The 115343-nt window shown below is 38.8% G+C and carries 107 protein-coding genes, 2 tRNA genes and 1 pseudogene (2 of these 110 running past the window's edge); 52 read left to right on the top strand and 58 right to left on the bottom strand.

What is annotated here, in order from left to right; all coding sequences use genetic code 11:
* Together IAG46_RS12690 and IAG46_RS12685 are read left to right on the top strand one after the other, a co-directional pair.
* On the top strand, window positions 1–105 hold the 3' portion of the coding sequence (locus tag IAG46_RS12690) for a phosphatase PAP2 family protein (protein ID WP_190810717.1). The gene continues 732 nt to the left of window position 1, outside the view; only the last 105 of its 837 coding nucleotides appear in the window; its start codon lies off the left edge, out of view; its stop codon occupies window positions 103–105.
* Between the two features lie 69 nt (window positions 106–174).
* Window positions 175–696 (top strand): ferritin, encoded by a 522-nt coding sequence (locus IAG46_RS12685; protein ID WP_190810716.1) that lies wholly within the window; start codon window positions 175–177, stop codon window positions 694–696.
* 253 nt (window positions 697–949) lie between these two features.
* On the opposite strand, the gene IAG46_RS12680 is transcribed toward IAG46_RS12685, so the two are convergent.
* The 3 genes from IAG46_RS12680 to IAG46_RS12670 all read right to left on the bottom strand — a co-directional run bounded on the left by IAG46_RS12680 (window position 950) and on the right by IAG46_RS12670 (window position 5369).
* Entirely contained in the window at window positions 950–1372 is a 423-nt protein-coding gene (locus tag IAG46_RS12680; protein ID WP_190810715.1) for a hypothetical protein, read from the bottom strand.
* A 140-nt stretch (window positions 1373–1512) separates the two neighbouring features.
* Window positions 1513–1845, bottom strand: a complete 333-nt coding sequence (locus IAG46_RS12675) for a single-stranded DNA-binding protein (RefSeq protein WP_190810714.1) — start codon at window positions 1843–1845, stop codon at window positions 1513–1515.
* Window positions 1846–2225: 380 nt separating this feature from the next.
* A complete protein-coding gene (locus tag IAG46_RS12670; protein ID WP_190810713.1) occupies window positions 2226–5369 on the bottom strand; it encodes a response regulator in 3144 nt (1047 codons plus the stop codon).
* 224 nt (window positions 5370–5593) lie between these two features.
* Between IAG46_RS12670 and IAG46_RS12665 the strand changes: the two genes are divergently transcribed.
* Window positions 5594–6112 carry a hypothetical protein gene (locus IAG46_RS12665; protein ID WP_190810712.1) on the top strand — a complete coding sequence of 173 codons (519 nt, stop codon included), beginning with the start codon at window positions 5594–5596 and terminating at the stop codon, window positions 6110–6112.
* Window positions 6113–6232: 120 nt separating this feature from the next.
* On the opposite strand, the gene IAG46_RS12660 is transcribed toward IAG46_RS12665, so the two are convergent.
* The 5 genes from IAG46_RS12660 to IAG46_RS12640 all read right to left on the bottom strand — a co-directional run bounded on the left by IAG46_RS12660 (window position 6233) and on the right by IAG46_RS12640 (window position 11717).
* Window positions 6233–6634, bottom strand: coding sequence for a PH domain-containing protein (locus IAG46_RS12660; RefSeq protein ID WP_190810711.1), 402 nt, complete (start codon window positions 6632–6634; stop codon window positions 6233–6235).
* A 50-nt stretch (window positions 6635–6684) separates the two neighbouring features.
* Window positions 6685–8880 (bottom strand): xanthine dehydrogenase family protein molybdopterin-binding subunit, encoded by a 2196-nt coding sequence (locus tag IAG46_RS12655; RefSeq protein WP_190810710.1) that lies wholly within the window; start codon window positions 8878–8880, stop codon window positions 6685–6687.
* On the bottom strand, window positions 8877–10370 hold the full coding sequence (locus tag IAG46_RS12650) for a CRTAC1 family protein (protein WP_190810709.1): 1494 nt from the start codon (window positions 10368–10370) through the stop codon (window positions 8877–8879). Before IAG46_RS12650 ends, IAG46_RS12655 begins: the two co-directional genes overlap by 4 nt.
* Window positions 10370–10834 carry a (2Fe-2S)-binding protein gene (locus tag IAG46_RS12645; protein ID WP_190810708.1) on the bottom strand — a complete coding sequence of 155 codons (465 nt, stop codon included), beginning with the start codon at window positions 10832–10834 and terminating at the stop codon, window positions 10370–10372. Before IAG46_RS12645 ends, IAG46_RS12650 begins: the two co-directional genes overlap by 1 nt.
* A 127-nt stretch (window positions 10835–10961) precedes the next feature.
* Window positions 10962–11717, bottom strand: coding sequence for a LytTR family DNA-binding domain-containing protein (locus IAG46_RS12640; RefSeq protein ID WP_190810707.1), 756 nt, complete (start codon window positions 11715–11717; stop codon window positions 10962–10964).
* A gap of 118 nt (window positions 11718–11835) precedes the next feature.
* On the opposite strand from IAG46_RS12640, the gene IAG46_RS12635 reads away from it, so the two are divergent.
* The 4 genes from IAG46_RS12635 to IAG46_RS12620 are packed head-to-tail and all read left to right on the top strand — an operon-like array spanning window position 11836 to window position 14258.
* A complete protein-coding gene (locus IAG46_RS12635; protein ID WP_190810706.1) occupies window positions 11836–12675 on the top strand; it encodes a methylated-DNA--[protein]-cysteine S-methyltransferase in 840 nt (279 codons plus the stop codon).
* A complete protein-coding gene (locus tag IAG46_RS12630; RefSeq protein ID WP_190810705.1) occupies window positions 12676–13389 on the top strand; it encodes a 2OG-Fe(II) oxygenase in 714 nt (237 codons plus the stop codon).
* The gene (locus IAG46_RS12625; RefSeq protein ID WP_368668182.1) at window positions 13319–13657 is read left to right on the top strand and encodes an Ada metal-binding domain-containing protein; all 339 of its coding nucleotides are present in this window, start codon (window positions 13319–13321) and stop codon (window positions 13655–13657) included. The genes IAG46_RS12630 and IAG46_RS12625 overlap by 71 nt, the downstream gene beginning before the upstream one ends.
* Before the next feature lies 1 nt (window position 13658).
* Window positions 13659–14258, top strand: coding sequence for a GNAT family N-acetyltransferase (locus IAG46_RS12620; RefSeq protein ID WP_223826675.1), 600 nt, complete (start codon window positions 13659–13661; stop codon window positions 14256–14258).
* Window positions 14259–14271: 13 nt separating this feature from the next.
* Here the strand turns inward: IAG46_RS12620 and IAG46_RS12615 are convergent, their stop codons facing one another.
* Window positions 14272–15408 carry a glycerate kinase gene (locus IAG46_RS12615; protein ID WP_190810703.1) on the bottom strand — a complete coding sequence of 379 codons (1137 nt, stop codon included), beginning with the start codon at window positions 15406–15408 and terminating at the stop codon, window positions 14272–14274.
* A 95-nt stretch (window positions 15409–15503) separates the two neighbouring features.
* Here IAG46_RS12615 and IAG46_RS12610 point away from each other — a divergent pair, with 95 nt between their 5' ends.
* From IAG46_RS12610 to IAG46_RS12600, 3 genes are all read left to right on the top strand, one after another.
* On the top strand, window positions 15504–16202 hold the full coding sequence (locus IAG46_RS12610) for an SIMPL domain-containing protein (RefSeq protein WP_190810702.1): 699 nt from the start codon (window positions 15504–15506) through the stop codon (window positions 16200–16202).
* A 38-nt stretch (window positions 16203–16240) separates the two neighbouring features.
* Window positions 16241–16732 (top strand): DUF6265 family protein, encoded by a 492-nt coding sequence (locus IAG46_RS12605; protein WP_190810701.1) that lies wholly within the window; start codon window positions 16241–16243, stop codon window positions 16730–16732.
* A gap of 116 nt (window positions 16733–16848) precedes the next feature.
* Window positions 16849–17202: a hypothetical protein gene (locus IAG46_RS12600; protein WP_190810700.1), complete on the top strand. Its 354-nt coding sequence runs from the start codon at window positions 16849–16851 to the stop codon at window positions 17200–17202.
* Window positions 17203–17206: 4 nt separating this feature from the next.
* Here the strand turns inward: IAG46_RS12600 and IAG46_RS12595 are convergent, their stop codons facing one another.
* A complete protein-coding gene (locus IAG46_RS12595; RefSeq protein WP_190810699.1) occupies window positions 17207–17677 on the bottom strand; it encodes a CBS domain-containing protein in 471 nt (156 codons plus the stop codon).
* A 121-nt stretch (window positions 17678–17798) separates the two neighbouring features.
* On the opposite strand from IAG46_RS12595, the gene IAG46_RS12590 reads away from it, so the two are divergent.
* The 3 genes from IAG46_RS12590 to IAG46_RS12580 all read left to right on the top strand — a co-directional run bounded on the left by IAG46_RS12590 (window position 17799) and on the right by IAG46_RS12580 (window position 21684).
* Window positions 17799–20078, top strand: a complete 2280-nt coding sequence (locus IAG46_RS12590; RefSeq protein WP_190810698.1) for a M28 family peptidase — start codon at window positions 17799–17801, stop codon at window positions 20076–20078.
* Window positions 20071–20880, top strand: coding sequence for an NAD(P)H-binding protein (locus IAG46_RS12585; protein WP_190810697.1), 810 nt, complete (start codon window positions 20071–20073; stop codon window positions 20878–20880). Before IAG46_RS12590 ends, IAG46_RS12585 begins: the two co-directional genes overlap by 8 nt.
* A gap of 102 nt (window positions 20881–20982) precedes the next feature.
* A complete protein-coding gene (locus tag IAG46_RS12580) occupies window positions 20983–21684 on the top strand; it encodes a hypothetical protein (protein WP_190810696.1) in 702 nt (233 codons plus the stop codon).
* On the opposite strand, the gene IAG46_RS12575 is transcribed toward IAG46_RS12580, so the two are convergent.
* Both IAG46_RS12575 and IAG46_RS12570 read right to left on the bottom strand, forming a co-directional pair.
* Window positions 21681–22181: a nuclear transport factor 2 family protein gene (locus IAG46_RS12575; protein WP_190810695.1), complete on the bottom strand. Its 501-nt coding sequence runs from the start codon at window positions 22179–22181 to the stop codon at window positions 21681–21683. The genes IAG46_RS12580 and IAG46_RS12575 overlap by 4 nt on opposite strands.
* Window positions 22171–22668: a hypothetical protein gene (locus tag IAG46_RS12570; protein WP_190810694.1), complete on the bottom strand. Its 498-nt coding sequence runs from the start codon at window positions 22666–22668 to the stop codon at window positions 22171–22173. Before IAG46_RS12570 ends, IAG46_RS12575 begins: the two co-directional genes overlap by 11 nt.
* A 64-nt stretch (window positions 22669–22732) precedes the next feature.
* Here IAG46_RS12570 and IAG46_RS12565 point away from each other — a divergent pair, with 64 nt between their 5' ends.
* Window positions 22733–23680, top strand: coding sequence for an NAD-dependent epimerase/dehydratase family protein (locus IAG46_RS12565; RefSeq protein WP_190810693.1), 948 nt, complete (start codon window positions 22733–22735; stop codon window positions 23678–23680).
* A gap of 3 nt (window positions 23681–23683) precedes the next feature.
* Here the strand turns inward: IAG46_RS12565 and moaC are convergent, their stop codons facing one another.
* The 6 genes from moaC to IAG46_RS12535 all read right to left on the bottom strand — a co-directional run bounded on the left by moaC (window position 23684) and on the right by IAG46_RS12535 (window position 26354).
* Entirely contained in the window at window positions 23684–24112 is a 429-nt protein-coding gene (gene moaC / locus IAG46_RS12560) for a cyclic pyranopterin monophosphate synthase MoaC (RefSeq protein WP_190810692.1), read from the bottom strand.
* A gap of 3 nt (window positions 24113–24115) precedes the next feature.
* Window positions 24116–24556, bottom strand: coding sequence for a molybdenum cofactor biosynthesis protein MoaE (locus IAG46_RS12555; RefSeq protein ID WP_190810691.1), 441 nt, complete (start codon window positions 24554–24556; stop codon window positions 24116–24118).
* A gap of 110 nt (window positions 24557–24666) precedes the next feature.
* Window positions 24667–24738 (bottom strand) — tRNA-Arg (locus IAG46_RS12550).
* A 163-nt stretch (window positions 24739–24901) separates the two neighbouring features.
* The gene (locus tag IAG46_RS12545) at window positions 24902–25294 is read right to left on the bottom strand and encodes a two-component system response regulator (protein ID WP_223826674.1); all 393 of its coding nucleotides are present in this window, start codon (window positions 25292–25294) and stop codon (window positions 24902–24904) included.
* A gap of 87 nt (window positions 25295–25381) precedes the next feature.
* Window positions 25382–25795: a DUF6691 family protein gene (locus IAG46_RS12540; RefSeq protein WP_190810690.1), complete on the bottom strand. Its 414-nt coding sequence runs from the start codon at window positions 25793–25795 to the stop codon at window positions 25382–25384.
* A 1-nt stretch (window position 25796) separates the two neighbouring features.
* The gene (locus tag IAG46_RS12535; protein ID WP_190810689.1) at window positions 25797–26354 is read right to left on the bottom strand and encodes a YeeE/YedE family protein; all 558 of its coding nucleotides are present in this window, start codon (window positions 26352–26354) and stop codon (window positions 25797–25799) included.
* A gap of 186 nt (window positions 26355–26540) precedes the next feature.
* Here IAG46_RS12535 and IAG46_RS12530 point away from each other — a divergent pair.
* A pseudogene (locus IAG46_RS12530) lies at window positions 26541–26729 on the top strand (sterol desaturase); the annotation flags it as partial.
* Here IAG46_RS12530 and IAG46_RS12525 read toward each other — a convergent pair.
* From IAG46_RS12525 to IAG46_RS12505, 5 genes are all read right to left on the bottom strand, one after another.
* The gene (locus tag IAG46_RS12525; RefSeq protein WP_190810687.1) at window positions 26726–27103 is read right to left on the bottom strand and encodes a rhodanese-like domain-containing protein; all 378 of its coding nucleotides are present in this window, start codon (window positions 27101–27103) and stop codon (window positions 26726–26728) included. The pseudogene IAG46_RS12530 and the gene IAG46_RS12525 overlap by 4 nt on opposite strands.
* Before the next feature lies 1 nt (window position 27104).
* The gene (locus IAG46_RS12520; RefSeq protein WP_190810686.1) at window positions 27105–28514 is read right to left on the bottom strand and encodes a rhodanese-like domain-containing protein; all 1410 of its coding nucleotides are present in this window, start codon (window positions 28512–28514) and stop codon (window positions 27105–27107) included.
* Window positions 28515–28560: 46 nt separating this feature from the next.
* Complete coding sequence (locus IAG46_RS12515) at window positions 28561–30294, bottom strand: SulP family inorganic anion transporter (protein WP_190810685.1); 1734 nt, start codon at window positions 30292–30294, stop codon at window positions 28561–28563.
* Window positions 30295–30417: 123 nt separating this feature from the next.
* Entirely contained in the window at window positions 30418–31308 is an 891-nt protein-coding gene (locus IAG46_RS12510; protein WP_190810684.1) for a sugar phosphate nucleotidyltransferase, read from the bottom strand.
* A gap of 54 nt (window positions 31309–31362) precedes the next feature.
* Window positions 31363–32448: a mevalonate kinase gene (locus IAG46_RS12505; protein WP_190810683.1), complete on the bottom strand. Its 1086-nt coding sequence runs from the start codon at window positions 32446–32448 to the stop codon at window positions 31363–31365.
* 137 nt (window positions 32449–32585) lie between these two features.
* Here IAG46_RS12505 and IAG46_RS12500 point away from each other — a divergent pair, with 137 nt between their 5' ends.
* Window positions 32586–33614: a LacI family DNA-binding transcriptional regulator gene (locus IAG46_RS12500; protein ID WP_190810682.1), complete on the top strand. Its 1029-nt coding sequence runs from the start codon at window positions 32586–32588 to the stop codon at window positions 33612–33614.
* Here the strand turns inward: IAG46_RS12500 and IAG46_RS12495 are convergent.
* The 9 genes from IAG46_RS12495 to IAG46_RS12455 all read right to left on the bottom strand — a co-directional run bounded on the left by IAG46_RS12495 (window position 33608) and on the right by IAG46_RS12455 (window position 49361).
* A complete protein-coding gene (locus IAG46_RS12495) occupies window positions 33608–34912 on the bottom strand; it encodes a sulfatase-like hydrolase/transferase (RefSeq protein ID WP_190810681.1) in 1305 nt (434 codons plus the stop codon). The two genes, IAG46_RS12500 and IAG46_RS12495, sit on opposite strands and share 7 nt — an antisense overlap.
* A gap of 12 nt (window positions 34913–34924) precedes the next feature.
* Window positions 34925–36397 carry a sulfatase gene (locus IAG46_RS12490; RefSeq protein WP_190810680.1) on the bottom strand — a complete coding sequence of 491 codons (1473 nt, stop codon included), beginning with the start codon at window positions 36395–36397 and terminating at the stop codon, window positions 34925–34927.
* 15 nt (window positions 36398–36412) lie between these two features.
* Entirely contained in the window at window positions 36413–38020 is a 1608-nt protein-coding gene (locus IAG46_RS12485) for an arylsulfatase (protein WP_190810679.1), read from the bottom strand.
* A gap of 19 nt (window positions 38021–38039) precedes the next feature.
* Window positions 38040–39713, bottom strand: coding sequence for a discoidin domain-containing protein (locus IAG46_RS12480; RefSeq protein WP_190810678.1), 1674 nt, complete (start codon window positions 39711–39713; stop codon window positions 38040–38042).
* A 5-nt stretch (window positions 39714–39718) separates the two neighbouring features.
* Entirely contained in the window at window positions 39719–41131 is a 1413-nt protein-coding gene (locus tag IAG46_RS12475) for a sulfatase (RefSeq protein WP_190810677.1), read from the bottom strand.
* Between the two features lie 138 nt (window positions 41132–41269).
* The gene (locus IAG46_RS12470; protein WP_190810676.1) at window positions 41270–42847 is read right to left on the bottom strand and encodes a LamG-like jellyroll fold domain-containing protein; all 1578 of its coding nucleotides are present in this window, start codon (window positions 42845–42847) and stop codon (window positions 41270–41272) included.
* A 20-nt stretch (window positions 42848–42867) separates the two neighbouring features.
* Window positions 42868–44652, bottom strand: coding sequence for a RagB/SusD family nutrient uptake outer membrane protein (locus IAG46_RS12465; RefSeq protein WP_190810675.1), 1785 nt, complete (start codon window positions 44650–44652; stop codon window positions 42868–42870).
* Window positions 44653–44662: 10 nt separating this feature from the next.
* Window positions 44663–47944, bottom strand: coding sequence for a TonB-dependent receptor (locus IAG46_RS12460; protein WP_190810674.1), 3282 nt, complete (start codon window positions 47942–47944; stop codon window positions 44663–44665).
* 61 nt (window positions 47945–48005) lie between these two features.
* Window positions 48006–49361 (bottom strand): Gfo/Idh/MocA family protein, encoded by a 1356-nt coding sequence (locus tag IAG46_RS12455; protein ID WP_190810673.1) that lies wholly within the window; start codon window positions 49359–49361, stop codon window positions 48006–48008.
* A 312-nt stretch (window positions 49362–49673) separates the two neighbouring features.
* On the opposite strand from IAG46_RS12455, the gene IAG46_RS12450 reads away from it, so the two are divergent.
* Window positions 49674–53855 carry an ATP-binding protein gene (locus IAG46_RS12450; protein WP_190810672.1) on the top strand — a complete coding sequence of 1394 codons (4182 nt, stop codon included), beginning with the start codon at window positions 49674–49676 and terminating at the stop codon, window positions 53853–53855.
* A 30-nt stretch (window positions 53856–53885) separates the two neighbouring features.
* On the opposite strand, the gene IAG46_RS12445 is transcribed toward IAG46_RS12450, so the two are convergent.
* Entirely contained in the window at window positions 53886–56513 is a 2628-nt protein-coding gene (locus IAG46_RS12445) for an alkaline phosphatase D family protein (RefSeq protein WP_190810671.1), read from the bottom strand.
* Between the two features lie 579 nt (window positions 56514–57092).
* Here IAG46_RS12445 and IAG46_RS12440 point away from each other — a divergent pair.
* Window positions 57093–58313: a site-specific integrase gene (locus tag IAG46_RS12440; RefSeq protein ID WP_190810670.1), complete on the top strand. Its 1221-nt coding sequence runs from the start codon at window positions 57093–57095 to the stop codon at window positions 58311–58313.
* Window positions 58314–58463: 150 nt separating this feature from the next.
* On the opposite strand, the gene IAG46_RS12435 is transcribed toward IAG46_RS12440, so the two are convergent.
* The 7 genes from IAG46_RS12435 to IAG46_RS12405 all read right to left on the bottom strand — a co-directional run bounded on the left by IAG46_RS12435 (window position 58464) and on the right by IAG46_RS12405 (window position 63541).
* Complete coding sequence (locus IAG46_RS12435; RefSeq protein WP_190810669.1) at window positions 58464–58913, bottom strand: carboxymuconolactone decarboxylase family protein; 450 nt, start codon at window positions 58911–58913, stop codon at window positions 58464–58466.
* A 211-nt stretch (window positions 58914–59124) separates the two neighbouring features.
* A complete protein-coding gene (locus IAG46_RS12430; RefSeq protein WP_190810668.1) occupies window positions 59125–59985 on the bottom strand; it encodes a phosphatase PAP2 family protein in 861 nt (286 codons plus the stop codon).
* A 180-nt stretch (window positions 59986–60165) separates the two neighbouring features.
* The gene (locus IAG46_RS12425; RefSeq protein WP_190810667.1) at window positions 60166–60711 is read right to left on the bottom strand and encodes an RNA polymerase sigma factor; all 546 of its coding nucleotides are present in this window, start codon (window positions 60709–60711) and stop codon (window positions 60166–60168) included.
* A gap of 58 nt (window positions 60712–60769) precedes the next feature.
* Window positions 60770–61090, bottom strand: a complete 321-nt coding sequence (locus IAG46_RS12420; RefSeq protein WP_190810666.1) for a hypothetical protein — start codon at window positions 61088–61090, stop codon at window positions 60770–60772.
* Between the two features lie 248 nt (window positions 61091–61338).
* On the bottom strand, window positions 61339–61827 hold the full coding sequence (locus IAG46_RS12415; protein WP_190810665.1) for a YHS domain-containing (seleno)protein: 489 nt from the start codon (window positions 61825–61827) through the stop codon (window positions 61339–61341).
* Between the two features lie 283 nt (window positions 61828–62110).
* Window positions 62111–62524 carry a nuclear transport factor 2 family protein gene (locus IAG46_RS12410; protein WP_190810664.1) on the bottom strand — a complete coding sequence of 138 codons (414 nt, stop codon included), beginning with the start codon at window positions 62522–62524 and terminating at the stop codon, window positions 62111–62113.
* A 378-nt stretch (window positions 62525–62902) separates the two neighbouring features.
* Window positions 62903–63541: a peroxiredoxin gene (locus IAG46_RS12405; protein WP_190810663.1), complete on the bottom strand. Its 639-nt coding sequence runs from the start codon at window positions 63539–63541 to the stop codon at window positions 62903–62905.
* Between the two features lie 89 nt (window positions 63542–63630).
* Here IAG46_RS12405 and IAG46_RS12400 point away from each other — a divergent pair, with 89 nt between their 5' ends.
* Window positions 63631–64383, top strand: coding sequence for a LytTR family DNA-binding domain-containing protein (locus IAG46_RS12400; protein WP_190810662.1), 753 nt, complete (start codon window positions 63631–63633; stop codon window positions 64381–64383).
* Here the strand turns inward: IAG46_RS12400 and IAG46_RS12395 are convergent.
* Both IAG46_RS12395 and IAG46_RS12390 read right to left on the bottom strand, forming a co-directional pair.
* Complete coding sequence (locus tag IAG46_RS12395; protein WP_190810661.1) at window positions 64375–65424, bottom strand: response regulator; 1050 nt, start codon at window positions 65422–65424, stop codon at window positions 64375–64377. The two genes, IAG46_RS12400 and IAG46_RS12395, sit on opposite strands and share 9 nt — an antisense overlap.
* The gene (locus IAG46_RS12390) at window positions 65414–71206 is read right to left on the bottom strand and encodes an ATP-binding protein (protein ID WP_190810660.1); all 5793 of its coding nucleotides are present in this window, start codon (window positions 71204–71206) and stop codon (window positions 65414–65416) included. The genes IAG46_RS12395 and IAG46_RS12390 overlap by 11 nt, the downstream gene beginning before the upstream one ends.
* 256 nt (window positions 71207–71462) lie before the next feature.
* Between IAG46_RS12390 and IAG46_RS12385 the strand changes: the two genes are divergently transcribed.
* The 4 genes from IAG46_RS12385 (at window position 71463) to IAG46_RS12370 (ending at window position 74137) form a co-directional block, all read left to right on the top strand.
* Complete coding sequence (locus tag IAG46_RS12385; RefSeq protein ID WP_190810659.1) at window positions 71463–72248, top strand: helix-turn-helix domain-containing protein; 786 nt, start codon at window positions 71463–71465, stop codon at window positions 72246–72248.
* 31 nt (window positions 72249–72279) lie between these two features.
* Window positions 72280–72423, top strand: a complete 144-nt coding sequence (locus IAG46_RS12380; RefSeq protein WP_190810658.1) for a hypothetical protein — start codon at window positions 72280–72282, stop codon at window positions 72421–72423.
* Window positions 72424–72481: 58 nt separating this feature from the next.
* Entirely contained in the window at window positions 72482–72841 is a 360-nt protein-coding gene (locus tag IAG46_RS12375; RefSeq protein ID WP_190810657.1) for a VOC family protein, read from the top strand.
* A gap of 564 nt (window positions 72842–73405) precedes the next feature.
* Entirely contained in the window at window positions 73406–74137 is a 732-nt protein-coding gene (locus IAG46_RS12370) for a cysteine hydrolase (RefSeq protein WP_190810656.1), read from the top strand.
* A gap of 886 nt (window positions 74138–75023) precedes the next feature.
* On the opposite strand, the gene IAG46_RS12365 is transcribed toward IAG46_RS12370, so the two are convergent.
* From IAG46_RS12365 to rseP, 8 genes are all read right to left on the bottom strand, one after another.
* Window positions 75024–76148 carry a serine hydrolase gene (locus tag IAG46_RS12365; protein ID WP_190810655.1) on the bottom strand — a complete coding sequence of 375 codons (1125 nt, stop codon included), beginning with the start codon at window positions 76146–76148 and terminating at the stop codon, window positions 75024–75026.
* A gap of 10 nt (window positions 76149–76158) precedes the next feature.
* Window positions 76159–76683, bottom strand: coding sequence for a GNAT family N-acetyltransferase (locus IAG46_RS12360; protein ID WP_190810654.1), 525 nt, complete (start codon window positions 76681–76683; stop codon window positions 76159–76161).
* A gap of 182 nt (window positions 76684–76865) precedes the next feature.
* A complete protein-coding gene (locus IAG46_RS12355) occupies window positions 76866–77399 on the bottom strand; it encodes a nuclear transport factor 2 family protein (protein WP_190810653.1) in 534 nt (177 codons plus the stop codon).
* 307 nt (window positions 77400–77706) lie between these two features.
* The gene (locus IAG46_RS12350) at window positions 77707–78237 is read right to left on the bottom strand and encodes an NADPH-dependent FMN reductase (RefSeq protein ID WP_190810652.1); all 531 of its coding nucleotides are present in this window, start codon (window positions 78235–78237) and stop codon (window positions 77707–77709) included.
* 12 nt (window positions 78238–78249) lie between these two features.
* Window positions 78250–78894 carry a hypothetical protein gene (locus tag IAG46_RS12345; RefSeq protein WP_190810651.1) on the bottom strand — a complete coding sequence of 215 codons (645 nt, stop codon included), beginning with the start codon at window positions 78892–78894 and terminating at the stop codon, window positions 78250–78252.
* Between the two features lie 53 nt (window positions 78895–78947).
* Window positions 78948–79541 carry a Crp/Fnr family transcriptional regulator gene (locus IAG46_RS12340; protein ID WP_190810650.1) on the bottom strand — a complete coding sequence of 198 codons (594 nt, stop codon included), beginning with the start codon at window positions 79539–79541 and terminating at the stop codon, window positions 78948–78950.
* Window positions 79542–79782: 241 nt separating this feature from the next.
* Window positions 79783–79856: transfer RNA gene (locus tag IAG46_RS12335), tRNA-Asn, on the bottom strand.
* Between the two features lie 69 nt (window positions 79857–79925).
* Window positions 79926–81281 (bottom strand): RIP metalloprotease RseP, encoded by a 1356-nt coding sequence (gene rseP, locus IAG46_RS12330; RefSeq protein ID WP_190810649.1) that lies wholly within the window; start codon window positions 81279–81281, stop codon window positions 79926–79928.
* Window positions 81282–81433: 152 nt separating this feature from the next.
* Here rseP and IAG46_RS12325 point away from each other — a divergent pair, with 152 nt between their 5' ends.
* From IAG46_RS12325 to IAG46_RS12285, 9 genes are all read left to right on the top strand, one after another.
* Entirely contained in the window at window positions 81434–82108 is a 675-nt protein-coding gene (locus IAG46_RS12325) for an SCO family protein (protein ID WP_190810648.1), read from the top strand.
* Between the two features lie 88 nt (window positions 82109–82196).
* Complete coding sequence (locus IAG46_RS12320; protein ID WP_190810647.1) at window positions 82197–82439, top strand: FeoA family protein; 243 nt, start codon at window positions 82197–82199, stop codon at window positions 82437–82439.
* A complete protein-coding gene (gene feoB, locus IAG46_RS12315) occupies window positions 82436–84628 on the top strand; it encodes a ferrous iron transport protein B (RefSeq protein WP_190810646.1) in 2193 nt (730 codons plus the stop codon). Before IAG46_RS12320 ends, feoB begins: the two co-directional genes overlap by 4 nt.
* Complete coding sequence (locus IAG46_RS12310) at window positions 84628–84777, top strand: hypothetical protein (protein WP_190810645.1); 150 nt, start codon at window positions 84628–84630, stop codon at window positions 84775–84777. The genes feoB and IAG46_RS12310 overlap by 1 nt, the downstream gene beginning before the upstream one ends.
* 118 nt (window positions 84778–84895) lie before the next feature.
* Window positions 84896–85420 carry an RNA polymerase sigma factor gene (locus IAG46_RS12305; RefSeq protein ID WP_190810644.1) on the top strand — a complete coding sequence of 175 codons (525 nt, stop codon included), beginning with the start codon at window positions 84896–84898 and terminating at the stop codon, window positions 85418–85420.
* 2 nt (window positions 85421–85422) lie between these two features.
* Complete coding sequence (locus tag IAG46_RS12300; RefSeq protein WP_190810878.1) at window positions 85423–86214, top strand: zf-HC2 domain-containing protein; 792 nt, start codon at window positions 85423–85425, stop codon at window positions 86212–86214.
* Between the two features lie 19 nt (window positions 86215–86233).
* Entirely contained in the window at window positions 86234–86986 is a 753-nt protein-coding gene (locus tag IAG46_RS12295; RefSeq protein WP_190810643.1) for a DUF4097 family beta strand repeat-containing protein, read from the top strand.
* Window positions 86987–87014: 28 nt separating this feature from the next.
* Window positions 87015–87728: a hypothetical protein gene (locus IAG46_RS12290; protein WP_190810642.1), complete on the top strand. Its 714-nt coding sequence runs from the start codon at window positions 87015–87017 to the stop codon at window positions 87726–87728.
* Between the two features lie 3 nt (window positions 87729–87731).
* Entirely contained in the window at window positions 87732–88256 is a 525-nt protein-coding gene (locus tag IAG46_RS12285; protein WP_190810641.1) for a nuclear transport factor 2 family protein, read from the top strand.
* 2 nt (window positions 88257–88258) lie between these two features.
* Here the strand turns inward: IAG46_RS12285 and IAG46_RS12280 are convergent, their stop codons facing one another.
* The 4 genes from IAG46_RS12280 to IAG46_RS12265 are packed head-to-tail and all read right to left on the bottom strand — an operon-like array spanning window position 88259 to window position 91599.
* The gene (locus tag IAG46_RS12280) at window positions 88259–88651 is read right to left on the bottom strand and encodes a DUF423 domain-containing protein (protein WP_190810640.1); all 393 of its coding nucleotides are present in this window, start codon (window positions 88649–88651) and stop codon (window positions 88259–88261) included.
* Between the two features lie 24 nt (window positions 88652–88675).
* Window positions 88676–89083 carry a DUF2141 domain-containing protein gene (locus IAG46_RS12275; protein WP_190810639.1) on the bottom strand — a complete coding sequence of 136 codons (408 nt, stop codon included), beginning with the start codon at window positions 89081–89083 and terminating at the stop codon, window positions 88676–88678.
* A 49-nt stretch (window positions 89084–89132) separates the two neighbouring features.
* On the bottom strand, window positions 89133–89567 hold the full coding sequence (locus IAG46_RS12270; RefSeq protein WP_190810638.1) for a hypothetical protein: 435 nt from the start codon (window positions 89565–89567) through the stop codon (window positions 89133–89135).
* On the bottom strand, window positions 89560–91599 hold the full coding sequence (locus tag IAG46_RS12265; RefSeq protein ID WP_190810637.1) for a S9 family peptidase: 2040 nt from the start codon (window positions 91597–91599) through the stop codon (window positions 89560–89562). Before IAG46_RS12265 ends, IAG46_RS12270 begins: the two co-directional genes overlap by 8 nt.
* A gap of 63 nt (window positions 91600–91662) precedes the next feature.
* On the opposite strand from IAG46_RS12265, the gene IAG46_RS12260 reads away from it, so the two are divergent.
* From IAG46_RS12260 to IAG46_RS12230, 7 genes are all read left to right on the top strand, one after another.
* Complete coding sequence (locus IAG46_RS12260; RefSeq protein ID WP_190810636.1) at window positions 91663–92769, top strand: AraC family transcriptional regulator; 1107 nt, start codon at window positions 91663–91665, stop codon at window positions 92767–92769.
* A gap of 82 nt (window positions 92770–92851) precedes the next feature.
* Entirely contained in the window at window positions 92852–93370 is a 519-nt protein-coding gene (locus IAG46_RS12255; RefSeq protein ID WP_190810635.1) for a hypothetical protein, read from the top strand.
* A gap of 5 nt (window positions 93371–93375) precedes the next feature.
* Entirely contained in the window at window positions 93376–94953 is a 1578-nt protein-coding gene (locus IAG46_RS12250) for an acyl-CoA thioester hydrolase/BAAT C-terminal domain-containing protein (RefSeq protein ID WP_190810634.1), read from the top strand.
* Between the two features lie 79 nt (window positions 94954–95032).
* Complete coding sequence (locus tag IAG46_RS12245; protein ID WP_190810633.1) at window positions 95033–95791, top strand: SDR family NAD(P)-dependent oxidoreductase; 759 nt, start codon at window positions 95033–95035, stop codon at window positions 95789–95791.
* 1 nt (window position 95792) lies between these two features.
* Window positions 95793–96269: a hypothetical protein gene (locus tag IAG46_RS12240; protein ID WP_190810632.1), complete on the top strand. Its 477-nt coding sequence runs from the start codon at window positions 95793–95795 to the stop codon at window positions 96267–96269.
* A 24-nt stretch (window positions 96270–96293) separates the two neighbouring features.
* Window positions 96294–97028, top strand: a complete 735-nt coding sequence (locus tag IAG46_RS12235; RefSeq protein ID WP_190810631.1) for a VIT1/CCC1 transporter family protein — start codon at window positions 96294–96296, stop codon at window positions 97026–97028.
* 119 nt (window positions 97029–97147) lie between these two features.
* Window positions 97148–97846 carry a DUF4386 domain-containing protein gene (locus IAG46_RS12230; RefSeq protein ID WP_190810630.1) on the top strand — a complete coding sequence of 233 codons (699 nt, stop codon included), beginning with the start codon at window positions 97148–97150 and terminating at the stop codon, window positions 97844–97846.
* A 10-nt stretch (window positions 97847–97856) separates the two neighbouring features.
* Here IAG46_RS12230 and IAG46_RS12225 read toward each other — a convergent pair whose 3' ends face one another.
* Window positions 97857–98678, bottom strand: coding sequence for a ZIP family metal transporter (locus IAG46_RS12225; RefSeq protein WP_190810629.1), 822 nt, complete (start codon window positions 98676–98678; stop codon window positions 97857–97859).
* Window positions 98678–99334: a metal-dependent transcriptional regulator gene (locus IAG46_RS12220; protein WP_190810628.1), complete on the bottom strand. Its 657-nt coding sequence runs from the start codon at window positions 99332–99334 to the stop codon at window positions 98678–98680. Before IAG46_RS12220 ends, IAG46_RS12225 begins: the two co-directional genes overlap by 1 nt.
* 80 nt (window positions 99335–99414) lie before the next feature.
* Between IAG46_RS12220 and IAG46_RS12215 the strand changes: the two genes are divergently transcribed.
* Window positions 99415–101691: a TonB-dependent receptor gene (locus IAG46_RS12215; protein ID WP_223826671.1), complete on the top strand. Its 2277-nt coding sequence runs from the start codon at window positions 99415–99417 to the stop codon at window positions 101689–101691.
* A 78-nt stretch (window positions 101692–101769) separates the two neighbouring features.
* Window positions 101770–102495 (top strand): hypothetical protein, encoded by a 726-nt coding sequence (locus IAG46_RS12210; protein WP_190810627.1) that lies wholly within the window; start codon window positions 101770–101772, stop codon window positions 102493–102495.
* 109 nt (window positions 102496–102604) lie between these two features.
* Here IAG46_RS12210 and IAG46_RS12205 read toward each other — a convergent pair whose 3' ends face one another.
* Window positions 102605–102826, bottom strand: coding sequence for a helix-turn-helix transcriptional regulator (locus tag IAG46_RS12205; RefSeq protein ID WP_190810626.1), 222 nt, complete (start codon window positions 102824–102826; stop codon window positions 102605–102607).
* Between the two features lie 58 nt (window positions 102827–102884).
* Between IAG46_RS12205 and IAG46_RS12200 the strand changes: the two genes are divergently transcribed.
* From IAG46_RS12200 to IAG46_RS12190, 3 genes are all read left to right on the top strand, one after another.
* Window positions 102885–103064 (top strand): SymE family type I addiction module toxin, encoded by a 180-nt coding sequence (locus IAG46_RS12200; RefSeq protein WP_190810625.1) that lies wholly within the window; start codon window positions 102885–102887, stop codon window positions 103062–103064.
* 90 nt (window positions 103065–103154) lie between these two features.
* On the top strand, window positions 103155–104276 hold the full coding sequence (gene chrA, locus IAG46_RS12195; RefSeq protein WP_190810624.1) for a chromate efflux transporter: 1122 nt from the start codon (window positions 103155–103157) through the stop codon (window positions 104274–104276).
* 87 nt (window positions 104277–104363) lie between these two features.
* Window positions 104364–105506, top strand: a complete 1143-nt coding sequence (locus IAG46_RS12190) for a lycopene cyclase family protein (RefSeq protein ID WP_190810623.1) — start codon at window positions 104364–104366, stop codon at window positions 105504–105506.
* On the opposite strand, the gene IAG46_RS12185 is transcribed toward IAG46_RS12190, so the two are convergent.
* Window positions 105503–106486: a polyprenyl synthetase family protein gene (locus IAG46_RS12185; RefSeq protein ID WP_190810622.1), complete on the bottom strand. Its 984-nt coding sequence runs from the start codon at window positions 106484–106486 to the stop codon at window positions 105503–105505. The two genes, IAG46_RS12190 and IAG46_RS12185, sit on opposite strands and share 4 nt — an antisense overlap.
* 177 nt (window positions 106487–106663) lie before the next feature.
* Here IAG46_RS12185 and IAG46_RS12180 point away from each other — a divergent pair, with 177 nt between their 5' ends.
* The 8 genes from IAG46_RS12180 to aspS all read left to right on the top strand — a co-directional run.
* Window positions 106664–107212 (top strand): RNA polymerase sigma factor, encoded by a 549-nt coding sequence (locus tag IAG46_RS12180; protein ID WP_190810621.1) that lies wholly within the window; start codon window positions 106664–106666, stop codon window positions 107210–107212.
* Window positions 107213–107217: 5 nt separating this feature from the next.
* The gene (locus IAG46_RS12175) at window positions 107218–107643 is read left to right on the top strand and encodes a hypothetical protein (RefSeq protein ID WP_223826670.1); all 426 of its coding nucleotides are present in this window, start codon (window positions 107218–107220) and stop codon (window positions 107641–107643) included.
* A 212-nt stretch (window positions 107644–107855) separates the two neighbouring features.
* Window positions 107856–108461 carry a TetR/AcrR family transcriptional regulator gene (locus tag IAG46_RS12170; RefSeq protein WP_190810620.1) on the top strand — a complete coding sequence of 202 codons (606 nt, stop codon included), beginning with the start codon at window positions 107856–107858 and terminating at the stop codon, window positions 108459–108461.
* On the top strand, window positions 108462–109793 hold the full coding sequence (locus IAG46_RS12165; RefSeq protein WP_190810619.1) for a TolC family protein: 1332 nt from the start codon (window positions 108462–108464) through the stop codon (window positions 109791–109793). It abuts the gene before it with no gap.
* A gap of 33 nt (window positions 109794–109826) precedes the next feature.
* Entirely contained in the window at window positions 109827–110189 is a 363-nt protein-coding gene (locus tag IAG46_RS12160) for a four helix bundle protein (RefSeq protein WP_190810618.1), read from the top strand.
* Window positions 110190–110232: 43 nt separating this feature from the next.
* Window positions 110233–111408 carry an efflux RND transporter periplasmic adaptor subunit gene (locus IAG46_RS12155; protein WP_190810617.1) on the top strand — a complete coding sequence of 392 codons (1176 nt, stop codon included), beginning with the start codon at window positions 110233–110235 and terminating at the stop codon, window positions 111406–111408.
* 19 nt (window positions 111409–111427) lie between these two features.
* On the top strand, window positions 111428–114937 hold the full coding sequence (locus tag IAG46_RS12150) for an efflux RND transporter permease subunit (RefSeq protein WP_190810616.1): 3510 nt from the start codon (window positions 111428–111430) through the stop codon (window positions 114935–114937).
* A 278-nt stretch (window positions 114938–115215) separates the two neighbouring features.
* On the top strand, window positions 115216–115343 hold the beginning of the coding sequence (gene aspS, locus IAG46_RS12145; RefSeq protein ID WP_190810615.1) for an aspartate--tRNA ligase. The gene runs 1621 nt beyond the window's last position; only the first 128 of its 1749 coding nucleotides appear in the window; its start codon is at window positions 115216–115218; its stop codon lies beyond the right edge, outside the window.

Raw genomic sequence — 115343 nt, 5'->3', positions numbered from 1 at the left:
TATCTCGATTCCAAATACAATGAAAAATATAATGATACTCAAAAAAAGCTGAGCTGGAATCTCAGTTTTGGTCCAGGAACTATGGGTGTGGCTGTCCGATTTTAGCAATGCATTGAATATATCTTATTTTGAGTCAAACCCATTTCGTAATTTTATACTTCTAAAATCAAGAACATGCTATCCAAAAAACTTGAAAAAGCACTTAACGAACAAATTCGAATAGAGGCACAGTCCTCACAAGTATATTTATCTATGGCCTCTTGGGCCGAGGTAAAAGGTTTGGAAGGAGTGGCCGGGTTCATGTATGGGCATTCGGATGAAGAGCGAATGCATATGCTCAAATTGGTCAAATATGTAAATGAACGTGGAGGGCATGCTCATGTTTCGGACCTTGAAGCACCAAAAACCGATTTCGGAACGCTTCAAGAGATGTTTCAGGAATTGTATGATCATGAAATCTTTGTTTCGCAAAGTATCAATGAATTGGTTCATGTGACTTTAGAAGAAAAAGATTATGCCACGCACAACTTTTTACAATGGTATGTAGCGGAACAATTGGAAGAGGAAGCATTGGCCCGTACTGTTTTGGATAAAATCAACCTTATTGGTAACGACAAAGGTGGATTATATCTTTTTGATCGCGACATACAGCAATTAATAGTGGCAAGTGCAGCTTCGGATACTGCTGGAGAATAATTTTTGTTAAATCTTTTATTTAGATTAATTAAAAATAGCTATTTTTGGCCCATCTGTTCAGAGCAATGGGGAAAAAGAAGCAAAAAAAGAAAGACAACAAGTCGCAGCTCAGGGAACTTTGCCCTTCAAATTGCAAGTCGAAATGTTGTAAAAAATATAAAAAGTGTGAAAGCAAGCGCTGCAAACGTTGTCCTTGTTTTGACCTTTTAAAGAAAGTTGCATAAAAAAACCACCTTAAGGTGGTTTTCTTTTTTCAATTTTGTTTTTTCCTAGGAATATTTTGGACCATTTCCCCTGTTTCAGGCTCCAACAATTTATCGAAATCCGAAGAGGAAAGATATTCCCCTGCCTTTTTAAAATAGAGTTCACTATGCCTGCACATATTGTTGCAGCTTTGTAAATGGTTAAAATAGGCTTCTTTTTTACCTTTCATATAAACTAGATACGATGTAAAATCAGCAGTTCCCAAATGGCGTTCAAAATTCTGCTGGTCCATCCAATAATCTTGCTCATCCTGATGATTCGCCATTTGAAAGGAGTGTTCGTAATTGGCGTCCCGTTGTGCCATGGTCTCATAAAAGCGTAAGCTATGCGTGGTATGCAGATTATCTTGAGCAGAAACTCCGATACCGCAGCAGCTTGCGAAAACTATGATATGTATTCGAACCAATTTCATCTTGTCTTGACTTCATATATAAGACATTCAATTCCTCAAAGGGTTGCATCATCTTTCTATAATTTACTGTTAAACATTGACAATCAAAAAGAAAGGGGGTCAATTGACCCCCTTTATCGATAATCCGTAAATCATATGTGCTACTTTCCTAACATCAATAGCTCATTGCATTTTATTTCGGTTATATACCTTTTTTCACCTTCTTTGGTTTCATAAGAGCGTGATACAAGCTTTCCTTCAATGGCCACTTCCTTTCCCTTTTCCAAGAAATTCTCAACAATTTCTGCTACTTTACCCCATGCTACAATGTTGTGCCATTGGGTATCGGTCACCTTTTCACCTGTGGCGTTCTTGTAGGTCTCATTTGTTGCGATGGAAAATTTGGCCAACTTGTTGCCATTTTCCAAGGTTACCATTTCAGGGTCATTTCCTAAGTTTCCAATCAACTGTACTTTGTTTTTTAGCGAATTCATGATTTTTAATTTTACGATTAAACAGTTAATACTATCGAACTAATTTCGTCCGACAGGGCAAACATAGTAGCGGTAAAAAACATGAACCGGTATTAAAACATTTGTTTTCGTTTGTAAACGGATGTAAATGTTTGAAATCTTTAATTATAAGCTCTTTTCTGGTTCAGGAGGGTTTTCGTATCTTTAAATTATGAAATATCTCTACATCATAGCATTTGCCCTTGTTGGACATATCTCTCCAAAGTTTATTGAGATTTATGGTAGTGGAAATAAATCAGCTTCCACAGAAGATTCCGAATAACAATCCTCCTTTACAATTTTACCTTAGACCGCTTTTGAATCTTTTTCAAGTGGCTTGTCCCACTTTGTATATAGATGCCTTAAAGACTATACTCCGAAGGGGTTTTGCCAAACAGCTCCTTAAATCTTTTGGTGAAATAGGAGAGGTTATTAAAACCCACCTGATAGGCAATTTCGGATATATTCCCGGCTTTATTTTCTAACAATTGAGCCGCTCTTTTAAGTCGAAAATCGCGAATAAAATCTTGGGGTGATTGATTGAGCAATGCCCTCATCTTTCTGAACAATTGGGTACGGCTCATTCCTGTTTCCTTGGCCAAATCCTCCACTCCAAAGGAGGAATCATCCAACCGTTGTTCCAGAATCCGTACTATTTTCTCCAAAAAGCGCTCATCCACTGATGTAATAGCAAGAACCTTTGGCTCCAAGGTAAGCTGCCGACTATATTTTTCCCTTAATCGCTGTCGTTGGTCAATTAGGTTTTTTACACGGGCTATCAGTTCTTTCTTATCAAAAGGTTTGATAATATAATCGTCCGCCCCTGTCTCAATTCCTTCCACCTTTGAAGCCTGAGAGGCCAGAGCAGTAAGCAAAATAACGGGGATATGACTTGTTTTTTCGTCCTCTTTTAACTTTTTGCAAAGCGAAAGTCCGTCCATATCGGGCATCATAACATCGCTGATAATAAGATCTGGTACTACCTTTTGCGCTATATCAAAACCTTCGACACCATTGGTGGCCTCCTTAATATTGTAAGTGTTGTTCAGATTTTTTATGACATATGATCTAACATCGTCATTGTCTTCAACGATAAGAACAAGCGGTAAGTCTTTTTTAATTGTTTCTTCCTCCTTTAAAGTCTTGGAAGGCCTAGATGGAATGGAATCCTTTATAGTTGATGGCTGTTCTGATACAACAGGTGTAATTTCACTTGCATCGAATTGTTCTTCTGAAATGGGAAGAATCAGGGTGAAAGTTGTGCCCTTTGCTTCTTCGCTTTCAACAGCAATGTTTCCGTGATGCAATTCTGTGAGTTCTTTGACCAATGCCAATCCAATACCTGTTCCTTTTTTAGCTCCGGTCTGGGATGCTTCGGCCTGGTAAAATCGGTCAAAAACCTTATCCAAGTCGGAACTTGCTATTCCTTTTCCCGTATCCTGCACCGCAATTTTTATGGATTCTCCCTCAGTTTTGTTTCTGATGATCAATTTGGCCTTAAAATCAACGCTGCCATTTTTGGAAGTGAATTTAAAGGCGTTTGCCAATAGATTGTTCAGGATTTTCTCCAACGCATCACCATCAAACCAAGCACTACTAATTTCGTCCGCAATGGTCACATTGAACTTAATGTTTTGATAATCGGCCCAAGAACTAAAGGAAGCTGTTACTGTTTTTAAAAAGGTTTTTAGGTTATCTTCCCTGACCTGCAGAGGCAACGCGCCAGCTTCTAATTTAGCAAGATCCAGCAGCTGGTTTACCAAGCCCAATAACTTTTCGCTGTTCCGTTTCATTAGTTCATAGCTTTCCTGGTGCTCCTGATTTTCTTTATTGGAGGATAGCAAGTCCTTTAGTGGGCCAAGAATCAAAGTCAACGGAGTCCGGAACTCGTGTGATACATTCGCGAAAAAACGGGACCTTAGGGTCACAAATTCTCTTTGCTTTTTGTTCACCATTTCCTTAGCTCGCAGTTTAACCAGATAATTTCTAAAAAGAAGTATTGAAATTATTAAAACTGAAACTATTCCGGCCAACAACAGATTTCTTTGGGTCGTATTTTGTTTTAACAATGCCTCCTGGGCTGCGACCTCAGCCTGTTTTAACTCCCGCTCCTTTGTCAATAACTCTATTTGCTGATCTTTCTTTGCGGTTTCATACTGTATTTCCCTGGCCACCAAGTTTTTATTGGCCTCATCATCAAAAATGCTGTCCTTTAGCTGATGATATTCCTCCAAATAGGTAAGGGCATGGGTTTGGTTGCCCATATTCTTGTTCAGTTTGTACAAGGCAAACGATAGTTTACTTTTTATTTCTTTAGAATCTGTCAGTCGAGATACCTTCCATCCCTCCTCAAAGTTTTTTCTGGCGTTGGCAAATTGATTTTGGTTCGCTTGGATGGTCCCCAATTCATACAAAGAAGTAGCTATGTTGAAATTGTCAAGCTCAATGACCTTTTTCAAGGAAATGCTTTTATTAAGAAATTCAATCCCTTTTGATGCATTATCCTTGCCATGCAAAACACCCAAACTGTGATAATTTAAACTTGAAAGGTCCCTAAAATTGCTTTCTTGTGATAGTTGAAGGCTCTTATCAAAATAATACAGGGCAGAATCCCGCTGCCCATATTTGTCCATAACCACTCCTAAACTATGGTTGTTGGAAGCCGTAAGTCGGGCATCACCCACTTCTTCACTGTTGTGTAAAGAGGCACGATAATATTTAAGAGCACTTTTATAGTTCTCCATGTTTTCATAGACACCGGCAATGTTTTCAAAACAGCTGGCCAATAAATACCGATCTTCTTCCTCTTCAAATACCGTAAGCGATGCAAAGAAATCTTTTAGGGCCAGATCATAATTACTATAGTTCCACTGAATGGTGCCCAGATTGAAGTTTACTTTGGCAACGGACAATTGATCACCTGCCTGTTCAAAATATGGGATTGAGGCGGTAAGATTTTTATAGGCCTTTTTATTATCCCCTTTATAAAGATAAACCGCCCCAATGTTCAGGTACCCATCTGCTATGCCAAGGGTATCCCCAATCTCATTTCTAAAAGCAAAATCTTTTTGGTAATATGAAATGGCTTTGTCATATTCGGAAATTGAGGAATGCAATAACCCCAAATTGTAGTTGATATCATGGACCCCATCCAAATCTCCCAGTTTTCGAAATAGCTTTTGTCCATTTTCATAATACATGACACTGCTATCCATTACGCCTGTATAAAGAAAATAGGTCCCTTTGATCTTATCGGCAGAGGCCATCCCATAATCATAGGAAATATTAGAGGCCAAGTTGAAAGCTTTTTTGGCATATAGATAAGAGGTGTCCAAATTGACTCCTCGGTAGGTATTGGCAATATCCAAGAGCAACTTAACTGTCACGGTATCTTGCTCGCGCTTGTTTTCAAGCAAATGGGTAAGACTATCTATTTGTGTTCGGAGCTGGGCACTTGTAACCCAACAATTAATGCAGACAAAGCCAAAAAGGACGAGCTTTCTCATATGGGTTAGATGGGTTACCGGTGCTTCTACTAAGATAATGGTAATATCTGTCTTATCTCAAGAATTAACATTGATTTCATTGGTACTGAGATGGATAGGCGCAACCTAAGTATTAAAGATTGAAACATGGGTAGCAAAGTATAGGGGGGTCATGCGGTACTTTTAATCATAGTAATTTCCATAGATAGCCTAACATTTTCCAATAACCCATAAAATCCAATAATATGAAACGTATAAGCTATTTTCCGATGATTAAAAAACGAAGATTTCTCTACCACTTGCTATCCCTTCTATGGGTTGGTTGTTCCTTGGTGTCTTGCAGCACTGACGATGAAGGCCCAGATTGTTCCTTACAGGGTACAAATTTTTCCGTTTCCGAAATTTCTGGGAACTGGACAGCAACCGAAGCAAGTTTTTTCAACATTTCTACAGAACCAATTCAGGTGGTCGACGTTGTGGCCGAAGGTGGTACAGTTACACTATCAATCCAATCCAATGGTAGGTTTACCCTTAACATTGCAGAATCTGATGGATCTAACACCCGTTTTTCTGGAGATTTATGTTTTGATGAGGATCTTTTGGTGGTACGGTTTGATGGGGATGCCGCTGATGATTATGAATTTTTTCGAATAACATTCAACGGAACAAATAACTTAACTCTTGATGGACCGGCAGAATTTGATTTTGACGACAATGGCACCCCGGATCCAGCGGAAATAAGCCTAGCTTTGGTTAGGAGTTGAAACCGGTTTTCATAAATCGTTGATTCAATTCAACCAAAAATAATGTCCGTTTATTCCATATGGTAGTATCTGCCCATGGATTGGCAATATCTAGTCCTACATCCAAAGCTTGATGTTTATTTATAGCTCCTCTATCTGCGGATTAATTCTAATAAGTTCTTTTATAAAGCCCTCTTTGTCTTTTGGTGAAACCAAAATACTACTATGCTTATTGTAGATAATATTAAGTCGATCTAGGGATGCTGCGGGAGAACTGATCCAACTATTACTTTTGGCCACTATTTTTATGGTGGATATTTCAATCTTCCATTTGAATAAAACCCCTACTCTTATTACCAAGTTATTCCCTTCGATTACATAGTAAATCGAGAAAAACACATAAAGCACGAATATCAAGGTAAATAGATTAATACCTAAACCAAGTAAATTACCCTGCGAAATTATTGGAATAGTGGTGCCAATAATTACGGCAAGAACAAATAACAGCAACCCATAGCTAATCTTTGAAGGATATCTCTTCATCCGAGTCAACGTTTTCCTAAAGATAATCCAAAACGAATCGATTCATTTAATCAAGTATCAAAATTGCTGACTATGGGTAATTTTCGTATCCGCTTTCCTGTAGCGGCAAAAATGGCATTGGTCAGTGCAGGTATTGCCGGAGGTAAAGGTGGCTCTCCCAATCCACGTGGTGGTAGGTCATTTTTAATAAACTCAATATGTATTTCAGGGGTTTCATTCATCCGCATCCACCTATAATTATGAAAATTGGATTGCTCGGTAGCTCCATCTTTAAATGTGATTTCTCCATAAAGTGCAGCGCAGAATCCTTCTAAAATAGCTCCTTCAACCTGCGCTTTGGCACCGGATGGATTCACCACAATTCCACAATCCACTACTACATCTACCTTAAGAATATTTACCTTGTTGTTTTCCAATACATCCACCGTTACCACTTCAGCAATAAAAGATCCTGACATTTTACGAGCAGCAAAACCTCTACCCTGCCCTTCGGGCAGTGAGGTGTCCCAGTCGCTATTCTTTCTGACCTTTTCAATTACTTGAATGAATCTTGCGTTATCAAATTCATACTCGCCAACCACCGGTACCATTCGAGCTGGACCTATAAATTTCAGGAAGTAGTCTATAGGATCCATATTGTTTTTAAATGCCATCTCATCCAAAAAGCTTTGGATGGGAAATGCATTTGCCCCAGGTGCTACAGCCCGCCATTGCCCCAAGGGCACATCGCTTAAGACATGTCCATATTCAAATTGTAGATTTGGAACGAATCCTGCCGGAAACTCATATTCATCAATTTCGGTCCCTGCTGGTCTCCCTTCACGACCTAAGGATGTTTTCCGTGAGGCATTGGCCAAAATATGTTGCCATCCTGTAACCATTCCATCCTTATCCAGTGTAGCAGTCAATTTTTGAACACTCCCAGGTCGATACCAATCATGTTTTGTGTCTTCTTCCCTGGTCCAAGTCAATTTAACTGGCTTTCCCATTTCCTTGGACAAGATTGCTGCATCCATGGCATAATCCACATAATATCTTCTTCCGAATGCTCCTCCTGCCCTAGGCAAATGAATTTTTATCTGTTCCGGCTTTAAGTCAAATAGTTTAATCAAGCCTTCTTGTAAAGCTTCTGGGTTTTGTGTCGGTGCCCAGACTTCACAGACCTCATCACCAAAATCCACAGTACAATTCATGGGCTCCATGGTTGCATGTGCCAAAAAAGGAACTTCGTATACCTTTTCTAAGGTGGAAGCAGCCTCCCTTTTGGCCAAGGCAAAATTGCCGTCTTCCCTTTCTATGGAAGTATTGGAGAGCTGGGCATGGAAACGGTCAAATATTTCATCGGTGTTTTCCTTTCGTGATTCCGTATTATTCCATACTACCTTTAGTTTTTCCGCACCCTTAAATGCGGCCCAAGTTGAATTGGCAATGACCGCCACGCCATTTACAAAGTTTGGGCTATTGGGTCCTATGAGTCTACCTCCATATTTTTTATTATCTAGTTCAAGTACCTCAATTACACCTTCCATGGCTTTTGCTACTGTGGAATCAAACTCAGAGATGCCACCATCGAATACCGGATTCTTTCGAACTGTGGCATATACCATTCCTGGTCGCTTAATATCGATGCCGTATTCCATTTTTCCGGAGACCATCTTATCCAAATCGACTTGAGGAATGGGCTGACCAACTATAGTATATGAATCACTTGGTTTGAATTCGATTTCATCGGGCAATGGTATTTGTGCAGCTTCTTTCACCAAATCCCCAAAAGGAATGGATTTACCCGAGGCTTGGTGAACAACAGATCCATTTTTGCTGATTAATTCCGCTGCCGGAAGTTTTAGCTTTTGGGATGCCACCGTAATAAGGGCAAATCTGACCTGGGCCCCTGCGGTTCGCATTAAATCCCAATTCAAGATTACAGCATAGCTGCCTCCTGCCCATTGCTCATCATATTTTTCATTGAAATCTCCTTGGATGACCTTCACTTTTTTCCAATCGGCTCCCAATTCTTCCGCCAAAATCATTGGTAAAGATGTTTTGACACCTTGGCCTATTTCAGGATTTTTAGCGATTAGTGTCACCTCTCCTTCCGTATCAATGGTTACAAGCGGTAAAAATTCGAAGTTTTTTGCTGGTGTCTTTCCAGTCACGCACGATTGAAAATGCACCCCAATCACAAGAGCACCACTTGCGGATGCTGTTAGTTTGATAAAATTTCTTCTTCCAAGTGTGTTTTTCATTTTCCTACTTGTTTTATTTCCTTGCCTTCAATCACCTTATAGATTTGGTTGCTGACTAGATTTGTCGCTTTTTGTTTTGTGCCATTGGGCCATATGAATTCAACCTTGGCAATTTCCTGAGACGCCAATCCAAAGTGGATTTCCGGTGCATTTTCACTACCGTAACCCGTTTCTCTAACCAGATATCTTGTTTGAACGGTACCGTTTGAAGCAGTTAGTTTCACCCAACTACCTATTCCGTAACTGTTTGATGCTATTGCGGAGAGTTGAAAAACGACCCAATTATCTCCTTGTTTTTGATTGATGTAGCAGTCGTTGGGTTCGGCCTCTCCTCCCCAATTGCACACATATAGATCCAGATATCCATCCCGGTTTAAATCCCCCGAAGCCGTACCTGCGGAAATGTGCCCCTCAATTGCCGGCAGTGAATTGTACATTCTTTTAAATGCATGATCGGGATGGCCTGCAAAAAGGAAATTTTGAATTTCAGGATAACCCTCAGTTCCGTTGGCAACATAAAGATCTTGGCGACCGTCATTATTAAAATCGCCCCATGTTTGTCCTTTTGATGGTCTTCTTACCTCATAAGTAATCCCATTTTCCGTAATTTTTTTGAAAACTCCTGAACCTGAATTTTGATACAATGCATTTTCATCAGAGATTGAGACATTTGTAACATACATATCTAAATCCATATCAGAATCATAGTCCACAAAAGAAACTCCATAAGAAGCATTCAGTTCTTCTACCAAATCCCCTTCTGTCTGCTCTATAAATTCCCCTTTGGGTGAATTCCAATACAGATAGTTTCGGTGTTTGCCTGTAAATTTTCCATTGTTTTTAACCACAAAGTTCGCTACATATAGATCAGGGAATCCATCTCCGTTTAAATCTCCCCATAAGCAAGCTCTTCCATCTCCATTGTTATTTATCCATGGTCCAGAAGCAGCTTTTTTAAACTTTCCGCTACCCATATTGATATACAGATTATCGTCTTCGCCATCTCTATTTACCACAAAAACATCCATGTCCCCATCCAAATCATAATCACACCAACATGCTCCCGGCGAGTTGGTCAGATCACTTGTCAAATCTCCTGCATTTGAAGCTGAAAAGTTGCCTTCTCCATTATTTTCATAAAGCAGGTTGGGAACACCAAATTGGGTGGTGAAAAAAATATCCAAATCACGGTCATTGTCTACATCAATCGTATGAACAGATTCACTCCAGGCCTGGACTTTGTTTTCAGCAATTGGAATTCTTCCAAACTTGTTTCCATTATTGAATAGGATCGTATTTCCCAACATTAAGGTAGAATCTACCTGATTGGCCACAACAATGTCAAGCAAACCATCTGCATCCAAATCTGCAATAGACACACCTCTAGAACCTTGAGGCTGGCCCTCTAAATCCAATTTTTTGAAGGAAAAGTCCTGGGCAAATACTCCAGGGACACAGCAAATGAACAAAAGGAAGATAGCTACACGCATTATTTGTTCATTTTGTTTGATGCCAATTTTACCGCCTTCTTGACTCGTCCATAGGTGCCACATCTGCAAATATTTCCCGAAAGTGCAGTGTTTATGTCCTCATCAGAAGGGTTAGTATTTTTGGAAAGTAGTGAATAGGTACTCATGATCTGTCCAGATTGACAGTAGCCACATTGCGGCACGTCCATCTCCATCCAAGCCATTTGAATAGGGTGGTCGCTATTTTCTGAAATTCCTTCAATGGTGGTAATTTCTCCTTTTGTTGCCGACTCAACTGTAAGCGAACAAGACCGTATTGGATTACCATTGTGCAGTACCGTACAAGCTCCGCATAGCCCTTGTCCACAACCATACTTTGTCCCTGTGAGCTCTAAAACATCACGAAGTACCCATAGCAAAGGAGTATCAGAATCAGCAATTACCTCTTTTCTTTCAAAATTTATATTTAGCGCATACGATGGCATACTATTTTTCGTTTTTTGATTTTGACTGAAGAATTTGATGGATTATTCCAACACTTAAACTTACCCCAAACGGTAGAAGAAAAATGGGTTTTGCAGTAAACTGACCTATTTTTGTCAGCGAATTGACTTAATACGTTCTATCCTTAAAAAAGTGCGTGATGTCTTTGATAAAACTTTTGCTCACTCTCCGTTTCGTGCCGTCTTTCATAATGACCTCAAGAGTACTTCCGGTTCCTCTTGCAAGCTCGGATACGAAGTCCACATTGATAATGGTAGATCGATGGATTTTTTTGAAGGTTTCGGCTGGAAGTACATCGTAGAATGATTTCAAGGGTTTTCGCATTAGAAAAACACCCTCTGTTGTAAACAATTTGGTATAGTAATTTTCTGCGGCCAACCAATGAATCTGTGCTGGTTCACAAAAGTGTTTTTTACCACCCCTGGTCAGTTCGAAAAGTACCGGAGCTTCGATTTTAGCATCTTTTTTCCACCAAAGTTTGTCAATTACAAACCATAATATTCCAAAATCAATCAACGTCCAAAACACAAAAAAGTATCGATATACACCATATTTGGATCCTGTCAAGTCCAAGTAAGGGCTAATGGTTGAACTGAGGTTAAAAAACCAACCAAAGTGCATAGCGACCCAAGCAAACCCAATTCCGATAATCAGAGCTCTTCCATAGGTAATTCGTCTAAGCTTTTCAATAAGTATTTTGAATGCCAAAAAAATTAAAATCCATGGCAACCAGATGAGCAATTGCCATAATAGAACATGAATGAGGGTAACTTGGTCTCGGGTAGCATACTCTCGCCAATAGATCAATATTCCCAAAACCATGGAAATTGTGGTTATCAGAATCAGAAAGTTCTTCGTCTTCATGTTATTTTAGTGCTACAATGGGTTTCATTCGCTACTTTTCATGATTGCCGTCAAGATAGCAAGAATCGGGTTTTGAAGGAAGGACTTTGACATTACTTTTGGAAAACAAATTTGCATTATGGAAAGTCAAGAACACATTAACTACAATCGAATAGCAAAAGCCATTGCTCATATCAATACCAATTTTAGGGAGCAACCAACTTTGGATGAAATTGCCGAAAAGGTACATTTGAGTCCATACCATTTTCAGCGTATGTTCAAAGAATGGGCGGGCATCAGTCCTAAAAAGTTTTTACAATATACCAGTGTACAACATGCCAAAAAGGTACTGGATGAAAATAAAACCACACTTTTTGATGCCGCTATGGACACCGGACTTTCGGGAACCAGCAGATTGCACGACCTCTTTATTTCCATTGAGGGAATGACCCCAGGAGAATATAAAAATGGCGGTGAAAACCTAAACATCAACTATAGTTATGCGCAAAGTCCTTTTGGATTGGTAGTTATCGCATCCACCGAAAAAGGACTATGTTATGTCGCTTTCACAAATGATGAGGAAAAGGGGCTTTATGAGCTTAAAACCCAATTTCCAGAGGCAACATATCATCAAAGAGTAGATCAGACACAGGTAAATGCGCTTATGGTTTTTGCCAATGATTGGAGTCAAATTTCAGAGATAAAACTACATCTAAAAGGAACCGATTTTCAGTTGAAGGTTTGGGAATCGTTGCTTAAAATTCCTAAAGGCCAGTTATCCACCTATGGAAAAATTGCCAAAATGATTGAAAGACCTAAAGCTTCACGGGCAGTGGGTACCGCAATTGGAAGTAATCCGGTTGCCTACCTTATCCCATGTCACAGGGTGATTCAATCTTCAGGGAATTTTGGAGGGTATAGATGGGATAGCAATCGTAAAACTGCTATTATCGGATGGGAAGCTGCACAGGTACATTAAATGGAAATTTTTAAAGAAAAGCTAGCGACAATTCCTTGGGAAAAAATCACCCAAGAATTGAATGAGCAAGGTTATGCCATCATTGAAAATGTATTGGATGACCAATACTGCATGGAACTTATAAAAGGTTTTGAAAACCACAAACTGTATCGTAAAGTTGTTGATATGGAGCGCTACCGTTTTGGCAAAGGGAAATACAAATACTTCAAATATCCTTTGCCAGATGTACTAAGTGGACTACGAAAACTTATCTATCCAAAGCTGGTTCCTATAGCGAATCAGTGGATGCACAATTTAAAAAATGACGTCATTTTTCCTAAAAACCTTTCCGAGCTTCATGCCAAATGTGCCAATCATGGCCAGGTTTTGGCTACTCCTCTCATATTAAAATACGAAAAGGGAGGTTTTAACACACTTCACCAAGATCTTTATGGTGACGTCTATTTTCCCATGCAGGCAGTGCTGTTCTTAAACGAGGTTGAAAAAGATTATACGGGTGGTGAGTTTGTAATGACCCAACAAATCCCCCGAGCGCAATCCCAAGCTATTGTACTACGTCCAAAAAAAGGATCTATGTTGTTGTTTACTACCAATCATAGGCCCATTCTCGGCAAAAAAGGGCATTATAGGGTTGCGATGAAGCATGGGGTCAGCAAAGTGCTTTCAGGAGAACGTTATACTCTGGGAATCATTTTTCATGACGCTTCCGCCTAACATGATTTCACATCAAGAGTTAACCCCTTCGGAGCTTTTCCAAGCGCTAAAACATCAAAAAATACAATGGGCTGGAAATAAGAAATTAAAAATATACGGGTTGTTGCAGTGCAAATCAGGAAAGCGCATGAAAGAAATCAATCGTGTTTTCTTCACCTCAGAAGAGGAGGCTATAGCGGAAGGTTACCGTCCTTGCGGACATTGTATCCGAACAAAATATACAGTTTGGAAAAACAATAAAGTTATATTTGGGATTAAAATCAATTAGCATGCAAACTTGGTTAAATCCCATTGAACTGGAGGGAAACTTGGTCAAACTAGTCCCTTTGGCCACCTTCCATACTTCCGCTTTGCTTGAGGCTGCTTCTGATGGAAATCTTTGGGAATTATGGTATACTTCGGTGCCTTCGGTAAAAACTGTTGAATCCTATGTTCAAACGGTCTTAAATGAGCAAAAAGCAGGTTTATCCCTTCCTTTTGTTGTGGTTGAAAAGGCCACCGAAAAAGTTATCGGAACCACAAGATACCTAAATGCAGATTCCCAAAATAGACGTGTGGAAATTGGAGCAACTTGGTATGCCAAACGAACGCAACGAACGGGTATCAACACAGAGTGCAAACAGCTGTTGCTTACCCATGCCTTTGAGACTCTGAACACTATAGCTGTAGAATTCAGAACACACTTTCATAACCATCCATCAAGGAATGCCATCTTAAGATTGGGAGCCAAACAAGAAGGCATTCTTCGAAATCATAAAATTGACCATAATGGACTTCTTAGGGATACCGTTGTGTTCTCCATCTTGGATACGGAATGGCCCGCAGTGAAAAAGTCACTTGATTTTAAAATGAAAAAGTCCTATTCCTAAGATTTTTAAGCAGTTACTTTTGTGCTTGTTGTAGAAATCTGGCAAAATTATAACTGGCCTGTTCCAAATTTTCGGAACTCCTTCTTTTAGCATCATCCAAAGTTCCAATTCCATTGATAATGGAAGTTACATAATTCAGTCCCATCGCTTCCAGCTCATCTATTGACACCGCTACCGAACCACATAGCGCCGCTACTGGAATGTTCTTTGTTTTGGCAGATTGCACCACTCCATCTATTGTTTTTCCAGAGAGCGTTTGGCCATCCAGTTGTCCTTCTCCGGTAATAATCCAATCTGCACCATCAATATCTTTATCAAAATCTGCCATTTCCTTTATCAAGTCTATCCCGGATGTCAATTCTGCATTCAAAAAGACCTTGGTCCCAGCACCCATTCCACCCGCAGCTCCCGCTCCAGGGATTTCTTGCGCATCAATCCCAAACTCTTTGTGGACAACCGCAGCAAAATGCTGAAGTCCTTCATCCAAGAATTCAACATCCACGGGTGAAGCTCCTTTTTGTGGGGCATACACATAAGCCGCTCCCTGTTCTCCAAATAACGGATTGTTCACGTCACAAGCCACTTTGATTTGAACATTATTAAGCTCAGGAAGCACATTTGAAGCATCAATTTTGACCACTTCAATAAGCTTTTCCCCTATAGGGGAAAGTTGGTTTCCTTTTAAATCTAAAAATCGGTACCCTAAGGCTGATGCCATACCCATTCCGGCATCATTAGTTGCACTTCCGCCAATACCCAAAACAATTTCCCCGGCACCTTGTTCTATGGCATGGGCAATTAGTTGACCCATCCCTAACGAAGTTGTTTTCATACAATTAAGTTCACTTTTAGTCAAGAGCTTATATCCAGAGGCTTCCGACATTTCAATAAATGCAATTCTTTTTTCTTTTGAGAAGAGGTAGCCGGATTCGATATCTCTAAAAAGAGGGTCTTTCACCATCACTTCGACCTTGGAAGCTTGCAAATAATGCTGTACCACATCCGTGGTCCCATCTCCTCCATCTGCCAAGGGCATATGTATGATGTCGGAATTTGGAAACACCCTTCGCATTCCCTTTTCAACCACATCGCAAAATTGCTGTCCGGTCAATGACCCTTTATATTTGTCTGGAGCCAAAATAAACTTCATACTTCTAAATGTAAGATTTCTTTTTTATCCATTTTAAAACGGCATGCGTTTTGCTTCCACTCTCAAAGTAATTACCTTTAAATAAATTTCATATCATGAAAAAAACAGTAACCATTTTAATATTTTTCAGCTTAGTTATGGCTTCTGCACAAACCAAAAACTTTTTAGACATCCCCTATTTAGAAACATCGGCCCGAGTGGATACTTTGGTCACACCGGATAAAATCTATTTGAACATAACCATTCAGGAAAAAGATTCGAAGGGTAGAAAGTCCGTTGAGGAACAAGAAAACAAGATGGCACAAAGTCTGCGTATGTTGGGCATCGATTTGGACAAACAATTGGTCATTAAAGACCTGAGCAGTAACTTTAAAAAGTATTTCCTAAGGCAAAAAGCCGTGCTTAAAAGCAAGCAATATTCCCTTTTGGTCTATTCAGGAAAAAAAGCCGGTGAAGTAATGGTCGCTCTAGAAAAATTGGATATTGCCAACACCTATCTTGAGAAAACTGAATATTCCAAAATGGATGAACTTGAGTTGGAACTCAAATCCAAGGCCGTTAAAAAGGCGAAGAAAAAGGCAGAAGCCTTAACAGCTCCCCTTGGGCAAAAAGTGGGTGCCGCGATTCATATTTTGGACACATCGACACCGTATTATCCAAGATATAATCAAGCTCCCAGAATGGAGATGAAAGCAATTTCCATGGATTCAGGCCAGGCTGAACCTTTGGATATTGATTTTGAGAAAATAAAGGTGGAGACTTCTGTCAACATAAAATTTGAATTGTCCAAATAAGCCTTCCTTGTTCGTCTTTATAACAAAGATGACAGTTTATGAAAATTTTATTTTGCTTTTTAGCATTCGGATTGAGTTTTGGCCATGCCCAAAACACCCTTCAGTTAAAGGAGGGACAGCAGTCGCCAAATGCCACTTTGGATGACGTCTCTTGGATAACAGGACATTGGAGAGGTGAAGCTTTGGGTGGTATTGTCGAAGAAATTTGGAGTCCTCCATTGGGAGAATCCATGATGTTTTCATTTAGACTGATCAACAATGGTAAAGTTTCATTCTATGAAGTTGGACACATACGCCAAATAGATTCCACACTCCTATTACAGCTTAAACATTTTCATGGAGATTTAAAAGGCTGGGAAACCAAAGATGAGACAATAGATTTTAAACTTGTGAACCTTGAAAAGGACAAGGTTTTTTTTGAAGGCTTGACCATGAAGAAATTGAGTGATGATGAAATTCAGGTGTATGTGGTTATAGGAAAGCATGATAGCGCCCAAGAATTGGTTTTCAATTACAAAAGATACCAATAGCGATGCAAATCCATAACGGAAAGCGTCGCGCTGACTCGTGACTCACGCTTTTCCCAATTAGAATTCTGGCATTTTGTGAAAAATGCGCGATATTGTAGTATCCTAAATCAAAAATTATGTCCGCAAAAAATTGTTTGGAATGTGGGGAAAAATTGATTGGCAGGGTCGACAAAAAGTACTGTTCCGACCATTGTCGAAACGCTTATAACAACAAACTGAACAAGGATAGCAAAAACCTGGTCAGGAACATCAACAATAGATTGCGAAAAAATTACAGAATTCTGAATAGTTTCACTTTAAAAGATGGGAAGACCACTACAACAAAAATGCAGTTGATCGATAAGGGTTTTGACTTTGAATATATCACAAACCTATACACCACAAAAAAAGGAAGCACGTATTACTTCCTTTATGATCTAGGATATTTACCATTGGATAACGACCGTTATATGATCGTCAAACGTGAATAGTCTATCATTTCCAGTTTTGTGCACTTAATTTTAGTGCGGCAATTACAATATCCTTTCTGCTAATTTGCCCGACCAAAATGTCATTTTTCATGACCGGCAGTCGACGTCTATTATGTTTATCGAATACACCTGCAGCATCAAATATGCTCATATCGTGCGGAATCGTTTGCACATTTTTGGTCATAAAACGCTCTACACTCTTATCCAATATGGGTTGATTGAAGTACCTACTTTCAGAAATTTGCTTCATACAGTCCGCTTCGGAAATGATTCCTACCAAAAATCCATTTTCATCCATTACCGGCCCTCCGGAAATATGATGTTTGGCAAACGCTTCCATAACTTCCAAAATAGATTGTTCCGGAGCAAAAGTCACCAATTTCTTGGTCATATAGTCCTCAACAAGTATGGGCGCATCATAATCTTTTTTTGAGGAACCCTTTGCTCGAACACCCTGAAAACTCTTGATTGCCATAGTGTTGATTTTTAAGGTTGAATCTTAAATATAGGATTTTTCCTCGAATTATTTAAATTTTTAAGCTCAAATGCACAAACCTTTCTTAATTTCATATTTTTATGTGCCAACTCGATAAACCATGAAATTTTCCCGAACACTTGCCCTTTTATTTCTCTTACTGGCCGTTTACTGGAGCTATAAATCTTTAATGCCTACCTACAAGGCCGATTTAGAGGCGGAACCAGGTTCCTTTGCAACGGACAGGGCTTTGGTCCATGTAAAAAACCTTTCCAAAGAACCCCATGCAGTGGGTTTTCCGGGTCATGCCAATGCAAGAAGCTACGTTATTTCAGAATTAAAAAAATTAGGGCTTGAAACCACTTTGCAAGAAGGCTATACTGCTGGCGACTGGGCGAATCTGAGCAAAGCAACCAATATTTTGGCCCGAATTGAAGGCTCTGAACAAGGAAAAGCTCTGCTTTTGCTGTCCCATTACGATAGCAGCCCCCATTCGTCCCTTGGTGCTAGTGACGCTGGGAGCGGTGTTGCCACCATATTGGAGGGGATTAGAGCTTTTTTAGCCGAAATCAGGACGCCCAAAAATGACATTATCATTCTTATTTCAGATGCAGAAGAACTGGGGCTGAACGGAGCAGACCTTTTTGTGAAAAATCATCCTTGGGCCAAGGAAGTTGGACTCGTACTAAATTTTGAGGCAAGGGGCAGCGGTGGCCCTAGCTATATGTTGATCGAAACCAATCAGGGCAATGGAACCTTGATCAAGGAATTTACCGCAGCAAATCCCGAATATCCCGTGGCGAATTCTTTGGCATACAGTATTTATAAAATGCTTCCCAACGATACTGACCTTACCGTATTTAGAGAAGATGGAGACATTGAAGGTTTCAATTTTGCCTTCATCGATGATCATTATGATTACCATACTGTTCTTGATAATTATGAGCGGCTCGACAGAAACACCCTGGCGCATCAAGGAAGCTATTTGATGCCCTTACTTCGTTACTTTAGCGATGCCGATTTGAACAACTTAAAAACCAATGAAGATTATATCTATTTCAACCTTCCATACTTTAAATTGGTTTCCTATCCGTTTAGTTGGATATGGCCCATGTTTGCAATAGCCCTTATTGCTTTCATCATTTTGTTGATCATGGGTTTAAAAAAACAACGCCTGGGCATGAGTGGTATGCTTAAAGGGTTTGTGCCCCTTTTGTTGTCCCTTATCATTAATGGTCTTGTTGGATTTTTTAGCTGGAAAGCCATACAATGGTGGTATCCAGGTTTTGGTGATATGCTCCATGGATTCACCTATAACGGCCACCTGTACATTATGTCGTTCGCCATGTTATCCTTGGCCGTATGTTTTTGGTTTTATCATAAATTCCGAAAGATTAGTGTGCCTGAGCTTTTGATAGCCCCCATTTTTGTTTGGTTACTTATTTGTGGACTGGTGTCGGTTTATCTTCAAGGTGCAAGTTTTTTTGTAGTGCCACTTTTCGGTTTGCTGGTGGCCCTTATGGTAACCATAAACCAAGAAGAACCAAATCCTTTTCTGCTCGTATTTTTAGCACTTCCAGCAATTTTTGTGTATTCTCCATTTATAAAAATGTTCCCTGTAGGGCTAGGATTAAAAATGATGGTTGCAGCTACGGTTTTCACCACCCTTCTTTTTGTTTTGGTGCTCCCATTTTTTGGACAGCTTAAAAACAGAAATCGAATGGCTTATTTAGCTATGTTCCTTTTCTTTGTTTTTAGCATCTCTGCGCACATCAAGTCTGATTTTAATGAAAAAAGGCCAAAGCCGAGTAGTCTGTTGTACGTTTATAATGCAGATAATGATAGTGCTGCGTGGGCTACCTATGATAAACAGTTGATTGGTTGGAATGGTCAATTCTTGAAGGACAAAGCAAAAACTTCAGAATCCACAGGATTCAAAACACTGGCCAGTAAATATGGGTCCGGTTTTACCTATACCTCCGAAGCGCCAAAAAAGGATATCGCGGTTCCATGGATTGATACGGTAAAGGATACTGTTATTGGAGATAATCGAATACTTGAATTATGCGTTACTCCGAAAAGGAAGGTGAACAGACTTGATGTTTATGCAAGTTCTTTCGAATTCAGTGCAGTTAAGGTGAACAGTATTCCTTTATCCGACGATTTCTTGAAAAAGAGAAGGAAAAAATTGGTAACTCATTATATTAGCAATAACGACTATACGGAATTGGAAATGAGCTTTCCTAAAGATTCGGTTTTGGAACTTACCTTTTATGAGTCGTCCAACGATTTGCTCAACAATCCGGATTTTACGGTCCCTCAACGTCCCGCAACCAGTATTCCTATGCCTTTTGTGCTCAATGACGCCATTTTGGTGACCAAAAGTCTTCGTTTTGAATAAAAAAATAGGGGTTATGGGCTGTGGATGGCTCGGATTGCCCCTTGCCAAACAGCTGGTAGCCGATTCACATAACGTGCATGGCACCACAACTTCCAAGGAAAAAATTGTCGTATTGGAAAATCTCGGAATAACTGCCCATGAAATTGCATTGTCGGCCGCAACCATTGGTGGAGATGTTCAAAATTTCCTGTCTCAAATAGATTTCCTGATTATAAACGTGCCTCCAAAACTGCGCAACGGAAATTCTGAGAGCTTTTATGAAAAAATGGGGTTGTTCTATGATGAAATCAAAAAAAGCTCGGTTTCGCATATCATTTTCGTTAGTAGCACAGCGGTGTATGGTAATATTACAGGTGAAATTACCGAAGATTCCATTCCACAACCTGTTACCGAATCAGGGAAGCAATTATTGGCTTCTGAACAACTTTTCTCCCAGGATCCTGAACTCAATTCGACCATTATTCGCTTTGGGGGATTGATAGGCCCAAATCGTCATCCGGTGATCATGTTGTCCAAAAGGCCAAATCTCACCAATGGGAATGACCCCATCAACCTAATACATTTGGATGATTGTATACATATGATTAGCACCATTTTAAAAAACAATTATTGGGGAGAAATCTTCAATGGCGTTTATCCGTTGCATCCTACTAAAAAGGAGTATTATACGCAAGAAGCCCTTAAAATAAGTGTTCCACAACCAAATTATTCAAAAAGTCTTCCTTCTAAATTGAACAAGATCATTCTTGCCAAAAATTTTACGGATAAATCGCATCGTTTCAATACTTCGGTCATTTCGTAGGTTGATAAATCCTATTTCGATTTTTTCTCGATTCATATAGTATTCTTTAACAGCTTAATACCAATTATTTTTTTAGTTTTGGCGCACCAAAAAACATGAGAGATGAGAAAAATTGCGGTGTTGATACTTTTATTCATAGGTTTCAGCGGAATTTCACAAAGCAACAACGAACTTACCGAGCACTATAAGGCTTTTTATAATGAGATGCGTTTACAAGGCGATATTGCTGGTGTCATCAACGCTCTTACACATTTAAATGTGCTTTCGCCATCTACGGCACGGAGAGATACATTGGCATTTGTGTACATGAACAACGGCCAACATTTGCAGGCTTTGAACACCATTGGTATTGAAAAGAAAACTGACGATTCTGATTTGGCAGTTCAGGTAAAAGCGGTCTCTTTAAAAGGATTGAACCAACCTAAAAGGGCCTTGGAACATTTTGAAGTACTTTTTTCCAGAAATCCATCGGCCTATTTGGCATATGAACTGGCAGATCTTAAAATCCAGGTTGGGGATACGGATGGAGCTTCTACCAATATTGAATATGGCATTGTCAATGCCAAGGATGACCAGAAATATGCCTTCTATGAAAGGCAGCAACCGTATGAGGTTCCTTTAAAGGCAGCTTTTCACCATTTAAAAGGTTTGGTAATCTTCAACAAGGATAAAAATAATATAGATACTGCGATTGCTTCCATTGATGAGGCGCTAAAAATTGACCCCAACTTTAATTTGGCAAGTTTAAGCAAGCAAGCTTTGGAATCGCGCAAGCAACAGCCCGAAGGAGAAAACAAAAACTAGTTCTTCTTTTTTAAATCAAGCAACAAAAGGCTGTCTTTTTCCTTTTTAAGTTGAATAAGTTCCCCAACATTTTCGTTGGGAACAGCAATTGAAAGTACATAGTGGGCAATTTTCCATTGCCCATTTTCTTTTTTTATCACTCCCGATCCACGGCACAGTTTCATTTGGGTATCCAGTAGTTCATCAAACCATGCTATATCTTTAGCTTCGTTCAAATAAATGTTTCGTTCCACCGATGTAAAACTCCAAGCCTTCCCTCGGTCAAAATAAGGCTTTGAGAATTCCCTAAATGCCTTGTTTTGCCAATTTTCAGTTGCGTCTGTACCAATAAAAACCCCGTTACTGGTCATCATTCCAAAATAGGATTCAAAATTGGCATTGGCGGCAGCATAATGCCAACTATCCAATAGTTTGTTTATAGTTTTCTTCTCATTTTCCTGAGCTTTTAGGCCAAGGCAAAGGGTCATCAAAACCCATAAAAACATGCTATTCTTCATCCAAAATCAATTTTTCATCCAATTGGCTGTTTAAGACCACATTAAATTGTCTGCGAAAAGCATTGTATGCTTCCAACATTTCTATTGTGGGTTCTGTGGCATCATGATTGTTTAAAATACTGGCCTTTACTTTTAGAAAATATGTTTTGAGGACACGTTGCCGGCTCTTAATCTGAAGGTCATCAAGTATTCCAGGATAGGTTGAGGCCGCCAACAACTTTTCTTTTTCTATGAGATCATCAATGGCCAAAATCAAATCTTCATTGTTCTTAGCCTTGTACAAAACATCAAAACTACTGGACAAGGTCTTGAACTCTATCCAACCTTCCACCAATTTGGCAGCTTCGGGGTTTAATTCAAGTTTCTTCGGCATTTTTTGATAGTTGAATGCCAAATCTTCATCCTGCGCTTCGTCTGGAGTGACATTATTATTTTTACAGGCCGCCAATAGCAAAAGAGCTGCAAACCAATAGGACAATTTTCGCATAAGCGAATGTACAAATTTTAATAAAGGCTATCTTTGCAGCCTGATATAATTAACTTCATTTTAAATGCAGAAACCCATTCTCATTCTTGGTGCCTGTGGGCAAATAGGGACGGAACTTACGATGGAACTCCGGGCTAAACATGGTGCCGAAACGGTTATAGCCAGTGATATAAGGGAAGGCACCGAAACACTTATGGAGTCAGGTCCTTTTGAAATTTTGGACGCCACCAATTATGAGGCCATTGAAGACGTGGTAATGCATTACGAAATAGATGAGGTGTATTTGATGGCAGCTATGCTGAGTGCCACCGCTGAGAAGTTTCCCATGCGCGCTTGGAGTTTAAATATGAACTCTCTTTTTAATGTACTCAACCTTGCCAAGGAGAAAAAAATTACTAAAATTTTCTGGCCTTCGAGTATTGCTGTTTTTGGTCCGAATACTCCAAAGGAAAACACTGCGCAGAATGTAATCATGGAACCAAGTACGGTATATGGTATAAGCAAGCAAGCGGGAGAGCGTTGGTGCGAATACTATTTCAACAAGTTTGGTGTTGATGTGCGCAGCGTAAGATATCCTGGACTTATCAGTTGGAAGACGATGCCTGGCGGTGGAACTACCGATTACGCTGTGGAAATCTACCATAAGGCCTTGGAAGAGGGTGAATACAATTGTTTTTTAGACAAAAACACAAAATTACCCATGATGTATATGGATGATGCCATTAGAGCCACCATTAGCTTAATGGAAAGTCCGGCTGAAAGCTTAAACATAAGATCTTCCTACAATTTGGGAAGCATGAGTTTTAGTCCGCAGGAAATTGCGAAGAGCATACAATCCCATATTCCAGATTTTAAAGTGAGCTACAATCCTGATTTTAGACAACAAATTGCAGATTCTTGGCCAAGCAGTATAGATGATTCTGCGGCTAAAAATGATTGGAATTGGAAACCAAGGTTTGATTTGGACGATACCACAAAAGAAATGTTGGAAAATTTAAGGAACCTCCGATAAATTTCATCTCAGATTGATATCGGACTTACCTCCTGTTTTTTTCAAGAGTTTAATGTGGTGTATCTCTACTCCTTTATCTATGGGTTTGAGCATATCGTACATATTTAGGGCAACAACACTTGCTCCGTGCATAGCCTCGACCTCCACTCCCGTTTTGTAGAATGTTTTTACTACTATCTTTACCACAATTTCAAGGCCGTTGATTTCATAATCAATGCTACAAAACTCCACAGGTAGTGGATGGCAATCGGGAAGTAGGTCCGCTGTTTTTTTTACCCCAAGAAAGCCAGCTGCCTTACTCATGGCAAACACATCGCCCTTTGGCACGGTTCCTTCTTTAATAGCAACAATCGTGTTTTGGGAACTTACTTTTACAATTGCCTGAGCAATTGCTGTTCTATGTGTGGACTGTTTCTCAGTAATATCAACCATAGCTTAGGTATTTACTTTCCATTGATAAGAATCATCTTCAAAAAGCTCTTTCCCGAAAACTGGGACCTGTGATTTTATTTCTTCTACCACATATTCTAATGCTTCAAAAGCTGTTCTTCTATGAGGCGACGAAACAAAAACAAAAAGGCAAATCTCTCCAACGCCAACTGTGCCTAGGCTATGGTAGATGTGCATACAGGTGATGTCAAATTTTGAAAAAGTGTTTTCCCTAACTTCATGGAATTTTAGATTGGCCATGTCTTCGTAGGCGGTATACTCAATGGCGCCTACTATCTTCCCATCAATTTTATCAGCTCTTACCTGGCCTAAAAAAATATCATGTGCCCCAATTTCTGTTTTGGTCTGGTGTTTTGCAATGGAATCTGCAATAAAGGATGGCACAATAGCACCCTTTACAAAAACATTTTTCACTTTCTTTTCCATGGAAGAACTAGTTTTTGCTAAGGTAAATAAGAAAAGTCAAAAATGAGGATAATTTGTACCCTCCAAGAACCGAATTTGCATCTAAAGTTTAGGAAACCCACCTGCCGAAGTAGCCTCACCAGGACTCGAACCTGGATCTAAAGTTTAGGAAACTTCTATTCTATCCCTTGAACTATGAGGCCTTAATCATTTTGACGGGCAGGCTTCTAATCTATCTTTTGAATTACGAAGCTATTACCAGAACGGGAAGCAAAAATATGCTTTTTTTTGAAAAACTTTCTGACCTTCACAATGCTTTACTTTTGGCATCAAATTCTACTGTGATAATGGCGTAAATCTTCGCGTTTAACTTGCAAAAATCCCTTCCAAACGATTTCTTGAAAGCGGTTTGTCAATGTGTCCCAAAACCAATTTGTGCTCTTTGGCTATGGTTCGATCCTTTGCATTGGCAAAAGCTGAAAGCACATATATTTTAGGCAATTCTTGATCTTTAAAGAGGTTTTGAAGATTTTCCAAGAAAGCCCATCCGTCCATACCATCCATAACCAGATCAAGGAATATAATATCCGGTAGATTTTTTTTATGTTCTACTAAGTCAATGCATGTGGAGATTCCCTCTTCGCCACTGGCGCAGGTGATGATATTAAATTCTTCTTGATATTGTTGTATGCAGTATCTGGTTGCAAACTGCGATACCAAATCATCATCGATTATACAAACGGTTCTTTGCACGTTCATTTCTTTACAAGCGGGTAAATCTAGTATGTTGTGTTTAAACGACCAGTCAAATTCGTCATCTTGCCCAAATATCCCGTCAAGACCATCTTAATGAGGTAATCTATTCTTCAAAATACCGTATATAAATGTTCCCAGAATTGCAGAAACCAATACAACGACAATGGGAAGAAAGCCAGCTCCCAACAATGTAAAAATGGGTCCGGGGCACGCTCCGGCCAAAGCCCAGCCCAATCCAAAAAGGATTCCCCCGAACATATATCTTTTAAAACCTTTTTCTTTAGGTAGGATAACGATCTTTTCACCATAAAAAGATTTGATTTTAAATCGCTTAATGAGTTGAATCATTATCATGCCGACCACCAATGCAGAACCCATTATGCCATACATGTGAAACGCATCAAACTGAAACATCTCATAAATCCGAAACCAAGAAGCCGCTTCGGATTTGAACAACAAAATCCCAAAAAATATCCCTATCAATAAATGTATTAATGTTCTCATATTAAAAAATCAAAGGAAATAAAACGTGAACCATAAATAAACCACCTATAAAAAATCCGATCACGGCGATCAGCGATGGTAATTGTAAATTGCTAAGACCAGAAATCGCATGTCCGGAGGTGCACCCCCCGGCGTAGCGTGCCCCAAAACCAACTAAAAGTCCACCTATTATCAGCAAAGCCAAACTTTTAAGGTCTGAAAAAACTGTATTGCCAAAAAGCTCTGATGGCAAATAGGCCATACCGGCACTTTCAAATCCAAGTGTTTGCAATTCCTTAATAGTACTAGGGTCAATTGCAACTGCTGATTCATGAGACAGTAAATTAGCTCCGATATATCCGCCAATTATTGTCCCGGCCACAACCACCAAGTTCCAACGTTGTGATTTCCAATCAAATCGAAAAAAATCCGCGTGTTTTCCTGCTCCGCACATCGTGCAAAGTGTTCTTAGATTTGATGACATTCCGAAACGTTTCCCTACCATTATCAATATAAACATGACAAACGCGATCAACGGCCCTGATACGTACCATGGCCAAGGATGATAAATTATTTCCATAGTGTAATTCTTGTTTTGATAAAATTACGCCTTTAAAAAAAATCAGGATAAAGCGAGACATAATTTTGGTTGAAAATAGTCATATCTTTCGATTATGAATGATTATATAGCGGCCTTAATTCATGGGGTTGAAGGTTCTTTGCAATGGACATGGAACTCTATATTGTTCAATGTACCATGGGTACACTACCTGAAGGAAAGTATGGGGTAAACTTTGGTATTAGTCTTAGTTTATGGGACTATCTATTTAGGACCAATTACATTCCTGAACAAAGTGGGACCATTCCTCTTGGTTTTCCCGCCGATCAATCCATTCCAAAAAGTTTTTGGAATCGATTGGTGTATGGGTTCAAATCTAAAAAGAAAGGGGTTTAGTTTTCATTTTCCCATGAACCGTATCCATCTGAATAATCATAAATGGTCAAAAATCCCATTGCTTTCAACTTTTCAGAAGCTTTTTTACTCCTTTTTCCTGCCTGACAATAGATATAAATAGGTTTTTCTTTATCCAAGGAAGCGACTCCTTTCTTGAAACCGACAGAATCCAAGACATTGACGTTTACGGCATCACCTATATGTCCTTGATCATATTCTTCCGGCCTTCTAACATCCAATAATTGAATATCTCCTTTTTCCAAGGCCGCGACCAGTTCAGATTTTGTGACGGAAATGACTTCAGGGGAAGCTTTTTTTCCGCATCCAACGCAAATCAGCAAGGATAGCGCAGTAAATATTTTAAAAATTCTCATGTTATTTAAGTGTTGTGGGGCATACAAAATCCGTAACAGGAATACCTGCTTCTTTGATTGCTTTAAATCCACCTGCAACATCGACCAAATTATGGATTCCCCTACTTTTTAAAATGGAGGCTGCGATCATACTTCGATATCCCCCAGCGCAATGCACATAGAATGTTTCTTTCTCCGGAAATTCCGACAAGTGGTCATTGAGGAAATCCAATGGCGTCAACTTGGCTTCCTCGACATGCTCCGCATTGTATTCAGATTCTTTTCTGACATCGTACACGGGAACTTTACTATCTAATTTTTGTTTGAGAGTTTCCGCTTTTACGCTATCAACCTTATCTACATCCTTACCAGCAGATTTCCAAGCATCAATGCCGCCTTCCAAATAACCCAAAGTGCCATCGAATCCAACTCTGGAAAGTCGTGTTATGGTTTCTTCTTCCTTACCTTCAGGAGCAACCAAAAGAATGGGTTGTTCTACATCGGCGATCAACGCTCCAACCCATGGCGCAAAACTGCCGCCCAATCCTATGAAAATTGATCTTGGCACATGGCCTCTTGCAAAATCATCTTGGTGACGCACATCCAATACCACAGCTCCGGTCTCATTGGCGGCTGCTTCAAATGCATCCGCTGATAACGCCCTGGTACCACGTTCTAAAACAGTATCGATATCCTCGTATCCTTCTTTATTCATTTTTACGTTCAAAGGAAAATATTGTGGAGGTGGTAAAAGTCCATCTGTAACCTCTTTAATAAATTCTTCCCTGGTCATATTCGCCCGAAGGGCGTAGTTCATTTTCTTTTGGTTGCCCAAGGTATCCACTGTTTCCTTCATCATGTTCTTACCACAGGCTGACCCTGCTCCATGGGCCGGGTACACGATAACATCATCTGCCAAGGGCATTATTTTGTTACGAAGACTGTCGTACAAAGTCCCTGCTAATTCCTCTTGGGTCATATCCGCGGCCTTTTGGGCCAAATCTGGCCTACCAACGTCTCCCAAAAAGAGCGTGTCACCACTAAATATGGCATAATCTTTTCCTGCTTCATCTTTTAAAAGAAAGGTGGTACTTTCCATGGTATGCCCCGGTGTATGCAAAACCTTTATGGTCAATTTGCCCAATTTGAATTCCTGTCCATCTTCGGCTATAATCGCATCAAAGGATGGGTTGGCGTTGGGGCCGTAGATTATGGGAGCTCCGGTTTCTTTGGACAGGGTTACATGTCCACTTACAAAATCGGCATGAAAATGGGTCTCGAAAATATATTTGACTTCGGCCCCATCATCATTAGCTCTCTTGATATAAGGTTTCACTTCCCGTAGTGGATCAATAATGGCCACTTCTCCTTCACTTTCTATATAATAAGCTCCTTGAGCTAAGCATCCTGTATATATTTGTTCTATGTTCATGTGCTATAATTTTAAGATTGAACGAGTAACAATCCAAGCATCAAAGTTACAAATGCTTTGCTTTGGATTGTAATGATATTTTTTCTTGAATTTCATTTCTTTCTGTTTTATTTGTGCAAAAGGCCACAGCTTCGAAAGTTCGGACAAAAAGGTTCTCCCTTCCAATGACATTTATCAATCCACTGCTATAGAAAATGTCACGGGTAGGTCCTATGGCCCCCGCCACAAAAAAACGAATGTCTTTTGAGTGCAAATCCTTTACTATTCTTTCCAACATTGAAGCGGCACTACTATCAATATAGTTTATGGCTTCGGCATTCAATATCACATAATTAAGGCCTGGTCCTTTTTGATCTAAATGTTTGTACAATTCCTTCTTAAAATAATCCTTGTTGCCAAAATATAATTGAGCGTCAAATCTAAAAATCAATTTATCCTCCTCTATTTCCACTTCTTGTGCAAATCGTTCTACATTTTTGAAATAATCGGAGCCTTTGATTCTTCCCAAGATGGCTATATGTGGATGTGAGGTTCGGTAAACCAAAAGAAGTAAGGAGAGTAAAACTCCAAGCAATATACCTTCAATCAAACCAATGAAAAGCGTCATGATAAAGGTGGTTATCAGTAGGAAAAACTCATCTTTTCTATGTTTGAAAAGGAATATTGGATACTTCATATCGATTAATCCAAAAACGGAAACCATAATAATAGCTCCGAGTACTGCTGTCGGAAGATTATAGAAGAAAGGAGTGAGAAACAATAATGTTCCCACTATGATCAAAGCACTTACAATCAGGCTTATTCCTGTTTTGGCCCCGGCTTGATCATTCACGGCCGTTCTAGAAAAACTACCGGATACAGGAAAGGATTGGAACAAGGACCCCAACAGATTGGAAAGGCCCAACGCCCGCAACTCTTGGTTTGCATCAATCTCATATTCGGGATGTTTTTCTTCCACCGCTTTTGCAATGGAAATGGATTCCATATAACCAAAGAGTGCTACGGTTATCGCAATTGGCATTAACTGTCCTAACCCATTAATGTTGAAATTTGGCAAGACAAATTCTGGTAATCCGCTCGGTATTTGGCCAACCACTTTTATCCCCTTGGTTTCCAATCCAAAAGCCAAAACGGTAACAATTCCTAAAATCACCAGCAACAATGGGGCGGGTATTTTTTTGCTCATTTTTCCTACCAATAGGATCAATAGCATAGCCGCAACCCCCATAACTAGCGTGTATCCGTTTATGTTATTCAATTCGCCAAAAATATTTGAGATGAGTGTATATATTTTGCTCGATTGTTGGAGTTCTATCCCCAAAACATGTTTCAATTGCCCCAAGCCTATTAAAATAGCAGCTGCAGAAGTGAACCCACTAATCACTGGTTTGGACAAGAAATTGACGAAAAAGCCCATTTTCAAGAATCCTAAAAGAAGCTGTAAGCCCCCGATGATCAGCGTAAGAAACAATACCGCCGAAATGTAATCCTGGGTATTGGAAAGTTGCAATGCCCCAATTCCTGCGGCCACCAATAAGGAATCCATGGCCACCGGGCCAACAGCAAGTTGTCTTGATGTTCCTGTTATTGCATAGATGATCTGGGGAACCAAGGCTGCATAAAGTCCATAAATGGGAGGCATCCCGGCTATCATGGCATATGCCATGCCTTGTGGAACCAACATAATGCCCAAGGTAATACCCGCAGTTACATCATTGGACAAATAGGAACGGTCATACCCTTTTATCCACGATAAAATCGGAAAAAGCTTTTTGAGCATTCAATTGAACTTTATGTAAAAATAAGATTCAAAAAGGGGAATGCAGAATCAAAACAAGCAAAACTTAAAAAGTTGATCTAGATACATTAGAAATCAGAGGGTGTGATCAACAAAATATCCTGTTTAAAAATTCCAATCCAGTTTGGGATAATGCTGTTCCAAGTATTTCTTTACTTCTTGAATATCTTCCTTGGAAGTAAGGTCTGGAACATGTTCTGACAGGGGCAAACCTGCCATTGTCCCAGGGTTATCCAAAAGCATGTTCATCAGCGCGGAAGGAAGTTCTTTTTCATTTCGGACAGGATGCACTGGACAATTTTTGAGATACGGATACGTCATTACCCCATCAAACTTAAAAATGTTCATGCTCACCCTTAACTTGCCCGAAGCGTCCCTATAGTTTTCCACCTCATTTTCTGAGGGTTTTTCGACAATATTGGTCAAGGCACCTGCTGAATCAAGTTCAACAAGAGCAAATCTGGAAATTCGTTCGGAGGGAAAACTCAAGGCGTCCCTATCGTAAGCAATGAAGGCGTGTGGTGATGTGCTTTCTGAAAGTAACCTCAAAGCTTCCACCGAATAAAGGTTATCACTGTTACAAACTACATAGCTTGTCTCATTTAATTCTGGGAATTGCTCCACTGCTTGGTAGAGTGCATCTGCCGTACCAAAAGGTTTTTCGCGTCCTTCGGGTATGTGTTGTACGGCAAACGATAATTTCATTCCGTGAAAATCGTTACCCTTATCCTGGTCTCCATAAAACTCTTTGAAAAGATCTCCTTTTGGACCGATTACAATGTAAATATTGGTGTACCCAGCTTTTTTGATGTTGTACAGCACATAATCCATCATCGGGCGACCATCGTTGCCCACACTGATAAGACTTTTGCTCCTTTGATTGGCTTCTTGGATCTCTTGTTCTGACAGTTCTTTACCATCTTGCGGTGGCTTCTTCATTCTTGAAGAGGCTCCCCCGGCCAAAACCACTAGGCTAGTAGTGCGATTTATTTTCATTTCCTTTATGTAATTAAAATCAACCCTAAAGTCCCATCGAAGGGACAATTCATTTTATTCAATAATTCGTACCCCTTCATCCACAGAAACTGCATAAGCGTTTTTCGACCCTGCTTCGATCAGGGCTTTCACCACTTTATTTTGCTCTCCGTCTTTGGCTAACACAACAATGCTACCTCCTCTTCCGGACCCAACAATTTTTGCTCCCAAAGCACCCGCATCCAATGCGGCATCGACCATGTTGTCAATTTTCGGAACTGTAAGTTCTAGGTAGTCCTTAAGAATATGATGATGACGATTCATTAGTTCGCCAATCTTATTTACATCCAATTCGGATCTCTTGAACTCTTGCAGTGCCTTTTGGGTTATGCTGTGGTTTATAATTGCGGCTGAAAAGTATATTTTTAAATCTTCGGAAACATACTCCAAATACTTGGGGATTTCTTCCTCCGTGGCTTTTTCCAAAATGAAATCAGGGCACTTTTGCTCTACTTCGTCGATAGCCATTCGTGCTTTTGATTTGAGTTCACCCAAAACCCCTGTAGTCTGTTTGGGAATTCCGGATTCTGCAACAATCAGTCCCGCAATTGGTTTATGAAACATTTCATACGAAAACTTGTCTCCAGTTTCCAAATAAATAATATTTCCCATCCCAATGCTATATTGATCCATCTTTCCACCAGGACTACCATGATAGGTTACCTCGGCTTCATAGGCCACACGAGAGAGAAATTCTTTGGTTACTTCTTGGTTACACCCAAAGGCCTCAATTAGAAATTGTGCCCAGGTCAAAAGCAATGCGCTCGAGCTTGATGTACCTGCATTAATGGCAATGTTACTGGTAATCTCAACATCATATCCCATTGTGGGAACGCAATCATAATTTTCCAATACTTTAAGCGCCGTAAGCAAAAAATCGCCAGGTTGGGGTTGTCCGTTATTTTTGCCAACATTGAAGGTTCTTTGATGCCCTACGTCGGGCATATTAACCACCAGTTGGTCACTATTGTTAATTGTAGCAGTAAGAATCATATGCCTGTTAATCGCACAGGCAATCACCGGAAGACCCAAATAATCTTGGTGATCACCAAACAAGCATGTTCTCCCTGGTGCCTTAACTACAATTCTCTCTTTATGCATTTTATTCATTTCGGACGAAAATACGTTTAATTCCTGTACAATTTATTGGGCTTTACACTGATGACAAGAGCAAATATAGTAAAACGTGTTAACGTACACATTTTTTAACAATCTCTTTTTGATATATTTGTAGGTGTATGAGGAAAAAGTACACTATTAAGGACATCGCCAATGCCGCTGGTGTTTCGATAGGAACCGTAGACAGGGTACTTCACAATCGCGGCAAAGTGTCCAAAAAAGCCTTGCTCAGTGTAAATAATGCACTAAAAGAATTTAACTATAAGCCCAACCCCATAGCCCGTACGCTTAAAAACAATACGGTCTATATCATAAAAGTTCTTCTTCCTGATTCGGCAAAAGATCCCTTTTGGTTGCCTGGCAAAGAAGGTATTGAAGAGGTGATGGAAGAATATGGAGCGTTTGATATAGATATCTCGGTACACTATTATAATCCTGCGGACTCGAAATCATTTTTAGACATCGGGTTTGGTCTTTTGGGTCAACATATAGACGCCTTTCTATTTGTTCCATTATTTGAAAAGGAAAGTGACCTTCTTTTGGATGAGTTAAAAAATAAAGACATCCTAACCGGTACTTTCAATAGTTTTCATGGGGGAACTGTAGATCTTTATGTAGGATTAGATCTTTTTATGAGTGGTAGAGTTGCAGCAAAATTAATGGCCGATGCGCTTAAAGCGCCATCTAAAATTGCTCTTGTACATATTGATGAGGAATCGACCAATGCCGTACATTTACGGGAAAAAGAACGTGGCTTTAGGCAATTTTTCAAAGAAATGCAGGATTACGAAGTAATCACATTGGCAATTGGAGCTTCTGGGTTTGAGCAAAAATTCGCAGCTTTTATCGAAGATGAGGGTGTGGGTGGCATATTTGTAACCACCTCAAAGGTCTACAGAATTGTGAAAGCTCTAAAAGCACTTGGAAAAACTAAAGTGGTGGTCGGTTATGATCTTCTTGAAGAGAATATTAAAGCCTTACAATCCAACGACATCAAGTTTTTAATTCACCAATCTCCAAAGCTTCAAGCTTCATTGGGATTAAAAGGATTGGTGGATAACCTGCTTTTGGGAAAGGAATTGTCAAAGAAAAGTTTGCTGCCCATCCAAATTATCAATTCAGAAAATGTTGAGAGTTATCTTTATTGATATTCCTTCAATACGTTTCTAAAGTTTTTAATTTTACTCTTAACTGCTTCTGGTTGATTCTCAATTTGTAACGGATTTTCCTCCAGGGGATCTTCTTCTATATTAAACAGATTTCCATTTTCATACAATTTCCATGTTTTGTCATGCACATATCTTCTGGGCTCAAATTTTCCCCAATTCGGTTCATAATGGCAAAATACCCAATCTCTGGGAGCATATTTTTGGTTGACCAGTTGTGGATAAAAACTATGGCCATCCAATACTTTTTCATCCCATTTTTCTTGAGTGGCCACCTCCAAAAGGGTGGGTGTAAAATCCGTGAAATCAATCAAATTATTGTTTACACTCCCAGGATTTATTGTTCCTTTCCAGTTGGCAATAAAAGGTACATGGGTTCCAGCATCTGTAGTGTATCCTTTATCTCCTTTCAGTGGTTTTCCATTTATTAATGAGATGACATCTCGATCGGTTCCATTATCTCCAATGAAAAGTATTAAGGTATGCTCTCGGATTCCCAATTTTTCGGTTTCATCAACTATCCGCCCAACTAATTTATCCATATAGGTTACCATTTCACCAAAATAGGTGGTGTCATTCACCTTAGTAGTAGTATCAAAATCCACAAATCCTGCGTTATCCGGAGTTGGAACAAAAGGGTCATGCGTGAGCACCATCGGATAGTACACAAAAAAGGGATTTTCCTTGTTTGCGCGCATGAAGGTCTTTATATGTTCTACGAACACGTCTGGGCCGAACTGGCTTTCAAATTTCTTTGTTCCCTTTCCTTTTACACTGAGCAAAGGGTCTTTGTACCGTGACCCAAATTGGTCAATTTGCCAAAGGCAATAATCATCAAAGCCTGCTTCTCCCGGCAAGGTTCCTATCTTACCTCCCGCCAATTTTTGTTGATGTGGATTTCCCAATAATTGCCATTTGCCCGCAATGCAGGTTTCATATCCGGCTTTTTGCATATAGTGTCCAAACGTTTTCTCATTTGGGTCCAACAGTCCAAACCCAATGTAGTTTCTAAAACTGTACTTCCCGGTCATCAACTGCACCCTTGAGGGTGTACAGAGTGGTGTGGAATAACAATGTTCAAAACGCATTCCTTCATTGGCCAACCTATCCAAATGGGGTGTTTTATAACTATCGCTTCCATAGACACCCAAGGTTTCATAACCTAGATCATCGGCCATTATCAAAATGATATTTGGCCTCTGTTTAATGTTTTCGGAAGTTTTATGGTGCTTACATCCCCAAATAAATATGATAAAAAGTATTGGAAGCCATCTTTTCATTTTCAATGTGATTTATTCGGATTTTTCTTTCCCATAATCAATTCCTAAATCGTTGGTCCTTATCTCCTTCAATTTCTGCTTCAATTTCTGCTGAAAGTCTTTTACCTCTTCTGAATATTCCGGTAACATTGCCAAATTAGTGTACTGTTGTGGATCATTATTCATATCGAACAACTCTATCCCCAAAGAAGCATCTTCACCATATTGTATATAAGCCCGATTCTCCGTTCGTAATAAGTAGGTTTCCCCATTTTGTGTAACGGAAAATGCCATATCCCTCACCTTGTGATTGGGATCATCCAATGTTTCGACCAAGCTTTTCCCTTGCAGGTGTTCCGAATAGGAAAGCCCTGCCAATTCCGCTACTGTTGGATATAAATCCAACAATTCCACAAACGAATTACACACCGCTGGCTCTTTGCCCGGCATTTTTATGATTAAAGGTACTTTTGCCGATTCTTCCTTGACACTTACTTTCATCCAAAATTCATGTTCTCCAAGATGAAACCCGTGATCCGAGGTGAAAATGACAATGGTATTGTCTTCCAACCCTTCGTCCTTCAATGTTTTAAGAACCTTACCTACTTGTTTATCCATATACGCCACGGAGGCATAGTACGCTGCGATTGCTTTCTTTTTTTGAATACTGTCCATCTGAGCATTCTTACTGGTCACGTAGTTGATCCCTTTTTTGGGAATATCGTCCCAGTCCTCTTCAAAATTATACGGAAGTTTAATTCCTTCATATGGATACGGCTCAAAATAATTCTTTGGTGCCACAAAAGGAACATGTGGCCGAACAAAGCCAACTGCCAGAAAAAAGGGTTTGTCCTTATGTTTCTGTATTAATTCGGAAGCCTTGGATGCGGTTTTCCCATCGGAATGAACCAAATCATCACCTTCGGCCTTGACAATGGTCATAACATTACCTCCCCGAATCGGTTTGGAGCCATCAGGATTTCCTTGCACCAATTCTCCATCACCTTTGGCTGTCCATTCGGGTCCTTGACTGTTGAAGCGTTCTGTCCACGAAGCCTCATCATCCTTTCCATTAGAACCCTTTTCAATATCTATGGGAACTCCCATATGAAATATTTTACTTACCCTAGCCGTATAATACCCGTTATTTTTGAACAATTGAGGCCATGTGAATCGATTAGGGCCAATATTCTCCCTTCCACTCACATAACCGAAGGTTTGGGTAGCATTGGGGTAATATCCGGACATGAACGATGCTCGTGACGGACCACATACTGGATATTGACAATAGGCTTTGGTATATTTAGTGCCCTCGGCTGCAAGACCATCAATGTTAGGAGTTTTGCAGGCTTGATTACCGTAAGAAGAAACGGCAGTTGTTGTTAGATCATCTGCAATGATAAAAAGTACATTCGGCTTTTTTAACCAATTGTTCTGGGTCTTGCACGACGTAAATGTTAGCAATAACACTGCAAAAATGAACCACTCGCACTTTTTAAAACCCATAAGGGCAAGTTACATTTAATCTTGTAAATCAGACAGTAACCCATCTTCCACTATCGGAATCCTGAATCTTTCTACCTCTGAATTAAGGTGCTCTTTGGCAAATATTTCTTCTGCTTTTGCGATAATCTCGGGATTTTCATCAGCCACATTGTTTTGTTCAGCAGGGTCTTTGTCAAGATTGTACAGTTCCAATGTCGGTTCCTTTTTTGGGTTCTTTAGGTTTTGCCGTACCACTTTCCAATCTCCCATTCGAATGGCAACTTGTCCCCCATATTCCGGAAATTCCCAATACAAGAAATCGTGCTGGGTCTGATCTTCTTCACCCAAAAGGGTAGGTAAAAAACTAATGCCATCCGTTTCCATAGGGTTTTCAACATCAATAAGGTCAAATAATGTTGACATTACGTCATAATGCGCAGAAATATGATTGGTTTTACTCCCCGGTTTAATACGGTTAGGCCAAGAAGCGATCATTGGAACTCTAATACCACCTTCATAAACAAAGCCTTTGCCCTTGCCGTATGCTTCACCGAAAACTCCAGAACTATTAAAGAATTCTCCATCCGTTCCGCCAGTAAAGGTTACCCCGTTATCAGAGGTGAACATGATAATTGTGTTTTCATAGAGTCCGTTCTCCTTTAAATAATCTACAAGTTTTCCCACATTTTCGTCCAAATAAGAAATCATCGCAGCATAGCCAGCTCTTGGATTTTGATGTGGAAAATACCCGGCATTCCCTAAATATGGTTCTTCTTCACCAAACTTATCCTTGTAATAATCTACCCATTTCTGTGGAGCTTGAATTGCATTGTGAGGTATCGGCGAAGCCCAATACAAAAAGAAAGGATTGTCTTTGTTCTCTGAAACAAAACTCATCATCTCATCAAACATCATATCCGGAGCGTAGTCGTTTAAATTGAAGTTCTTATAACTTGCCGGGTCGTTCGGGTCAGCTCCCTCGGCTAGTTTTGTGTGGGGGGGAATGGTATCATTATTTAGATGGACCCTATTTTCATTTTTGTACAAATGAACTGGATAATAGGTATGTGCTTGACGCTGACAATTGTATCCATAGAAAAAATCGAAGCCCATTTTTGTAGGGATGGCATCGGAATGAGGCGCTCCAAGTCCCCATTTACCCACCATGCCAGTGGCATAACCTTCCTTTTTCAACAATTGTGGAAACAAAACAGTGTTGGACGGTATTGGACGTTGCCCTTCCAATGTTGAGTCTAAAATCGCTTCTCGATAATCCCAGACTTCTCCTCTTTCTCTCCATTCATCATTGCCTCGAATATAGGAATGTCCAGCATGCTTTCCTGTCATTAACATGTATCGAGCGGGGGCACAGACCGGTGCTCCTGTATAATGTTGGGTAAACAGCATTCCATTTTGGGCAAGGGCATCAATATTGGGTGTTTCAATCTTTTCTTGTCCATATGCCCCCAATTCACCATATCCAAGGTCATCAGCCAGGATGTATATGATATTGGGTCTTTCAACTTTTACTTCTTCCTTGACTCCATCTTTGCAAGACGCTAGAGCACATAGAAAAAAGAAAAGGCCGATGGTGTATTTTATTGAATTAAGGATCAATTTGATTTTAAACAGTTGGAATGTCATTTTCATGCTTTTGGCAAGGTTATTCGGTTATGATATCGATTTCGTTCAAGATAAGATTTTCTTCTGTGCCGGATGATATATGCACTTCACTTACCAAAATTTTAAGATGTCTTGTGGTTACCGCGGCATCAAAAGACAATTGGTTCTCCGGAATATTTTCAAGATCAAATTCCTTGATAGTGGTATAAGTGTTTCCATCCACGCTTTGTTGGATGATAACATGTTTTGGGCGAAAGTTTGTTCCTCCCCTATCTGAATGCAGATAAATTCCGTTAAACTCTATTTCACTGGCCATGTCTATAGTCAATTCGTGGTTTCCACTGGCTGAAATGTCATATGGATAGTTGCTGTGCCAATATGAAGATAAATCTCCATCTAAGGTGGTGTCCGCATTCCTGGCACTGTTGGGGCTTGTAGTGTTGGCCGCAATACTCCAATTTGAACGATCCGAAAATGTAAAGATTTCATAGGTTTTATTCACATTGTTATTGGGTATTTTGGTCGTAAGGTCTATAGAGTAATTGTACTTGTAAAGCTCATGCTTGTTTCCTTGTATTGTCAGTCCCTTTAAAGACAGTAGCATCTCGTTCTTACCATCATCTTTATAATTATTGAACAACTCTTCGTAGGGCATATCAACACTAAAACTATATTTATTTTCTCCTAGGTCGGTAAGCTCTGTAACAAAAGTCACATCATCGTAATTGTTATTGGCCTGACCATTGGGAGCACCATCGTTGCTGATATAGATATGTGTTGGAGTAACGTCTGAGGAAATTACACCCTCTGCATGTATACTGTTTATTGCAACATCTTTCTCCACTTTCAGAGATTCTAGCGCGATAGCGTCCTGAGCATAGTATCCAATGCCATTGTTGTTCTTGTTGAAGGCTTCATTAACATTTAAAATCGCCGCAGTGGTCTTGGTCATAAAAACCATATCCTCTTGTCCATTCTCATAGGTGTGGTTTCCAAAAGACATTAATGATATTTTGGGTAGCTCAGAGTTTTTATGACAGTTGTGGGGCACGTTTAGACCATGTGCCAATTCATGCATGATTCCTCCAAGTCCTGCTGATTTCATCAATTGGAAACCGCCAATAAATTTACCTGTCGGTACAAGGCTAAAATCGGGCGATCTAGCGTAAGCATTTTTACCAGACCCTACGAATCTTATAAGGGTTTCTTCATTGGATAGAATTAGAGAATGCGAACTCGCTTTAAAATTTGTATTGGAATTGAAATAATTAGTAACTGCAGCATTTAATTCTTGTAGCGTAGAATATGGATTTTGCTCCTCTTTGTTATGATAGTAAGAGCTGGGGTTATTGCTCTCAATAACATGTATCCGAACCTTGTTATTTTGATTTGTGATCAGCCCAAAGGTTTTTTTACCATAACCATTAAGTTCCATTTGCACCTCATACCATTTTTGTATGTACAAAGCCATATCGCTTAGCTTATTAATGATATCATCAGTAACGTTAAAATCCGAAGGTTTATAGAAAATTATATTTACAGCATATTGATCAGCTTTGTTGACGCTCCAAATATCCTCTTCTGGAGTTTCAGGTTCTTCTGGTTCGTTTGGTTTTTCATTGGTGGTCGGTGGATTAGGGGTTTCAACGCTATCTGACGAGCATGAACCCATAAAGACCGTTAAAAAAATCAGTAAATAATATTTTGGTTTCATTAATTTTATTTTGTCGATTCGAGATACTCGGGATTATCTTCCGTTGGAATGGGAGCGTTGGTATCAGCTCGCCATTGCTTCAAAAGTTTGTATAATTCCTCTGTTTTCTTTGGTAAGTTTTTGGCTAAATTGTTCTTTTCTCCTATGTCGTCTTCCAAATTATATAGCTCAAGAGCATCATCCTCAAAATAATGGTGCAACTTCCATTTACCATATCGGATCACAGACCCTGGACGCGTTCTAAACTTAGGGTCACGATTTTCATTTTCTTTTGTAATAGCCTGTAAATACACTGGAAAGTGCCAGAACAAAGGGCGGGTTTCAAAAGTTTCTTTCTTTGATACAACGGGATACAGACTTTTCCCATCCAAATTCAAATCTATTGGGACATCAATATCTGCCATCTCGAGTAGGCTTGGGTAAATATCCATGTTGGATACGGGTGTGCTATCCTTACTTCCATTAGCTATTTTGCCTTCCCAAACAACAAAAAATGGAACCCTTATTCCTCCTTCATAATAACTTCCCTTGCCTGCCCTTAAAGGATGCTGGTTACTGACAAAAAACAAGCCTCCATTGTCTGAGGTGAATATGATAATCGTGTTTTTAAATTGATCGGTTCGTTTTAAGTGCGTAATAAGTTTTCCAATATTGGTATCTACATCCTCAATCATGGTCGCATATTTGGGATTGCTTTTACCTTGGATTTTTTCCTTTGTCTGATATTTTTCCAATAAAGAGTCTACGGGTTGTATGGGGGTATGTACAGCATAGGGAGCATAATTCACGAAGAACGGTTCTCCATTTTTTTCCAAGGCTTGAATGAGCTTATCCATAATCAAGCCGGTTAGCCTTTCACCATCATTTGCTACTATATCAATATTTTTGAACGGGGCATGGTAGCCTGATGGGTGCCCAGCATGACTGCCGCCAATATTGGATGCAAACCCATTTTGCATTGGGTCATCGGACAGATGCCATTTCCCTGCATGAATGGTATGATACCCATTTTGCTTTAGTAATTGTGGAAGGAGTAAAAACTTTTTGTCAATATCAGTGCTATTGGCTACGGGTATCAACTTCCTATCCTCAGATTTTCCCCTTTCGGAACTTCCTACAGTAAGAATTCCATGTCTTTGAGTCCATTTACCCGTCATTAAACTTGCTCTGCTCGGTGCACAGTTTGCGGCGGCGGCATAGGCATTGGTAAATACCATACCTTGCTTGGACAAATTATCTATTATTGGAGTTTCATAGAAGGTACTTCCCATAAAAGATGGTTCTCCCCAACCCAAATCGTCAATATTGATCAGGATTATGTTTGGCTTGGTTTGTACCGAGGTGTTAGATGATCGCTTGCTTCCGCAACTTATCATCGCAAACAGCAAACTGACAATTAATGCAAGTTTAATTTTCATAAAATCGTGGACGCTATCATTTACAGATCAACTAAATTATTGAAAAGAAAGAACGCCCGAACAATCCACCCATAATTAGAATGTTTCGGGCATCTTTCTTAGGAACTAACTCAAACTAAACTTATATTTTTCACATGATTATGATTGTGACAAAAACATTATGGCCTCTGGAGAAAGAGCAGTCGAATAAATCTTAAAATCATCCATGGCTCCATTGAATATTCTAGCCCCCGACTGCGCTCCTATCTCAACATCGGTCTCTCCGGCATTTCCCGTATCTATTATTGTCGTGGGCAATGATGCACTTGCGATACCATCGACATAGACAGTGAGCACCGCCCCATCGTAGGTATAGGCAACATGGTGCCACTCGCCGTCGTTTACAGCTGCAGTGCTGTTTAGGCCACCGCCCTGGAATTCCGAGCGTATGGTGCCGTCTGGGTTTACCGCAAAAGTTGCCCGACTACCAGTTCCCGACTCCCCCCAATGGGAAATTGTAATCCTTTCCGTGGTAGTGGTCTTCACCCATGCCGACACGGTCCTTGAATTGGGCCCGTTCACTCCTGTATACCCAGATAACGTAACCGCATTGGCTCCGTCAAAGGCGTAGGCGTTTTCACCGATTATCCCCGTTTCGTAGGCAGGTGCCCCAGTGGAGACACCAGCTCCACCTGCGGAACCCTCGTTTAAAAGACTGCCTTCAAAGTTTAGCAGGGCTTCAACGGTTGGTTGGGCCGCCAATAGGCCAATGCTCCCTGCATCAAGGGCAATGTCGTAAATCCTAAAATCGTCCATGGCTCCATTGAATATCCTGGCTCCGAACTGTGCTCCAATTTCAACATCGGTCTCTCCGGCGTTTCCTGTATCTATTGTGGTTGTGGGCAATGATGCACTTGCGATACCATCGACATAGACCGTTAGGACGGCCCCGTCATAGGTATGGGCCACATGATGCCACTCGCCGTCATTTACGGTCGCAACGCTGTTCAGTCCACCTCCCTGGAACTCTGAACGTATGGTCCCGTCAGGGTTTATCGCAAAGGTTGCCCTGCTTCCGGTTCCTGACTCGCCCCAATGAGAAATTGTAATCCTCTCCGTGGTAGTGGTTTTAACCCAAGCCGACACGGTCCTTGAATTGGACCCGTTCACTCCTGTGTACCCATTTAACGTGACCGCATTGCTACCATCAAAACTGTATGCATTTTCACCAATTATCCCGGTTTCGTAGGCAGGTGCCCCTGTGGAGGCGCCTGCTCCACCAGCAGAACCTTCGTTCAATAAACTTTCCTCATAGTTCATTCGAACTGTTATGGCTGGATCTAAGGGTTCAGCAGTACTTTCCACAATAATAAATCCTTCTTTGAGAACTTCATCAGCGCCAAAGTCGTTACGAACCTTTAGGCTGACATTAAATTCTCCAGAAATAGGATACTCTACAGTCGGACTTGCCTCTGTACTGGTGGGAGGATTTCCGCCATCAAAGTTCCAAGTATACAAAATAGGAGTATTTGTAGATGCATCTGTAAACGTTATTGTTCCATCTTGATCAACCGTAGTTTGTGATGCAGTAAAATCTGCCTCAGGCAATAACGCTGAATCAACATTGGATTCTCTCAGATAGCCATCATCATTTCTAGCGCAGGACCCAAAAATTGCGGCTATAATAACCATTAGGCCCAGTGTCTTTGTTTTTCTATATATGGTATTACTTTTCATACTCTTTAATTTTAGTGTGGTTACCATCCAGGGTTTTGTTCAATATTTGGGTTGAGCACCAGCTGATCTGCAGGTAATGGAAAAAGGTAGTAATGATCTGGAAACGCAGGTGGAACAAGCGGAATCAATTGCACATACCCTTCAGGTGCATTCCCTTGAATGGGGATGTTCTGGGCATAATCTGCCTGGGCAATCCAACGTCCTAGTTTTACTTCAGTTGCATAATCCATTTTTTTCCATCTTCTAAGATCGTCCCTTCTTACTCCCTCACCCATCATTTCCACAGCTCTTTCCCGTCTAATTTCAAAAAGTATAGGGCTTACTTCTGGGTCTCTGGTTGGATCAAAATCTGGTGTGATCTGTGCAATTGTCATTGGCGCCACACTTCCACGTTGCCTCAATTTATTGATGGTCATATCTGCAACGGATTGATTAAACTCACCGACCTCAAATTTTGCTTCTGCATGTATCAGGAGTATCTCTCCCATTCTAAATATGGGGTCATCGTTAAGGTCTCTGGAAGAAACAGCATCGTTATGATCATTCCATATTTTCCAGAAACGATATCCGTTTCCTGTTTGGGTGGGAACAAGCATATCAAAATTAGGCACTTCGCCAGTTACCCTTTTTGACCAGTTACGATCTGGTAATTCTTTGTATGGAAACCCTCCGGTAATGGCTTGCAGAATAGGAAAAAATTCTTCATCGCCAGGATTCCCTGTGGATGTCCAGTTCTGACTTCCATCGCCATTTACTGTATAGGGTGGTGGACTCATAATCAACAGGCGATCATCACGATCTCTGAATTCTGCATAAAAATCTTGATCCCCTTGGAATTGCGTATTGTTTGGATTTCTAACAGGAAGTCCATTCTTGGTCAAAAACTTGTCGATTCCCTTTCGGGTAATGTCATATTTATTGTTTGTTGATCTAGTATTTGTAGAAGCGGTATGAGTCACTTCATCAATGACATAGTGCTTATACAATAATACACCCTCTATTGGTCCCAGATCAATGCTATTAAAAACACGGTCGTAGTTGGGATGTAGATTTGGGTGTTTATCAATCAACTCTGCGGAGGTCTGCACAGCGACATTTAAAAATTTATCTTGATCCCCGAGCCCATGGTATTTGCGCCATGTTCCTTCAAAAAGCGCAAAACGGGCCAACAATGCTCTAGCCACATCTGGATTAACTGTATTTGGGCCATCTCCATCTTCCTTTATAATACCAATGGCTTCCTGCAGGTCTCTCAATATGTTATTTGCGACCAAATCTCGGGAATCTCTTGGGGCATTTAGAATGTCGGTGTCAGTGTCGGTTAATTCATTTTCTAACCAAGTTACCCCGCCATAGGTGTTAAGAAGATCAAAGAATTCATGCGCCCTAAAGAAGAGACCTACCCCACGCCAATGCGCAATTTCTTCTGTAGTCATTTCAGAGTTTGCAATACGATCTAACATGATGTTGACCCTACGAATGTTCGCATAGGAAACCCCATATATTGATCCAGCACTATTGGCCGGTACATTAATATTCTGTCCAATGTAAGCACGTGATACACTGCTTCCGCCATTTTGCATTAAATCCCCATCCAAGTCTCTTGTTGCTGCCCAAGTTGTGCTTCTGGGAAATGCCTCTAAAAAGTCATAGAAACTCCACGCATAGGTGCGTACGTTATTATATGTGCTAAATATTGTTGCTTCGGATAATTCGTCCTGTGGGGCAAGGTCTAGGTCATCATCACAACCCAAGGTAAGGACGGTCAAGCATATCAAGGTTAAAAGGTGTTTAAAATTTTTCATTTCAATTTTTTTAGAATGATACATTAAGTCCTACAGAGTATTGCGCCATTATTGGATATCTCGTTCTTATCCCGGCACCATCGTTCTGTTGGTCAGGATCAAGCCCTCTTTGCAAATTGTCAAAAATGAACGGATTGTTTGCGGAAACAAATACTCTTAATTTGTTTAATCTTAAGCGTTCCAACAAGTTGTCATTAAAAGAATAACCAAAAGTTAGGTTTTGAATTCTCAGATAACTTTCATCGCTTAGATATTTGGTCTGTACAAATCGGCTTCTAGCATAGTTGCTATCAATATTCCCTGTACTAGCATCACCATATATTCTTGGATAAAAAGCATCTTGGTTATCTGGTGTCCAAAAATCCAATTGATTGGCATAGATATGATCGAAAACCGAAGGATAGGGGAAAATCACATCTAAATCGGCACCAGTTGCCCTCCAGCGATCTCGTTTACCCACACCGCTCAACACAAATGAAAAGTCAAATCCTTTGTAAGCTGCATTACCATTGATTCCAAACTGATATCTTCTTGTGTTATTACCAATTCGCTTGCGATCACCAGGACCTGTATCGGCAATCAAATTTCCATTATCATCAAATTGGGGAGTTACGGTTCCATTTCCATCCGTAATCAGTCCATCCCCATCAAGGTCTTTATATTTAATATCCCCTGGGTAAGGAACAGGAGAATTCTCCACAAAAGGAACACCATCCCTTAATTCTCTATTAGAGCCAGAAAGGTCTGCATTCAAAGTACCCTCCACAAAATCATCGACTGTATAGAACCCATCCGTGACATATCCCCAGATTTCACCTATTTCATGACCTTCATAAAATTGACCGATAAATTTGTCTGCAGTTTCAAAACGGGTGATTTCAGACTGACTGTCAAAAACATTAACATTGATTCCATAGCTAAACTCTCCAATTTTATCATTCCAGCCAATTTCTAGGTCCCAACCCTTGGTTTCCAAATCGGCATCGTTTTGTAAAGGAGCAGATGTTCCTAGAATTGCGGGCAGAGGGAGTGCCGCTTTAAGCATTCCGAGGGTTTCCCTAGTATAAATATCAAAGGATGTGCTTAAGCGGTTTTTAAAGAAATTGGCATCGATCCCCAAATTCTTTGTAACCACTTCCTCCCAGGTAAAGGTATCACTCACCAATTGGGCCGGATTAAATGTGATAAACCGTTGGTCTGTACTTAGATTAATCCAATCAGACAAAAAGCTTTCGTAACCTGGAATGGAAGGATAATATTCTTGTACGTTGGTGCCTGGTCTTCTATATTCTTGGTTTCCAATTTTTCCCCAAGAGGCTCTTGGCTTTAAAAGGGAAATGAAGTCAGCACCTTCCATAAACGGTTCCTCGCTGATGTCCCAACCTACAGATACTGATGGCAACCAGGCATACCGGCTACCTGAAGCGAACCTTGAAGAACCATCGTAGCGTAAATTTCCTTCAATAAAGTATCTATCTAAAAAGGTATAGTTCACCCGGCCAAAATAACCTACTACGGCCCAGTCATAAAACGAATCGGTTATAGAGAAATTCTCTCCCTGTGCCAAATTAAAGGTAGGCGTGTCGGGATCTATGAGGTCGTTTCTAAAGGCACTGAAAGAATCTTGTTTTTCATCTTCTTTATTGAACCCTAATAGAAAGTTGAAATTATGATCACCAAATGTCAGGTTATATTTCCCATAAATATTAAACCCATTGTAAATCCTATTAGTCTGTGTCTTTCTAAGGCTAGAATTTCGTAATGCATCTTCTGCCGACACTGTTGGATTAAATCTAAAAGTACTGTAATAACGCTGTGCGTTGTTAACCGCTACCGTATTAATGTACTTTTTTTCAAAAGTGTATTCTCCGGTCAAGGAAAAATCCTTGAAAGGTTTCCATTCCAAGCGTTGGAACAGCCTAATGTTATCTTCATCTCTTTTGGTGGGCACAGAAAAGCGAACAATGTTTCCAGGGCTTGCAAATGGTAGCACATCTCCGCTTCCGTCATCAAAGAACCCGGTAGGATCATACATCCTCAACTGTAAAGCCTGATTGTATTGCGCATTGGGAACAGATTGGATACTGGAGCGGAACAATATATTGGATGATGATGTCAACTTAGGAGTTATATCCGCATCAACAAGGGCATTGACATTATATTTTTTAAAGGAATCCTTATCGGTTACCATGACCCCATCTTCAAATGCATAACCCGTACTTAAACGATATCCTACTTTTTCACCTCCTCCTGAGACGGCAAAATTATGAATGGTGGAATACCCAAAGTTCTTGATGAAGTCATCAATAATGTCAGAGTCTGCCAAAGGGTAAAATTGACTGCTACTTTCTTCAAAATGAATGGGGTATGTGGTATTGTTGATTGGGTCGTTTACCAGATTAAGTTGACTTAGCTGGTTAGCATCATAAAGATCCAAAAGTTCAATCCATCTATCCACATTTTGACCAGCGAAGTAAGCGTTTACTCCAAAAGTATCGAGAGACTCGACAAATTGCCGGGTTGTGGCCTTTTCCGGTTGATCAACTGCGCGGGAAACGCTGGTGGTAACATCATAGCTAAATGATACTTTCTGATTTCTTTTGGCGCTTTTAGTGGTAATCAAAACTACTCCAAAAGCTGCCCGAGCACCATAAATGGATGAGGCTGCCGCATCCTTAAGAACGGAGATGGATTCAATATCCCTAGGGTTTAGATCTTCTATATCTCCCGGTACGTTATTGATTAGGATTAATGGGGAACCTCCATTTATGGAAGTAAATCCACGAATGTTAATCGAGGTGCTTCTATCTCCCGGTTGCCCGGAGCTTTGAACAATCTGTAATCCAGCAGCGGCCCCTTGAAGTGCTTGCGTGGCATCAACAATGGGACGATCATTTATGATCTCATCCATTTGAACATAGGAGGCTGCTCCGGTAACATTTTCCCTTTTCTGGGTACCAAAACCAACCACGACCACTTCATCCAACTGTGAAACATCGGGCGATAGGGAAACATTTATAGTGGTTTGCCCATTTAACGAAATCGTTTGCGGAACAAAGCCAATAGAACTTATAATTAATGAGGCGCTGGAGGGAACCGTTATCTCATAATTACCATCAAAATCTGCTGCCACACCATTGTTTGTATTCTGCTCTATGATACTGGCACCTGGAATTGGCATTCCAGTCTCAACATCCGTAACATTTCCGGTAACCTTGATTGTTTGGGCAGATAAAATGCCGCAAACCGCAAAGGCTAATAGAAATGAGATTTTAGTTTTCAGTTTTTGCATTAATAATTTGATTTTAGTAGTTAGTAATTTGTTTTAGTTATTTAGTTGCTTGCATTATGATTTAAAACGTATCCTTGATCCAATCATATGGTTTTCTCTTTATCCAATTCCCGCGTGTGAAATCAGGAAAATCTTGAGGTTCACCATTGTTCGCAATAGACAGCTCGGAAAGTGGGGTAATCGCGCTCCAAGCGGCTGCATCATAAGCGTCCATAGGTGGAGCTATGTTTTGTTTGGCAGACTCTACAAATGCATTTATTACAAAGAAATCCATTCCACCATGCCCCGCACCTCTAGCGTAATCGCCATACTTTCGCCATAAGGGATGTTCGTATTTATCAACCCATTCTTTGGCTTCATCCCATCTATGTGGTTTTGACTCTCCCTCAATATAAATTCTGCGACCATCTGCTTCCCACAATCCATTTGCTCCTTGTACCCTAAAACCTAAAGAGTATGGTCTGGGCAGGTTGCAGTCGTGTGTTATGATTATGGTCTCTCCATTTGACGTTTCAATTGTACTTGTTACCACATCGCCCTGTTTCCATTTTAACTTTGAATTCGGATGCTCTTCCCCGCCTTGCGCCTTAATGTAATTTTTAAAACCAATGGCTTTACTTGCATGCGAGGTGATTGTTGAAAAACGGTTTCCTCTATTGATATCTGCCATTGCAGCTATAGGCCCTACGCCATGCGTGGGATAAAAGTCCCCATTTCTATATAAAGAGTGTTGTGTACGCCACTTAGATTCTGAAATACCTTTTTCACCAAATTCAGCTCCTTTTCCATAGGCGGTTTTTCCGTCGTTAAAAAGTACACCTCTAAGATCATGCTGGTATCCACATCTGTAATGTACCATTTCCCCAAAAAGGTTTTGCTTTACCATATTGAGCACGGCCAACACGTCTCTTCGGTAACTGACATTTTCCAAAATCATTAAATGAGTTCCTGTCTGTTCGTGGGTGTTTACCAAATCCCAACATTCTTCCAAAGTATTTGCAGCCGATACTTCGAGACCGGTATATTTTCCTGCTAACATGGAATCTTTGGCCATACGGGTATGCCACAGCCAGGGTGTTGCAATTATTACTGCATCCAACTCTTTCAATTCAAGCAGGTTGCGATAATCCAATTCATCTTTTCCGAACACTTTTGGCTTGGTCTTACCTTTTTTGGAGATAATTTCCAGGCCCAATTGTATTCTGGCATCATCCACATCACAAATAGCCCCAACAATTATATCATCCCTTAATAAAAGGTTGTTTAAATGATTGGTTCCACGTAAACCGACCCCAATGAGGCCGACATTCAACTTGTTCGCATTTACCTTTCCGGTACCAAAAGAGATGTTCGGCGCCAATGCTAAACCGGTACCGGCCAATGCCGATTTTTTTACAAAACTTCTTCTTGAATTCATAATGTGTTAATGAGGTGTTTTTTTAATTAGTCCTCGGTCAATTGCTCGTTGTCAAATATTAGTATAACTGCTGGCAAAAAGGGTATATTTTTTAGTCTAAGACCACCTAAATTTTCAGCTTTTGGTCCTTTTTCCTAATAATATCCGTATTTTGAAACATCTTTAAACATTAGCCTGTATTATAGATGTGTACGACAACATTAATAGATTATCCAAAAAAAATGCAATCTGAACACGATTATTTCTTACGGGCCGATATATTGGGAATTGGTGCTGTCCAGATTTTGACAAGGAAAAAAGTAAGATGAGGATATGGGAATCGCATTAGCTGAAAATACGGGGATATCTGCTGAACATATTATATCAAAGCCTGAAACGAGATTTCGTTTTCAACGTAACTTGCTTTGCTTTTTTGTTGTTTTAATAAATCTTCAATTCCTTAAAGGGCAAGAACTCAACAATTTCATTCATTTTGAAAAGGCATTCCATCCTTCTTCCAGTATAAAAAATGATAGTTTAGGAAATATTCTTATTTCATCTACCAATGGTATTTATAAATACAATGGTTACGATTTTGACTTTAAATCTTATTCCTCTGTTTTTGGATACCAATTCATCAATAAACGGAAGGTCTACTTTGAAAAAGATTCAAAGAACAATTATTGGTTGGCCACATACAACGGAGAGTTGACCCGGATGGGCAAGAATGATAGGCATATTCATTTTAAGGATAGCTTGGCCAAAGGAGAAAAATCTTTTAGAATCACTGCGGTTGTTCCTCACGGAAATCTGGTTTGGTTTGGTTCTGCCGAAGGCTCTCTTTACAAATATGATTATGTCAGTTCACAGATATCAACAGTTGCTACCTTGCCCAACGTTCAAAATCGCCCACAAGCAATCAACAACATAGCAGTAACAGATTCCAACCAAATATGGGTAAGCACTTTGGGAGGCAAGGTCTATGGTTACAAACAGGATATAAAACAACTACAAGAATTGGAAATACCCTTTGACGACGAGATTTCCCATTCACTTCTTTTGGTTGCAGATAAAAAAGGAAAGCTTTGGATAGCATCTGAACTTTTCGGACTCTATTTATACCAGCCAAGCTCTCAAGAATTAAAATCTTTTCCAATTTCAGATACCCAGGTAAAGCTTTCAGGTCGAACACCATCTTTTTATGTTCTGTATTGTGATAAAAGCGGGAACATTTGGGCAGGTACGGATGGAGAAGGGTTGATTAAAATTGACAAAGACAATTATACCATTACACAGTTTAGGCATCAAGACAACAATAGATTTTCCCTTACCAACAATACTGTCACCAATATCTCCGAAGACACCCATGGCAATCTTTGGATAGTATGTAAACAGGGAATAATGCATATTCTTCCAAACTATAATAGTAACGTTCAGTATTATACTGGATCAGAAGACAATGTTCCCTCCCCCATACTCTGTATGCTTAAAACATCTGAGGGTTCACTTTGGATAGGTACGGACGGAAAAGGATTGAACAGGGTGCTTGCCAATGGAAAGAGTATTCAATATACGAGTAAAAGTAACGATCCATCCATCTTTAAGGGAAGGTACATTCAACGAATTGTTGAGGATTTAAACAAAAAAGTATGGATAGCAACCTATAAAAATGGGCTCTTCGTGTACCATCCAAAACAAGATAGGTTCAGAAAGATTAAAATTCCAGGGATCTCAGAAAAATCAAGTGCCGACATTCGTTTTCTTTATCGGGATTCTAAGAACCGTATTTGGGCCACGACAACGGAAGGCATACTTATTTTCGATGAACACGAAAAGCTGTTGGCCCATTTCAGTTATCACTCGCGTGGATTGTCGGGGTCCATTTCTGAAAGTATTCATGAAACTAAGGACGGTACAATATGGATAGGTGTTAACAAAGGAGGACTTTTTAGGTTTGAAGAACACTCCAATCTTCTGCAAAATTCAACATTTAGAAAAATAAATTATTACCAAAAGACGCATAAAGAGGATACCAATAATTACGATCCCGCTTATATCGTTTCTGACCAAGAAGATAACCTTTGGATAACCTCTCTTTCCGGAACTCTAATGTATTTAAATACCGATGATAATTCATATAAGTCGTTCCTGAACCATGACAGCTTTAAGGACTTGACCATTACTGCCATGCTTTTTGACGATGATAACAGATTGTGGTTGAGCAGTAGAAACGGACTCCACCATTATAATATAGAAAGAGATTCATTGGGTTCGTATTTTAATATGGACGGACTTCAAGGAAACGGCTTCATGCGTAAAAGTGCTTTTAAGGCAAACGACGGCATGCTCTATTTTGGTGGAAATGATGGCGTCAGCGCTTTTTATCCTATGTCGATTAAAAAAAATGAGCTGACACCCAATCTGGTGGTTAGCCAAATCGAAATTTTAAACAAACCTGCTACCGATTTAATTCCAAATCAAATAGAAAAGGGGATTGAATATGTGGAGTCGCTAAATCTGGACTATGATCAATCATCTTTTTCATTTCAGTTTGCGGCCATTGGCGACGTGCTTAAGCCAGAGTACCATTATGCCTACAAATTAACAGGCTTTGACAAGGAATGGATTACTCCAAGGGGGGAACGCATAGCGACCTACACAAATATCCCTCCCGGAGAATACGTCTTTGAAGTTAAAGCTGGCACGCAAAAGGGTATTTGGAATATTCCCACTAAACAAATAGCCATTTCCATTAAATCACCTTGGTGGGCCAGTGGACATGCTTATGCAATTTATGCTCTGATTACAGCATTACTTATATTGGGCATTGTTTTTTGGGTAAGGCTCAGAAACAAACTGCACAGAGAAGAATTTCAGTTCAATAAGGAGAAAGAGTTGTATGCTTTGAAAATGAATTTCTTTGCTAAGATGTCTCATGAGATACAAACTCCCTTGACATTGATTACCGGCCCTATCGACGATATGTTACAAAGGGCTTCTTCCAACGGTAATGGGCTGTTGCTTCAACGTCTTTCCTTGATCAAAAATAATGCGCAAAGACTTTCACGAATTTCTAAAGGTTTGATGACCGTGCGTGATAGGGAGTTAAACAAGCTGCGCGTTTATGCTTTGAGGAAAAATATCATCAATGACCTGAAAAAAATTGCCAATTCATTTTCCGAACAGGCCAGGTTCAAGGATATAGATTTTGTTCAAGAATACCCAAAGGAAGAGGTATTTCTGTGGTATGATGCTGAAAAATTGGAACACATCTTTTACAATTTGCTATCCAATGCCTTCAAATTCACCCCCCGAAACGGAAGAATTGTATTACAGGTAAAAGAAGGCAAGAAAAGGTTGAAGATTTGTGTCATAGACTCAGGTCCTGGAATCCCAATGGAGGAACGCGAAGATATCTTTGAAATGTTCTATCAATCTGAAATAGGCAAAAATGTGAAAGGGTTGGGCATTGGACTTGCACTTACCAAAGAGTTGGTGGACCTTCACCACGGAAAGATAAAAATTGCTTCTTCCGATCAAGGCACTTGCTTTACCGTAAGCCTAAAACTTGAAGATATCTTTTCCAAAGAAGAAAAAGGTGTTGGCATTAATACAAGACCAATATATCCAAAATTAGTCGCCGATGTGGATCTACTCAAGGTGTTGGACCTTTCTTCACAGGCTAAAGTTGATAAGTACGCTACCATACTCATTGTAGAAGATAATGTAGAGATGCAAATATTTTTACGTGATCTATTTCACGAAAAGTACCATGTGCTTATAGCCGATAACGGTCAAGAGGGGCTAAAGTTAGCCAGAAAAAAGCTTCCAGATCTTATTGTCAGCGATATTATGATGCCTACTATGGATGGGATAACCATGAGCAAAATCTTGATCAAATCAAAAGCCACTACTCATATTCCAATTGTATTGCTCACTGCAAAGGATGCAGCCAAAGCCAAACTGGCAGGATTGCAGACCGGAGCCCTGGCTTATATCCAAAAACCCTTTAACCCCAACGAGTTGCTGGTAAAGGTGAACAACATTCTTGACAACAAGGAAAAAACCATTATCAAACATAAAACGGATGTAATCAGTGATCCGCAAATGGAACAGGTAAAATCCAAAGATGCGCTTTTTATAGAAAAATTGGTCAATGCACTAAACGACCAATTGGAAAGTTCAACATTTAGATTGGAGGATTTAGCTGATATCATGAATATGAGCTATTCGGTAATTTATAGAAAATGCCAAGAAATTACCGGTAAGACCCTGGTTGACTTCTACAAAACCCTCAAGCTGAAACATGCAGCCCTGCTTTTTTTGGAAAATGGCTACAATGTTTCTGAGGCTGGTTACATGGTAGGGTATAAAAATTCAAAATATTTTACCAAGTGTTTCAAAGATGAATTCGGAAAACCTCCTATGTCCATTAAAAATGAGTGCAAGGAAATTGGAATAGCCAAATTGATCAAAAAGTATAACATTGTTGCTTTGCAACCCTTGGAATCATAAATTTTCTGCTCTTGAGGTGCATCTTTCCCTCTAACCCTTTAGGTTGATTTTTATGCTTTTATTGGTTCGTTTTTCACCCGCTTTTACACGGTCAAAGGTTTTTCTAAAACCAAGCTCAGGCACCTCTACTTCAATTCGGTATTTTCCCTTTTTAAAAACTTTGGGACTATACCCACTTGTTTCTGGTCTAATGGCATATACCAATTGTCCTTCTTTATCAAATACTTTTAGAACAGGGTTATAATTTCCATTCCATTCCATATTCGGAAGCCATGCGGCGGCTTTTCTAGTGTAGTTATCTTCTTGTTGAATAGTAATTGGCCATCCCGGGTATTGGCTGTTTTGCGTTGTTGGATCCACAAATCTGGGCCAACATTCAGTTTTGATCGTTCGCTTTTTTTTATCGAAAGTAACCATACCAAAACCTACTGCCCTATTGTGTAAAATTTTGGGCTCTTTACCATTGTCATGAGGATTGGCAACAGCAAAAACTGTCATTTTATTTCCAAAACCATCAACATGTTCTCCTACATAAGAAGGATTTTCATAAGTATGCCGACTACTATCAACATCTGGCCAAAACCGACGCGGCCAAATATTGTTGAGAGCAGGTCCGGCAAAAGCATAGCCGCAATCCCCATGTTCCTTTAAACCGTACTGGACAAAACTGGCCAGGTGCTGATCTCCTGCAATGTGGAACGCAAAGGCTTTTCTTATGGTTTTAACCGCAAGATCGCGCCCTTTTGCTGGCCAGCCATTGGAATCCATATCCACAGTAGGACGATCACCTTTTATATATTCCCCTTTTTTTGGAATGGGTAAGGACGGTATAACCGCTCCGGTCTTGGCACCTTTGGGAAGTGTGGCCACTGTGGCAAAATTGGTTTGGGAAAGCACCACTTTCATTTTCGCATTGTTACTCCAGTCCAAAGTCCAGTTATCCAAAAACTTATGCTGTCTCTCACCTAAAAGGTCAGCTTCAATATCTCGATGTTCCTTGATATCAAAATCATCATTCATAATCCAACCGTTGTTGACCTTAGCACTTTTTGGAAGCACGTTCTTTGGTGCTGATTTAAATTTTCGGTCTTCAAGAATTGCAAAGCTAATTCCCGCATAATTCCAATGCGTATAATATACTCCTATTCCTTGTTTTACTGGTGATGAATCATATGCGTCCGGTAAATGGCCCGTTTGGGTGCGTTGCACCATATTTACCCACTTGGCAGGCATTTTATAGCCCCCACTATCTTGGGCAAAAGCTCCAAAACCTTTAGAAATATCTGCTTTTTCACCTTCTTCTCCCCAAATATTGCCATGATACACATCGTGATCATCAGGTATAATAGCACATGGTCGATGCCTATACAAATCGCGATATGACCAGCCGAACATATACCACTTTCGCAAATAATCCAGACACATTTTATCAAATTCTCCCTTAAAAGAAGCGCCAAAACCACCTGTTCCTTCGTAAAACTGGTCACCTAGGAATAGGATGATATCAGGATTGAGCTTAGATACATTTGCTGGAATGTCGGCGTCCGGAAAACCATAATGGAAGTTGCAGCTAAAAACTGCTGTTTTTATTTCATTTTTATCATGGGGCTCTTTGGAAATGGTCCCCTCATAATAATAAGACTCCATTTTATTTGCTAAAGGAATATCACTTGTAATCCTAAAGGGAATGTCCTTTTCCTGTTCAAAATTGATTACTGAAAAATGAACAGAACGTCCTTCAGGTTCAATGGTCTTTGATTCAAGGGTTTCCCATTTGTTTTCATCGTTTTTTATTTGAAAATGAACAAGGCGTCCTTCAATTTTCTCAATGGGAGCCATTTGCGCAGTAAGTTTAAGCTTACCCTTGTTCAACGTATACTGGGTAAAACAAATGGGGCCAAAAAAATTATCCGCATTAAAAGTCAAATCTTGGGAGACAATATGCCAATTGGAAAAAGCCGCACTTGGTGTTTCTGAATCCTCCCCTTTATCAAGTTTGAAATCTGACAACAAAGAAAAATTTCCAGTAAGTTGATTATTGGACAATACAATTGATTCCTTTTTGAAAAGCAAAAAATCCTCTTCTGGGTTGGTCACGGAGACGGTTACAATATATGAGCCATTACTGGGAATGGCCTCAACAACAAGTCCAAATTGTTTGGGAATCTTGTTTAAGGTAGTTTCAAAAATCTGATCTCCAATTTTGAGCTTCCCTTTGGGTGTTAATCCAATAGGAGTTCCTTTACCAAATACCGCGGCTGATCGATAATCCTCATTTGGTCCGGTTACTCCCAATCGAAGTCCTAAACATCCTTCCTCAAACTTTTCCAATTTTGGGTTAAGTGTATCAATTATAACTGAAGTGATAAAACCCACCATTTTTTCCGGTTTTTGGATTGGCAACAAATGAAGGTTTCTATTTTTATCGGTAACATCGCAGATAACCTTGCCATCTTCTATGAACCAATCTTGTAATCGGTTGCCCCAATATTCCGGTCCTACCCATTTCATGTTGGGCCAATTGTGCCAGTTGCTATTGAAACTCAACCCTCTAGTATATGGCCAGGACTTAAAGGCTCCATTGGCCAACACAGATGGGGAAATACAGGGGGCAATAGCCCCTATTAACAAAGTTTTTAAGTAATTTCTTCTTTTCATGGAATGGTTCTTCAAATCAAATCACCCTTAAAAGTCTCCGGAGGAATTTAAATAGAATTAGAAATGTATAGCTCCAGAACATCTAAATAAGGGGTCAAAAAATTAATACTTGTATTGACCCTTAACAGGCTAAAATGCTTAAAACCAGTATGAGATACTGTAAAGCCACAAAGAGAACAACGAATGTTTATCCGGCATTTCTTTGATAAAAACCTATTAAACTATGTTTGAGCTAATTGAACCGAGGAACTAATATACTAAATCGATAGCATCCAATTGCCTTACACTTGATAAAACATATTTCTACCCTAAGAAAACGATTTGGCCCTACGAAGTAATATGTTAAATAAAAAAAGCCTCTCGATTTCTCGAAAGGCTTTTGTTACTCTGCTCCCCCTCTTGGACTCGAACCAAGGACCCTCTGATTAACAGCGTCGCCGAATGGGGTACAAGCAAATTTCAAAAATCACATATTTTATTGATTATCAGTATTTTAATAAATTTTATTGCCAAACAAAATCAATTGAAATCAACTTTTTGCGTGCAAATTGCGTGCAAATTTTTTTATAACTTATGTTCATGAACACGAGCATAAAACTAAGTTTGGACACCCGTAGAATGACCCAAAATGGATGTTTCCCCATCATTTTGAGGCTGACCCATTTTAGAAAAACCACTTCGATAAAAACAGGCCATTATGTGCCAGAGGAATACTGGGATAATAATAGATGTAAAGTAAAAAGAAATTTTCCAGACGTTGACTCAGTTCACCTGATGAATACTCTTTTATTAAAAAAACAAGTTAAGGCGCAGGAGGTTATAAATAAACTGGCCGATACTGACCAACTAGATAGACTTACTGCCAAAGATATTGCCGATAAAATTGTCAATAGAAAACGGTTAAACTCCTTCTATGAATTTGGTCTTAAAAAGGCTGAAGAGCTTAAAAAAGAAAAACGAATTGGAACATCCAGAAATTACTCGGGAATCATAGGCAGATTAAAAGGATTTACAAACAACAGGGATTTAAAATTCAATGAGCTCAACATTGAATTCTTAAAACGATTTGAACGGCACCATTTATCAAAACCGGGCAATTCTGTTAATGGAATAGCATCTTACATGAGAACAATAAAGGCAATTTACAACAAGGGCATCAAGGAAGGCATGGTTGATGAATCCTTATATCCTTTTAAGTACTACACCATTAAAACAAAACCCACAGAAAAAAGAGCAATTAAAATTGAGAGTATAAAGAAAATACTCGAAATGAAGGCGGAGATAGGTTCCAAGCATTTTCACTATCGAAATTACTTTGTCCTCTCCTACCTCATGTTAGGCATGTCCTTTATTGACATGGCTTTTTTGAGAAGGGAAAATATTATCGATGGTCGTGTCAAATTCCAAAGACGGAAAACAGGAAAACGCTATGATATAGTTATTACAAATCAGATCAAACCCATAATTCAATACTATATGGATTACCCCAATCCTTCTGGTTTTTTATTGCCCATCATCTATCGAGACACACTAGAGTTGCAGTACAAAGATGCTCAATGGGAACTGAGAAGGTATAATATTGGACTAAAAGAAATAGCGAAAAAGTGCGGTATTGAAGAACGTTTGACCTCTTACGTATCAAGACATAGTTTTGCAACACATGCCATGTTCAAAAAAGTTCCTTTAGAGGCAATTTCCGCGATGATGGGACATAATAAGTTAAGTACAACTCAAATCTACCTGAAATCGTTGCCGAGCAATATACTCGATACTTACCAAGCAGAACTTAACTCCATATAAAATCAGACTACGGTATGTCTCCGGTAACAGGGATTGCGATGGAATCTTTATTTGATGTTTAGCCGACTTGTTATAGTATATTATGTTCTTTCAAACAATACATTTTATTGTTCACCTATCTGGAATTTTATTCCAGATAGGTGATTACAATTATTTTCTCGGAATCCATAAATTACCCTGAAAAGGATGGTCAACCGGGGTTTGAGCTAAATGATCCATATAATTGGTCATCACCTTAAAACCTACTATTGTGATAACCTCAAGCATGGCCTCTTTTGTATATCCTGCATCTAAAAACTTACCGATATCTTCATTGGTAACCTGCCCTCTTTTGGTAGTTGTTGCCTTTACATATTCACTTAGGGCATTTAATTTTTTATCTGGCAATTCCCTGCCCTCACGCAAAGCATCAATATTCTCTTGGGGTACCTTGTTCATCTGCGCGATACTGGAATGTGCGGCCATACAATATTGACAATTGTTTTCATAACTTGAAGCTAGGAAGGCTATCTGTCTTTCTTTTGCCGTCAACACACTATTCTTGGTCAAAAACTTATCCCCTTCCCAATATGCATACAACAAAGCTGGATGATTGGCCATTAATCCCAATAGATTTGCTTCAAATCCTTATGCAGCCTTAGCAGCCTTCAATATTGGCTTTGATGCTTCCGGTGCATTGTCAATTGTTCTAATTTTAAATTCTACATTTTCTAATGTTTCCATTTTTCTTGTTTTTAATATTACTTCAACCTTTACTTATTACTAAATCATTAATAAAATGTTCTAAACAGTCCATCGTGATAGATCATTCTTAAAAGTTCATTACCACTCCAGCTCCATTGGGCTTTAACACAAGTCGCCAAGCAATCCTCTTTTTTGCTTCTACTTTTTCATTACCGGATAAACCGCCATAACGTTTGTCCAAATAGTTGTCAATGGCCTCCACAGTAGCAACGCTTAATGCAATGCTCAAGGCAATATCCGTTAACCAATGGGCACCATTCCATAGACGTGTAAGTGGTGGAATACTACCTAATAAGTAAATCCCTCCTTTTAACCATGGGTTTTTAAATTGTTTGGCCAATGCATGTGCATTGCTAAACGCAAGTGCTGTATGTCCAGATGGAAATGAATGAAAATCTGAGTTTCGTTGAAAAGGACGAAAGTCATTTTTGTTTAACCCCGATCTTGGTCTAGCTCGACCGACTATCGATTTTGATATTTGTTGTAGAAGACCAGTGGCGGTTGCAGAGGAAATCATTAATACCCCCGTTCTTCGAATCTTATCATTTTTGGATAGAAGCCCGGTGAAATAAACTATTCCATTAAATGCATAGTTGTTTTGTGGGTTACCATAATACCAGCCGTAATCTTTTATCAGATTAGGGATGTGTGATTCTTGTTTTATAAACCATCTATCCGCGTCGTCGTCAATGGCATATAAGCCTATGGTTCCAATTATAACTCCACCAAAGAGCCGAAGTTGATTCTCCTCCCACGAAAAGGGCCGTTTATAAGCATACCCAACACCTCCAATGATACTGTTTAAATCATAGGTGAATTTTTTCCAATTATTGTCCTCAGCTAGATTTTCATTTTTGATTTCTTGCGACGATACCGCTGTTATGCACAACCATATTACGGTTAATGTCCTGATGCATTGGATATTCATGATAGCGTGTTATTTTTTAGGTTCCCAGAAGAATATCAGGTACTCGAGATGTTACGGTTTCATTTTTTAAGCCTAGCTCTGATTCCACGTATCATTTCGATAAGCTTTATTCCCACATAGTATGCATACAATTGTAGGTTTGACCATGTTTTCCAGATGACGTCGTTGCTAAATCCCATTTCACCAATTCTTATTTAAATATTGTTGAAGCTTCTTTCGTGCTCTATGGAGCAATACCCAGCAATGTGCACGGCTTATTTGTAGTTTATCGCAAATGGCTTCCGTGCTAAAACCGTTTTGTTTAAGTTGCAATATTTGGTGTTCCCGTGTAGATAGTATTTCCATACCTGAATTGAGCACCAATTTCAAATCGTTCTCATTCATGCTATCAACTATTGGATCATGGGTGTTCTCAAACCGTTGATCAAGTTTTCTTGAAGAACTCAACCTTGATTCAATATTCTCACTGACAGAATACCTCATGCTTTTATTACTTCTATAATGGTCCGCTATTTTGTATTTTAAAATAGCAGTCAACCAAACCCGTTCGCTTGAGATCCCTTTAAACCGATGTGCTGACTTTAAAGCGGCAAGAAAAGTATCCTGAACGAAATCTTCCACCATGTCTTGTGGAAGTTTCTTATAGGCAAAACTGAAAAGATATCCTTTGTGGTTGTGTACCCAATTTTGGGGTTCTAATTGTCGAGTGGAATGATTGGATTGCATAATTGTTTGATCTATTGTAATTGGTAGTTTTTTATTAATTGAAGTCGCTCAAGTATGACTAAAGACTATTGTCAGCAAAAGGACGGACCCTTATTATGCTCTGTAATCTTTTGTTTGTTTTAAGATGCTCTATTATTGACGGGCATTGGACATAAACTTCATATTCCATCCTTCGGGCATGAACAGCAATTCGCTCAATTAGTGCATGTATAACTTCCTCAGCTAGATATTTGGATCTTTTTGTGTTCAGCAGCAACAATTGGTTTTTATCAGCAAATCGGTATTCTATGGATGCTGTTTGACCATTGAGAATAAACTCATAAAACAACTGGTTGTCCTTACTTCTAAAAATGAGTGGAATAATGGCATTTTCATACATGATTTCTAATTTTTGCGTTCATATTCTACCTTATAAAAGTCCCTAGTTTTCACATTGTAATTATGGCTAATTATGCTATTCTGTTGTTAAATTGATCTTGTTTTGACATGGGATAAAATGTTGGTTGCTCGATTTTAACTTTTTGAAAAAAGGACAAAAAAAGAGAGTAGATGATTTATCTACTCCCTCTCTTTCAAAGACACCATGAGCTACAATAATGCTCTCACTGTTTTTGGTTTTTAATAGTTCTAGCTCTTGAACTTTTCCATTGTTTTCCAATTCTTGTCTGCTTGGGAGATATGCTTGGTTCTGCCATCTTTTTCCCAAACTTTTACAAAATCGCCTTCTACGTTTCTTGTAAACATGTAGAGTTTTCCATGTACCACTCTGAATCTGGATGGATCCGGTTGGAATTTTGCCCCCAAGGATACTGCAAAAGCACACCAACCACCATATTGTGGCTTGTATTTTGCAGGATTTGCATCAAAAGTTTCCTTCTGTTTTTTGTTGGTGAAATAATAGGCCACCCCATCAAAAGTAGATTTGTGTTTCTTGTTACCCAGCTCTGCCTTTCCCATATCGATATAGGAAACTGGGCTATACCCCTCCAAAGCAATTTTACTGTCGTCAATGCTGTAACTATGGGATTGAGCAGAAAGTACTCCAATACCCATAAACAGAAGAACAACTAACCCACTAACTTGTTTGATTAAATTACGATTACTAATAGTTTTCATTTGATATACATTTTAATGTTTAATATGATTTATAAGTAAAAGTATATCGGTACGTCAACTGAAAATTTAGCGTATTAACCTTATTATTGGATACTTGCTCTTTTCTATTTGGAATTTTATTTTCTTGCTGGATCATATTCGTTTATTGAGCTAAAATATCATTGCGGAATCATTAAAATTGTGACTACAGTTAATCAAAAAACAATCAATGTTTCTGAAACAAAAAAAGCAGAATGTGAATACATCCTGCTTTGGCTCTTTTTACAATGATTACGGGTGATAGCTATAACAACCTTTCTGATTCTGAAATTGATATATCATTAATGCTTGCATACCTTTTCTGCATATATCCATCTGCATCAAATTCCCAATTTTCGTTCCCATAAGCTCTAAACCATGCACCCGATTTGTTTCGATACTCATATATAAAACGAACCGCTATTCTATTATCGGAATGTGCCCAATATTCTTTTTTCAGTTTGTATTCCAACTCGTTTTCCCATTTATTCGCCAGAAATTTTTGTATTTCTTCTCTCCCATTGATGAATTGGGAACGGTTGCGCCATTCACTATCTTTTGTATAGGCCATGGATACTTTGATTGGATCTTGACTGTTCCAAGCATCTTCAGCGAGTTGTATTTTTAGTTCGGCACTTTGCTTATCAAATGGTGGTATTGGATTTTTTATCATTTTCATTACCTGGTGTTTTGGATCTATTTCATTCAAATAATATTGGTCGTCCGGACAACCGTTCTAACAACTAACTCAACCTACATTTAAACTCAATTTCAAAGCGCTTTATCAATGAGTCAAAATATTATAGAACAAAACTCCGCTATTTCATTTGTGCAATACGTTTCAATTATGCTTTTATATTGCATAATTGCGCTTTGCTATCGTCAATCTCTGTGTATTGTCATTAAGCACCATATAGCTCTCGATAAAATTGGTGGAAGATTGATTTTCGGCAAAAATTAAAGGGACATACACTCTTCAAGCTAGCATAATGCTTAAAGGAGTTGTTGAAAAGGATACCTATTCTCGAAGCAAAATGACCTTGCTTTAGAACATAACCTAGTCGGTGGAAGGATTAGGAGTAAATCTAAGGTAGGAAGCTTCCTCTGAGGCTTTATACGGATACAACTTTTTGGCTTCCTCATCACTCAAAGCAACATCAACTATGACATCATCACCTTGATTCCAATTTGCAGGAGTCACAACCTGATGTTCACAGCTAAGTTGAAGCGCATCTATTACCCTAAGAATTTCATCAAAATTTCTACCTACTGACATCGGATAGGTCAAATGCAACTTTATCTTTTTGTCAGTACCAATAACAAAAACCGATCTAATGGTATGCTTTGAAGAGCTTCCTTGATGGATCATACCGTATAATTGGGCAATTTCGGCACCTTCATCGGCAATTATAGGAAACCCAATTTTGACATTCATTGATTTTTCTATCTCCAATTTCCACCCATTATGTGATTCCAAACTATCTACACTTAGTGCGATCGCTTTCACATTTCGTTTGCTAAATTCCTGTTCCAATTGGGCAACGGCACCCAATTCGGTTGTGCATACTGGAGTATAATCCTCTGGATGGGAAAAAAGCAGACCCCAAGAATCCCCTAACCAATCATAAAAATCAATAGGCCCACTTGTGGTCAATGCCTTAAAATTAGGCGCATTGCTTTCCAACCCTAATTCCATTGTAAACTTCTGATTATAAGTCCTAAATTAACATAATACTTTATATTTAATTTATATTTAGAAATAAAAAATTCAAATAGTCAAATTTGGTGGAAATACGTGCAATTATAGTGGATGATGAGGAACGTCATCATAGTGTTCTTGGGAAAATGCTGAAGAATTTTTGTCCAGAAATTATTGTTGTAGGAAATGCCTATTCCATAAGTGAAGCGATTCCACTAATTGAACAGAACAAGCCGGAGCTCGTATTCTTGGATATTGAAATGCCAGGAGGTAATGGCTTTACAATTTTTGATCACTTTGAAGAACCCCCCTTTCAGGTAATATTTACCACGGCCTTTGACCTGTATGCTATAAATGCTATAAAATATGCGGCACTGGATTATTTATTAAAGCCAATCAACATTCAGGAGTTAAAAAATGCGGTTACCAGAGCGGAGAAGGTACTTGCAAAACAAAACAGGGAGAACATCGAGAAAATACAGGCACTAAAATCCAATATTCAACTAGAGGATAGGAGTTTAACAAAAATTGCCTTAAGATCTTCTGAGGGAATTGATTTTGTTGAAGCCAAAGATGTGATCCGGGTGGAGGCCAATCAGGTATATTCAAATTTTTACCTTCAAAATGGAAAGAAAATATTAGTGTCCAAACCATTGGGTGAGTTTGAAAGCATGCTGGAATCCTGCAATTTTTTCAGGGTACATAAATCCCATATGATCAATCTTGATCACATTTCAAAATATGTTAAAGGCAAAGGAGGTTATGTGATTATGAAAGACGGTTCAAATGTTGATGTTTCCGTTCGCAAAAAGGACAAATTTCTAAAAAGGTTAATGTAGATCATTAGGGAAACATAGTGAAACTGCTGTTCCTGCAGGCGTATTAGAATCATAAATATCATCAATTTCCACCTTAAATTCTTTCATTTTTGCATCGAGATTAAGCAATTCCAGCCGAGCTTCTATATTTGACATGGCGATGGATTTATGCTTTTTTAGATTGATCTTTTCAGCTTGCTTTCTCCCAATACCGTTATCGGTAATTATACATAGTATCCTATTGTCTTTTTCTTTGACCAACAATGTTAATTTTCCAATTCGGTCAACTTTTCTAAGGCCGTGGACAATGGCATTTTCCAAATAGGGTTGAATAATCATTGGAGGGACCATTAAGTCTTGATAATCATCGATATCCAAAATAATTTCAAAATCAAATGAGTTGTTGAACCTGGTGCGTTCCAATCGCAGGTAGGTTTCAAGAAATTGTAGTTCTTCTTTCAAGGTAATGTATGGCACCAAAGAATTTTCAAGGTTTTGCCTCATTAATCCAGCAAATTCAGAGACATAATCTATTGCTTTTTCTGTTTCATTTGTTAGAATGAATTCCTGAATTGATGAAAGCGCATTGAAAATAAAATGTGGATTCATTTGTGAAGACAACATCTTCATTCGTGCTTGTAATGCCTCTTCCCGTTCACTTTTTATCTGCTTCTGGTGAAAACGGGAAGCAGAAATCACAGATGAAACCCGAACCTTAAGAACCAGATGGTTTATCGGCTTACTTATATAGTCCTGTGCTCCTAAGGCAAAACATTTGGTTAAAGTGGTGTCTTCATCTTCACCAGTTATAATTATTACGGGAAGATCCTTATACTTCGGATGCTTTCTAATTTCCCGTAACAAATCATAGCCGCTGATTCCAGGCAAGTTCACATCCAGCAATATTAAATCGAAGTGTTGCCTCTCCAGTCGCTGGAAAAGGAATTCACCTTTTGGTATAAACGAGATGCTAAATCCTTCTTCGGCCAATACGTGATTGACCTGTTCAAGGACTTGACGGTTATCGTCGACCACTAAAATGTTAGCAACGTTATTGGGCATTTATTGTATTTGATATGAGTGTTCTCAATGCTTCATCGTCGCCCGAGTAGATTGCTTCTTCAAGTTTATTGAATTCATCCGGGGGCATGATTGAATTTAAAGGTTCAGCGGCTACAACCAGTTTTTCTGTTTCAAAAATCGGTAGTTGACCAAGTGATTGGAATGCCTCATCCATAATGCGCCTTTCTTCTTCACTCAATTTTTTAATTGCCCGATTCTTATTTTTATCGATATCCGCAACCAGGAATTTTTTCAATACCCTAACCAGTTCAGGAAACTGAATCGGTTTGGTAAGATAATCGCAAAATCCAGAATTGAGAGCAATTTCCTTGTGTTCCGTAAAGGCATCTGCCGAAAGACCAACAATAGGAATTTTGTTGTTCATTTTGCGAATTCGTTTTACCGTTTCAAAACCATCCATGTTAGGCATATGTATATCCATGAAAACAATATCAGGATTGTATTTTTCACTGATCTTAATTCCCGTTTCACCGTCTTTTGCCAATATTATCTCTGACCCCAGTTCAGCGAAAAGTGCTCGGATCATTTCTTGATTCATGGAATTATCTTCCACCACAAGGATTTTTTTGTAATCAGGAATTTTGAAATTAGAAATTGAAGCTTCTTTTTCATCAACCCATGAGTTTTTAGCTTGTTCATAGGGTAGATAAATCTTAAATGATGTACCCTGTTCAACCTGACTTTTAACTTCAATCCTTCCATTTAATATTTCCACCAACCTCTTCGTAATGGTTAAACCAAGTCCGGTTCCCCCAAATTTTCGGTTAATCCCCGCATCTGCCTGAATAAATGGGTTGAAGATTTGTTGCAATTGACTTTCAGGGATTCCTATTCCTTCGTCCTCTACAGAAAACACAATCCAGGAATCTTCATGTTGGACGTTTACATATACATTCTTGTTTTCGGGTGTAAACTTGATGGCATTACCTATTATGTTCATCAATATTTGCTTAAGCTTGCTGCCATCTGTATGAATATGTTTGGGTACGGTTGAATTGAAATTACTTATGAGACTGACTTCCTTTACCTTACCTATACCCTTATTGATTCGGCACACAGAAGTAACAATTTGATTCAAATCGACATCTTCCTTGCTAAGAGAAAATTTCCCCGCCTCAATTTTGGAAAGGTCCAGAATATCATTGATTACTTCTGAAAGTGATTCAGCACTTTGATGAATATTACTGAGGTATCGTTCAAACTTCTGGGTCAATTCCAAATCCTTGCTTTGATTTAAAAGAATCTGCGAGAAACCAACAATAGCATTGAGTGGTGTTCTTATTTCATGACTCATATTGGCAAGAAACTGTGTTTTGGCAGTATTGGCATTATCTGCATCGTTCTTTGCGTAAAGCAGATTTTTTTCTGCCTTTTTTCTCATTTCAATTTCCTGCTGTAAGTGCTCAGTTCTTATTTTGATACGATCTTCCAATGCTTCATTTACTTTACCCAATTCCTCTTTGGATGCAGACAGTTCCTGATTCAACTCCATGGATTGCTCGTAGAGCATCGTATTTGTTATTGAAATTGCAGCTTGCGAAGCAATAATTCGAAGCACTTCTAGGTCTCCCTCCGTAAATAATCCCTTTACTTGACTGTTTTCTAAATAAAGTACCCCTACAAGGTCTTTTTGCTTCAATAATGGTAAAATGACCAAAGAGGATATCCTATTCTTTCTAAAATAACTTTCCTCAGGATAATTGTTTTTCTTGATATCATCAATACTAAGCTCCCTGGTTGTGGAGATTACATGCTCAATAATGTTAACAGGCAATTCGTCACATTCATGTAATTCAATTTCAGAAAAATCGGAAGCTTTCTTGTTATTAGTACTAACTATGGATTCTAGATAAGGGGTGTCATTTTTAATAAGTATGAGAGCACCCTTGTCTGCGCCCGCATTCTCCATTACAATATTCAATAATTGCTGCACAAGGCTTTCCAGGTTCACTTCTGCGGAAATTGCCTGTGTAGCTTTCAAAAGACTCTGAGTATCAAAACTTGCAAGTGCAGATTGTTCCTTTCGAATAAGGTTTTGCGGTTTTTTACTTGAATTTTCAGCCTGGATCAATGTTCCCCAATCTTTATAGACCCTCTTTATCTCGCGCCGTAAATACTTTGTCAAAAAACCAAAACTTTCTTGGGGCATTAATTTGTTGCCTATATGACATAACAACACCTTTATACTTATTAGACCACCTTTTTCCGCCCACTTTAATCCTTCCTCAAGTCTTATAACCGCTGTTCGGAAATCATCCTTGCACAGACTTATCAAAAAGCAAACAAGTTCATATTCGGCTTTAAAATTCTCCGGGATTTTTTCCGACAATGGCCTCATTGATTTTTGGATTGTATCCAGTTCTTTTACCAGATTTTCTTTGGAAGAATTTCCCAACATCATTTGACAGACCACTCTAAGCACATTGTTCCTAACAGCTTGGGGCTGAGTTGTGGTCAACCCAATGAATTCTTCATTTGCATTCAATAAATAAAATGCTTTTTCGTAATCCCCTTTTAGGCAATAAATTAAACTCTTAAAAACATATTGCTCGGCTAGAATAAAGAAACATTTCTTTTTTAATAATAAGTCAACTGCTTTTCTATCGGATACTTCAATTTCATCATCATTCTCATCTTGCAGAATTGTCAAGCCATTCCTGATCAGCGTCAATTGAGCCCCAAAACATTCACTGTAACTTACAGGCATAATTTCGATGGCTCTTTCACAATTGTTCAACGCATCAAATAAGGCAGTTCCAGACAAGAGCTGATTTCTAACACTAATTCTACACAGCTTATTTAAGGATAGATAGTCCCCGGACCTCACGTATGTGGACACCCTCTTTTCCAATTCTTGCTGAAGTGACAAAAAAGGCTCATTGAAATGACCAATTAGATCATAATAACATAGAATTGTTCGGTTAACATATTTGTCCGATTTCAATTGATCCAAGATATTCCATCCTGCCTTGGCAACCTTGATTCCCAAATTGAATTCTTCAAATTTGTGTATCAACAGCGAGCCCAAGTGTACCAAAGCAAATGATGATGAATCGGCCAGTCCTTTATTTATGGTATGATTGGACATTTTAAGTACCGTCCAGATATATAAATCTTTGTTGACATAGGCTGCAGATGTTGACATGTTTGCCAAAACGTTCATTAGAGAAATATCAGATTCATCACTCATCCGTTCCTTGAAATCATCTTCCAACGTATCCGATTCCCCGGCAGTGTTCCTAAAAGCCTTGTACTCAGTGTCAATTAAATGAGCTAGATCTTTGCTATTGGCAGAGATTTTCTCTTCAAACGGAACGTCCAATAAAGCAAGTATCTCGAAACCAACATTTATACTTTCCTCATATAGTGCAAAGGCTTCATAAAAATCAAGCGTCAATTGAAGTAATTTGATTTTTTCACTTCTATCCTTTGCCAAGGACTTTGCACGAAACACTAAATTGTTTCCTTGTTCAAAATCGTTCATCAGAAAATACGCTTTGGCTAAGCCATAGAGTAATTCAAATTCATAAGTTGGAATCCCAAATTTTTCTGCCAGCTCCAATCCAAATTCCAAAAACACTTTCGCAGAATACGAAGAGTTGGAAGCATTGGCCAGATTTCCCGCTCTCACTATCAATCCCATTGATTTCTCTACTGTATGCCTTGTCAGTAGGTCCCTTGAATTTATCAAATGTTGCACAAGTTGATTCAATTCAACAGAGTGCTTGATGCCGCTGTTTTGAAGTTTATACAAGGCGATTTTGTGGTGTAATTGATCACCATTGTATTCAAACCCGGGGATTTTTAAGTCTAGTGCAACCTTTTGAATTCTTTTATGATTGAAAACAAAAGGGCCATGACTGGGATTTAATTTAGTCAACAACCCTGCTTCTGATAAAACATTTAGAAGCAAATTGATAATTTGAGGAGAGGTAGCACTGATTTCTGACAGCATGGACATATCAAATATGCCATTGTTATAAGCTGCTATTTTTAACAGTACCTGAGCTTGATATGATTGTAGTCTAATTTGATGCTCAACAATTCCGACAACATTTTCCGTTACATCCTGCAATTTTACTTGGCCCAGGCTATAATCCCATTTATTTCCCTCACGATTGAAATATAAAATATTGCTGTCGTAAAGCGATTTAACCAAGTTTTTAATATGGTGGGGATTCCCATGGGTTTTGTTGTGAATTATATTTGACAAATTCCGGATGGATTCACTTTGTTCGGAAAGCATTGCTGACACCATCTTTCGCGTAGCGGATTTTGATAGCTCTTTCAGTTCAATTGTATGTGAATGCCTATCGGATTTTAAAATTTCATTTTTAAAACGCAGCAAGGGATGATCATCCGTTAGATGTGTCTTGTTATAGGAAAGCATGAACATAACACCAGAGATTTGTGAATTTATCAGGTGCTTTATCAAGTTCAATGATGGTTCGTCACACCATTGTGCGTCATCAAAAAACAGAAGTCGTTTTAATCCCAATTGACCTAATGTGCCACAGTATCTCACAAACACATTTAAAAAACGATTTTGTGTTTCTATTGGATTTAATTTTTCTGGAGAGTCCGTGAACCCTGTTAACTCTTTTAGATCAGGTATCACATCAAACAGAAGCGAGAGGTCAGTTCCGACCCCATTTTCAAAAATTTCACTTAATTCTGAATGACTACGACCGGTTTTCATCAAAATTCTCCTTACTATATCCTGGAATGCCAAGTGAAAAGCTAAATAATCTGATGATTGAAATTGATCGGAACAAGCATAACAGAATGATGCCTCTGAATCTGAAACAATATCTTTTAACTGATTGCCCAGTTTTGTTTTTCCCAATCCTTCGTCAGATTCAATAAATATTATGGAAACCGCACCCTCTCGAACTTCTTCATAACACTCGGTCAATTGAGCCAACTCTCTATCGCGCTCGTATAGAAATGTATCTAAATTTAATGCTCCTGGATTATGGTTCACACTTAATTCGGATAATTCTGGATGATCGCTGGACTCTAAATGTGTTTGTATTGTAACTAGATCCTTAATAATGCCAGTGGAAGATTGATATCTTTCGGATGGATTCTTACGTAACAACCCCGAAATAATCTCATAAATCCCTGTACTGCTCCAATGACAATCTTTGGATGCTTGGTAATTCTTGGTCAAGTGTTGATGCATTATGCCCTGGACATCAGCCCCATCAACGAAGTAACCGCCCGTCAACCAAAAATCCAATAATATGCCCAAGCCATAATAATCAGCTCTATAGTCTGGATTATGGTTTGTCCTTGAATTGAATTCCGGCGCTATATAACGATAGGCCAATTTGCCGTGCTCCGTTAAACTTAGACTATTATATCCTTTTCTAATGTCGCCTAAACCAATAATGATGAGATTCCCGTTTTCATCAATTGAAAAACGTTCCTCATGCATAATTCCAAAGCAATACCCAGCTTGATGAACAGCGGAAATTGATTTAGTCACCAATAATGCCAAATTCAAAAAGCGGCTGAATTCAGATTTATTCTCAGGAGCTGAAAACAAATTTTCTTTGGATACAGGTATAGTATAGGAAAGTCTATGACCGTCGGAAATAGCAATGTCCCGGATAGAAGTATATTCAAAAAAGCCAAAATTCTCCAGCTCTTGTATTACATGCGGATCAATTTCTTCATTCAGATTTTCTTCGACCAAATACCTGTTGGACTGAACATCTTTCCTTAGATCCACATGCAGTGTTTTCGGCGCTATCATAGCCTTTCATTTAGACTTCAAAGTAGTGAATTTATAATAAAACTAGGGTACGTTAAGAAGTTTAACAGCTACGTTAAGAAGATCGTTTTTGAGCGATCATGATCTCATTTTGCCTCTTTTTCAAATGATTTCCGCCAGATCCTACGCTTATTAGAAAAGTGCCTACGCTTATATACTTCCACTGGGAATGCCCTTAAAGCTATACTAGTTTTGAATCAATGAAACGATAAACCAGACATTCAATAAATCTACTACCATGGAATACGTAAAGAAACTTAAAGAGATTATAAAGGAGAAGCAAACAGTAAGAACATTGGCTCACAGGAAATCCGTTTTTCTATTTCTAATAAACAATCAGGGAAATGGGCAAAAATCCAATGCAGTCAATAAAGATTATCAATTTATCTTTCAATTGGAGGTGGCAGATGCCCGTACCACAGAAGGACCTTTAGTCCTAGGAATATACAATGGTGTATTTGGTAAGATGGACTTGGATCTTAATTATAACAGCTTTCAAAAGCAATCTTTTTTAGATGATGCCCTAAGCAACCAATTGGCCATATACTTAACTCAAGAGCTTTTATACCGTCCTTACGATGATAAATGGTACTTGGAGAATATGGTGATCACCATAGCTGACTATTTGGTCAAACAGACTTCACGGAATCTCTCCAACAATGATGAACTAAAGATGGGCATAACCCCATTCCAGATGCAGAAAATAAAGCATCATATCACTGAAAATATAGATCACCAAATAAGTACAACGGATTTGGCATCATTGGTAAAGTTAAGTGTCCACCATTTTATTCGAATGTTCAAGAGGACTACAGGAGAAACCCCACAACAGTTTACGAAACGATTGAAGATGCAGCGCGCAAAAGAATTGTTGTTGTACTCTGAAGACAATATTATCCAGGTTGGCATGGGTGTTGGTTGTGACAATGCAAGTCATTTTACCCAACTTTTCAAGAGCAGTTATGGAATAACGCCTTTGAGATTCAGGAAAGCACATCGGCAAATGGCGCTTGCTGCATCATAATCCTATGTGGTCAACTATTAAACAAGAGGATATGGAGTACTATGGAAACAGTCGCGAAATGAACAAAAACAAGTTCAAAATGGTCAATGTTGAAGAGGATTTTACCATGCTCATGAACCGGATTAAAAGTCATATTGAAGAATCAAAATCCGATTGGATCATTTGTTTGAATTAGACTCGAATAGAAACTGATTGTTTGGATAAAGAACTTAATCATCAAAGAATTTATAACTATGAAAATCAATGAGATAGTAGCAGCAATTCCCATAAATGACGTGATTAGAGCTAAAGATTTCTATGGGAACACGCTTGGCTTCACACTGGATTTGCTAAGCAAAAGCTTAGATATGTACTGGGCCAAGAAAGGGAATGGAAAGTTTCTTCTATATAAAAGAAACGATAAAAACAAGGCAGAACATACCGCTATTAGTTTTACTGTTGAAAACATTGAAGAAGCTATAATTGAGCTTGAAGAAAAGGGTGTGGAGTTTTTTGAATCCCAAGGGAAAAAAATCTACAATCTCGACGGTAGCTTGTCTGCTTGGTTTCAGGATTCAGAAGGAAATAACTTGGAAATAAGTGAAAGGCCCTAAGCTTCCCCTAGCTTATAAATATGATAGTATTACCATTCTATATGCGCAATAAGAACCTGTTCACTTTATAAATAAAAGACCATGAATATCATAAATACAATATCAAACAGCCTAGCAACATATTTTCACAGTAGGTTGAAGAAATCCTATCGAAAAAGCAAGAATTACAATAACAACAACTATTGTGATCACAGTGCCCAATCAGAATTTTATTGTGACGAAAATGGTTGGTTTGTTTGAAAATAGCAATAATCATTTTAATCTCGAGCTTCTACAAAACTTCCTACCCTAATTAATTCCCTTCCATGAAAATCACCTTTGGACATCTCCTTAGGTGATTTGCCATTTTTACCTCTACAGACTTCGAAATCAAAGAGTCAATAATCAAAGAGCGATAATAGAACATCCCAGCCAAGATTGCACAATTCTGGCCAGTTATACGGCCTACTTTTGGATTAAATAACAATTAGGATGTGTCCGAAGGCATGTTCTCAAAAGCGCAATAAAATGTCGCTTTAAAACATATTGAAAATCAAATAATCGTTTAACGTAAAATCAAGAAAAATGAAAAACAGATTAACAAAAACATTATTAATTCTAGCTGTAATAATGGGCTCAAGTTTCAAATTGAGTGCCCAGATACCAGACCCAGGATTCAAAGTTGATGAAACTACCGCAATTGTAATTACTGACCCTCAAAATGACTTTTTAAGTCCTCAAGGAGTCACATGGGGTGTTATTGGCGAAAGTGTTATGAAAAATAACACTGTTGAAAACTTGGAGACATTGTTCAAAATTGCAGAAGCCAATGGAATCAAAGTATTTATTTCTCCTCATTATTACTATGAACATGACCATAAATGGCAATTTGAAGGAGCACTTGAAAAATTAATGCATGACATAGGTATGTTTGACCGTGGGGATCAATTGAACAAAAAAGGTTTTGAAGGGTCTGGTGCCGATTGGTTACCCCGATATAAAAAGTACATCGACAAGGACTTTGTTACGGTGGTTGGTCCGCACAAAGTATACGGTCCTGAACAAAATGATCTTTCTCTTCAATTGAGAAAACAGAAAATTGATAAGATTGTTTTAGCAGGAATGTCAGGTAACCTTTGTGTAGAATCACATTTAAGGGAACTACTGGAAGATGGTTTTGAAGTAGCTGTTGTTAAGGATGCCACTGCTTCCGCAGTTGCGCCTGGTTACGATGGCAATACAGCTGCAGAAATTAATTATAGATTTGTGGCTAGTCACGTATACACCACCAAAGAATTTGAAGCTCTTTTTAGATAGATTAAATTTTTGAAGGGATAATATTTTGATATCGAGGGACGGGGATAATTTCTCCGTTCTTTTTTATAAAATCAAACCCAATAAAAAAGCAATATATCCTAAATAGTATCCCCAAATCAAATATGTTTTACAATCAAAGAGGCGAACGTAGCAAGGCGAAGTGCTGCAAGCGTCCCAAACCTTACACAAACTAATTTACTGAGCGAGGCAAAAGTTCCATTAAAAGCAAAAATGGATCAATTTTATTCTCTTTTTTTAGGGCTTTCGAGACGTTTTGACCCAATTCACAAAAAACATTGATTGGAAAACGGTTAGTTCACTGTGTTCTTGAACCAACCAAAAAAGCATCATTTCTTTATTCGTGGTTTTTCTGTTTTTACTGTAAACTTTTTCAATGTTTTTAGGGGTTTCAAGGGTTTTTACAGTAAAAAAATGAAAATTCATTCATGAGAATGAACTGACTAAAGCCCTAATTTCACTGGCCTTTTGGCCAGAAATTGGACAACGTAGCACCGGCTTGCCGTGCTACCCTCTCGCTTTACATTTCTCGTCCTGCTGGCAGGACAAAAAATGTAAACACTGGGTGCCTTTCACATCAACCATATTTATCTAAAACATTGCAAATTTCATTGATTCTTAAAGTTTAAAGAAAATGAGAATGTTGGACATAAAGTATGAAGTTGTTTAACATTAATTGAAATCAAAATGCTATAGAAACAGAATATGAGCATCGAACTGTCCTATAAAAGAGAATTAACAATACTACCAAAAGAGACCGTGTTTGGGACTCTGTAGATTAAAGGTTATGGCATCAGACAAAGAGACCAGTAAAAAGGACCATGTTTAAAGACCCCCTCTTTAATTTATAAAATACATTTTAGAATGACTATTTTAAATTTTTGAACAAAGAATCAACTAATTCATAAACGTAAAAAGAAGGCATAGCCTGTGAAATGCAGTATGAAAGCACTGTATTGGTACTTGGACTGTATCCAATGTAAGTCCCGTAAAATCCATAATGACCATAGTAGGTTTCTCCATTGTAAATAGATTTATAAACTCCAAGTCCGTAAGGCAGATGATCCTTAATAGTTGCTTTTGCCTTTATCATTTTTTGTAATGATTTTTCTGAGATCAGCTTGTTATCGAACAAAGCCTCCATAAAAGTAGCCAAGTCTTGATGCGTACTTACCAATCCACCCCCTGACCAATCAAATGAAGTGTTCACACTATTGAAATTGATGGCTCCTACATATTGATGTATCCGACTTTCCTTGGTTTCAGTTGTCTCATAAAACTCGAAATAAGTGTCCTTTAAATCTAAGGGATGCAGAATCCGGTCACGCATGGACTGGGACAATAATTTTTCATCCAATTTTTCAATTAATAGGCCCAACAGCACATAGTTCATATCGGAATAGTGCCAACCTTCATCAGGTTTGAATTTGGCTTCTTTGTTGAGCCCGTATTCAAAATATAAATTGACAATGTTTCTTGGCCGATACTGTTGTTCAGGTTCCCTCATAACCATACTGAAGAAAGCCTCCTGCCTATCATTAAAAATATCTGCCAGACCACTTCTGTGGGATAAAAGTTGTTTTATGGTCATTGCTTTCGAAAAACTTGTACTCCTCTGGCTCAAATTCGTCGAATCCTGATAAAAATGAAAGTCATCCAGTCGCAAAAAATCCATATCCTTTAGGTAAGGATACATTTTATCCTCAAGCTGGAGCTTACCTTCTTCCTCAAGTTGCAATATTATCGTTGCTATAAATAATTTGGTGCTACTTGCAATTCTAAATAGGTCCGTAGTCTTGGCTTTCTCTCCATTTTTTCGCCGCAGTCCGACGGCTTCGTCTACAATCACGCTATCATTGGTTTTTACATAAACGGAAATGCTATGCACAGGGTTCTCTGATGAGGAATCAAGTTTACTCTCCAATAACTGATTGATATCTTGTGCATTGGCGCAGAACATAGTGCCGAACATGACTAATAATATATATTTCATAATATCTTACTTAAATGACGTAGGACTTTAAATACCCACGGTTTTGAAAACCCAGCTTATTGTAGATAGGTGAACCCAATTTTGAAGCCACCAAATGCACTTGTTCGCTTTTATTTTTAGTTGCTTGATACAATAAATGCTCTGTCATCGTTTTGCCCAGACCTAAACCTCGGAAGCCCTTTCTTGTCCCTATCATGTGCAACCCGGAATCCTTGTTGGAATCCAAAAACAGAATTCCACAGCTTACGTAGTTGTCTTTGTATCTCCCAATAAACAGCGTCGTCCTGTTTTCACCAATAAGTCCTGAAAGAGAAGATGGATAAATGTTATAACCAAAAGCCTCTGAAGCAATATTGGTAAATACTTTGATATCTTCTTGGTTTCCGACCCTGTCAATGTTCTTTGATGCTGAAAACGACATGGAAGGTTTCAACAGCAAAGTCATTCCGTCTACAATAGAACTTATTTGAAAACCTTTGTTTTCCATGTCCTCCCCAATGCCATCTCCTTCTTCCACAGCAATCGAATGGGGCATTCCTTTTAATTGGATTGTTTGCTTCAGTAGTCCGATATCAGGATTTGCCAAGTTAAATATTCTAGACGGCCAAGTTAAATTTTTCGCCGAAATTGTGGAATAACCACCATCACATGAAAAGTAATTTCCGGCTTCACCTAGGTATTTCCAAAACTCAAATTGGTGAGCTATAGCTTTAGATTTTATGGCTCAGCAAATTCAACGTTTGATGCTTCTATCAAAGCCGCGGAATCTTCATAAAATCTATATTCCTTGATCATTTCGTCTTCGACCAAACACCATTGTGCCCAATTGCTATTGAACAATTTTCCTGAGCTTTTTATTAAGTGTGAAAATGTTCCCTTGGACACTACAATATTTCCTTCAGCTTCAACCACCGTGTCCACCGTAAAATCCTTGGTGTCAAATAGAGTAACTATGTTCTTGAGAAATTGTTTTGCCTCTTCACGTGTTCGGTAAATTCCATGAAGTTGCTCCGTTGAACGTTCTTCCTCCTTTACACTAACTATATAGCAGTCAGGGTGAAATGTGCGCAGCACTACCTCCAAATCTCCTCTTTGGAATGCTTTAAAGTAGTTTTGCACAACTTCTTTGTTGCTTTTTAATTCCGCATCTTCACCAACGAATGCCTTAAATCTGCGATCAACCAATCTTAGTTCTTCCTCCTTTATAATGGTATTTGAGGTAGTATCGAAGTTTTCGTTAAAACTACCCAATGAATAGGTGCCTCAACTGCTAAATAATAGGAGTCATCGTACGATGTCTTTGACTCGCTTAGTCCTGTCATAATTGAGAGACAAGTTGTTATGATTAGTTTTGTTAGTACACTCATTATAAATAGGTTAATGATTAATTTAGACACAAAGTTGCTGAGATATACCTCTAATCATTTATTCGAGCGGAAGTATGATTTGTTCGAAAAGTACATTGCACGACCAATCGAAATTTAATATTGAGGTTGAAAGAAGAATTTAGAAAGGGACTTACCTATATTTTTCTAAAGGCTCGCCCCAATAGTCTTCATTATAGTGCTGCAAAAAACAAAGCGGTTTTATCTTCCAACTCATTTCTAGAATGCTCCTCGATGATTTCACCTTCTATAAAATTGTCATAAAACGACGGCATCGAATACGTTGCTATCACTTTTGCTCCTAGAAATGGAAAATAGGCGCTTGCAGATTGAAGTACGGTTGCCCCTCCTCTTCCTCCAGGCGAGGTCGCCATAAGTAACATAGGCTTTTCTTTCCAAATTTTCATGTCTAACCGTGACAACCAGTCTATGGTGTTTTTAAACACAGCGGCATAAGAGCCATTATGTTCTGCTAATGATATGATAAACCCATCTGCTGAATCAATGATTTCGTCCAATCTTTTTACTGCTGTAGGTATGCCATTCTCCGCTTCAAAGTCCTCTCCATAGATAGGCAGTATATAATCGTTCAAATCGATAGAAATAGTCTTTACCTCCTTCAAAAGATTGGTTGTGTAGCCTAAAAGTGATTTGTTGAGTGATTTTTGACTGTTGCTGCCTGCAATTGTTACTACTTTTTTCATAATATATCGAGTTTAAAATGTTTTGCGGTAATACAATCCAAAAGAGGATTTTTGAATGGGTTTGGACCCATATTGGTCAAAATCGACCCCAAGCCCTAGTTGATGGCCTTTGTAAGATGTGCCAAAACGTAGTTGTTGGAAGCTTCTGGAATGCGATTTGAGCTTATCCCAAACAGTTAAGAACTGTCCATTTAACCACAGGGAGATTGTTTTACTCAGTGGTATTTGTATTTGAAATTGAGCGAATATTTCGCCGAGGCCTGCATCTTTCTTTTCTGAATATGCTACCGTGGGAATAACCACCAACAAAGTGCTGGAAGTTTTCAGGGTGAACTTACCAGAAAGTCTCTCTGAAAATCCCCCAAAACTATTGTAGTATAGAGAAGGTCCTAAAGAAAAGTTTTCATTAATATTCCAAAACAAAGTTGGTTGTACACCTACTTCATCAAAAATCTGATTTTCTTTTTCCCGGAATTTCTGAAAGAAAGCAAGGGTAGCAATACTTACTGTATTATTGGAATCAATAGAATAATTGGAGAATAAAGTGAAGTCTGTTTTCTCAAATCCTGAGAACAATTCCAATTGAGCAAACTGAGCTTGTAACGCACCTACAAAACCCATTATGACTGTTACCGATATGATTCTAATTCCTTTCACACCTCAAAATTCCAATTGGAAAGCGTGAAAAAAAATGAACTAGTTTAAGACTTTTACATTCGGTTGACCTTTGAGATAATTTTACTCATAAACTCAGGGGTGATCCCAATATAGGCAGCCAAATCTTTTTGGGTAATTCTACTGACAATTTGTGGATACTTCTTTTTAAATTCAACATATCTCTCTTCTGCGGTTAAAGATATGCCGTAGTTTGAACGCCGTATATAACTGATTAAAGACTTTTGGTATAGATTGCGATAAAACCGCTCAAATTTTGGAATCTCTTGAAATAGTAAGTCATAATTTGCTCTTGAAATACCCAACAATTCCGAAGTTTCAATTGCTTTAATAAAATACATCGACGGTTCTTTTGTCATAAAGCTCGACAAATCTCCCGTCCAGTAATCTTCAACAGCAAACATTGAGATGTGGGGTGAACCTTCTTTATCTAAGGTGTATACTTTCAAACATCCCTTAGTGATAAAATACTCATACTTGGTAACCTCACCAGCTTGCATAAGAAAAGTTTTCTTTTCCACCTCAATTTCGGTCAATAAAGAGATGTACTTCTGCTTTTCTAAATCAGTTAAATGAATAAAACGAGATACATTGTTAAGTATAAGATTATGGGTTTCTTTAAAATTCAATTCTTATTGTATTTGAAAGGATATAATTTAAAGAATTAATTAGAAATTTAAAAGTGGAGCAGGATCTGTGCGCAAAGTTTAAGGGTAAGTATTTGGGACAAATCGCAAATAATTCTGGAAAATTTTAGACTGAAATGTTAAAGTTTGACTCCAAATAAAATTTTTCCCAATCCGCGTGCAAATTGCGTGCAAATAAAAAAGGCTCTAGAGTATGAATTTCTCTAAAGCCTTACTATTACTGCTCCCCCTCTTGGACTCGAACCAAGGACCCTCTGATTAACAGTCAGATGCTCTAACCAACTGAGCTAAGGAGGAATTTTTTATCCTAAGCGGGTGCAAATATATGAGTTTCTTTATAACGTCCCAAACAAAAAAAGTGCTTTTCTATTTAAAAAGCCATTTATATAAATCATTACCATTTGCAAATAGTAAAAGTGCAATCAAAAGGAAGAAACCAACCATTTGGGCATATTCCAAAAATTTATCGCTAGGTTTTTTGCCTGTTACCATTTCATAAAGTAAAAACATTACATGGCCCCCATCCAAAGCTGGTATTGGTAAAATGTTCATAAACGCAAGGATAATGGAAATCAATGCCGTGGTAGACCAAAATGCCGTCCAGTCCCATGTGTCAGGGAACATACTGCCAATGGCTGCAAACCCACCAACGCCTTTATAGGCTCCAGTAGACGGGTTGAATATTTTTTTAAGTTGTTTTACATAGCTAGATAATGTGGTTACCCCTTTATCGATACCAGCTGGAATGGCCTCTAGAAAAGTATATTTTTGTGTCTGAATCCTAAATAATCCCCTGTTTTCGAGATCCTCCATGGTAAAGCCTCCTATCTCTATTCCGAGTTTAGCTTCATCATCTACTTTGGCAACTAAATCTGCAAGGCTACCATCCTCACGCTTTACTCTTACATTGATGTCGCGACCTTTGTTTTCTTCCAAAAGTGTGATTACCTGATCTCTGTAAACAGCTTCGGACCCATTAATGGTTAAAAATTCATCCTTAGCTTCAAATCCGGTAGCTGCATTATGGGATCCTTTAGAGACTTTATTTACCACAAAAGGTGCCCGCAAACTTAAAAATCTGACCTTTTCTTCATCCTCTAACAGGGTTGAAATGAAATCAACAGGGATTTCTTTTTCAATTTGTTCCCCCCCCCTGTCAATCGTAATCGTGTTTCCATTGATCAATTCAATAAAAACACTATTAAAGGTTTTCAGTTTTTCTCCATCCACGGCAACAATTTTATCTCCCGTCTGTATCCCAACCTTATCCCCAATTTCTTTCTCGGTTACCCAAACACCATCTCGTAAACTGTCCATTGGTATATATTGATCGCCATAAGAATACGCCATTCCTATGTAGATAATTACCGCAAGAATAAAGTTGACCGTCACTCCACCAAGCATAATGATCAAACGTTGCCAAGCCGGTTTGCTTCGGAATTCCCAAGGTTTTGGTTCTTCTTTCATTGCTTCGGTATCCATACTTTCATCGATCATACCAGAAATCTTCACATATCCACCAAGGGGAAGCCAACCGATTCCGTATACGGTTTCGCCTATTTTCTTTTTGAAAAGAGAATATTTAACATCAAAAAAGAGGTAGAATTTTTCAACCCTCGTCTTAAATATTTTGGCAGGAATAAAATGTCCTAGTTCATGAAGTACAATCAGTAGGGACAAACTAAGAAAGAATTGTATGGTCTTTATTAAAATGGGGCTCATCAGCTATAATCTGTTAAAACGCACAAAAGTAAACTTTTAGCCCCTCATAAAAAAACAGCGAATTGGGCACTCCAATGATTTAAGAAAGATTTAGCACCAAAAATTCATTTTTATGATGATGAATCCGAGAGCCGTCTGTAATTTTGCACCCAGTGTTATCTTTCTTCTCAAAATATAAGTTTTTCGGAATTGTGCTGCTTGGATTGTCCGTTGTGATCATTTATTTGTTCTACAATGCCTTGCAGCCCAAAAAAATGCTTCCAGTATTTCAACCTTCAATGGTAGACCCGTCATTGGTAGATAGCACCTTGCACTACAAAAAGAAATACCACACCATTTCGAATTTTGAACTCACCAATCAAAATGGAGAAAAGATTACCCAAGAAAACTACAAGGATAAAATCTATGTTGCGGATTTTTTCTTCACCACCTGCCCGACCATCTGCCCCATTATGACCAAGAACATGGTAGAGGTTCAAAATAATATAATGAAGGATAAAGATGTGCTCTTACTATCCCATTCTGTTACCCCTGTGATTGACTCCGTTCCACAATTAAAAAAATATGCCCTTGAAAAAGGTGTTGTCGACAGCAAATGGAATCTGGTCACTGGCGATAAAAAGCAAATTTACCAGCTGGCCCGAAAATCATATCTCGCGGTAAAAAATGATGGTGATGGCGGCCCTTATGATATGATTCATACCGAAAATTTTGTTCTTGTTGACAAGGAGCGTAGAATTCGCGGGTTTTATGATGGCACCAACAGCGAGGAAATTCAAAAGTTGCTTTCCGACTTGGAAATACTAAAGAAGAGTTACAAAGAATAAACTCGATCTTCCTATGACATTTTGCATCGTGTATGTTCGCTTTTTTACCTATTTTTGCTCTTACTTAAAATCAATCTAAATAAAATTAGTGGCTACTGTTGCGGAATTGGAATATGGGCAGAAGGGCGTGATAAAGGAATTTTCAGCTACCATTCTTCCCATTAAATTGTTGGAATTAGGTTGCTTACCCGGAAATACGGTTGAACTTGTGCAAGTAGCCCCTTTAAATGATCCCATTTATATCAATGTAAATGGATGCCATATCGCCATACGGCGGTCTCTCGCCAAACAGATTGAAATTGAAATTCAAGAAGACCCTAAAGCCATATGAGCAAGAACATTAATGTTGCACTGATTGGCAATCCCAATACCGGAAAAACCTCTGTTTTTAACGCCCTTACAGGTCTTAAACAAAAGGTGGGCAACTACCCCGGCATCACCGTTGAAAAAAAAGAGGGCATATGCAAACTTCCGAGAGGTGTTAAAGCCCATATTCTTGATCTTCCCGGAACCTATAGTCTGAACACCACTTCTTTGGATGAGAGTGTGGTTGTGGAACTGCTGCTCAATAAAAATGATAAAGACTATCCAGATGTTGCCGTTGTAATTAGCGATGTAGAGAATCTAAAAAGAAATCTGCTTCTTTTCACCCAAATAAAAGATCTAAGGATCCCCGCCATTTTGGTTATCAATATGGCTGATCGGATGTCCAGAAAAGGAATTTCGTTGGATGTCAGGGAGATGGAGAAAAAATTAGACACCAAAATCGCTCTTGTCAGTACCAGAAAAAACAATGGTATTCAACGCATAAAAGAACTCATTGCTGATTATAAATCATTGTCCAATGGCCCGAATGTTGACACTACGAGAATTTCCCCAGAGTACTTTTCGCGTTTACAAAAGACCTTTCCAAATGAGGACTTGTACAAGCTTTGGTTGGTAATCACCCAAGACGTAAACTTTATGCCCATTGAAAAGAAGCGCATTCAAGATGCTACTTCCTTTTCTACAAAATCTAAAACAGAACTAAAAAAATTACAGCATAAAGAGACTGTTCTTCGTTATCAATTCATCAACAATACCTTAAAAGAAACCTACAAAGTAGACTTTCAAGCTGCCAAAGGTTTTAGGGCTTCCTTGGATAAAATTTTGACCCATAAAATTTTTGGATACGCCATCTTCTTTTTGATTCTGCTAACCATCTTCCAAGCCATTTTTGATTGGAGCACGTATCCTATGGACTTCATTGACGAACAATTTGCAACCGCCGGCGAATGGATAAAAAATACGTTGCCGCCAGGTGTTTTTACCGATTTATTGGCTGAAGGTATCTTGGCCGGAATAGGTGGTATTGTAATTTTCATTCCCCAAATAGCTTTTTTGTTCCTTTTTATTTCCCTGTTGGAAGAATCAGGATATATGAGTCGAGTGGTTTTTTTAATGGACAAGTTGATGCGACCTTTTGGGTTAAGCGGGAAGAGTGTGGTTCCATTAATTTCTGGAACCGCCTGCGCAATTCCGGCTGTAATGGCTACCCGAACCATTGAAAATTGGAAAGAACGGTTGATTACCATTTTGGTCACACCCTTTACGACTTGTTCAGCAAGACTTCCCGTTTATTTAATTCTCATAGCCCTGGTAATCCCGGAAGGACGTTTCCTTGGGTTAGGCTATCAGGCATTAACACTAATGTTATTGTACCTCATCGGATTTGGAATGGCGATTTTTTCGGCAATGATTCTGAACAAAATCCTCAAAATAAAAAGTAGTTCGTTGTTTATGATAGAAATGCCAACTTACCGATTGCCCTTACTAAAAAATGTGGCTTATACGGTATTGGAAAAAACCAAAAGTTTTGTGTTTGGGGCAGGAAAAATTATTTTGGCCATCTCTATAGTGCTTTGGTTTTTGGGTTCGAACGGAATTTCTGAGAAATTCCAAAATGCCGAAAGCATCGTTAACAAAAGAATAGAAGAACAGGGCCTTACGCCATACAGCAAAAATTATATTAAAAACAACCTTGATGCGTATTCGGAAAACGCAAAGCAAGATTCCTTGCAGATTCTTACCCCAATCTTAAATGAGAGAGCCCGAGCACAGGAAATCGCCAGTTATAAATTGGAACATTCCTATATTGGATATGCCGGTAAGGCTATAGAACCCATTGTTAAACCTTTAGGTTACGATTGGAAAATAGGTATCGCTGTTTTGACTTCATTTGCTGCCCGAGAGGTTTTTGTGGGTACCCTGGCAACTATTTATAGTGTGGGTAGTGATGAGGAAGAGACCATTAAAAATAGAATGGCAGCCGAGTTGGATTCTTCTGGGCAGCAACCCCTTTTTAATTTGGCATCCGGTATCTCTTTAATGCTGTTTTACGCCTTTGCTATGCAGTGCATGAGCACCCTGGCCATTGTGAAAAGGGAAACCAATACCTGGAAATGGCCCTTACTTCAACTCCTCTTTATGAGTGTTTTTGCGTATCTTGTAGCATTAGCTGCCTTTCAAATCCTTAACTAATGGAAATTCTTCAGCAAATTCTTGTTTATATTACCTTAATCTTGGCGGTAGGTTATTTGGTCTGGAAGTTTGTATTGCCCAAATCTTTATTGGGAAACAAAAAGAATGCATCCAAAGCCTGTGGACAGGACGGATGTGGCTGTGACTGACCTCTTTTAATCCATTATACTTTATATTCATATTGCGGAGTGATAAAAAAATTTCACTTCCCATGTAACCTTTTTTAATTTCCTGACTATATAAAGTAACACCAACTAAAAACATCTTTTGAAAGAGCCTTCAGATGAAATACTAATGCAGCAAGTTGCCGATGGCAATCTTGATTTGCTCAAGGTGCTTTTTAATAGACACCATAAACACGTGTACAATTATTTATACAAAATGAGTGGAGATGGTATGTTGAGCGAAGATTTGACACAAGATGTTTTTTACAAGCTAATCAAGTATAGGAATTCTTATAGAAATGGCTCATTTGTGTCTTGGCTATTTACAATAGCTCGAAACAGTTTAAAAAGCCACTTTCGAAGAGATGCGAAGAATCATGAAGACATTAGTGTGCTTGAATACAAATCGACAGGGAATGGAGAAGATCAACAGGAGGATTATTCGCACTTGCAAAATGCCCTGAACAGGTTGGAAGAGACAGATAGAGAGATGGTCATTTTAAACAAGTTTCAAGAAATACGATATGAAGAATTGGCAGAAATTATGGGCAGTACGCCCGGAGCTGTAAAAACAAGAGTTTGCCGAATCTTGAAAAAACTAAAAGGATATTATTTAGAAAGTATATAGTCATGAAAAAACAACATGTTTCAGACCTACTTCCAGAATATTTGGACAATATTTTATCAAATGCAAAAGCCGCTGAGGTAGAAAAGCATCTATTGACTTGTGCTCAATGCCAAAAAGAATTGGAAGAGTTTAAAGTTCTTTTTAAAGCCATCGCAGATGAGCCGGTGTCTGTTCCTTCAGACAAGATTCGTTCAAAATTTGAAGAAGCGCTAGAGTTAGAAAAAGCAACCGAAACCAAAGTAGTTACACTCTCTAAGGAACATAAAAAATCTTCATGGGCCTCCAACATGCTCAAAGTTGCTGCTAGCATAGCACTTCTGGTGGCCTCGTTCCAAATGGGAAGTGTTTTTCAACAAAAAAAGTCCAATGACGATCTGGCCTTTGTACAAAACGAGAGCCTGCAACTAAAACAAACCGCCATGCTTTCACTAATGGAAAACCAATCGGCCAGCAAACGCATACAAGGGGTGAATTATATTGAGGAGTTTCCCAATCCGGATGAAGCTATTGTAAAGGCGCTAACCAATAGGTTGCTCCATGATGAAAATGATAATGTGAGGCTGAATGCTTTTGAAGCACTTTCAAAATTTACATCTTCTGAAACTGTCAAGACCGCTTTTATAAAAGCCCTTGAAACTGAGAAAAATCCAAGCATACAAATAGCAATTATTCAGGCCTTGGTAAGTATACAGGAAAAGAAGGCGATTGCACCCATGCAGAAATTACTGGAACAAGAGGACACCCAACCATTTATCAAAAAAGAAATCAAATTAGGTTTACCAAAAATTATATAAATATCAAAAAACGAAAATCATGAAAAAAGTAACAATTCTTTTAATCGCATTAGCTTTTTGCGCAATCACAAATGCACAGACCGACTTTACCAAATCACTAAATGGTATTGAATGGGTGAAAATTGAATCCAAATCAGACATCACATTAAAAACCCATAATTCCAATCAGTTGTTAATCAAAGGAAGTAGAAGTTCAAAAGTATCTGTAAAAGCAAAAGGACTGAAACTTGTAGGCGAAGGTGGATCAGACAACACCGATGTTGGTTTCTATGTAGTGCAAGATGGAAACACTTTGATCGTAAAAAGTCTAAGGAAATCTGAAGGTGCAGAAATACACCTTCCCAAGAGTCAAAATGTATCCGTTAAAAGTACATGGGCAGGAGACATTGAAATTGATGGTTTTTCCGGAGAAATTGAAGCAGATGCCCAACTTAATGGCAGTATTGAAATAACGGGTATAAACGGACCTGTAACGGCAAATGCGTTAAATGGTGAAATTACCGTAGCATTTGGCGCCGTAAAACAATCCTCCCCTATTTCCATTTATACCACAAATGGCGGCGTTGATGTATCCCTTCCAGAAAATACCCCAGCAGATTTGACGCTAAGCACCACTAACGGGGACATTTACACCAATTTTGATATAAAAAGGGAAGAAAAAGATGGGCTAAAATCAATCTCTGGAAGAAAAGTAAGAGCTGTTATCAATAGCGGCGGAGTTGATATTTCCTTAAAGTCAACCAACGGCAATATCTATCTAAGAAAACAATAATCAACATAACATCAAAAAACGAGCGGTCATGAAAAATTTAGTAATCATTCTAATGTTAGGCTTCATCTGTCTATCATTAAATGCCCAAAAAGTCATTGAGAAAAACATCAACTACAGCAATCAGATTATTGATGTCGAAGTAAAATTTGCTTCTGATATCGAAGTAAAGACCTGGGACAAATCCACTGTTTACTTCAAAGCTGACATCACCACTGAAGATGGAAAGTATTTAGACCTTTACAAGCTCAACATTAAAGAAAGTAATGGTTTTATCAGTATTTCATCTGAAACCAAAGCTATACTCAAAGCTTTCCATGATGAATGGAATAAACGCCAAACTAAAGATGGTCGTAGACATTACTATACCAGTGACATGTATGAGTTTAACTATGTGCTCTATGTGCCCAAAAATGCAAACTTCTCTGTGAGTAGCATAAATGGAGATCTAAAAGCCGATATCATTGAAGCGGACTTTACGGCAGACTTAATCAATGGTAATATTGATATTAAAAAATACAATGGCAATCTCGATTTGAAAACCATTAATGGAGAAATTGATTTGGTCATGGCCAATTCACGATTGACGGCGGAGACCATTCATGGTAATATATATGCGGATGAAAAATTGAAGTTAAAAGTTACCGACCGTCATGTGGGACAAAAAGTGGAGGGAAGTTTTAGCGGTGCAACTAACCGTCTTCGATTGAACACTATCAACGGCAATATGTACCTAAGGCTTTAGCAGATGAAAAAAATCTATCTGTTTTTATGTTGCATTGGGTTTTTGCTGCCCGCTTGCAAAAAAGAAAATCACTTCAGTCAAACTCAAGGGTCTTTTCAAGAAGATTCTTTGAATTTAGTGAAGATGATTCAAAATCGTGAAAAATCCATGATCGATAAAAATCTTGATTTGGTAATGCCACAGTTTTCAGAAGATGCTACATGGATAAATTCGCAAGGCTATTTATTTGCAGGTAAAAAGGAATTGGAAAAGTTTCACCTAATGTTTACTAAAAATGATTCCTTGGATTACTATTATGAGATTGGTACCCCAAAAATCCGCTTCTTGGACCGCAATAATGCACTAGCCTATTATTCTTGGAAGATGTTTTGGTTCAAAAAAGAAAATCCAGCGGACACCACTTTTAAGGAAATTGGTCTCATGACGCTAAACGCCCAAAAACAAAACGAAAAATGGAAATGGGTTGCCGTTACCAACCAACATACACCTTGGTTTTATGACAAGATAACACCTGTGAACATTGAATGAGTTTAAAGCATTGGAGCTATAAACGAGTACAGCAATAATGCCCAACCTATGACCAAAAACAATCCGCCAATCGGGGTAACCGGTCCCAGAAAACGAAGTTTTTTATCGCTGGCAGCGCTCAAGCACAGCCCATAAATACTAAATGAAAAAAGAAAGATTCCAAGAATAAAACAATAGACTATGTATTGTTCCAAAGGACGGTCAAAACCAAAATTATAGCTCAAAACCAATAGTACAATAGCATGATACATTTGATATCTGACTCCGGTCTCAAAGCTTTGTAGCTGCTCCGGGGTCAGTTTCTTTTTTAAGGCATGAGCGCCAAATGCACCAAAAATAACAGCCAATAATCCAAAAAGACCTGCAATAAACTGTGTCAACAAAATGGTTTCCATTAAAGCTTTTGTGTTTTAGATTCGTTACAGCTCAATGTTGATTTCATAGTCTGAATTTACACTAAAAACGCACTCCTTGTATTTGGGAGGTCCAAAAGTGTGCATTTTTGCTTTTGAAAACGCCACCTTTTCCTTCGGAATTCCCAACCAATTTGTGTCCAGTTTATTATTGGAATTTTCATCGTGAAAAACGGCCAAAGCATACTCGCCGGCCGGCATATTTTCAATTTTTAAAGCTACCATTCCTTCTTGTGCTTCCACGGAACCTGTTTTTAATACCTTGTCAAACTTTAAAAAGGATTCGTCCGAATCGTAAACGGCTACATTTATTTTTCCATCTTCAGATGAAACATTGTGTACCTTAACCGAGATGGTATTTTGGGAAAAAAGCCATACTGGAATCACGAAAGTGCATAAAGTAAGTGTTCTCATATCTAATTTGGGACAAAATTATATTTCTTAAACGTATACGACAGCAAAGTCAAATTGGGTCTTTAAGGTTGGCCAACAATTCTTCATTCAAAAGGTGGTATACCTTCTGCGTCTCCAGGCTATCCTTAAAGTTGAGGAAGATTTTAAGAGAATCGTTATGGACCAACCGTATTTTTTGTTGTCTTAGGTCGTCTACAAAAACATAGACCTTGGTCTCAGTCAATGAATCTTTAAAAACCCCTTTTTCCGTAACCTCCCAAGAAAAGCCGTTGGAGCGTTCCAGTTCTGGAATCCTATCGACAAACATAATACTATCAATTTCCGAAATGGGAATCTTTTGATAATAAATTCCGGATAGAATCTTTAATTCTCCCTCTTCAATCTTGTGCCAATTTCTATAGTGGATCACAAAGGCAAAAATACATGTTGCCAGGGTAAGTACTATGAGTACATTCCAAAGCCAATGTCGTTTTCTTTTACTCATTTTCTTTATCCGTCCTATACTTTTCGAACCAAGCCACCGTATGGGCAATTTTAGTGATCAAATTGCTAGGTTTGCTTGCAATACCATGACTTGCGCCTGGAATTTCTACCAGTACCGTCTCAATTTTGCGCAGTTTTAGGGCATGGTACAATTGTTTGGCCTCGCTGGGTGGGGTGCGTAAATCGTTCATGCCCACCATGACCATAGTTGGGGTCTCTATATTACCAACGAGTGAAATGGGAGAAAATTTCCAGTAGCCTTCAAAATTTTCCCAAGGTTGGCCAGGATAACGGTGGTCGAAATAGTAAAAATAATTGTCCGCAACCAAAGTCTTACTGATCCAATTCATCACAGGTTTTGCCACAACAGCGGCTTCAAATCGGTTGTTTTTTCCAATCATCCATGCAGACATGATGCCTCCGGCGCTTCCACCAGTAACAAACAATTGATCCTCATGGGCAATTCCTTTTGCAATACAGTGATCTACCCCATCCATAACATCATTATAGTCCTCACCGGGATAATTATTGTAAAGCAAATTCGCAAACTCTTCTCCATAACTGGTACTTCCCCTGGGGTTGGGATAAAAAACAATATACCCTGCGGATGCATATAGCTGCATTTCTATAGAAAAACGATCACCATAATTCAAAATTGGGCCTCCATGATTTTCCACCATAAAGGGATATTTTTTGGACGCATCGTAATTGGGCGGATAAACAACCCATCCCTGAATGTCACGATTATCAATAGAGGATTTATACCAAACCTCTTCTATCTTGCCCAGCTCTCGATAGTCTAGCAGTGCCCCATTTAAATTAGTGATCTTGATGGAATTTTTGGACTTTGGTTTACGAATCGCCAGCTCTGCAGGGTAACTGGGTCGGGATTGCGTATATGCAATGATTCCATTTTTTGACACACTGAACGACCCACTGGCATAAGGCCTTCCCAAAGAAGTGCCTCCAACATTGTCGATTAGTTTTAAAACTGCACCTGAAAGAGAAACTTGTCCAATCTTACCATTGCCTTTATCATCATAAGCAAAATAGAGTCCATCACCTTTGGCATTCCAATGAATGTCTGAAATAGTCCGGTCCAACGCACTAGAGATCACTCTTTTGCCCGTTCCGTCAACATTCATGATGTGTATTTTTCTTATTTGAAAGGCCTGAACTTTATCTTCAAAACCCAAATAGGCTATATACTTGCCATCTGGAGATACTTTTGGACCATAATCGGGTCCATTTCTATCGGTCAAGGTATTGATTTTGCCATTTTCTACATTTACCGAGTAGATTTCGCTATTGCGAAAACGATACTCCCAATCTTCTACCCGATTCGCTGAAAAATAGATTTTGCTGCCATCTTTGGCCCAGGATAATGCGCCTCTATGGTGCCAATCTCCCGAAGTGATCCGGCGTGGCGCCCCTCCATCTGCCGGAAGAGTGAAAATATGATTGAACCCGGGTTTTATATAGCCCCTACCATCTGCTTCGTGATAAACACGATCCGTGATTCGTGGTGATTCTGCCCATTTTGCGCCTTTTGGTTTTTTCGGCATCTTGGCAATAACTGGTGGGTCTTTAGGTACGTTCATGGAAAAGGCAAGTTGCTGACCATCCGGAGACCAGGTCAATGAACTTGGACTGAATGGCAACTGCGTAAGTTTAGCCACCTTACCGGAAGCTACCCAATACATATAAATTTCCGAGCCTTCATCGGTACTGCTAGAAAATGCAATGCGATCTCCGGAAGGGGACCATACCGGACTACTTTCGTTTGCTTCACGAAGCGTTAACTTTTGGTGCTGGCTTCCATCCGTATTAATAATCCATAGATTTCCTGCGGAACGATCTTTCATAACATCAAAACCCATTCTGCGGTACACTACCCATTCCCCATTTGGGGAGATTTGAGGGTCAGAAACATACTGCAAACCGAACACATCGAGGTATGAAAAATTTTGTTTTTGTGCCGTTGAAAATTGCAGGGCACTGGCTGCAATTAGGAAAAGAAGAAGTCTCCGCATAGTTTTGAAATTTGTAGTTTTAAAGGTAGCAGAAAAGGAAGACGCCTCAAAACGAAATTGCGAATGCAACTCAATATTTCCATCATTCAACTTATAACAATTTGCGCTGTTGCCAATGGCTTTGTCTTTGGCTTTCTGTTGTTGGAAAAAAAGGAAAACCGATTCGCCAATCGATTTCTTTCATTAGCCTTGATCTGTATGTGCCTGACTTTTACCCCTTATATGTTGGATCCATCCTTTTGGAACCAGTATAGGTGGTTGGCATGGATGCCTTTTTCATTTTCATATTGGATTGGACCCGCTTTCTACTTTTATGTTCGCACCTTGACCAACCCAAGTTTTAGGTTCACAAAAAAACACCTATGGCATTTCTCCCCACTTATCCTTAACTATATCCACAGCATTTATCATTTGGTTTATACCGGAAACCATTTTCCGTATCATTGGTTTCATTTTGTGGCTGAGCTTTTGGAATCCATGGCGGTTATTTCCATCTTAACCTATATGGTACTTTCATTTAAATTAGTGAAACAGTATCAACGGCAACTGCTCAACAATGTTTCCAGTTTTACGAAAATTGACCTTGAATGGGTTAAAAAAACCATTGCGGTCATTGTTGTTTCCTTTGTATTGATATTTGTTTTCCTATGTGTAAGCAGTGGCATTAGCGGAATGGTTTTTTTCAATCAATGGAATGAATATAGGGCCGCCATTCTATTGTTGTATGCCTGCATGCTCTATTGGATTAGCATACATGGCTATCGACAAGCTCAAACAATAAAAATTACCAAACCAAAGGATTTTTCCACTGATATTCCGGATAAGGAGTCCATTAGAATTATAGATCAACTTCATGGCGTTATGACCATGGAAAAACTTTTCAGGAACCCTGAACTGAATCTGACAAGTTTGAGCAAGACTATCGGAATTTCAGAACGGTCTATTTCTGAAGCGTTGAATGGACATCTCCACAAGAATTTTTACCAATTTGTTAATGAATATCGAGTAAAGGATGTTCAAGAAAAGTTGATGGATCCCAAAAATTCCCATTTGAAGATTTTGAGTCTGGCCTTTGATGCTGGTTTCAATTCCAAGGCAACCTTCAACCGATTGTTTAAAGGCTATACGGGCGTGACTCCCAAGGAATTTAAAATCCAAAATTTAGGTTAAAAAGCACTTTTTGAGACGTACAATCGGGTATTGAGACTTTTGCTGAGCGGCTTCGTTCCTAAATTCAAGGAAAAATCACATCATGCAAAAGCCAATTATTATCTTCTTGTTCGTTACCATGTCTTCGTTCTCATTTTCACAATCCATAAAGGATCTGGATTTTTTAATAGGCACTTGGAAAATCGTTGAAACCATATATCCAGGCACGGATAAAGAATATCAAGAAATTGGAACCCGAACCTGCAAATATTACCTCAACGGTAATTTTATCAAATGTGAATCCGAAACAATGGTGCAAAAAAATGGTAGGAAAAGGCACTATTCCTACGTAATCAACTACGATAAAAAAGAAAATTGCTTTAGGGCTACCAACTTTGCCCATGATTTTCCCTTACATGGGCAATTCAAATGGTTTTTGGACAAGGAAAACGAGCGTATTATTGCCATCACTCCTAAAAATGTAATTGAAGATCGATTCTTTAGAGCCACCATTTCTTATGCCGATAAAAACCGGTTGGTTTGGAACGGATGGGCCAGCGTTTTTGAAAAGGACAAGGACTGGACACAGATTTTTAATGATGTAACCACCCGAGTAGAATAAAAGTCATGGAAAACAAAAATATATTTTGGGTAGCACTATTCGTTCTTTGTGCCTGTCAACAATCCATAGAAAATGAAAGTCAAGAACCGTTCACCAATTTTTTGGACTATGGGGATTATGCGGTGGGTTTTAAAACCCTTTTTGTATCCGACCTTTCCAGGGAAAATGTTCCTTATGCCGATTGGGGCGGAAAACTCTACCCCAAAAATGAAGAGTCAGTTGGACGAAATTTGCCCTTGCATATTTGGTATCCCGCTAAAGAAAACTCTCTAGAGCCCCTACCATATGATTATTTTGCGCGATTGAACACCATTGAGACCGAAAAACAACTAATTGAAGAAAATAACTCATTTTATAAAGAGGTTTTTTCATATCAGGTTCGTGAACTGGGAGGGGATAAAGATTTTCGCCCTTCTCAAATGGACACGCTTTTGGGTCTGAAAACAAATGCTTCGTTAAATCCCGCAGCACTACAACAGAAATTCCCTTTGGTCATATTTCCGAATGGGTCAAGCCCTGCCTTTCAAAGCATCCTCTGCGAGCTATTGGCAAGTAATGGGTATGTGGTGGCAGGAGTGTCTTTAAAGGGTCAATTTTCCCATCCTGTGGATGCTTCCGTCAAGGGATTGGAAGTTGCTGTGGATGATTTGGAGTTTGCACTTCAAGAATTACTAAAACTTCCGAATGTGGACAAAAATCAAATTGCTTTAATGGGCAATGCCATAGAATCCTCGTTTTGCGCGGCCTTGGCTTCCCGCAATAAAAAAATAAAGGCTCTAGTTAGCTTGGAAGGTGGATTTTTAAGTCAGTTTGAGCAGAATATCTTAAATGAGACCAGTTTCTATCAACCACAAAACATCACTATTCCCATCCTGGCAATATATGCTCCTCATCCCAGTATTTCTCCGCATTATATTTATGATTTGACCTATAGTGAACGATATTTTGCACATTTTCCGGGAATGACCGAGTTTCATGTTTTAAATTTTGGGGTGTTTGAGGAATACGTTCCCAACATTATCGGAGAACTCAAAGGTGACACCAAAAAGGGGTTTAGAGTTACCTCTGACCTTGTATTGGCTTTTTTGAATGCCAAAATAAAAAACAAAGAAGAAAAATTAAGTCAGTTTTATGGCGGAGGAATACCCGAAAAGTTTGAAAAAGCTGTCGACACACTTTTTAGATTAGATGGATTGAATCCACCACCAAACATGGCCATTCTTAAAAATCTTTTTGTTACCAAAGGGATGTCTGCAATTGATAGCATATACCAATCCCATGTTTCTGAAGGAAATTCAAAACCATTTTCAAACACTTTTTACAATGATTTTAAAAACTGGCTAGCTTGGAAAAAAGATCCTGACTATGTAAATCGGATGCGTTTATATGAAATGGCTGTGGAAAGCTATCCAGAATCTACTTTAAATCATTACAGGCTTGGCTATTATTTGGAAAAAAATAACCTAATAGAAAGGTCACAGACCCATTACAAGCAAGCCAAAAAATTAATTGATCAGGATAATACTATAAATTCATCCCTAAAAAACGATTTAGAAAGTGCTCTGAATGAGGTGATAAAGTAGCTGTACTTATGAAAATGTGCTAGGTAGAAATTTAATGCGCATTACTTGCTATATTTATGCAAAACACTGAACTAAAGAAATGGACTTTAGTGACAAAAAAGTACTGGTTACAGGAGCCTCCCGTGGAATTGGCAAGGCAACCGCAATTGCATTTGCCCAAAAAGGTGCCAAAATCGGCATCAATTTTCGCAGTAATTTAAATGAAGCAAAAAAAACACTTTCCGAATTGCCCGGCGAAGGTCATCACCTCTTTCAAAAGGACATTAGTCAAAAAGAAAATTGCCAAACACTAATTGATGAGTTCATTTCCGCCTATGGTTCTTTAGACGTTTTGGTGAACAATGCTGGAATTTCCATTTTTCATGATATTGATGAGGTTGATTTTGATCATTGGACAGATGCCTGGGAAAATACGTTTAGAACCAACTTATTTGCTGCAGCCAATATGTGTTTTTGTGCCGCACAAGCCATGATGAAATCGGGTGGTGGTCGTATTGTGAATGTATCATCCAGAGGGGCATTTAGAGGAGAACCTACGAAACCAGCTTATGGAGCTAGTAAAGCTGCATTGAATGCCATGAGTCAATCCCTTGCTAAAAAATTGGCTCCACATAATATTTATGTCGGAGCAGTAGCGCCCGGTTTTACCGAGACTGAAATGGCCGCTATTACCCTTACAACAAAAGAACGCGAAAATCTGCTTCGGGAATCTCCTTTTCAACGCATGGCACAACCTGAAGAAGTGGCCCATGCCATTTTGTTTTTGGCTTCCGACGGAGCGGAATATTCCTCAGGAACTATCATTGATGTTAATGGTGCCTCATATTTAAGAAGTTAATATGAAAGCTTCCACCATTGCCCAACTCAAAAAAGAACTCCAGCATCGTTCTCTAGATGAGCTATTGAATTTGTGTTTACGATTGGCTCGATTTAAAAAAGAGAACAAGGAACTGCTTACCTATTTATTGTTTGAGGCAGGAAATGAGTCTGGTTACATTGAAAGTGTAAAAGCAGAAGTTGACGAATGGTTTTTGGAAATCAATACCAACAGTTTTTTCTATATCAAAAAAAGTGTCCGAAAGATTCTGCGCAACATCAAAAAGTACATTCGATATTCAGGAAATAAAGAAACTGAAGTGGAGCTTTTACTATATTTTTGTCAAAAACTTCACGATTTTAGGCCCTCCATCCAAAATAATACGGCCCTTTTCAATCTGTACCAAAGACAATTGACATTTATCAGCAAAAAAGTCGATGTTCTTCACGAAGATTTGCAATATGACTACGGACTTGCTTTGCAAGAACTGGAGTTTTAGCTTGGCACAAGTAAAATCACCAACATGGAAAATAATACTGAAGCGCTAAGGCACAACAACATTGGTTTTCTGAAAAAGTTTGAAAAATACCTGGGCGAATTTGTCTATGGTGGTATTGATGGTTGTGTTACCACTTTTGCGGTAGTGGCGGGCTCGGTTGGGGCTGGATTGGATAGTGTTATCATTATTATTCTTGGTTTTGCCAATTTGTTGGCCGATGGTTTTGCCATGTCGGTCGGGGCATACCTCTCCACTAAATCACAAAAGGATAACTACAACAAGCACAAACAAATTGAATATTGGGAAGTGGACAATTTACCGGAATCCGAAAAGCAGGAAATCCGTGAAATTTATGCGGCCAAAGGTTTTAAAGGAGAACTTTTGGAACAGGTAGTGGATGTAATCACAAAGGACCCTGATACCTGGGTTGATGTGATGATGAAGGAAGAACTTGTAATGATTGAGGAGGACAAGTCGCCTTTTATCATTGGTGGGGTAACCTATGTTTCCTTTATTTTGATAGGGCTTATCCCTTTATTGGTGTATGTGTGGGATTACATAAACCCTTTGGACCATAACTTATTTTTTATTGCTTCCATCCTTACTTCTTTTGGTTTTATTGCCGTGGGTTGGCTAAAAACCTATGTTAACCAAACCAAAGTGTTAAAAGGGATTTTAGAGACCTTGCTCCTAGGTGGAATTGCAGCTTTTGTGGCTTATTATGTTGGTGATTTATTGGAAAAAATTATAACCGGATAGCGAAAAGTCCGTTACTTTCTTTTACCACAAGTTTTAATTGTGGTTTTGTGAATGTCCCAGGCAACCATTCATGAAAAAGAATCGTCTTTCCTTTTACAGACCGTATCAATCATTAAACCATGGAAGCAAACAAAAAAACTGCCCGCCTTGCGGGGTTTCTTTATTTTTTAATAGTAATTACCGGAATATTTAGTCTATTGTATGTCCCTTCACAATTAATTGTCTGGGACAATCCAGCACGGACGGTGGAAAACATAATAGCCTCAGAATCCCTATTTCGTTTGGAAATTTTAAGCGGGCTGTTGTGCTATCTCTTTTTTCTTTTGTTGCCTTTAATCCTGTACCAACTATTTAAAAATATCAATAAAAACTATGCGGTACTTATGGTGGTATTAGCCATTATTAGTGTTCCCATCTCGTTTAGTAATATGACACATAAGTTTGATATTCTCTCCTTGGTCAGTGGGGTCGAATATCTTAGCATTTATAGCCCAGAACAGATTCAAGCACAAGTAATGCTTGCATTGGAATCGTACAATCATGGAAATTTGATCGCTCAGGCTTTCTGGGGTTTATGGTTGTTTCCGTTTGGGTATTTGGTCTTTAAATCCGGATTTCTTCCTAAACTTTTGGGGCTTTTTTTAATGGTAGGAAGTTGTGGTTATTTTTTAGACTTTATAGGCCGTATTTTATGTTCGGATTATGGCAGTCTTTGGATAGCCGACTATCTTACCATCCCAGCAAGCATTGGTGAAATTGGCACTTGCTTATGGCTGCTGATCATGGGAATAAAAACGCGCTCCGCCAAGCAAGAATAAGCTCTTTGAATTAACTAAGGCCCACATCCAACATCATCATAATGATAAATCCACCGATAAAGCCCATTGTGGCAACGTCTGTGTATTTATCCCTTTGGGTTTCCGGAATCACCTCCTCGACAACCACAAAGATCATGGCTCCAGCGGCAAAAGATAGCGCGTATGGCAATATCGGTTCAAAAGTAAGAACCGCCCAAGCCCCTAGGACTGCCGCAATTGGTTCAACTAATGCAGAGGCCTGCCCGTACATAAAGCTTTTTCTTCTGCTTAAACCCTGTCTTCGTAACGGCATTGCAACTGCAAACCCTTCCGGAAAGTTTTGAAGACCAATTCCCAAAGCCAAAGCAACGGCTCCACCTATAGTAGCTCCGTCAAAACCGGCAGCCACCCCTCCAAAAAGAACTCCCACAGCCAATCCTTCGGGAATGTTATGCAGGGTTATAGCAAGGGTCAACAAAGTAGTTCTATGCCAAGGCGTTTTTACACCTTCTGCTTCGCTTTCTTTAAAATTGATATGTAAGTGGGGCAAAACTTTGTCCAAACCAAAAATAAAGGCAGCACCCAATAAAAATCCAACGGCAGCTGGAATCACTTTTACAAATCCTTCGCCTTCACTCATTTCAATTCCCGGTGCCAACAAACTCCAAAAACTAGCGGCGACCATCACACCTCCGGTAAAACCCAACATGCCATCTAAAACTGCACGGTTCATTCCCTTGAACAAAAAAACCAAGGCCGCTCCTGCAGCCGTTAATCCCCAAGTAAACAAAGTGGCATAAAAGGCTGCTAAAATTGGGTTAATACTTTCAAAATAGTCAATTACCTGTTCCATTAATCATTCAATTTTACGTAAAGATTAGATGCAATTTGATGTGATATATGTAGTTCCTTTCCACTCATTTGTATGTGGAGCGATTGGTCAAATTCTTCTTTTTCGAGCACTTCAATAGTGTTGCCCAAAGCGATATTATTCTTATCCAAAAATTTTAAAAAGGTGGACGAAGTATCTTTTACTCCAACACAAACACCTTTGGTGTTAATTGGAATCTCACTCAATAGTTGCTTGTCCCGCTCCATAAATTTTCCATCCTTGCTTGGAATGGGATCACCATGCGGGTCATATTTGGGAAAATCCAAAAGCTCATCAAGCTTATCAATAAGCTTTTCACTTTTAATGTGCTCCAATTGTTCAGCCACTTCATGGACCTCATCCCAAGAAAAGTCTAATTTTTTAACCAAGAACACCTCCCATAAACGATGCTTTCTAATAATGGAAAGTGCTGTTTTAACTCCGATGTCGGTTAAGGAAACCCCTTGGTATTTTTTGTAATACAACAATCCCTTTTTCGCCAACTTTCGCGCCATATCCGTAACGGACGAAGGTTTGGTTTCCATTTGCTCAGCTATGGCATTGGTAGAGATAAGTGTGGTATCGTTTCCTCCTAAATGGAAAATGGTTTTGATGTAATTCTCCTCCGATCGGGTCATCAAAAAAAGATTTTTTCAAAAATACATTTTTATTTGTAAAAACAAATTTTTAGATTTGTCTAAATTTAATTTTACCGTAATTGAAAAATCCATTTAAATATCTCTTTTCGTTATTGTTAGCCTTAATCTTTCAATCTGTAGGTTGGGCACAAGACACCTCCATTAATGGTATGGTTTCGGAAGATGGACAGCCGTTGCCCTACGTGAATGTTTTGTTGAAGGGAACTAAAATGGGTACAGCAACCAACTTTGATGGTTTTTATAGCTTAAATGATGTTGTCCCAGGTGAATATGTTTTAACTGCCTCATCTATCGGATACATTTCCTATAAAACCAAAATCTCGATTCGACAAGGGGAAACAAAAACGGTAAATATTGAAATGGAGGTTTTGGCAGAATCGTTAAGCGAAACTGTGGTTACCGGAACCTTAAAACCAGTAAGCCGGCTAGAAAGTCCAGTACCCGTTGAGGTGTACAAACCATCCTTTTTAAGAAAAAACCCAACTCCGAGCATCTTTGATGCATTACAAAATGTGAATGGCGTACGACCCCAAATTAATTGTAATGTTTGCAACACCGGTGACATCCATATAAATGGATTGGAAGGCCCCTATACCTTGGTATTAATAGATGGTATGCCCATTGTAAGCGGTTTAGGAACCGTTTATGGTCTTTCGGGCATTCCAAATTCCCTGATTGAGCAGATTGAAATTGTAAAAGGTCCGGCATCCACTCTTTATGGAAGTGAAGCAGTTGGTGGGCTCATCAATATTATCACCAAACATGCGCCAAATGCTCCTGAGTTTTTTGCCGATGGTTTTCTAACTGGATGGGGAGAGTATAACTTAGACATAGGGAGTAAAATTGCTGTGGGCAAGAAAAGTGATTTATTGCTGGGTGTCAATTATTTTAATTATGACCAAGTCATTGACAATAACGGTGATAATTTTACCGATCTCACCCTGCAAGAACGCATCTCTGTATTCCAAAAATGGAATTTTAAAAGGGAAGATTCCAAGATATTTTCGCTGGCGGGTCGATTCTTCTATGAAGATCGTTGGGGCGGAGAGCTCGACTGGACACCAGAGTTTCGTGGTGGAGATGAAATTTATGGTGAAAGTATTTATACACGAAGATGGGAGGTCTTGGGAAAATACCAACTTCCCATTGATGAAAAAATGATGCTTTCCTTCTCTTATAATGATCATAACCAAAATTCGGTGTATGGCAATGTTCCCTATTTGGCGGATCAGCGTATTGGCTTTGGGCAATTGACCTGGGACAAATCTCTTGGGAAACACGATTTGCTTTTGGGAAGTTCTGTGCGATACAATTATTACGACGATAATACCCCTGCTACTTCAGGTTCACCTGAAAATATCTGGATTCCTAGCATTTTTGTTCAGGATGAAATCGCACTTGCCCAAAATCATTCAATTTTAACCGGACTTCGGTATGATTATGACAAAAGGCATGGCAATATTTTTACCCCCCGGGCAGCCTACAAATGGAAAATTAGCGATCATGATATTCTACGGTTAAATTCAGGAACAGGGTTTCGTGTAGTAAATCTTTTCACTGAAGAACATGCAGCTTTAACAGGAGCCAGGGATGTAGTCATTGCCAATGAACTAAAACCAGAGCGCTCTGTCAATGTGAACCTGAACTATCTGAAAAAAATCTATAGCGACAATGGCACCTTTATAGGTGTTGATGCCTCAGCATTCTATACCCACTTTTCCAATATTATTTTACCGGATTACGATACCAATCCCAACCAGATTATCTATGATAATTTAGATGGAAAATCAGTATCGCAAGGCTTAAGTGCCAATTTGGATATGGTGTTTGCGAACGGACTTCGATTTATGGTTGGAGCCACATGGCAAGATGTGAGCAATACTGAAAATGGCATTAAAGAGCGGCAAATTCTTACAGAAAGCTTTACCGGGACTTGGAATGTATCCTATACCTTTCGTTCGTTGGACTTGAGTGTTGATTATACCGGAAACCTATATGGTCCGATGCGATTGCCTCTTTTGGGAGATCTAGACCCAAGAGCTCCAAACTCACCTACTTGGAGCATCCAGAATATTCAATTCACCTATAAGGGAGTAAAAGATTTTGAGCTATACGGCGGTATTAAAAACCTATTGGATTGGACCCCAAACCGGGGAAACCCTTTTATCATTGCGCGTGCCAATGATCCTTTTGACAACGATGTGACCTTCGATACCAACGGAAATGCCGTTGCCACACCCGACAACCCTTTTGGCCTCACTTTTGACCCCAATTATGTATATGGCCCCAACCAGGGGATTAGAGCCTTCTTTGGATTACGATATACGGTTTTTTAAGACTTTCTGCTTTTATTATCTTAGGAGCATCATGGGTGTATGATTAATAATCATTTACTATTAGAGCTAATTTGAAAAATGAATGTTCCCTATCGAATAAAGTTTACGCTTCTCCGATTAAAACCTTGGACTGATTTTGAAAAAAACCCAAAAGAAATTTTTAAAGATGCATGCAACATCATAGGTGTAGAATTATCCAAATACGGTTATAAATATCTTAAATCCAAAAGGCTAATAACAGGAAAAAGCAAAAACAAAGATTTTACTTTTCAAATCTTTCTTAACACAACTCGATTCAATGAAACTGGAAGAAAAGTGACCATGAATGTAACCTGTGCAATTGTATCAGTTCGGATGGGTGAGTATAGAAATCGTCATTTTAAATTTGATTTATCTGACAATACAATAACATCGTTTCACCCTGGTTATATTTCCAAAAAAAATGATTGGATTAACTGGAACTTGTTGAAGATACATCCACTTGAAATTGCCCATTTTTTGAAAAAGAATGCAATCACAGTATTTGATAAATTTGAAAGTCCAGAAAAACTTATAGCAGAGTTTAATGGTATACTTCCAAAAGAATTTGATTTTCACTTCAGGGCTATTGATTTTTTAATGTTTTATTCCTCAAAAGAAACAACAGTTAAATTGTTGGATTCTTTTTTAAAAGAAAAAAATTGGACAGAAGAGTTTCATGAAATTCTTAATTTACTCAAACATGGTTATAAACCTGAAAAGAAACATCGTGTACTAATTGTTTTACTAGCGGAAAGAGCCCTAATTTATGAACTTAAAAATTGATACAAGTCGGTGAATGATAAATTGTTGGAAGAAAAACCATTACTGATTATCACATTGATAATCTTAAACTCAATCGTTGTATAATACTCAAAATTTCATATCGCCTCAATTAAAACCCAAAAAGCTCTGAAAGACTCACCCCCAATCCATCAGCAATTTTAATCAAAGTCAGTAACCGAGGATTGGTTTTTCCTTTTTCAATCATATAGAGTTGAGTTCGGCCAATACCACAATCAAAAGCAAAAGACTTTTGATCAATTCCTTTTTCTTCGCGCAATTTTTTAATTCGCAAACCCAATTCAACCAAATATGCGTCCTTTTTCGTGTTCACTATACCGAATATCCAGAAATAATTTATATATTGTGTTCGCTATAACGAACATTTTTAATTGAAACCTACTCGAAAACTTAAAATCCATTGTAAATTCCGCCGTCGCGCTTGGGACCATACCACCGTTCCTGAAATCCGCTTAGAGGGACGATGGTTGGAAGAACTTGGTTTTGAACAGGGCAAGACCGTTAAAATTATTCAGGAAAATAAGGTGTTGGTTCTTATCGCAGAGGAATAAAAATCTTTTCTAAATCTTCTTTTTTATTTTTGGCTTGCGTTTTTAATTGCATAACCTAACTTATCAATACCAATCGAAAATTTACATTAAATGTCCCAAAAAAATGAGCTAAGGGAAATCGCCAAACTATTTTTCAAACTTGGGAGTATTGCTTTTGGAGGTCCAGCCGCGCACATAGCAATGATGGAAGACGAGGTGGTCAATAAACGAAAGTGGATGACCCAAGAACATTTTTTGGATCTTGTAGGTGCCACCAATTTGATTCCAGGTCCCAACTCAACTGAAATGACCATGCATTGTGGGCATGAACGTGCCGGTTGGAAAGGCCTTTTTGTTGCAGGCATCTGTTTTATTTTCCCTGCTGTGGTGATTACCGCTGTTTTTGCATGGTTATATACTGAATATGGACAATTACCCAAAGTCGAACCTTTTATTTATGGTATTAAACCAGCTGTAATTGCAATCATTCTAATGGCCGCTTTCCGACTTGGAAAAAAAGCGATTAAAACTACCGAACTTGCCATTTTGGGAATCATTGCCTTAGCAACCTGTTTGCTTGGCGTAAATGAAATAGCAGTTCTTTTTGGCACAGGGTTACTTGGTTTTGGTCTCTATTTTGCAAAAAAGAATATGGGGAACTTAAAAAGCCTTCTCCCATTTTTACTTTTTCAGGGCAGTGACCCAATGAAAATTGGGTCTTTTAAAATATTACTAACCTTCTTAAAAGTTGGGGCCATATTATATGGCAGTGGATATGTATTGTTTGCCTTTTTGGATGCAGAATTGGTTGCTAACGGATGGCTAACCAGACAGGCTTTAATTGATGCTGTTGCTATTGGACAAATAACCCCTGGGCCTGTGCTCTCGACAGCAACCTTTATAGGTTGGCAAATAAATGGTATTTCGGGTGCACTTATGGCTACCTTGGGTATTTTTCTTCCCTCCTTCCTTTTTGTACTGATATTGAACCCTTTGATTCCCAAGATGCGAAAATCCAAGATCATCGGGAGCATATTGGATGCAGTAAATGTGGCCGCAGTAGCTTTAATAGTGGCCGTTTGTGTGGAAATGGGGAAAGACACCTTGACAGATTGGAGAACGATTGTTATTGCCGTTGTCAGCTTGCTTGTTGTTTTCGTATTTAAAAAAGTCAATAGTGCCTTCATCGTTTTAGGCGGGGCAGTTTTGGGATATCTACTGACCTTTATCTGATCATTGTAATCCATTTTTCAACGGATATATTTTCCATATTCGAGGACATTAATCTTTGCACAATTTTCCATTCCGTATTTTTGGTTTATGTCCCACTTTGACTATATCATAATTGGAGCAGGAGCGGCAGGTTTGTTGCTTGCCGATGCAATTACACAGGACGATTACTTTGCATCGAGCTCTATATTGATCATTGATCGAGACAATAAGACCACAAACGACCGAACTTGGTGCTTTTGGGAAAAAAACGAAGGTAAGTTTGACCATTTGTTACATAAAAGTTGGCCCAGCATCCATTTTGCAGGGACCGGATTCGAGCACTCCGCCTCCATTTCCCCTTACCAATACAAAATGCTAAAGGGGATTGATTTTTACAATCACTATCTGAACAAAATCAAAAAGCATCCCAATATTACATGGGTAAAAGACCGAGTAACTTTGATTGAAGAAGGTGAGAACAAAGTTCTAGTAACGGCACAAAATGGTTTTTTTACCGGGGCCAAGGTTTTCAACAGTTGGTTGAACCATCAGAATGTAACAGCCCAAAAAAAATATCCTTTGTTGCAACAGCACTTTGTGGGTTGGTTTGTAAAAACGGAAAAAGCCGTTTTTAATTCGAAAGAAGCCACTTTTATGGATTTTTCAATTCCACAGAAAGGAAACACGCGGTTTATGTATGTGCTTCCATTTTCCGAAACGAAAGCGCTTTTGGAATACACTTTATTCTCTGAGGAAACTTTAGAAAAATCGGAATACGAAGAAGGGATTCGGGATTATATCGAGCAAAACTTAGAAAATACCGCTTTTGAAATCACAGATGTGGAACAAGGCAATATTCCTATGACCTGTTATGGGTTTCATAAACATAATTCCGACTCTATAATCAATATTGGGATTGCTGGTGGATGGGCCAAACCCAGTACTGGTTTTACCTTTTACAATACCAGTAAAAAAGTTTCGGCCTTGGTGGAGCATTTAAAAATGAATAGACCTTTGTCCAAATTTTATAAAAGAGATAAGTTTTGGTATTACGACTTGTTGTTGCTTGATATTTTATATCGCGACAACCATTTGGGTGGTTCAATATTTGAATCTATGTTCCAAAAAAGAAAACCACAATTGATCTTAAAGTTCCTGGATGAAGAAACTTCCTTCTGGGAAGATTTGAAGATAATCAGCGCCTGTCCAAAACTTCCTTTCTTAAAAGCTTTATGGCACCGTATTTTCTAAACGGTTCGCTTCATTAGGTTTTCTCCAAATTGCTTTAGCACAACTTTATTCTCCGCTGGTAAATTTATGGTGGCCAAAGAATCAAAGGCCTTTTGCGTGTACGCATTTATTTCGGCCTTAGCTGCTTCTACAGCTCCACTTTCCTTAAAAACTGATTTTATTGTGGCAATTTTGGTTTCCGAATCTTCGGGTTTTATCGAATATAAATGCAACAGGCCCTCTCTTTTGTCTTGCTCGGCCAATTCCAGGGATTTTAAATATAAAAACGTTTTCTTGTTCTCAATGATATCGCCCCCTACTTGTTTCCCAAAAGTTTCAGGGTCACCAAAGGCATCCAAATAATCATCTTGCAGTTGAAAGGCTATACCGAGGTTTTTTCCAAATTCATAAATCGCGTTGGTGTCATCTTCCGAAGCTGAGGCAATAATAGCGCCCATTTTCATGGCTGTGGCGACTAAGACCGCAGTTTTGTATTCAATCATTTTTAAATACTCGGGAATCATCACATCGTCCCTGGTTTCAAAATCTACATCGTATTGTTGTCCTTCGCACACCTCTATTGCGGTTTTGCTAAAAAGGGAAGTAAGTTTTTTAAAGATATCCGTAGGATAGCTTTCCAAAAATTGATAGGAATTGATCAACATAGCATCGCCCGATAAAATACCGGTGTTTACGTCCCACTTTTCATGCACCGTAGTTTTTCCTCTGCGTAACGGAGCATCATCCATAATATCGTCATGAACCAATGAAAAGTTATGGAATACTTCAATTGCCATTGCAGCGTCAAGAGCATCTGAAACATTTCCACCAAACAAATCAGTGGTCATTAAAGTGAGTACGGGTCGCAAACGTTTGCCTCCCAAACTCAAAATATAAGTAATGGGCTCATATAGATTCTTGGGTTCGTTTGTGGTTGTCTTAGATTCTAAATACGAAACGAATGTGTCTCGATATTGCTCAATGGCATTGGAATTCGTCATACTTCAAAAATAAGCTCAATAATTGAAACAACGGACCCCTATTTTCGAGAGTTTGCTTACACATTTTCCGAAGTCTTTGGCCAATATTCGGGAAGGTTTGAAAAAAAATGTTGAAAAAAACGCAATAGATTTGAAAACCTTCGTCTTTATTATTGAAGACGGCAAACAGTCTTTTTAATGGAGACCAACAAAGAGAACTATAATAATCTATCGGCTTTTTTTAATGCTGAGTATCATTCCCTCAAGACGTATGTACAGTCTAAAGTTGATGATACCACAGAGCGTGATGCGGAAGATATTGTCCAAGATGTTGCGCTACGGATATTCTCCAGGTCGGAAGATGCATCCCCTATTACCAATATTGCAGGTTTTGTCTATAACTCGGTTAGAAACAAAATCATTGACGTACTACGGACTAAAAAAGAAAGTGTTCACGAAGGTGAGGACATTGACACGAAATGGGCTGAGTTTGCCGAGCTTTTTTATGGGAGTGCTGATAATTCATACCCAGAGGGTATAATGAATGATTTGAAAAATGCAATACAGCAGTTGAAACCTTCATACCAAGATATCATCATTGCAATTGATTTTGAAGGCTATTCGTACCGAGAAATTGCTGAACAAACTGGAATCTCCCAAGGAACTTTAATGTCCAGAAGACATAGGGCATTGTCGCTTTTGACAAAAAATTTAGAAATCGAAAAAATTAAAATGAATAAAAATTAAAAAATATGGAATATAAAAAACGATACTTCGAAAGTAAAATGGAAAGGTATGTGACCAAAGGGTTCAAAATATTTTTCATGATTGTTTTTGGCATCCTCTTTATATTTTTAATGGGGTTTGTATTTATGTGGTTATGGAATTGGTTGATGCCTGATGTTTTTGGCTTAACTACCCTTACCTACTGGCAATCTTTTGGTTTGCTTCTACTAGCCAAAATAATTTTTGGTTTTGGCCATGACTCTTCAAAAAGCAGTGGTAGCAAAAAGTCAAGAAAGCATGAAAAATTCAAACGTTTTTGTGAATCAAAAAATGGAGATGCAGATTGGAGTTATTACGACCAATACTGGAAAGAGGAAGGTAAAGTAGCTTTCAATGCATATGTAGAACGAATCAAAAGTGAACAAACCGATGGCTCCTCAGAAGAAAACTAATGTACTTCAAAGAATTGAAAACTATGGTCGCAGGGCTTTTTTCTGGAATTCAAGACCAAAAACAACGATCCAGTCCAATTCTAATGGCAATGTTCGTCAATATAGTAATGATTAGCTAAAACAACTAGAAATTGATCTCTCGTTAAAAAAATGTAAAACTTTGGAAACTTTTTTTGTTTTTAAAGTTTCCAAAGTTACTTTTGCTGCCGATCATGAGAGAAAAGATATTACATAAGGCGACAGAGATGTTCTTAAATCTTGGATTTAAGAGCGTAACGATGGACGATTTGGCCAATGAAATGGGGATTTCGAAAAAAACAATCTATTCCCATTATGAGAACAAGACCATGCTGGTTGAGGAAAGCACCATGGCCCTGTTTTGGTTCATATCAAATGGTATAGATGAAATTGTCGCCTTACAACAAAACCCGATTGAGGAACTCTACGAGATTAAGAAGTTTGTAATGCTTCATTTAAAAAATGAGAAATCCTCACCACAATATCAATTGCAAAAGTATTACCCCAAAGTGCATGAATCCTTGAGAAGCAAACAATTTGAGTTAATGCAGGACTGCATTGTTGAAAATGTAAGACGTGGAATTGATATGGAAATATATCGGAACAACCTAAATGTTGATTTCGTTTCACGAATCTATTTTTCAGGGGTAACCAGCATCAAGGATAACAATCTTTTTCCCATGCAAATTTTCTCCATGCCCGAGTTAATGGATTACTATTTGGAATATCACCTTAGGGGAATTGTAACCCCCAAAGGAAGAAAAGTATTGAACTCAATCATCAATTCAAACCAAGAATAAATGCGAACAACCTTAATCATTTTATTATTACTATTATCATGGTTCTCACAGGCTCAAGATAGTTCCAGCAGCTATAGTCTTGATGAGGCCATAGCATATGCGCTTGAAAACAATTACAGTGCAATAAATGCCAATAGGGATATTGTGGATGCCCAAAAACAGAAATGGGAAACCATTGCAACTGGACTTCCACAAATTTCAGGAGCAATCAATTATCAAAATCAGTTAAAGCAACCTGTATCCCAGATTCCTGCAGAATTTTTTGGAGGGGAACCCGGTACTTTTCAAGAAGTGGTATTTGGGCAACCTCAATCCGCAACAGCAACCGCAACATTGGAACAACAAATCTTTGACGGTTCATACATTGTCGGGGTACAGGCTACCAGGGCTTTTTTGAGCTTTAGTCGGAACAACAAAGAGAAGACGGAATTGGATGTTAGAAAATCCGTAGTTGAAGCCTATGGCAATGTACTATTGGCACAAGAAAGTGTGTTGATTGCTGAAAACAATAAAGCGACACTTGAAAAGAACCTCTATGAAACCAAACGCATTTATGAAAATGGACTTGGTGATGAAGAAAGTGTAGATCAATTACAGATTACCTTATCATCCATAGAAAATCAGTTGAAGAATGCCAAGCGTTTGGAAAAGATTACACTTCAAATGTTAAATCTGACCATGGGACTTCCAATTGGATCTCCCACAGTGTTGACCGAAAATTTGGATGACCTTACCCAAAAACAAATCGCCCTCGGTCTTTTGGACACCGAGTTCAAAATGGAAAATAATGTAGATTATAAATTGGCGCTTAATTTGAACGAGCAACGCTATTTTGAACACAAGCTTGCCAAAAGTAGGGCTCTCCCTACTCTAAACGCTTTTGTAAACTATGGAGGATCCTCCTTTAGCGAGAGTTTCAACTTTTTAAGCAGCGGGCAAGAATGGTTTGGATCTTCAGTTATGGGCTTTAATCTTAAAGTGCCTATTTTCAGTTCTTTGGGAAGGAGTGCCAGTACGCAACGCGCTAAAATTGCTCTGGAAAAGGCCAAAACCCAGTTAACCGAAGCTGAAGAACAAATACGACTTCAATTGGAAAGCGCTAAAAGCGATTATATTCTTTCTATTGAGGAATATGGCACTTCTAAAGAAAATCTAAGACTTGCCGAGCGTATTGAAAACAAAAATCAAATCAAGTATTCTGAAGGATTGGCAACAAGCTTTGAGCTTAGACAAGCGCAGACGCAGCTGTACTCCACTCAACAAGAATACCTCCAATCCATGGTCGATGTAATCAACCAGAAAACAGCATTGGAAACCATACTAAATCAATAGCTTATAAGGTTAGCTGGTTAAAAGTTTAGCAGTATGAAAACTTACTCATTTGAAAAATTAACTATCTGGAGCAAGTCTATCGATTTGTCTAAAAAGGTTTACGAGGTAACCACTTCTTTTCCTGAAGAGGAAAGGTATGGTCTTATATCTCAAATGAGAAGGTGTTGTATTTCTATTTCTTCAAACATTTCAGAAGGAAGTGGTAGAAAGTCAGCAAAGGATAAGGCTCGTTTTACAGAGGTGTCCTATAGTTCAACCATGGAGTTATTGAATCAAGTTATCATTTCCAATGAATTGAACTTTCTTACAGATAAAGATTATTCTTCAATCAGAAATCAAATAACAGAGATAACGGCTATGTTAAATGCCCTGCACAAATCTCAATTAAATACCTAAACAATCTATTAAACCCATAAACATCTAAACAAACCATATCATCATGAAAAGAATCATATATATAGTACTCACAGCCGTAGTTTTATCCTCTTGTGGAGGAGGGAGCAACGGATCTGTGGACGGTGTTATTGCTGGAAACGATTTGGAGGCCATTCGAGCAAAAAGAGCTGAAATTTCTGAGCAGCAAAAAGCCTTGGAAAAAGATTTACAGTCATTGGATTCCGTAATCGCCGCGTTGGACGATAATGCTAAATTACCTTTGGTAACCACCATTGAAGCTAAAACCGAAAAGTTTAACCATTATTTGGAGCTTCAAGGGGATGTAATGACCAAGCAAAACGTATTGGTTTATCCTGAAATGGGAGGAACCCTTTATAGAGTTTATGTTAAGGAAGGTCAAAAAGTTGGAAAAGGACAAGTGTTGGCTTCCATTGATGATGGAGGTTTATCCAGCCAATTGGCGCAACTAAAAACACAATCAGAATTGGCAAAGACCACCTTTGAGCGTCAAAAAAGACTTTGGGAACAAAATATTGGTTCCGAAATTCAATACCTACAGGCCAAAACTACTTATGAAGCACAAGAAAGTGCCGTAAAGCAAATGCAAAGTCAAGTAGCTAAGTCAACCATTAGAGCTCCTTTTTCAGGAATCATTGATGATGTGATCAAAGATCAGGGAACAGTGGTTAGTCCAGGTCCGGGTTCTGAAGTTTTCAGAATCGTAAACCTAACCAACATGTACATTGAAGTTGAGGTTCCCGAGAGTCATCTCCCCAATGTAACCCCAGGAAAAGATGTTCAAGTTTATTTTCCTGTTTTGGGTGACAGTGTTAGCACTAAGGTTAGACAAACAGGTAATTTCATCAATCCAAGCAATCGTTCATTTACGGTTGAGATTCCAGTTCCTAGTGAAGGCGGAAAAGTAAAGCCAAACCTCACGGCCAAGGTAATGATCAACGATTATACAAACGACAATGCAATTCTAATTCCTCAAAGTATTGTTTCCGAAAATGCGGTGGGAGAGCAGTATGTGTATTTGGTGGATGCGGATTCTACATCTTCGAATGCAATCGCTAAAAAAGTAATCATTCAAACGGGAAAAACACAGGGTGATTATGTGGAAGTGCTATCAGGAATCAATAATGGTGATGGTATAATTAACGAAGGTGCACGAAGCGTAAAAGAAGGACAGAAAGTACGAATTAAGAACGGAGAATAGACTAAAGACTTATTATAATATGAGCAAGCAAAAGAAGAAAGTCGATAAAGAATTCAGACTGTCCTCATGGGCCATCGACAACAAAACAACCATGTATGTTTTGATTGCGGTAATCTTGTTTCTTGGAGCATCAGCATATTTTAGTATGCCCAGGGAAAATTTTCCTGAGATCAAGGAAACCAAAATCTATATCAGCTCCCTTTATCCAGGAAATACAGCCGAGGATATTGAAAAATTAATTACCGACCCCCTCGAAGATGAACTGAAAACAGTAAGTAATGTTGTCGAAATAACTTCCACCTCCCAGGAAGATTATTCCATGATCATCGTAGAGTTCGATGAGAATATTTCCGTTGAGGCCGCCAAACAAAAAGTAAAAGATGAGGTAGACTCACAAACTGCAGGTGAAGATTGGCCCACATTCAATAACGCAAAGGTCGAACCCAATGTTTTTGACCTGAGCATGTCAGAAGAAATTCCTATTCTAAATATTAATATTTCAGGAGATTATCCTATAGATAAACTTAAAGAATATGGTGAATACCTAGAAGATGAAATTGAAAGTTTACAGGAAATAAAGCAAGTTGATATTCGTGGTGCACAGGAGAAAGAGGTTGAGGTTGCCGTAGATATTTACAAAATGATGGCGGCCCAAGTAAGCTTCAACGATGTAATCACCGCCATTGGAAACGAGAACATGACCACTTCCGCAGGTAATTTGATTACCAGTGGACAACGCCGTACCATTAGAATTGTTGGTGAAATTGATAAGCCCGAAGATCTTGATGATTTTGTCGTAAAATCTGAGGATGACGATCCTGTTTATCTAAAAGATATTGCCAAAATCTCCTTTAAAGAAGAAGATAAAACTACCTATGCCCGTGAGTTTGGTGCACCAGTTGTAATGCTGGATGTTAAAAAACGAGCAGGGAAAAACATGGTGGCTGCTGCAGAACAAATTCAAGTCATTGTGGAAAATGCAGTTGAAAATGTCTTCCCACAAGATTTAGAAGTAAGTGTTGCCAATGATCAATCTTCCAAAACCATTGGTCAGGTAGACGATTTGGTTAACAATATCATCTTTGGGATTATTTTGGTGGTCACCGTTTTGATGTTCTTTCTCGGGTTCAAAAATGCACTTTTTGTTGGATTTGCGATTCCAATGTCCATGTTTATGTCGCTCATGATCCTTAGCCTATTAGGTTATACTATGAATACCATGATTCTTTTTGGACTGATTATGGGTCTTGGTATGCTCGTAGATAATGGTATTGTAGTTGTAGAAAATGCATATCGCCTCATAGATCAAGAAGGCATGTCGCGCATGGAAGCTGCCAAAAAAGGAATTGGAGAAATAGCTTTCCCCATTATCATCTCAACCTTAACAACGGTTGCCGCTTTTGTACCGCTAGGACTTTGGCCCGGGGTTATGGGACAGTTTATGATCTATTTCCCGGTAACCTTGTCTGTTGTATTGGGGTCTTCCTTGTTCGTGGCCATTTTCTTTAACTCTGTTTTGGTATCTCGGTACATGACCACCGAGGACAAGGATATGCCCTTGAAACAAATAATTCAGATAACCGCTATAGTCGCCGGTATTGGGTTATTGATAATGATTTTTGGAGGAAGCTACCGTGCTTTAGGTACTTTGATGATTGTTACTGCCATTTTACTTTGGGTATATAGACTTTTCTTAAGAGGATGGGCCAATGGTTTTCAAAACAAAGTTTTGCCTAAATGGGAAAAGTTCTATGAAAGAATGCTTCGCAAGGCATTGGCAGGCAGAAAACCTATTTTCATTGCTATTGGAACGTTTGTATTGCTGTTCCTTGCCTTTGTGGGCTTTGGCGCTTCAGTAGGAAGTCAACGTACCAAAGTGGAGTTCTTCCCAGACAATACGCCTAACCAAATCATTGTCTACATCGAATATCCAGAAGGTACCGATATTAAAAAGACAGATCAGATTACCAAAGACATTGAAACACGGGTTTACGATATTATTAATGAAGACGCATACCTGCATGGCGACTATAACTTTTTAACTGAGAGTGCAGTTTCCCAAGTTGGTGAAGGAGCAGGTAACCCGCAAACAGATGGTGGTTCAGCTGCTGAAATGCCCCATCGTGGAAAGATTACCGCAACCATGCGGGAATATAAATTTAGGGAAGGGTCTGACAGCAACGACTTATTAAAAAAAGTCCAGGAAGCATTAAAGGATGTATACCCCGGTGTCGCCATTTCTGTGGAAAAAGATGCTGTTGGTCCGCCAGCAGGATACCCTATCAATATTGAGCTCGAGGGCAATGATTATTCCGAATTGATTGCAACTGCAGAAAAAATGCGGAATTATATCAACGGAAAGAACATTCCTGGAATTGATGAGCTTAAAATCGATGTGAATAAATCCAAGCCTTCCATGCTTGTGGAGGTGGACCGAAAAAAGGCAGGTGAGCTTGGGATATCTACCGGACAGGTTGGACAACAACTCCGAAATTCAATTTTTGGATCCAAAGCAGGCATTTATAAAGAGGATGGAGAAGATTATGACATCTACGTTCGATTTAATGAAGAGAACCGATATAACACTAGCGCAATCTTCAATCAAAAAATCACCTTTAAAGATCAAAACTCAGGTAAAACCAAAGAAGTACCTATTTCAGCTGTAGCAAACCAGGTAAATACTTCAGGTTTTAGTGCGATTAAGCATAAAGAAACTCAGAGAGTGGTAACGGTATATTCTGCATTAGCTCCTGGTTTTACAGATGCTGGTGCCATAGTGAGTAAAGTACAGGATGAAATGGAGAGCTTTGCTGACCTTCCAGCTGGAATCAAAATTGACTACACGGGTCAAATTGAGGAGCAGAACAAACAAATGGCTTTCTTAATGGGAGCATTTTTCACAGGTCTTGGTTTGATTTTCTTCATCTTGATTTTCCAATTCAACTCTGTGTCCAAACCGGGAATCATCATGTTGGCCATTTTCTTGAGTTTGATTGGAGTGTTTGGCGGAATTGTTGCCACAGGAAGTGCCTTCGTAATTATGATGACCATGATGGGAATCATTTCATTGGCAGGTATTGTAGTAAACAACGGAGTGGTACTATTGGATTATACTCAATTACTGATTGACAGAAAGAAAGTAGAATTGGAATTGGATGATGATGAACTGTTGGAATCCAAAGACTTTTTGGAAGCAGTGGTTAAAGGTGGTAAGGCAAGGTTACGTCCTGTACTACTGACAGCCATCACTACAATCCTTGGTTTGATTCCATTGGCAACAGGGTTCAACATTAATTTCTTTACCCTGTTCGGCGAGTTCAACCCAAACATTTACTTTGGAGGCGATAACGTGATTTTCTGGGGGCCATTGGCATGGACAGTAATCTACGGATTGTTTGTTGCTACCTTTTTAACATTGGTCGTGGTACCCATTCTATTTAGTCTTGTTTATCGAATCAAGGTTAGAATACGAAGGAATAGGCGGAAAAAAGAAGAGAACAATAAAGAAGTTCTCGATATAGCTGCTTAACAAGTTCGATACAAATAAAAAAGCCCGGGCAGATTGCTCGGGCTTTTTTATTAAATACTTTCCATTTCATTCATTGTAGTCAACACTTGTGATTAGCTCCAATTTATTATACGTAAAATGTTTATCCAAAAACACTGGTCAAAAACCCAATCAATACTTCAAATAGTAAAAGTATCATAATTGCAAGCACACATAAAATTCATATTCCATCAGAAAATCGATATATCTAGCAATAAATATTGACATTCCTCTTAAATTTGCCCCTTCAGAGAAACATCATGTACAGAAGCAATACTTGTGGTGCGCTAAGGGCATCGGATACTAATTCAATAGTTACCCTAAGTGGATGGGTTCACAAAGTCAGGGACAAAGGTTTTGTTGCCTGGGTAGATCTTAGAGACCGTTA

It is taken from the genome of Flagellimonas sp. S3867, assembly GCF_014698935.1.
Classification (GTDB): Bacteria; Bacteroidota; Bacteroidia; order Flavobacteriales; family Flavobacteriaceae; genus Flagellimonas.
This window is presented reverse-complemented; position numbering and strand designations above follow the sequence as displayed.

What these genes read in the sequence shown, in the direction of transcription:
- IAG46_RS12685 (WP_190810716.1), top strand. Translation starts at nt 175, where the DNA reads ATGCTATCCAAAAAACTTGAAAAAGCACTTAACGAACAAATTCGAATA.
- IAG46_RS12680 (WP_190810715.1), bottom strand. Translation starts at nt 1,372, where the DNA reads ATGAAATTGGTTCGAATACATATCATAGTTTTCGCAAGCTGCTGCGGT.
- IAG46_RS12675 (WP_190810714.1), bottom strand. Translation starts at nt 1,845, where the DNA reads ATGAATTCGCTAAAAAACAAAGTACAGTTGATTGGAAACTTAGGAAAT.
- IAG46_RS12670 (WP_190810713.1), bottom strand. Translation starts at nt 5,369, where the DNA reads ATGAGAAAGCTCGTCCTTTTTGGCTTTGTCTGCATTAATTGTTGGGTT.
- IAG46_RS12665 (WP_190810712.1), top strand. Translation starts at nt 5,594, where the DNA reads ATGAAACGTATAAGCTATTTTCCGATGATTAAAAAACGAAGATTTCTC.
- IAG46_RS12660 (WP_190810711.1), bottom strand. Translation starts at nt 6,634, where the DNA reads ATGAAGAGATATCCTTCAAAGATTAGCTATGGGTTGCTGTTATTTGTT.
- IAG46_RS12655 (WP_190810710.1), bottom strand. Translation starts at nt 8,880, where the DNA reads ATGAAAAACACACTTGGAAGAAGAAATTTTATCAAACTAACAGCATCC.
- IAG46_RS12650 (WP_190810709.1), bottom strand. Translation starts at nt 10,370, where the DNA reads ATGCGTGTAGCTATCTTCCTTTTGTTCATTTGCTGTGTCCCTGGAGTA.
- IAG46_RS12645 (WP_190810708.1), bottom strand. Translation starts at nt 10,834, where the DNA reads ATGCCATCGTATGCGCTAAATATAAATTTTGAAAGAAAAGAGGTAATT.
- IAG46_RS12640 (WP_190810707.1), bottom strand. Translation starts at nt 11,717, where the DNA reads ATGAAGACGAAGAACTTTCTGATTCTGATAACCACAATTTCCATGGTT.
- IAG46_RS12635 (WP_190810706.1), top strand. Translation starts at nt 11,836, where the DNA reads ATGGAAAGTCAAGAACACATTAACTACAATCGAATAGCAAAAGCCATT.
- IAG46_RS12630 (WP_190810705.1), top strand. Translation starts at nt 12,676, where the DNA reads ATGGAAATTTTTAAAGAAAAGCTAGCGACAATTCCTTGGGAAAAAATC.
- IAG46_RS12625 (WP_368668182.1), top strand. Translation starts at nt 13,319, where the DNA reads ATGGGGTCAGCAAAGTGCTTTCAGGAGAACGTTATACTCTGGGAATCA.
- IAG46_RS12620 (WP_223826675.1), top strand. Translation starts at nt 13,659, where the DNA reads ATGCAAACTTGGTTAAATCCCATTGAACTGGAGGGAAACTTGGTCAAA.
- IAG46_RS12615 (WP_190810703.1), bottom strand. Translation starts at nt 15,408, where the DNA reads ATGAAGTTTATTTTGGCTCCAGACAAATATAAAGGGTCATTGACCGGA.
- IAG46_RS12610 (WP_190810702.1), top strand. Translation starts at nt 15,504, where the DNA reads ATGAAAAAAACAGTAACCATTTTAATATTTTTCAGCTTAGTTATGGCT.
- IAG46_RS12605 (WP_190810701.1), top strand. Translation starts at nt 16,241, where the DNA reads ATGAAAATTTTATTTTGCTTTTTAGCATTCGGATTGAGTTTTGGCCAT.
- IAG46_RS12600 (WP_190810700.1), top strand. Translation starts at nt 16,849, where the DNA reads ATGTCCGCAAAAAATTGTTTGGAATGTGGGGAAAAATTGATTGGCAGG.
- IAG46_RS12595 (WP_190810699.1), bottom strand. Translation starts at nt 17,677, where the DNA reads ATGGCAATCAAGAGTTTTCAGGGTGTTCGAGCAAAGGGTTCCTCAAAA.
- IAG46_RS12590 (WP_190810698.1), top strand. Translation starts at nt 17,799, where the DNA reads ATGAAATTTTCCCGAACACTTGCCCTTTTATTTCTCTTACTGGCCGTT.
- IAG46_RS12580 (WP_190810696.1), top strand. Translation starts at nt 20,983, where the DNA reads ATGAGAAAAATTGCGGTGTTGATACTTTTATTCATAGGTTTCAGCGGA.
- IAG46_RS12575 (WP_190810695.1), bottom strand. Translation starts at nt 22,181, where the DNA reads ATGAAGAATAGCATGTTTTTATGGGTTTTGATGACCCTTTGCCTTGGC.
- IAG46_RS12570 (WP_190810694.1), bottom strand. Translation starts at nt 22,668, where the DNA reads ATGCGAAAATTGTCCTATTGGTTTGCAGCTCTTTTGCTATTGGCGGCC.
- IAG46_RS12565 (WP_190810693.1), top strand. Translation starts at nt 22,733, where the DNA reads ATGCAGAAACCCATTCTCATTCTTGGTGCCTGTGGGCAAATAGGGACG.
- moaC (WP_190810692.1), bottom strand. Translation starts at nt 24,112, where the DNA reads ATGGTTGATATTACTGAGAAACAGTCCACACATAGAACAGCAATTGCT.
- IAG46_RS12555 (WP_190810691.1), bottom strand. Translation starts at nt 24,556, where the DNA reads ATGGAAAAGAAAGTGAAAAATGTTTTTGTAAAGGGTGCTATTGTGCCA.
- IAG46_RS12545 (WP_223826674.1), bottom strand. Translation starts at nt 25,294, where the DNA reads ATGAACGTGCAAAGAACCGTTTGTATAATCGATGATGATTTGGTATCG.
- IAG46_RS12540 (WP_190810690.1), bottom strand. Translation starts at nt 25,795, where the DNA reads ATGAGAACATTAATACATTTATTGATAGGGATATTTTTTGGGATTTTG.
- IAG46_RS12535 (WP_190810689.1), bottom strand. Translation starts at nt 26,354, where the DNA reads ATGGAAATAATTTATCATCCTTGGCCATGGTACGTATCAGGGCCGTTG.
- IAG46_RS12525 (WP_190810687.1), bottom strand. Translation starts at nt 27,103, where the DNA reads ATGAGAATTTTTAAAATATTTACTGCGCTATCCTTGCTGATTTGCGTT.
- IAG46_RS12520 (WP_190810686.1), bottom strand. Translation starts at nt 28,514, where the DNA reads ATGAACATAGAACAAATATATACAGGATGCTTAGCTCAAGGAGCTTAT.
- IAG46_RS12515 (WP_190810685.1), bottom strand. Translation starts at nt 30,294, where the DNA reads ATGCTCAAAAAGCTTTTTCCGATTTTATCGTGGATAAAAGGGTATGAC.
- IAG46_RS12510 (WP_190810684.1), bottom strand. Translation starts at nt 31,308, where the DNA reads ATGAAAATAAATCGCACTACTAGCCTAGTGGTTTTGGCCGGGGGAGCC.
- IAG46_RS12505 (WP_190810683.1), bottom strand. Translation starts at nt 32,448, where the DNA reads ATGCATAAAGAGAGAATTGTAGTTAAGGCACCAGGGAGAACATGCTTG.
- IAG46_RS12500 (WP_190810682.1), top strand. Translation starts at nt 32,586, where the DNA reads ATGAGGAAAAAGTACACTATTAAGGACATCGCCAATGCCGCTGGTGTT.
- IAG46_RS12495 (WP_190810681.1), bottom strand. Translation starts at nt 34,912, where the DNA reads ATGAAAAGATGGCTTCCAATACTTTTTATCATATTTATTTGGGGATGT.
- IAG46_RS12490 (WP_190810680.1), bottom strand. Translation starts at nt 36,397, where the DNA reads ATGGGTTTTAAAAAGTGCGAGTGGTTCATTTTTGCAGTGTTATTGCTA.
- IAG46_RS12485 (WP_190810679.1), bottom strand. Translation starts at nt 38,020, where the DNA reads ATGACATTCCAACTGTTTAAAATCAAATTGATCCTTAATTCAATAAAA.
- IAG46_RS12480 (WP_190810678.1), bottom strand. Translation starts at nt 39,713, where the DNA reads ATGAAACCAAAATATTATTTACTGATTTTTTTAACGGTCTTTATGGGT.
- IAG46_RS12475 (WP_190810677.1), bottom strand. Translation starts at nt 41,131, where the DNA reads ATGAAAATTAAACTTGCATTAATTGTCAGTTTGCTGTTTGCGATGATA.
- IAG46_RS12470 (WP_190810676.1), bottom strand. Translation starts at nt 42,847, where the DNA reads ATGAAAAGTAATACCATATATAGAAAAACAAAGACACTGGGCCTAATG.
- IAG46_RS12465 (WP_190810675.1), bottom strand. Translation starts at nt 44,652, where the DNA reads ATGAAAAATTTTAAACACCTTTTAACCTTGATATGCTTGACCGTCCTT.
- IAG46_RS12460 (WP_190810674.1), bottom strand. Translation starts at nt 47,944, where the DNA reads ATGCAAAAACTGAAAACTAAAATCTCATTTCTATTAGCCTTTGCGGTT.
- IAG46_RS12455 (WP_190810673.1), bottom strand. Translation starts at nt 49,361, where the DNA reads ATGAATTCAAGAAGAAGTTTTGTAAAAAAATCGGCATTGGCCGGTACC.
- IAG46_RS12450 (WP_190810672.1), top strand. Translation starts at nt 49,674, where the DNA reads ATGGGAATCGCATTAGCTGAAAATACGGGGATATCTGCTGAACATATT.
- IAG46_RS12445 (WP_190810671.1), bottom strand. Translation starts at nt 56,513, where the DNA reads ATGAAAAGAAGAAATTACTTAAAAACTTTGTTAATAGGGGCTATTGCC.
- IAG46_RS12440 (WP_190810670.1), top strand. Translation starts at nt 57,093, where the DNA reads ATGAACACGAGCATAAAACTAAGTTTGGACACCCGTAGAATGACCCAA.
- IAG46_RS12435 (WP_190810669.1), bottom strand. Translation starts at nt 58,913, where the DNA reads ATGGCCAATCATCCAGCTTTGTTGTATGCATATTGGGAAGGGGATAAG.
- IAG46_RS12430 (WP_190810668.1), bottom strand. Translation starts at nt 59,985, where the DNA reads ATGAATATCCAATGCATCAGGACATTAACCGTAATATGGTTGTGCATA.
- IAG46_RS12425 (WP_190810667.1), bottom strand. Translation starts at nt 60,711, where the DNA reads ATGCAATCCAATCATTCCACTCGACAATTAGAACCCCAAAATTGGGTA.
- IAG46_RS12420 (WP_190810666.1), bottom strand. Translation starts at nt 61,090, where the DNA reads ATGTATGAAAATGCCATTATTCCACTCATTTTTAGAAGTAAGGACAAC.
- IAG46_RS12415 (WP_190810665.1), bottom strand. Translation starts at nt 61,827, where the DNA reads ATGAAAACTATTAGTAATCGTAATTTAATCAAACAAGTTAGTGGGTTA.
- IAG46_RS12410 (WP_190810664.1), bottom strand. Translation starts at nt 62,524, where the DNA reads ATGAAAATGATAAAAAATCCAATACCACCATTTGATAAGCAAAGTGCC.
- IAG46_RS12405 (WP_190810663.1), bottom strand. Translation starts at nt 63,541, where the DNA reads ATGGAATTAGGGTTGGAAAGCAATGCGCCTAATTTTAAGGCATTGACC.
- IAG46_RS12395 (WP_190810661.1), bottom strand. Translation starts at nt 65,424, where the DNA reads ATGCCCAATAACGTTGCTAACATTTTAGTGGTCGACGATAACCGTCAA.
- IAG46_RS12390 (WP_190810660.1), bottom strand. Translation starts at nt 71,206, where the DNA reads ATGATAGCGCCGAAAACACTGCATGTGGATCTAAGGAAAGATGTTCAG.
- IAG46_RS12385 (WP_190810659.1), top strand. Translation starts at nt 71,463, where the DNA reads ATGGAATACGTAAAGAAACTTAAAGAGATTATAAAGGAGAAGCAAACA.
- IAG46_RS12380 (WP_190810658.1), top strand. Translation starts at nt 72,280, where the DNA reads ATGGAGTACTATGGAAACAGTCGCGAAATGAACAAAAACAAGTTCAAA.
- IAG46_RS12375 (WP_190810657.1), top strand. Translation starts at nt 72,482, where the DNA reads ATGAAAATCAATGAGATAGTAGCAGCAATTCCCATAAATGACGTGATT.
- IAG46_RS12370 (WP_190810656.1), top strand. Translation starts at nt 73,406, where the DNA reads ATGAAAAACAGATTAACAAAAACATTATTAATTCTAGCTGTAATAATG.
- IAG46_RS12365 (WP_190810655.1), bottom strand. Translation starts at nt 76,148, where the DNA reads ATGAAATATATATTATTAGTCATGTTCGGCACTATGTTCTGCGCCAAT.
- IAG46_RS12360 (WP_190810654.1), bottom strand. Translation starts at nt 76,683, where the DNA reads ATGCCCCATTCGATTGCTGTGGAAGAAGGAGATGGCATTGGGGAGGAC.
- IAG46_RS12350 (WP_190810652.1), bottom strand. Translation starts at nt 78,237, where the DNA reads ATGAAAAAAGTAGTAACAATTGCAGGCAGCAACAGTCAAAAATCACTC.
- rseP (WP_190810649.1), bottom strand. Translation starts at nt 81,281, where the DNA reads ATGAGCCCCATTTTAATAAAGACCATACAATTCTTTCTTAGTTTGTCC.
- feoB (WP_190810646.1), top strand. Translation starts at nt 82,436, where the DNA reads ATGAGCAAGAACATTAATGTTGCACTGATTGGCAATCCCAATACCGGA.
- IAG46_RS12310 (WP_190810645.1), top strand. Translation starts at nt 84,628, where the DNA reads ATGGAAATTCTTCAGCAAATTCTTGTTTATATTACCTTAATCTTGGCG.
- IAG46_RS12300 (WP_190810878.1), top strand. Translation starts at nt 85,423, where the DNA reads ATGAAAAAACAACATGTTTCAGACCTACTTCCAGAATATTTGGACAAT.
- IAG46_RS12295 (WP_190810643.1), top strand. Translation starts at nt 86,234, where the DNA reads ATGAAAAAAGTAACAATTCTTTTAATCGCATTAGCTTTTTGCGCAATC.
- IAG46_RS12290 (WP_190810642.1), top strand. Translation starts at nt 87,015, where the DNA reads ATGAAAAATTTAGTAATCATTCTAATGTTAGGCTTCATCTGTCTATCA.
- IAG46_RS12285 (WP_190810641.1), top strand. Translation starts at nt 87,732, where the DNA reads ATGAAAAAAATCTATCTGTTTTTATGTTGCATTGGGTTTTTGCTGCCC.
- IAG46_RS12280 (WP_190810640.1), bottom strand. Translation starts at nt 88,651, where the DNA reads ATGGAAACCATTTTGTTGACACAGTTTATTGCAGGTCTTTTTGGATTA.
- IAG46_RS12275 (WP_190810639.1), bottom strand. Translation starts at nt 89,083, where the DNA reads ATGAGAACACTTACTTTATGCACTTTCGTGATTCCAGTATGGCTTTTT.
- IAG46_RS12270 (WP_190810638.1), bottom strand. Translation starts at nt 89,567, where the DNA reads ATGAGTAAAAGAAAACGACATTGGCTTTGGAATGTACTCATAGTACTT.
- IAG46_RS12265 (WP_190810637.1), bottom strand. Translation starts at nt 91,599, where the DNA reads ATGCGGAGACTTCTTCTTTTCCTAATTGCAGCCAGTGCCCTGCAATTT.
- IAG46_RS12260 (WP_190810636.1), top strand. Translation starts at nt 91,663, where the DNA reads ATGCAACTCAATATTTCCATCATTCAACTTATAACAATTTGCGCTGTT.
- IAG46_RS12255 (WP_190810635.1), top strand. Translation starts at nt 92,852, where the DNA reads ATGCAAAAGCCAATTATTATCTTCTTGTTCGTTACCATGTCTTCGTTC.
- IAG46_RS12250 (WP_190810634.1), top strand. Translation starts at nt 93,376, where the DNA reads ATGGAAAACAAAAATATATTTTGGGTAGCACTATTCGTTCTTTGTGCC.
- IAG46_RS12245 (WP_190810633.1), top strand. Translation starts at nt 95,033, where the DNA reads ATGGACTTTAGTGACAAAAAAGTACTGGTTACAGGAGCCTCCCGTGGA.
- IAG46_RS12240 (WP_190810632.1), top strand. Translation starts at nt 95,793, where the DNA reads ATGAAAGCTTCCACCATTGCCCAACTCAAAAAAGAACTCCAGCATCGT.
- IAG46_RS12235 (WP_190810631.1), top strand. Translation starts at nt 96,294, where the DNA reads ATGGAAAATAATACTGAAGCGCTAAGGCACAACAACATTGGTTTTCTG.
- IAG46_RS12230 (WP_190810630.1), top strand. Translation starts at nt 97,148, where the DNA reads ATGGAAGCAAACAAAAAAACTGCCCGCCTTGCGGGGTTTCTTTATTTT.
- IAG46_RS12225 (WP_190810629.1), bottom strand. Translation starts at nt 98,678, where the DNA reads ATGGAACAGGTAATTGACTATTTTGAAAGTATTAACCCAATTTTAGCA.
- IAG46_RS12220 (WP_190810628.1), bottom strand. Translation starts at nt 99,334, where the DNA reads ATGACCCGATCGGAGGAGAATTACATCAAAACCATTTTCCATTTAGGA.
- IAG46_RS12210 (WP_190810627.1), top strand. Translation starts at nt 101,770, where the DNA reads ATGAATGTTCCCTATCGAATAAAGTTTACGCTTCTCCGATTAAAACCT.
- chrA (WP_190810624.1), top strand. Translation starts at nt 103,155, where the DNA reads ATGTCCCAAAAAAATGAGCTAAGGGAAATCGCCAAACTATTTTTCAAA.
- IAG46_RS12190 (WP_190810623.1), top strand. Translation starts at nt 104,364, where the DNA reads ATGTCCCACTTTGACTATATCATAATTGGAGCAGGAGCGGCAGGTTTG.
- IAG46_RS12185 (WP_190810622.1), bottom strand. Translation starts at nt 106,486, where the DNA reads ATGACGAATTCCAATGCCATTGAGCAATATCGAGACACATTCGTTTCG.
- IAG46_RS12180 (WP_190810621.1), top strand. Translation starts at nt 106,664, where the DNA reads ATGGAGACCAACAAAGAGAACTATAATAATCTATCGGCTTTTTTTAAT.
- IAG46_RS12175 (WP_223826670.1), top strand. Translation starts at nt 107,218, where the DNA reads ATGGAATATAAAAAACGATACTTCGAAAGTAAAATGGAAAGGTATGTG.
- IAG46_RS12170 (WP_190810620.1), top strand. Translation starts at nt 107,856, where the DNA reads ATGAGAGAAAAGATATTACATAAGGCGACAGAGATGTTCTTAAATCTT.
- IAG46_RS12165 (WP_190810619.1), top strand. Translation starts at nt 108,462, where the DNA reads ATGCGAACAACCTTAATCATTTTATTATTACTATTATCATGGTTCTCA.
- IAG46_RS12160 (WP_190810618.1), top strand. Translation starts at nt 109,827, where the DNA reads ATGAAAACTTACTCATTTGAAAAATTAACTATCTGGAGCAAGTCTATC.
- IAG46_RS12155 (WP_190810617.1), top strand. Translation starts at nt 110,233, where the DNA reads ATGAAAAGAATCATATATATAGTACTCACAGCCGTAGTTTTATCCTCT.
- IAG46_RS12150 (WP_190810616.1), top strand. Translation starts at nt 111,428, where the DNA reads ATGAGCAAGCAAAAGAAGAAAGTCGATAAAGAATTCAGACTGTCCTCA.